This is a genomic window from Peptostreptococcus faecalis, from assembly GCF_900240845.1.
GTDB classification, from domain to species: domain Bacteria; phylum Bacillota; class Clostridia; order Peptostreptococcales; family Peptostreptococcaceae; genus Peptostreptococcus; species Peptostreptococcus faecalis.
In genome coordinates this window covers 1-115,343 of sequence record NZ_OERU01000001.1, presented here as the reverse complement: position 1 = coordinate 115,343, position 115,343 = coordinate 1, and the positions used below count along the sequence as shown (strand labels likewise).

Genomic DNA, 115,343 nt, shown 5'->3' with positions numbered 1-115,343 from the left:
TAGGTCTTGAGATGGCTGAAAATCTTGTTGAAAGAGGTATAAAAGTCCACTTAGTAGAAAAATTAAATCAGGTAATGACTCCAATAGATTTTGAAATGGCTCAAATTGTACATGAACATTTAAAGTCAAAAGGTGTAGAACTACTTCTAGAAGTAGGTGTAGAATCATTTGAAGATAATGGGAAATCCGTAGTTTTAGATAACGGAACAAAAATAAAAACAGATATGACTATCCTATCTATAGGAGTGAGACCAGAAAACGAGCTTGCTATATCTGCAGGATTGGAACTTGGAAAAAGAGGCCATATAATAGTAAATGAAAATATGGAAACTTCTAAACCTAATATTTATGCCGTTGGAGATGCTGTAGAAGTAAAGAATTTAATACTTGATGAAAACATTAATATAGCTTTGGCATCACCTGCAAATAGACACGCTAGAATTGTGGCAGACAGAATAAATGGAGTAGACTCAAAATATAAAGGAGTACTTGGAACATCTGTTGCAAAAATATTTGACCTTGTAGTCTCATCTACAGGAGTAAATGAAAAAAAATTAAAGCAAATGGGTAAAAATGACTACAAAAGTATTCACATACATCCACTGTCAAATGCAGGATATTACCCAACAGCTGCACCTTTAGATTTGAAATTGATATTTGAAGTGCCATCAGGTAAAATACTAGGTACTCAGATAATAGGTACATCAGGAGTGGAAAAACGAGTAGATGTAATATCTACAGCTATAGCAGGAAATCTAACTGTAAGAGATCTTCAAGACTTAGAACTTGCGTATGCACCTCCATTTTCATCAGCAAAAGATCCAGTAAATATGGCTGGGTATGTAGCTACTAACATTTTAGATGGACTGACTGATTCTATAGGCGTATCAGAAATAGATGAAGTTGTAAAAAATGGTGGATTCTTAGTGGATGTAAGAACAGATGAAGAGTATGGACTGGGTCACATTGAAGGTTCGGTAAATATTCCTTTGGATGAGTTAAGAGACAGATTAGAAGAATTTCCATCCGATGAAAAAATATATGTAACTTGTATGGTAGGTCTTAGAGGCTACTTAGCAAGCAGAATATTAAAACAGAATGGCAAAGAACCTGTAAATCTTGACGGTGGATACACTTCATATGCTCAATTCAAAAACATAACAGATGAAAAAACTGATTCTTCAATTCTTTTGGAAAAAGGCGTTACTTGTGCTGATAGTGCAGATATATTAATAAAAAAATAATTTATATAAATAAAATCATGTACTAAAATCTAATAAACAGAATAATATTAAGTATAAAAGTAGGGAAACTACATTGTATTTGCTAAATAAAATAAAAAAAGCTTGCAAAATTTCACAGAAAATATATAATAGTTGGTGATGTAATAATCATGACTAAGGAGAAGCTATATGACTAAGAAAAATAGTGAAATTCAAGTGAAGAGATTTTTAAAAATAAATAATGAAGAAATTTTTGAAGCAAAACAGAGAATTGCAATAGAAAAATTTGGTAGCTTATATGAAGATGAAGTGTTTTTTGCACTAGAGATAGCGGTAAATACTGAATTAGATCATGAGCTAAATAGCGAATATTATAAAAGGCTTAATATGTATAAAAAAATGAATTAGTAAAGTAAATAAAAAATCTGATTTCTAGTTAGAAATCAGATTTTTTTATTTGCTAATATATTTACTGTATTTATATCAATTAATTATAGTTTTTTTATATCCATATCCATAATAAGTGCTGCTAGTTGAGCGGCCTTATCTACATTCATAGTATGAAGAGGTAGTCTGAACTCTCCAGCGTTATATCCAAGCATATTTAAGGCTGTTTTCAATGGTATTGGGTGAGATTCAAGTTTTAAAGCATTTATTAAATCAATTAAACTTAATTGTTGATTTCTAGCTCCTAATATATCTCCCTTTTCATAATTATTATAGATTTCTACAGTTTCTTTAGGAGATATATTTGCTACAGAAGAAATAAATGCACTAGCTCCTAAAGTTAAGTAAGTAAATATCATCATGTCATCTGAAGATACTAATTGGAATCCGTCAGGAATCATGGCTATAAGATTCATAAGATGTGTCAGATCAGATGAAGACTCAATTAGACCCACTATATTGTTTATTTGAGCAATTTCACTAACTAAATCAGGTGACAGATTTAATTGAGTGTTAGAAGCATCATTTTCAATATAACAGGGAAGACCAGATGAAATTGCTATAGATTTAAAGTGAGTCTTTATACCTTGTTCATTTCCTACATTATAATATGGAACAGGTAGTATTAAAGCGTCAGCTCCAAGTCTTTTTGCCTTGATTGACAATTCAATAGATCTCCTAGTATCATTAAATCCAGTCTGAACTATTACAGGGGCTTTTTTGTTGACATATTTCACTACAAAATCAATCAATGATTCTATTTCTTCGTTATTTAAAGTAGAAAATTCACCAGTTAATCTACCTAGAATTATTGCATTTACACCAGTGTCAATATATTTATCCAACATCGATTTTAGACTATCAAAATCAATTTCATTCGTATCAAGAAATGGTGTAACAATATTTATACCCATACCTTTAAATATCATAATTTTCAGCTCCTTATTTTCTATTATATAAATAGAACAAATTATTTTACTATATATAATATTATCATATAATTAAAATTCAAAGTAGTATAAAAAATATATATGTCAAAAATTTTAATAATAAATATCAAATGAATTAAGTACACATTACTTTATTTAACTTAAAGACCTTAATTATAGTGGAATAAAAATAGGATATCGTTTCTTTTTTTAAATAAAATAATATTTTCATTAACTGTTGTTCAATTATTGACTATATGTTATAATTTAAAATTGTGAAAATATAATTATAATATTACTATATCGGAGGAAAAGAAGTGGATACTTTAAAAGAACTTTATAAAATAGGACCAGGACCATCCAGCTCTCACACAATGGGACCACAAAGAGCTGCAAAGAGATTTAGTGAAAAAAATCCTAATGCATCAAGCTTTAGATGTACATTATACGGAAGTCTAGCTGCAACTGGAGAGGGACATCTTACAGATTATATAATAATCGAAACTATCAAGCCAAAGAAGGTAGAAATAGTTTGGAGAGAAGATATTAATCCAGAGTTTCACCCAAATGGAATGAAATTTGAAGCACTAGACGAAAGTGGAAACGTGTTTGATGAATGGACGTTATTTTCAGTAGGTGGAGGAACGCTAGCTGAAGAAGGAAAGAGAAATCAAACAGATGGAAAAGTTTATTATGAACACAGTAAAATGGATGACATAATAAAATACTGTAAAGAAAATAATAAAACACTAGTAGAATATGTATTAGATAGAGAAGATGATGATTTTATAGAGTATATGGAAGTTATAGCTGATGCTATGGAAGATGCTGTACGTAGAGGTATAAATACAGAAGAACCAATACCTGGAAAACTTCATTTAAGAAGAAGAGCATTAACTTTCTACAAAAAGTATGAGGAAACTAAGGATTTTTCAATTCTAAACCACGCATTTGCATTAGCCGCATCTGAAGAAAATGCATCTGGAGGAACGATAGTTACTGCGCCTACATGTGGAGCTGCAGGTGTAATACCAGGAGTGATGTTTTCTTTGATGAAAGATAAAGGATATAGCAGACGTCAGATTTTAGATGCACTGATGGTAGCAGGATTGATAGGAAATCTAGTAAAGACAAACGCATCAATATCAGGAGCAGAAGTTGGATGCCAAGGTGAAGTTGGAACAGCATGTTCAATGGCAGCCGCTGGGGCAGCATATCTATTTGGAGGAACTTTAAATCAGATAGAATACGCAGCGGAAATAGGACTAGAGCACCACTTAGGAATGACTTGTGACCCAGTATATGGATACGTTCAAATACCGTGTATAGAAAGAAATGCAATGGCAGCTGACAGAGCGGTATCTGCAGCAAAATATGCATTGATTACAGATGCTAACCATACTATATCATTTGACCAAGTAACAGTAACAATGAAAGAAACTGGTATAGATATGATGGATAAGTATAGAGAGACTGCAAAAGGTGGTCTAGCTAAGTGGTTTGACTGCTAAGCTAAATAAATAAAAAATAGTAAGTTGATAATGATATCAATGCAAATATGATGTATAATATAGAAGGTATATTTTTAATATGCCTTCTTTTATTTTTATAATAAAATATATTTGTATATATTTATTACGATTAAATAAAATCAGAGAAAAAAATATAAATGAGTGCGCAAATGAATGAAACAGTATTGTAAACAAAAGAAATAGACCGTAAATAAATGGAATAACACATAGATGAGTAAAGTATAATATGGAATAACAAAGAGTAAAATATAATGCAGATAAGAGAAATATAATATAGACAAGAGAAATATAATATAGATAAACATATATAGTATTAAAATGAGTCTCAATTAATACTCGAATGAATAATATTAGAAAAGTGGGGTAATTATATGAAACAATATGAGAATTTTGCGTATATTTACGATGAGCTGATGGATGATGTAGATTACGAAAATTGGGTATATCATATAGAACGTCTAATAAGTAGAAGTGGTAAAAAAGTAAAAAATATTTTAGAACTTGCATGCGGAACAGGAAATATCACGATCCCACTGGCAAAGAAAGGCTACGATATAGTAGGAGTAGATATATCAGAAGATATGCTAAGTGTTGCATATGATAAATCCAAGCGTGAAGGGATAAATTTAGTGCTACTAGAGCAAGATATGACGGAATTGGAATTTGACCTTTATGATTTAGATTGTGTAGTGTGTTCATGTGACGGATTTAACTACATAACATCAAGCGAAGACTTGAAAAGTGTATTTAAAAAAGTGAATGAACTATTAAAATCTGGAGGAATATTTGTATTTGATATCAGCTCCCACTACAAAATAAGTGAAATACTTGGAAACAACTTTATGGGAGAAAGTAGAGACAACCTAGCTTATATGTGGGAAAACTACTATGATGAAGAAAATCATTTAATAGATATGGAATTAGATTTTTTTGTAAAAATAGACAATCAAGAAGACGAAGAAATTTTCCAAAGATATAGAGAGACTCATCAGCAAAGGGCGTATGGAAACGAAGAAATAATAGCATTATTAAAAGAAGCAAACTTTGATGAAATAAACATATTTGGAGACTTCTCAACTGACGATCCAAAATTTGATTCAGAAAGAATATTCTTTACAGCTATTAAAAAATAATATGTATAAAATGGAGGACGATATAAAATGAAAGATTATTGTATTAGAGTTACAGCGGGGAATAATGACGTAAGAGGTTTTTTTGCAACTACTAAAAATATGGTGGAAACTGCAAGAGGATTTCACAATACTACAAAAGTAGCTACAGCAGCATTAGGAAGAACTTTGACAGCTACATCAATGATGGGATTGATGATGAAAAATAGAGGCGATAAGCTAACCGTAATAATAAAAGGTGGAGGTCCAATAGGAACTATACTAACAACTTCTGGAGTAGATGGAATTGTAAAAGGGTATGTAACAAATCCAGGTGTAGAAGTTGAAAACTATGAAAATGGAAAATTAAACGTAGCAGGTGCAGTAGGAAATGACGGAACTATAAAAGTAATAAAAGACTTAGGACTAAAAGACCCATATAATGGAGAATATGAAATGGTAAGTGGAGAAATTGCACAGGACTTCACATACTACTTCACTGTATCTGAACAAACTCCTTCAGCAGTAGCATTAGGAGTACTTACAACTTCAGACGAAGTACAAGAAGCTGGTGGATTTATCGTACAATTACTTCCAGATGCAAGTGAAGAGACTATATCGAGACTAGAAAAAAATATAGCAAACCTAAAGACAATCACACAAATGCTAAGTGAAGGACTAACTCCAGAAGATATAATGGCTATTGTGCTAGATGGACTAGATCCAATAATAAGAGATAAAACTGAAATAGGATTTGAATGTGATTGCTCTAAGGAAAAAGTATCAGAAGTATTCGCTGCAATAGGTAAAAAAGAGCTATTGAGCATAATAGAAGAAGACAAGGGTGCAGAAGTTGGATGCCAATTCTGTAACTCAACATATAACTTTAGTGAAGAAGATTTAAAAGAAATATACTCATCAATATAATGAAATAAAGGCAGATAAATTGGAGGAAATATGAGATTAGATAAGCTATTAGCAAATTTGGGATACGGAACAAGAACTGAAATAAAAAAACTATGCAAAAAAGGAATGGTCACAGTAAATGGAGTAGAAGTATTAAAGGCGGACTCCCACGTAGACCCAGAAAATGACGAAGTAGCATTTAACGGAGAAAAGGTCAACTACAGAGAATATATTTATCTAATGCTCAATAAACCTGCAGGATACGTGTCTGCTACATTTGATAACTATGATGAAACAGTAATTGATTTAATAGATGAAGAATATCTACCATTTGAACCATTCCCAGTTGGTAGACTAGACAAAGATACTGAAGGATTATTAATCCTTACAAATGATGGAAAACTAAGTCACAGAGTACTATCTCCTAAAAAACACGTCCTTAAAAAATACTATGCAGTAATTGACAAAAAAGTTACTGAAAAAGACGTAGACAAATTTTCAAAGGGCGTGGATATTGGAGAAGGATATATCACAAAACCTGCACAACTAGAAATACTTGGTAGCGTATATGCAGATGACGATGATGAAGAACGCTTCGCCGTGTATGTATCGATTAGTGAAGGCAAATTTCATCAAGTGAAGAGAATGTTCCATGCTGTAGGGAAAGAGGTACTTTATCTAAAAAGAGTATCTATGGGAGCATTGGAGCTAGATGAAAACCTAGAACTAGGAGAATACAGAGAACTAACAGAAGATGAAATAAAATTATTAGAAGAAAAATAAGGAAACTTAGAGGGGCATTGATTGATGAAGAGGAAAGAAATAATAGAATTTGAAGTCGGTAAAATGGAGTTTGGGGGAGTTTCACGCTCAATTTACGACGAAAAAAGAATAAAAATGAAGGGCGGAATCACAGGTCAAAAAGTAAAAGCTGTGGTAAAAAGAGCTAGAGCAGACAGTGCGGAGGTCAAACTTCTAGAGCTATTAGAACCTTCTGAAATGGAAAAGGCACCAGTCTGTCGTCATTTTAGACAGTGTGGAGGATGTAGCATACTATCCTTAGAGTACGAAGACCAATTAAAAATTAAAGAAAGACAAGTACTGGAGCTATTTGAAGAAAAGGGAATAAAAGATTTTGATTACCTTGGAATACAGGGGAGCCCTTCATCTACAAAATATAGAAACAAAATGGAATTCACATTCGGAGATGAATTCAAAGATGGACCATTATCTCTTGGAATGCACAAAGTAGGTAGATTTATTGACATAGTCACTGTAGATGATTGTAGACTAATAGACTCTGATTTTATCGAAATAATGAATAAGACGAGAGATTTCTTTGAAGAAAAGGAAATTCCATATTATAGAAGTTTTAACCATGAAGGATACTTAAGACATCTAGTAGTTAGAAAAGGCGAAAATACTGGTGAAATAATGGTAAATATAGTGACTTCATCTCAAATAGAATTTGATATGAACCAGTACGCAGAAATGCTATTGAGACTAAACCTTGAAAACAAAATTGTAAGTATACTACATACAATAAATGACAAACTTGCAGATGCTGTACAGTGCGATGAATTGAGAGTATTATATGGAAAAGACGAATTCTATGAAGAAGTACTAGGTCTAAAATTTAAAGTATCACCTTTTTCATTTTTCCAGACAAATACAAAAGGTGCAGAGAAACTATATGAAATGGCAATAGAATTTGCTGGCACTAGAGGTGATGGAAAAGTAGTATTCGACCTTTACAGCGGGACTGGAACAATAGGGCAGCTAATGGCTAGAACTGCAAACAAAGTATATGGAATAGAACTAATAGAAGAAGCCGTAGAATCGGCAAATGAAAACGCAAAACTAAACGGACTTGAAAACTGTGAATTCATAGCAGGTGACGTATCAAAAATAGTAAGTGAGTTGCCTGAAAAGCCAGAGCTGATAATAGTAGACCCTCCAAGAGCTGGAATACTTGCCGGTGGAGTGAAGGATATATCAGAATTTGGAGCAAAAGAAATAGTATATGTAAGCTGTAATCCAAAATCGTTGGTAGAGAATTTAGAAGAATTTGAGAGCAGAGGATATAAGGTAAAGAAAGTTAGACTGATGGATATGTTTCCAAATACGCCTCATGTTGAGACGGTGGTATTGATTGAAAGAGTAAAGTAAAAAGTGGCTTAATCAATGGATCTATAAGATATAATGAGTATTTAGAAACAGATGAAAGAGTTAAAAAAATAGAAAATATAAAATTAGGTTATCAATATAGATTTCAGCAAGGACAGGTAATAGTTAATGCAACTAAATTTTTAGGATATACAAAGGACGATAAAAAACAACTTATCATTGTTCCAGAAGAAGCAGAGATAGTGAAGAGAATATTTTTAGAATTCTTGGAAGGTAAAGGACCTACTGCTATAGCAAGAGGTTTAGAAAATGATAAGTGTAAAACAGCTACAGGAATAACTAGATGGTCTAATGGTGATATTTACCGAATATTAAGAAATGAAAAGTATATGGGTGATGCACTTCTGCAAAAGAGCTACACAGTTGACTTTTTAACAAGAATAGAGAGTAAACAATAAAGGAATTATGCCTCAATATTATGTAGAAGATAATCATGAGGGCATTGTATCAAAGGAAGTTTTTAGGAGAGCTCAAGAAGAATTAGCAAGACGTTCAAACTTATATTCAGGAAAAAGAAAACAGAATAAAAGAGTTCACTTAGGAAAGTATGCTTTATAAGGAATAGTATATTGTTCTCATTGTGAAGATATTTTCAGAAGAATCAAATGGAATAGTAGAGGAAGTAAAGCAATTGTATGGAGATGCATAACTAGAGTAGAAAATGGACCAGAAAAATGTCAAGCTAGAACAGTTAAAGAAGAGCTACTTCAGGAAGTAGTGGTTGATGCTATAAATGTACTAATAGAAAACAAAAATGACTATGTTAAAATCATAGAAGAAAATGTAATGAAAGTGTTAGATGAAAAATTTGATGTGACAGTTGATGATATTGATGAAAAACTTCATGAATTACAGAATGAACTAATACAAAAGTCCAATTCAAAATCTGAATATGAAAGAATTGCTGAAGAAATATATGAACTTAGAGATAAGAAACAAGAAGTAATGATTGCAAATGCTACAAGAAGTGAAAAACGAAGAAGAGTTCAGGATATAAAGGCTTACCTTAAAACTTCATATGCTAAAATTGAAAACTATGATGAAATTTTAGTTCGAAGAATCATTGATAAAATTATAGTACATGATGATTATATGGAGATAGAGTTTAAAACTGGGAATAAAATAGAAGTTAAAAAATAGGTCAAGATACTAAATAGTTAAAGTATCTTGACCTATTTTTGATATAATGGAGTAAATTAGAACTATGGAGGTATATATGATTTGCTTAAAGAAAATGAAAAAGAAAGATGTACCATTACTTTATGAAATAGCAGAAAGAGCCTTTCAGCCTGATTATGAAAGATATGGAGTATATCCGCCACTTCTTAAAACACAGAAAAAAACATTTTTACCTCCCTTGATTTTCGGTAAAGTTATACTCATTGATGATAAGGAAATTGGTGGGTTTTTTGTAGCAGTAATTGGAAAAAAAGGTGAGTTAGGTGCTATATTTATTGACCCAGAATATCAACAAAAAGGATATGGGAAAGAAGTAATGTTGGAAATTGAAAAACAATATCCTAAAGTTAAAAAGTGGAAATTAGAAACACCTAGTGAGAGCTATCGTCTACACAATTTCTATGAATCGCTAGGTTATGTTAAGATTGGAGAAATAGAAGATAAAAAAAGTGATATGAAAGGTTATGTTTATGAAAAAAATATATGATCTGTAATGACATACCACTATGGGAATGGATAGTGCTTAAATAGAAAGATACTTCAATGTTTGACGATTTTATTAAATTGATTTTTAATAGCTTAAAGAAATAAAAAAATGTAAGGAGTGTTAAATATGCTTGATAAAATACCTGATTCAAAAGATATGGCAGATTTAATAGGAGAAGAACTGTATAAGGTGTGGATAGACTTAAATGATGCAATTAGCCAAAAATATGAAATGGATTGTCTTTGGAATAGTGGAGGAAAAGCATGGACCTATGAATATAAATATCGCAGAGGCGGTAAAACACTTTGTGCACTCTATGCAAAAGATAATAGTATTGGGTTTATGATTATCTTTGGCAAGAATGAGAGATTAAAATTTGAAGCTGATAGAGTTACATATTCTGAATCTGTTCAAAAAATTTATGATGAAGCGAAAACTTACCGTGATGGAAAATGGATGATGTTTGAACTAAAAGATACTTTAATATTTGACGATTTTATGAGATTACTTGCAATAAAAAGAAGACCAAACAGAAAATAAGATATTATAATTGATTAAATTATAATCCATGGAGGTAACTTCTAATATGAAAAGATATACAGCCTTCTTAAGAGGCATAAACATAGGTGGAAAGAATAAAGTGACAATGGCGGACTTAAAAAGTGAATTTGAAAAACTTGGTTTTGAAGAGGTGAAAACATATTTAAACAGTGGTAATGTCGCTTTTTCAAGTAATGAAGATGATATTGAGAAGTGTACAAGGCTGATTGAGACAATGATAAAAGTCAGTTTGGTTTTGATATTCACGTTTTTATAATATCAAAGGAGAATCTTGAAGATATTTTACTTAATGCACCTGACTGGTGGGGAAATGACAACAAAGAAATCTATGATAATCTGATTTTTGTTATGACACCAGCTACGTTTTCTGATGTATATGGTAAAATTGGAGAACCTAAAGAAGGTTTAGAAAAGATTAGTAACTATAAAGAAGTCATATTTTGGTCTTTTAGTCGTAAAAATTATCAAAAGACAAATTGGTGGTCAAAAACTGCAAGTGCAAATATTAGCAACAAACTAACAATAAGAACTGCCAATACAGTTAGAAAGATAGTTGGAATGTAATTTCTAACTCTAGTTTGTAGGTCATAATTAAACTCTTTTCAAGACAGTTATAATTTAGAATGATGAGAGAAATTATTGATTTTGAATCGAAAGGTATTTTAATATTTGATGATTTATAAAGTTATTTGCAGTGCAAGTATCAAACAGGAAAAAAATGGATATAAAGTATAAGAAATGGATGGAGAAAATAAAAAATTTAAATATTAATATTCCAATCTGAAGTGTGAGAAGGGAAGGTGTATATGATTAAGCAATTGGCAAATATAATAAGTTTTAGCAGAATAGTTGCTGCATTTGTTCTCATTTTTACGGAAACCTTTACAATAGAGTTTTTTGTAGTCTATTTTTATTGCGGGGTTACAGACATTATAGATGGTATAGTGGCAAGAAAAATGCATATTGAAAGCAATTTAGGAGTAAAAATTGATGGTGTAGCAGATATGATATTTGTTACTGTAAGTTTGTATAAAATATTACCAAGTTTACATATTTCACATAAGATTTGGATTTGGATAGGATTTATTACATTAGTTAAAGTTAGCAATTTTTTATATGGCTATATTAATTATAATCATTTAATAACAGTACATTCAACAGCCAATAAATTTACAGGCTTTCTATTGTTTTTAACTCCATTTGTATTGTCTTTTATTAAAATCGAATATTTATCTATATTTTTATGTTTTACAGCAACACTTTCAGCAATTCAAGAGGGATATTTAGTTAGAAACAATAAATATTAGACTGAGGAGTTGCTAAAAAAGTTGGTTAGTGGAAATTTATATTTTAGATAAATTTGTAGAAATTTTGCTGGACTAAAAACAATGTTCATTTAAAAATATAAATACTTAGGATGGGGAAGAATGAAAAATTTTAAAAGAAAGAATGCTTATTTTTCTTTATGTGGTCTAAACTGCGGATTGTGTAATATGAGATTGAGTGGACACTGTCCAGGGTGTGGTCAGGGTGAACATCACTCGTGTTCTATTGCCAAATGTAGCTTAAATTATGAAGGAATTGAATATTGCTTTCAGTGTGATAATTTCCCGTGCGATAAATACAAAGACGCAGATAAGTATGATTCATTTATTACACATCTTCACCAATTTGAAGATATTAGGAAATTTCAAGAAATAGGTGAAGTAGCCTATATGAATGAGCAAATAGAAAAAGTTGAACTATTAGATTTCCTGCTAGAGAATTATAATGCAGGGAGACAAAAAACACTTTTTTGCCTAGCTGTAAATCTTTTAGAATTAGAAGATATAAAAGAAATAGTGAAACATTTAGAAAAAAATGAAGACCTAAAAAGCATGGAAATGAAAGAAAAGGCATCTTATGCAGTAAATAAATTTAAAAGATTAGCTGAAAATAATGGGATAATCTTGAAATTGAGGAAAAATCAAAGATAAAAGGAGATGATTTAAATGGGGAAGGCACTTATAGTTTATTACTCTTATTCTGGTATTACGAGAGGTGTTGCTGAAAGTATTGCAATACTTACGGATGGAGATATTTTTGAATTAAGACCTGAAAAACCATATTCTCTAACATACAATACTGCAGTAAAGGAAGCTAGAAACGAAATAGAGAGAGACTTTTGTCCGAAACTGGAAGAATATATGGAATCAATTGATAAGTATGATACAATTTTTGTTGGTTCTCCAAATTGGTTAAAGACTTTTGTTCCACCTGTGCTCACTTTCTTAAGAGAGATGAGTTTTAAAGATAAAAAAGTTATACCTTTTTGCACTCATGGTGGCGGCGGATTTGGCAATATGGTGGAAAGAATAAAAGATGAATGTAAGGAAGCTGCTGTTTTAAAAGGATTGGAATTATTAGGGAGCTATAGAAGAAGAAAAAATAGAACAATGGTTAAAAGAAATAGAAATATTATAATTTAATCAGGTATTATTTTCATAATTGAATAATAATTTTGGAGAAAATCTATGATTGAAATAGATAAGTTTTTAGATGCTTTTACTAAGTGAAATAAAGATATTATAGGAGAAAATTTAGTAGATATATATTTGCATGTTTCTCTTAGTATGGGGGGTTCAATCAGAAGAAAAGCGAATGAATATAGGTAATTACAAATCTGATAATATAGAAATGTCAATCTAAACCTTTCAACTATCAAAAGTCAATCAATTAAAACTTAACGTTTCATTATGACTGGGTATTGGATATTAGAGAACAGTGTATTAGAAAGAATGTAAACTTTGAATTTAGACAATGTGGTACTCATTTTATAAAGGATGGAAGACGATATAAACTAGCTACTAAAATTTTAGGATCGCAAGCAAGAAAAGCAAACATTGATTATGAAGTTTAGTAATAAAAAATGATTTTAAAGTGAGATATTATTAAATTTCAAGTAAGAAACCATGCTGGAAAATTAATGATAATTACATCTTTTTGTGTATTTCAACTATCAAAAGCCAATCAATTAATTTTCTTTTTTGTTAAATCAAAACAATATATGTTAATATATTGAGAATACTAGCCTCTTAATAGTTATCAAAAAGAGATGATCAGCATATAATTTGCTAGCCATCTCTAATTATTCTATACCATTTTTATTCATTATTTATTTTACTTTTAGTACCAAAAGTAAACCCAAAAATGAAGCTTATATAATTATATTCTAATAAATTTTCATAGAACATAATTATCCTTTCATCAAAAAGTTCAACGATTATTTCTTTTAATTGGGATAGTAAAGAAAAAGTTAAAATTACATAGAGAATAAACAAAACAAGGGATAATATATTTATGATTTTAGTTATATTCTCATTAACATTTATGTGAAATAAATATTTCGATATAAAAAAACCTGAAAAAAAATATAAAAAACTTAACAAGAACTGAAGAAAAAAACTGTTTTATTTTTACCAAAGCTTGAATAAAAAAGTTCTTTTTCTAGTGGAACTACAACAGTATTAACATATAATATTACTATCAAAAATAAAATGCTCAATAATAAAAATTTTTTTTTCATTTTAAAAAACCTTTCAAAATTTTAATGTAATATAGACTAAATAAATTAATATATATTTTGAAGTTTTTCAGTCCACGCAGAACCATTTCTAGTGATTTTTATAGAATGGGTAACTCCACAAATAAAAAATGGAGATGTGATGGAAGTAAAAGGTCAACTACTAGGGGCATAGTAAGTCCAAAATTCTGCATTATTATTTTTTGTTATATTGCCAACATCAGTGCATCCATATTGTATTTTTTGATATGATACTTTTACATTTTTATCATAACCTCCATACACAGAATATAATTTGATACAATATATATTGCTGCGAAGAGAACGCCTATAGCTAATTATAGAATATAGTTTAACAGAAGAAGATTTTGAAACTTTGAAATCATTGTTCTCAAAATCGTATGCAAAAACCTATCCAATTATAGGTGCTCCAGTTGTTGTTAATGTCAATGATAAAAAGATGCTTTTCTTTAAATTCTTGTTCATAATAATACATCTAATCATATTAAATTAATTCTAGAACTTAATAAAGATCAATTTTGCTTAAGGTATATTTATACTAACACAGAAAGAAAATTATTATAAAGAAAATTATAAAAAAAGAAAATATTAAAAAAGTATATCCTAAATAACAAATAAAATAATATTAAATAACTTTATAAATTAAAGAAGAATAAATTTAAATATATTAGGTTTGATTTATACTCTTTTTAAAACATTTAACTGAACAAGAATAAAAGTTATTAATAAGTAATAATAAATAAAAATGACTTATTAATTTAATTTTATTATGAATAATTGGATTATATACTTTATCATGGTATTATGGTAATAAATAGGATAACTGGATAGGCTAAAATTAGTACAATAGATAGGAGGAACTATAATGGAGATAGTAATAGGTTTATCTGTTAAAAACAGCATAGAAGCAATAGAATTGTATAAAAAAACGTTTTATTTAGAGTTGAGATATAATGTTAAGAATCCCGATGGAACGTATTTTCATTCAGAGCTGCATAGAGATGGAAATGGATTTTCTGTATCCGAAGCTACTAGCGATAATAATGATGAAGAAATAGTAACAATAGGGATTACAAATTGAAGTTTATTGTTTTATACAAGAAGCAGGTTAATAAATTAAAAAATGAATTAAAGAAAGGGATGGGTTATATGGCAGGCATTAAATACGAGATAAAAGAAAGTATAGGAAAGCTTTCGGAAAATAATAAAGGCTGGTCAAAGGAATTAAACTTAATTAGCTGGAACGATAGAGAACCAAAATTTGATATTAGGGACTGGGCACCTGGAAATGAAAAAATGGGAAAAGGTGTAACTTTAAGTACAGACGAACTTAAAGTATTAAAAGAGTTACTAAATGAAATGGAATTATAATAAACATTACTGTGACACTAGAAGTGAAATGCTATAAGAGAGTAGGTATAATAATTTCTACTTTATTGTAGCGAAGAAAATCTTGAATGAGTTTACTTATCCACCTTACTGATATTGAAATTATAATAAAGAATGGGATGTGGTGAATTGAATTATGTAAAAAATACTCAAAAGTTAAAAGATTTCCTTTATGTTACAGCTGGAACTTTGCTGATAGGAATAGCAATCAACTCAGTTTTGTTACATAACAAGATTATTGCGGGAGGAGCTAAAGGAGTAAGTATTATATTAAATAGTTTGTATGGTTGGAATGTATCATTGGTTTTATTTTCAATTAATATTCCGCTATTAATAATTTGTTACTTCTTATTAGGTAAGAAAATTTTTTTTAAAACGGCGTATGGGAGCTTAGCATTCCCACTTTTTGTAGGTCTTACTTCTGGAATACCAATTTTAACACAAGACCTTATGCTAGGATCTATTTATGGAGGAATAATTACGGGGCTTGGGCTAGGATTAGTGTTTTTAGGAAATGCATCTACTGGAGGGACTGCTATTTTGGCACAAATATTGAATAAATATTTTAATATTTCTTTAGGAACCGCGGTATTTAGTATAGATAGCATGGTTGTTATGAGTGCACTGATAGCATTTAATAAAACAATAGTAATGTATTCACTGATTTGCTTATTTATAATAGGGCGTGTAGTAGATGCAGTTCAAGTTGGATTTGTAGGAGTAAAAACAATACTTATAATTTCAGAAAGCTATGTGACAATAAATGAAATATTAATTAAAGTACAAAAAAAAGATACTACTCTTATTCCCATGGAGGGTGGATATGCTAGTCATAAAGGTAAAATGATAATGGCAGTAATATATGATAAAGATTTCAATAGGGTGAAAAAATCAGTCTTAGATATAGATGAAAAGGCATTTATTGTAACTCTTAATGCTAGCGAAGTAAGTAACAAGAGTCTTAGTTTGAAAAAAATAACTGAAAACTATGTATCAAAAGGAAATTAAGTATAACTATAATATATTAAAAGGAAAATGTTTTTTAATTAATATGTTATAATGAATTTAAATTTATTATTTAAAAATAGATTGTATAAGGTGCGTACTACTCTTTGCTGAACAAGATGGATCTAAAGATATTAAAATATTTTCAGATAATGAATGCAGAATATAATTGAAATTATAAAAAATAGTAAGTAGATATAAGTGGCTGAAAAGGTTGTGAAAAAGAAAGTGTGGTAAAAATGGAGTTAGTAAATCAAATAGTAAAACATAATGAGTTTGGAGAGGGAAGAATCATATCTTTAAATAATAAATATTTAGAGATAGATTTTGCTTATAGGGGAATTAAAACTTTTATATACCCAGATGCATTTGAAAAATTTATTGTGGTCAAAGATGAATCAATGCATAGAATAATTATGGAAGAAATTAATAATGCAAAACAAGAGATAGAAAATAAACTTAAAATAGCAAAAGCTGCTCTCAAGACAGAGGAAGAACGTTCTGTAGATGAAAAACAAATTGCTCCAACTCCAAAAAATAAACGAAATATTGATGATGGATTTGGTGATGATTACAATGTCAAGTACTTAACTAAAAAACCAGTTTTAGACTATCAGCAGGTTGAGAACCAATTTGGTATAAAAATTGCCGGTTTTGGTAGAGGTATAAATAGAACACCTTCGTCAGTAGTGCTTATTTCATCTGTTGATAAAAAAAATCAGGTTTTGTATATCATGATAATTGGACAGCTGATGGAGACTATATATACTCTGGTGAAGGAAAATCTGGTGACCAACAGATGACTATTGGCAATAGAGCTATCATTGATGCTGAATGTGATGGAAAGCAAATACATTTGTTTGTTAAATTATCACCAAAAGAATACTACTATCAGGGTGTGTTTTTCTTAGTCGGGCATACCTATGAAGATGAAAAAGATGAAACAGGTAGCATTCGCAAAGAGTATAAATTTAGATTAAGAAAGCAACTAATTGAAGATTAATATGATGAAAATTGTAAAAAACGTTGACTGGAGATCTAAGATTATTTAAATAAGTATTATTTTTAGTTAAAAATAATTGGATGAATACGATTATCAAATGTGTAAACGATGCATAATAACGAGGAGTTAGGCATTAATTATTTCCACCAATATAACATATATAGGTAAATTTATTTTATAGGAGTAAAAAATGATTAAATTTATTGATTTAATACAAACAACTGATATGGAAAAAACAAAGATAAAATTTCATAAAAATGAAGGAGGAGATATAACTAGACCAGCGTATGATATGCTTATGGAAGATGAAGATACTTGGGATAGAATGAACGGTTGGAGAAGTAATAATAACAACCATAATTTAGATCAAACAAAATATCTAATAGGCATGGCACAGTATTATCCTTATGGTAATGATTTTTATATATTTGGAGGTCTGTATGAAGTAGATAAAAATCACTCAAGTAAATATGATGTTCAAGGGTATACGTTAAAAAAAGTTGAAGAATATGAACAATATGAAAAAAGATTAATTATAAAGATAAATGATCCGAGAAAGTTATCTCTTTCTTACTTGCGCCTTTACGAAAATGCACAAGATGATTTAGACATGGAAGTATATGAAATTTCATCAGCAACAAAGCTGAAAAGTTTCACCGGATATCAAAATGTATCATTGACTCACAAAGATTTGGTTAAATTAGTAAAATATGGTGAACCTAGTTATAAACAAGCATTATCAAATGTTAAGGGCATATATGTAATTACAGATATTAAAACAGGAAAACTTTATATAGGTTCTGCTTCAGGTAATGCAGATGGAATTTGGCAAAGATGGTCAAACTATGCTGATTCAAATCAACCTACAGGTGGAAATAAAGTTTTTGATTATTTACATAAGAAAAATAAAAATTATATTAGCGAAAACTTTAAATACTCTATACTTGAAATTTTTGATACTAAAACAAAGCAAGAACTTATATTGGAACGAGAAAATTATTGGAAAAAAGTATTTGAGACTAAAAAACATGGAATGAATGAAAATTAGTGATAAGAGAGTAAGTATTCAAATATTAACTAGAGTTTGTAATTATAGTAAAATATAAACTGAATTCAAAGGAGATCTAGTGTGAGTAAGTACATATCTAAAAAAAATAAAATTAAAGAAGTTTGGGGTGCATGGGGTGATTTGAACTACGAGTCACTTAAAATAGGGAAATCAAGATTATTGAAATTGCTTGAAGAATTAGATATACGTGTATTTTATTTTGGAACTCTTACAAAAAATGGCAATCCAAGACATCCAATTCAGCGACAGGAAAAAGGGGGAATTTTAAATAGTAACAAAGAATATATTTTATAAATATAAATTTTAAAATATATAATATAGAGTATTGTGGTAATAAATTATTAAAGTAATCTACTAAAAGTAATCTCTTATATTTTGTATTTTAAAAGAGTGAAAAAGTTTAATATTATAGAATATATTCAAATAGCGTACAGATAAAGAGTCTATACGCTATTTTTTAGAGATTAAATTCTGTTGAAATAATCCAGATTTTCTTTCATTTTTTCCTTGATTATATTTTTTAATTCAAGTGGTTTAATAGATATAATTTCTTTTCCATATGATATAAAGTAATTTGAAATAAAGTTTTCTTCTTTCTGGTTATAATATCCTTTGATAATAGGTTTTTCATTATCATATATTAGTTCCATTGATGGATAGTTCTCTTTTAAGAATATATCAACACCTTTATTCGTTATTTCGATTTCAAAGTCAGTTGAATCTTCATTTTTGAAATTAACCTCTAATAGAGCTTCTATTTTTTTGATATCTATAGATTGCTTATTTTCGTTTGTAGATAGTGAAATTATTTTATCACAACGAAATACTTGTAACTTGGCACTATCATAATTATAAGCAGTAACGTACCATTGCCCAAAAGATGAGGAAATATTGATAAATTGTACTGTGTATGAATAATATGCATTTGACCGCATATAAGTAATGTCATTAACATGATTATTTATTGCAGAATGTAAAATATCTTTTAAGAATATGCTGTCTACAATTTGATTGGTGGATGCAAATCTAAAAACATTTTTCATTTTATATAAGTTATTTTTATGTTCTTCTGAAATACAGGATTCAAATTTTTTCTTTAGTTTTAGAAAGTCTAAATAAAATGGTGTAGATTGATAACCTTGCAGTGTTAGCATAGCAAAATACATGGAATACATCTCATCCACAGTAAAGATGATTGGAGAGAGTAGGCGATTTTTCAAAATACCATATCTACCGTATCTCCCATGCTCGGAAAATATTGGCATACCTAATGATTCCAGTGATTTAATATCTCTAAGTGCAGTACTCCTGGAAATATTATATTTTTCCATTAAATCACTTAAATTGAAAAAATTCTTGTTATTAAGATATATAATCATATCGTTAATGCGTTCTGATTTATTCAAAGCAATATCTCCTCTCTTTATTAAAGGTGTCATTAATTGATACTTTTAATAATTATACTATAGATACAATAAAAAAAGGGAGGAAATAAAATGAATAAAAAACTTTTCTTATCATCATCATTTGAAGATGTTGCCGATATTCTTTTTAGTTTTGAAGAAAATATTAAGGGGAAAAAAGTAACCTTTATTCCCACAGCTAGTATAGTTGAGGAAGTTGTGTTTTTCGTGGATTCTGGAAAAAAATCGCTTGAAAAATTCGGATTGATTGTTGATGAATTAGAATTATCTACAGCATCAGCCAAAGAAATAGAATTAAAAATAACTAGTAGCGATATTATTTATGTTACAGGAGGAAATACATTTTTCTTATTACAAGAAATGAAAAGAACAGGTGCTGATAAATTAATCATAAATGAAATAAATGCTGGTAAACTATATATTGGAGAATCGGCTGGTGCAGTTGTTACCGCTCCAAATATTGAATATGTGCGTTTAATGGATAATCCTGAAAAAGCCAAGAATTTGGAAAACTTTAATGCTCTTGGTTTGGTTGATTTCTATACTGTGCCTCATTATACAGATGAACCTTTTAAGGAATATACTAAAAAAATTATAGATAACTATTATTCAAAACTCAATTTAAAACCTATCAGCAATAATCAGGCAATTTTAGTAAATGGTAATGAAATAATGATTAAGAGTAGATAAATAGATATATATTTGAGGTTGAAATAGTGATATTTTAAGCAAGTAGTATAAACAATTAATGCGTGGAGAAGTGGATAATATAGTTTTTTTAAAAAAGGTGGCAGAATTAACTTTGCCACCTTTTTTGATTTTTCACTTTAAATCAAATAGTTTTTCACTGTAGTCTTTTATATAATATTCAATGTTTTTTCTTACTCTAGTAATTATTGTATGTCCTTCTGATTCAAGGAGTTTAATCTGTTCTTTAGTGCCTCCTGGATACTTTGGATTTAGTTATCCTTTTGATTTGAACTTTTTTCTAGTAAGGAGTTACATCTTCAGAGCGCTGTGAGCTTGACCATGCTGTTATTGAAATGAAAATTCCTGCAGTCATCGGACAAGTAAAATCAGCATTATTTATTCTTGTTAAATAACTTCTAATTTCGGTAGTCGTTGTTATTTTTACATAAGGAATTTTTTTCATAATCATATCATAAGTAATAGGTGGAAGAAAAAAATTTATAATTATTTCACTATAGATAAATAAATTACTACAAAATATTAACAAATGTATAATTTATTTATCAAGAGTGTTATTATATAAAATATATATTTTAATAAGGAGAAAATTATAAGTGCAAATTATTAAAAAGTTTTTCAAAGAGTTTTTTATTATAATTCTAATTACCATTATCTATTTAATTCCCTCTACTGTGGAGACTATTACTAGGATGAGTATTTTTGGATTTAAAAATGTAGAAGGAGGTAATTTTTTAAAGGCTCCACTAGTGGGTTCTAATACAATTATTCCTATAATAACATCGATTATTGTTATCCTAATATTTATGTGTTTTTCAAAGAAAATAAAAATACAAGACTTTGAATTGAAATTTATAAATAAGAAAAATATTATTTATATTTTAGTAGGTTTTATTTCTATGCGTATTATTGCATATGCTGGTACAGCTATTTTAAAAATACAAGGAATGGAAAATAGCATGAACGATGCAATGTTGACTGGATTGTACAAAAATACTAGTTGGTATTTGATAATTGTCACAATTGTAATTTTTGCACCAATAGTAGAAGAAATTATATTTAGAGGTTATATAATAGGGAGACTTTTCGAAAATAAACAAATACTAGGTATAGTAGTAAGTTCTTTAATATTTGGTTCTATTCATACTATAACCAATATAACAAGTTTGATAATGTACTTTTTACTGGGAGTTGTTGCAGGAATTTTATACTATAAGACAAAAAGATTAGAAGTTTCTATAGGAGCACATTTACTGAATAACCTCGCAGCAGTTATTGTAATGTTTTTCATATAGTATTCAAAAGACTGATATAATTGTGTATCAGTCTTTTTTTTTGCAAAAAATTGTTATAAGTAGTTGATTTTTTCTAAAACACTTAGAACAATTTTAAATAAAATATAAATTTACCATGAAAAAATAAAATTTATTTAGTGAGTAGCTAAATGAAATACCTATTTTTCATTATTCTATCATAGAAAAAACATATACGACTTAGAGAAAATTTATTTGTTTTTGTATTTGCTAATAAATCGAAAAAGCGTAAGAAACGCTAATTCTAGCTATTTATTAAATAAAGCAAGTCTTAAGAACTTTAGTTTTGATAAAAATAAAAAGTTTTAAAATTACAAAAATAATAAGTTATTTTACCTTTATATAGTAGTTTTTAAAATTGACATAATATTCTTTTAAATATATGCTATACTAATTGTAAGAAGTGTAAAATAAATTATAAATGGATTTTTTTTATAAAATAAGATAGATATTTTCATGAAATAAGGTGGAAAAATATGGTTAAGCAGTTGATAGCGCATAAATTTGTAGGAAAAGACGGAACACTGTATATTCAAAATTTAGAAGATCATTTATTTAATGTAGCAATATATTGTAAAGAACTAGGTTCAGATATTGAACTACCATATACTTGTTATTTGCTAGGTATAATGCATGATGCGGGAAAAGCTTTTTCTAATTTTCAAGATTATATTAGCATTGATACAAAAGAAAAAGTGAATCACTCTTCAGTAGGGGGCGTTTTATTAATTGATATTATAAAAAAATTGAATAACAGTGATGGTGGAAAACTTATAGGAGAAGTTTTATCTTATGCTATATTTGCACATCATGGATTATTTGATTTAGTTGAATCATCTAAAGAAGATATGGGATTCAACAGAAGAATTAATTATAATGAGAGTAATTTATATAATGAATCTGAGATAAAAGTTTTTTTGGAGAATATAATAGAACCAAAACTTCAGGAATATGAAAATATGGGTTTTGAAAAATTAGTGCTAAAATCTATCGAGGAAATGGAGAAAATTTTAGGTAAGATATTTAGTATGTCAGATAAAAAAGTGGAAAGATGGTATTATCTGCATCTTTTGACAAGACTTTTACTTTCTATTTTGAAAGAAGGGGATATATATGATAGCGCAAATGCCTTTAGAGATGAGAAAGATGGAATCTTATCAAAAGATGAGTATGATGTATTTTGGGCAAACTGTGTAACAAGTATTGAACAAAAATATTCTATGTTTGATAAAAGTAAAGAAGTGTCCGAAATAAATAATTCTAGAAATAACCTTGCAGAGCAGGCAAAAGAGAGTTCACAAAAAATTAAAAGCGGAGTTTATAAGGCTGAGCTTCCAACAGGTTCTGGAAAAACATTACTTACAACAAGATTTTCTTTAAATAATTGTGAAAAATTCAGTAAAAAAAGATTTTTATATGTAACTGCTTTTTTATCTGTTTTAGAACAAAATGCAAAAGAGATTAAAGATATTATAAACAGTGAATTAGTTTTAGAACATCACTCAAATGTTGTATTAGAAGAGGGCGAAGAAGATAGCAATAAAAAGAGAGGAAATAGCAAGTATTATTCTGAACAGTACATGATGGATTCTTGGGAATCACCAGTTATTTTGACTACAATGGTACAGTTTATGAACACTATGTTTAAAGGAAAATCATCCAATATTAGACGATTTTGTAAGCTTATAAATTCTGTAATAGTGTTAGATGAAGTTCAAAGCATTCCAATATCAACTACAAGCAATTTTAATCTCGTGAATAACTTTTTATCTAATATAATGAATGCTACTGTGATACATTGTACAGCTACTCAGCCTGAGTTAAATTCGGTGCATCTAAAATATACAACGGCATATTCAGAGATAAATAACGGATATGTAGCAAAATTGGATAAAAAGCAAGAAAAACCATTTGAGCGAACAAAAGCATTTTATATGTCAAAAGAAAATAATTTTAACATAGAGGATATTTCCAATGATATAGAAGAAAAATCTAAAAAAAATAAAAAGATTCTTGTAATATGCAATACAAAAAAAGTTGTAAATGATATTTATGATTATATAAAAAAATTGGAATATGAAGGGTTTAATATCTATCAGCTGACAACTAATCAATGTGCAGCTCATAGATTAGATAAGATAAAAGAGATAAAGGAACGTTTAAAAAATAATGAAAAAGTTTTGGTTATTAGCACCCAACTTATCGAGGCCGGAGTTGATGTTGATTTTGAGGTAGTATATCGTTCTTTATCAGGGATTCCATCTTTAATACAAGCTATGGGACGTTGCAATAGGGAAGGTAAATTAAAATATGGGCAATTTTATATTTTTGATTTGAATGATGAAAATACAGAAATGCTGCAAGATATTCATGAACAAAAAAAACATGCCAGAGCAATACTTAGTAAGTATGAAAATAAAGAAATCAATATAACTGAGTTAAAAGAAGAATACTATGGACGCTTGTATGAAAATAGTGACAAGTTAGATTATCCAACTATAGAGGGATCTTTAATAGAAGTTTTGTCTACTAATCGAATTAAAAAATTAGAATATGAGCAGAGTAATAAAAAGGGATATGGATATTATTTAGGTCAAAATTTCAAATTTGCTTCTGAAAGTTTTCATATGATTGAAGAAAGAGGACGTTCTGTAGTGATTTCATTAAGAGAAGATTTTGGAGATATTTATACCGAAAATCAAAAATATATAAGTGATTATAAAGAAGCAATTGAATCATATGATTTCAAAAAAGCAAAGATAGCATTAAAAAAATTACAACCATTTACTATTAATATTAATAATTTAGACAATTATAGAGTGTATATAGAAAAAATTGGAGATATTTTAGTCTTGATACCAAGTTATTATGATAAAGAAATAGGGTTGAATATAAAAGAATTACAAACATTAATATATTAGGAGGGCGTCTTGGATAAATTTAAATCAAAAGCTTTTTATTATAAGTTAAGCGGTGACTACGCACTTTTTACAGATCCAATTACTAAAGGAGGGGGAGAAAAATTTTCTTATTCTGTTCCCACTGTGCAGGCCTTGAAGGGAATCACAGAGGCAATTTATTGGAAACCTACTATAGCTATTTATATAGACGAGGTTAAAATAATAAATCCAATAAGGACTCAAACAAAGGGAATTAGGACATTAGTAAAAAATGGAACAAGTGTTGATAGAAACTACTATACATATTTAAAAGATGTAGAATATTACGTGAAATTCCATTTTGAGTGGAATGAATTGAGAGAGGATTTAAAGCACGATAGAAATGAAATAAAACATCAAGAAATAATTTTACGTACTTTAGACAAAGGTTGTAGGCGAGATATTTTTTTAGGTACGAGAGAGTGTTTAGGATTTGTTGAAAGACTGACTAGAGAAGAGTATGAACAAAAAAATGGATATTACCACGAGCAAAGTATTTCGATGGGGATAATGTTTCACTCTTTTAACTACCCGACAGAAGTTGCTGGAATAGATAATAGTATTGAATCAAATTTCTCACAAATAACAATGGAAAAAGGAGTAATACATTTTATTAGGCCAGAAGAATGTACAATAAAAAATATTCTTGGAGAGTACAAAGGAAAATTTATCAAGTCTGAAAATATTAAGACAGTAGAAAATGAATTAGAAGAGTTAAATGAGGTGAAGCGATGAGTTTAACAAGTATTTTACTTAAAACTTACGAAAACTGTGAAAAAAACAATTTAATTGATAGGTCGGAAGAAATATCTTATAAAACAGTACTTCTTCCAGTTTATCATAGTAATAAAAGATCTAATGGTAAAAATATTTTTCAAATTCAACTAGATAAGGATGGAAAGGCAATAGGTGGAGAATTTTTACCATCAGAAAATGAAATATCAGGGGAGGTTAAATTTCCTAATTACATTATTTTTCCTGTTACGAGAGATTCAGTTATTAGAACTAGCAATTCAACACCACATCCATTAGCAGATGAAGTTCAGTATTTAGAACCTGTTAAAAAAGATAAAAAAGATCTTTATATAAATCTATTAAAATCTTGGTTAGAATATGAAACATATCCAGAAGTTAAAGATTTTTTAAATACTGTATATAAATATGTTGATTCTGGAAAAATAACACAAGATATGTCTAAATTTATAAGCAAGGGAAATAGATTTGAATATGACGATAAAAAACAAGAGTTAGAAATATTTGAGGAAGTAAAAGGTAAAATAAAAAAAACTAAATATGATTTAGAAAAAGTAATTATAACATTTGAAATAGTTGGTTTTAAGACATATAAAAATGTATCAGTAACAAATTATAAAGATCTGCACAGATCATATATTAGTTTTCAAAATTATTTAAACAAAAACTATCCTAAAGAAATTTGTAATTTGACGGGTGAAAATGTGTTTTGTTCACCAAAACATAGAGGGCCAGATTTAGATAGCAGACCAAAAATTATTTGTGGTAGCCATAGTGAAACTTATTATGGTAGATTTGATAACGTTGATAATATTGTAAAAATTGGATTTGAGACAAGTGATAAAATTCACAACGTATTAAAGTATTTATTAGAAAACAAAAAAACTTCTACAAGAATGAGTGGAAGTTCAGATAGTTCAAGGTTACTTACTTGGTTTTCAAATGATGTTGGAAATACTAGAGAAACAAATATACTATCAGAAAATTTTTCATTTAGCAAAACAGAATCAGATGAGGAACATGTTACTAATGTATTGGACGGAGATCATACAAAAAATCTTTTGTCTAAATCAAAAGGATTTTATAAAGATTTAAATAATAATGATAGTGTGTACATAGCAATATTGGATAAAGTAAGCAATGGAAGACTTTCTATTAAATATTTTTATCAAGGTATGCAAATAGAGTTCTATAAAAATATAGATGAATGGTATAGAAGTTTTAGTTGGTATTTTTATGATAAGAATGCAGAAAAAGAAGTATTTAAAAGTCCTAATTTGTATAATTTGGTGGATATTGTTTATGGAATAGAATCAAGTGGAAGAGTAGTAATGCTAGATAATAAAGCAAAGCTAAAGGAGAATTTAATAGCCTCACTAATTCCATGCGTAGTCGAAGGTAAAAAGATTCCTATGGGGATGGTAAAACAGTCGTTTCAAAATATTAGAAATAGGCAAAAGTATAAAAAAACATGGTCAACTGTAGTAAGTATGAGTTGTGCGGTTTTGAGAAAATATAATTTAGACTATAAAAAGAGGGAGGTTACGACTTTGCTAGATTTAGAAAAAACAGATAGAAGCTATTTATATGGGAGGATACTTGCAATATTAGAGTATATGGAAGAAAAAAGTTTAGGAGATAGTAATATAAGCAGGCTTACCAATATTGATAAATTGTGGAATTCATATATAAATGCTCCAGCAAAAACTTTGAAAATTCTAATGGAAAAAGAAAGACCTTATTGGAATAGATTGAAGAAAAACAGTACAGGAATATATATAAATATGCAAAAAGAAATTCAAAATTGTGTAGATTTGCTTTCAAAATCTGATGACGAAAATAAAAACAAACCACTAGATGAAGAATTTATATTTGGATATTATGCACAAAAAAAAAGATTTATATACTAAAAAATAAAAAAAAGGGGATAAAAAAATGGCAGTATTAAACAAGAAAATTGATTTTATGGTAACTATTGAAGTTGAAAATGCAAATCCAAATGGAGATCCGCTAAATGGCAATATACCAAGAGATGATATAAATGGATACGGTGAAATATCAGATGTTTGTATAAAAAGAAAAATAAGAAATAGAATGCAAGATACAGGCTATGATATATTTGTTCAATCAAATGACAGATTAGCAGATGGATTAAAGTCACTGGAATCAAGATTTAATGAAGCGTTTAATAAGAATACTTCTGATGATGAAGTAGAGGAAAAATCATGTGAAAAATGGATAGATGTTAGAAGTTTTGGACAAGTATGACTTACCAAAAAAGATCTATAGGAATTAGGGGCCCAGTATCTATTAGTTTAGCAAAAAGTTTGAGCCCAATTACGTGCCAAACAATGCAAATTACGAGAAGTACAAATGGGATGAGTGCTTCAGAGGGAAAAACGAGATCTTCAGATACAATGGGAAGTAAAAATTTTGTAGAATATGGTGTATACCTAATAAAGGGCAGTATTAATGTGTTTTTTTCAGAGAAAACTGGATTTACGGAAGAAGACAGTGAAGTGATAAAGGAAGCGTTAAGAACTCTATTTGTTAATGATATGTCATCTGCAAGGCCAGAGGGTAGTATGCAAGTAAAAGAAATGTACTGGTTTAATCATGATAGTAAACTTGGTGTGGCATCATCTGCTAAAATTTTTGAACTATTGGAATATAATGAGATAGAATTTATAGATGGAAAAGTGAAGTATGAAGATTATGATATTCACTTGAATGAAGAAAAATTAAATGAATACAAAGAAAAAGGTCTTTCAGTTGAAATTATAGAGGGAATGTAATGGGTACTGAAAACGCGGATGATTATTTGATGCTATCTGGGATTCAACATGATTTCTTTTGTAAAAGACAATGGGCATTGATTCATATTGAACAATATTGGAAAGAAAATGAGTTGACAGTATCAGGCAATATTTTACATAAAAAAGTAGATCAACCTTTCTTAAAAGAGAGAAGAGGAAATAAGTTCTTTTCAAGGGCGATTCCTGTTATTTCTCACAAACTAAAATTTGTTGGCAAGTTAGATATGGTAGAATTTCATAAAGATAAAAATGGAGTAGAGATAAATGGAGAGAAAGGGTGCTGGAAACCAATTATTATAGAATATAAAAATGGAAAACCTAAGATTTATGACTATGATAGAATGCAATTAGTGGCAGAAGTAATAGCTCTAGAAGAAACTTTAAAAGTTGACATTGATAAGGCTTATTTTTTCTATAATGATATAAAAAGAAGGGAAGAAGTGATTGTTACCGATGACGATAGAAATAAGGTATTAGAAGCATCAAAAGAAATGATGAAGCACTTTAATTTAGGAAGTACTTTTGAAGGAGAAAGTCATAAAAATTGTTCAAAATGTTCTTTAATTGAATATTGTATGCCACGTGTAACTAAAAAAAAGAAGAACATAGATAACTACTTGGAAAGGTTTTTGCTATGAGAAAGTTAAGAAATACACTGTATATTACAAAAGAGCTATGCTATTTATTTAGAGATGGAACCAACGTAGTAATAAAAGAAGATAATAAAGAATTAGGTAGATTTCCAATTCATGTGTTAGAAGACATAGTATGTTTTAATTATAATGGAGCTAGTCCATCTCTTATAAGGCTTTGTAATGAAAATCAAGTAGGGATTTCTTTTGTGAGTCCACAGGGGAATTTTCAAGGTAGATTTATTGGAAAAACAAATGGAAATGTGTTACTTAGAAGACAGCAATATAGAATTGCAGATGAGGAAGACAAATCTTTAGAATATGCTAAGTTAATGATTTTGGCAAAAACTTCCAATTATAGAAAAATCTTAAAAAGAATCATTACTGATCATTCAAATAAAATTGATAAAGTAAAAGTGATAAAATCAATAGATAATTTAGAAGAAGATATTGATCTGATAAAAAAAAGTGCTTCTTTAGACTCATTGAGGGGAATGGAAGGCGATAGTGCAAGAACATATTTTTCGTGTTTTAATGATTTAATATTACAGCAGCGAGAGGAATTTATATTTAAGGGAAGAAGTAAAAGACCTCCATTAGATAATGTAAATGCGATGTTATCATTTGGGTATACAATACTTACAAATGAAATACAGTCCGCTCTTGAGACGGTAGGTCTAGATAGTTATGTAGGTTTTTTTCACACAGACAGACCAGGGAGGGCGAGTTTGGCACTTGATCTAATAGAAGAATTGAGAGGATATTTAGTAGACAGATTCGTTCTTAGGTTAATAAATAACAATATTATAAACCATAAAATGTTTGAGTATAAAGAAAACGATACAGTATTGATGAATGAAGGCGGAAGAGAAGTGTTTCTTAAAAATTGGCAGTTGAGAAAGCAAGAAAAAATAAAACATCCTTTTTTAGAAGAAAATATGGAAATAGGGCTTTTGCCATACGTTCAATCACAGTTGTTAGCGAGAACTATAAGAGGTGATCTGAAAAAGTATCCACCATTTTTAATGTAGGTGATAATATGATGGTGTTAATAACTTATGATGTAAACACTGAAGATAGCGGAGGTAGAGCAAGATTAAGGAAAGTATCTAAGTTGTGTGTTAATTATGGGCAGAGAGTTCAAAATTCTGTTTTTGAGTGTTCTTTAGAGCCAGCACAGTTTATAGAGGTAAAAGAGAAATTAAGAAAGATAATAAATATGGATAAAGATAGTTTGAGATTTTATCTATTAGGTAAAAATTGGCAAAACAGAGTAGAACTTTTGGGCAAGAATGAAACTTATGATCCAGATAAAGATGTATTATTGTTTTGACGAACCTGAAGTGAACATTAAAATACGTTATTTTTTAATGATATAGGATCAATATTTAGCTAAAAATAGGATATAGTAATTTCTGAAATAAAAAATGGTTACAAAGAATTACTAGATATGGTATGTGTGAAACTTTATTTACTATATTTAGTGGTCGCACCTTACACAGGTGCGTGGATTGAAATACGCTCACCCGAACAATCAAATGTACAAACTGATGGTCGCACCTTACACAGGTGCGTGGATTGAAATATCAGTCCCATGCTAACACCCCCTTTGCTATTCCCGTCGCAACTTACACAGGTGCGTGGATTGAAATAATCTCAACCTTGTCGATATAACTTCCGTTTCTTAGTCGCACCTTACACAGGTGCGTGGATTGAAATATTTCTTTAGGCAATAAATCAATTAATTTCCTCGTCGCACCTTACACAGGTGCGTGGATTGAAATTCCCTTTGGTGAAAAGTATACAAGTACTATATCATGTCGCACCTTACACAGGTGCGTGGATTGAAATTCTTTAAAGTCCGCAGACTCTAGTAATTTTATTAAGTCGCACCTTACACAGGTGCGTGGATTGAAATAGTTATATTATTTCTTTCTATCGTGAAGTAATATTGTCGCACCTTACACAGGTGCGTGGATTGAAATTGGCGGTGTCCTGTATGTTTTAAGGTCGTACAATTGTCGCACCTTACGGTGCGTGGATTGTGGAATACATTATCAAGTATTAATTTTGCAAAAATCAAGTACTTATTATAATGAAGTATGATTATAAAAAAATTTAAAATGATATTTTATAGCTGAACACAAAGAATAAGATATATAAATGATATAATTTGAGAATTAAAATATTATTCAATAATAGATAAAAAAGAGCCTATATTAGGTTCTTTTTTTATGCTGTAAAATCATATATATTCATATAAAGTTTCATTATACAGAAAAAATAAGAATCAATTCTAAATTTAGGTATTTTTACATTAATATTTAATTAGTATTTGAGGTTTATTATGATACATATATCATAAAAGTTAAATAGAATTATTATCCTAAAAACATTAAAAAATTAGAAATTTATAAAAGGACTTTTTTTAAAGAAGAAGTTGCTGTAAACTTGAGAAATGAGCACATTTATGGTATAGTAATATTGTGAAATATTAATATAATAAACAATTAAAACGATATTTGTTTAAAAAATAAAGAAGAAAAAACCTTATCAAATAAAACGTTTTAAATTGAAAACAAAAGTTGTTTGATAATACGGGGATAACTATATTAATGTGTTTCACGAATATAATTTCTTAATTTTGTGATTAGAAACTAAGTTAAGGGGATATGAACTAAAGGAGTTTATAAAAATTTATAAGGAGGAATTAAAGTTTGAAAAAAGTACAAAGTTTTTTTAGTATAATGCTCGTAGTAGTTATGAGTATTACAAGTTTGCCTGTAAATGCTTGGGCAAACGATATTGAACCAACGACAGAAATCGAAGAATCAAGCAATAGAGATGATTCAGAAACAAATATTGTTAACAAGTTAAATAACACTGAAAACAAGGCAGATGCAGCTTCTGAAGAGGATGGAGTAGCAGTATCTAACTGGGAGGAGTTTGTTACAGCTTATAATAATCAGGAAGTATCAAAAATAACATTATTAAGTGACATTGAACAAGCGAGTGGGAAAACACTAACAGCAAGAAAGGATCCATTAGTTTTAAATGGAGTAGATTATAAAAAATTAGATTTACGTACGACTAGGCTTTTGGTGGGATCACCATCAGCGGATAGAAATGTTTTGAAGTTTGAGAACATAACATTGTCTAACTATACAGGTAATGATTTCATATCTGTAGGAAATGGGTATAAGTGGGTTTTTCACTTTAAAAATGTAAGGACAGCACCATCAGTTAGTGCACCATCCGATGGAGCAGGTGTAATGAGATTATCACAGGCTCATTCTACAGAGTTTATATTTGAAGGCGATATAGATATAACTACTAGAGCTGAAATTGCAGAACCAGATAGTGTTCTAATAAAAGAAGGAACTAATTATAAAGCACATCAAGAAAATAAGACAGAATCTCTTCAACATTCAGCATTTTGGTATAATACTGGAGGAGCAGTAACTGCCAGTAAGGATAGATATTTTATAGTTGAGGATAATGCAAACGTTACAATGACAAGAGATAATGTCTCTCTTTATCCACCTATCTATGAAAGTTATGGAAAAATTATTGTTGGGGATAACGTATCTTGGACTCAACGTAATTATCAGAACTTTATTTCAGATGTAGGTAATACACTTTATCCTAGGGAAGTGAAGTTTGGAAAGAGAAATAATATAATAGCAGAAAACAGCACACAGCAAAGTATAAATTTTACAGGTTCTAATAATATTGTTGAATTCGGGCCAGGATCTTCACTGAAGATACAGGGTCAGGGAAATGTAATAAATGTTACAGGTACTAATAATAAGGTGCTTTTCAGAAATCCTGTTGGGCTAGATTTAGAAACTACAGGATCAGCATACAGAGTATTTAATATTTCTGGGACAAGTTTTGTTGAATTCCAATATGTGACATTAAATACTTGGAATCCAAATTCAGATGTTTCAGGTCCAGCCAGTGCAGAATTTGATAAAGTTACAAATGCAGTATTTAAAAATGCTGGAACATCATCTATATCTGGTGTGACATCGGATAGCGAAGATCTAGTTACACACTTTAAATCTGTAAATAGTAAGAGAATTTTAACAGAAAAAATTCCAATTGGTAAAGTTGCAGTTAATTATATTAATCAATTTGGAGATATTGTTGGAGAAAATCAAATAATAGAAATAGCAGATGAAGCATCATATGTTATAGATGAGGAAGTCGTTATCCCAGATTCATTAAGAACAAATCCAGCAATACCAGAAGGCTATCATTATGCAAATGCTGAAGAATTATCAGCTATGGGAAAAACACAACCAGAGCATGCATTCACAGGTATGGAGGGTGTAAATGATCCTAGAATAACAACTATTTATGTACATAGTGATAAAACCGATTTTACTGTTAATTATGTTAACACAGAAACAGGCAAAACAGTGGGAACATCTACATTTAATGAATATATTGGTGAAACAGTAAATTTAAGTGAAGAAAAATTTACATCTAGTATTCCAGAGGGGTTACAGTATGCAAAGGATGAGGACTTAAAAGAAGGACAGACACAAACATCTGAAGTTAAAGTTGATAAAAATGGTATTTATACTGTATATGTAACAGAGTCTCAAGACATCAAAGATGCAAAAAACAATGCTAAAGCAGAAATTGACAAGGCTGCAAAAGATAAGACGGATGAGATAAATAATAGAGCAGATATCTCAGATAAGGCCAAAGAAGAGGCTATAGCAAAGGTAGAAGAAGAAAGAACAAAGGGTCATACAGCAGTAGACAATTCAAAGACAATTGATGAAGTAACAACATCAAAAAATACTGCAATAGACAATATCAATAAAGTAAAACCAAAGACACCAGCTGAAGAGTTACAAGATGCAAAAGATAAAGCTAAAGAAGCAATCGATAAAGCCGCGGAGGATAAGAAAAAAGAGATAAACGAAGATAAAACAATATCAGACAAGGCAAAAGAAGACGCGATAGCAAAGGTGGAAGAAGAGCAAGAAAAAGGTAAGACAGCAGTAGATGAATCTGATACGATAGCAAAGGTAGAAGAAGAGAAAAATACTGCAATAGACAATATCAATAAGGTAATACCAAAGACACCAGCTGAAGAGTTATCAGATGCAAAAGAAGCAGCAAAGAAAGAAATTGATGCAGCTGCAGATAAGAAAAAAGATGAGATAAACAATAGAACAGATATCTCAGAAGAATCGAAGAAAGATGCAGTAGCAAAAGTAGAAGAAGAAAGAACAAAGGGTCATACAGCAGTAGACAATTCAAAGACAATTGATGAAGTAACAACATCAAAAGATACTGCAATAGACAATATAAATAAAGTAAAACCAAAGACACCAGCTGAAGAGTTATCAGATGCAAAAAATAAAGCTAAAGAAGAAATCGACAAGGCTGCAGATAAGAAAAAAGATGAGATAAACAATAGAACAGATATCTCAGAAGAATCGAAGAAAGATGCAGTAGCAAAGGTAGAAGAAGAAAGAACAAAGGGTAAGACAGCAGTAGATGAATCTGATACAATAGCAAAGGTAGAAGAAGAGAAAAATACTGCAATAGATAATATCAATAAAGTAAAACCAAAGACGTTGGCTGAAGAGTTAGAAGATGCAAAAAACAATGCTAAAGAAGAAATCGACAAGGCTGCAGATAAGAAAAAAGATGAGATAAACAATAGAACAGATATCTCAGAAGAATCGAAGAAAGATGCAGTTGCAAAGGTAGAAGAAGAAAGAACAAAGGGTCATACAGCAGTAGACAATTCAAAGACAATTGATGAAGTAACAACATCAAAAGATACTGCAATAGACAATATCAATAAAGTAAAACCAAAGACACCAGCTGAAGAGTTACAAGATGCAAAAGATAAAGCTAAAGAAGCAATCGATAAAGCCGCGGAGGATAAGAAAAAAGAGATAAACGAAGATAAAACAATATCAGACAAGGCAAAAGAAGACGCAATAGCTAAAGTTGAAGAAGAGAAAGACAAGGGGAAGACAGCAGTAGATGAATCTGATACGATAGCAAAGGTAGAAGAAGAGAAAAATACTGCAATAGACAATATCAATAAGGTAACACCAAAGACACCAGCTGAAGAGTTATCAGATGCAAAAGATAAAGCTAAAGAAGCAATCGATAAAGCCGCAGAAGATAAGAAAAAAGAGATAAACGAAGATAAGACAATATCAGACAAGGCAAAAGAAGACGCAATAGCTAAGGTTGAAAAAGAGAAAGAAAAAGGTAAGACAGCAGTAGACGATTCAAAGACAATTGACGAAGTAGCAAAAGAAAAAGATACTGCCATAGACAACATCAATAAAGTAAAACCTGATACTCAAACAGATACAAAACCAACAGCTCCTTCTAATAAAAAAGAAATAACATTAATAGGAGGAAAAGCAACATTAACTGAAAACGTAGAAAAACAGTTAAATAATCATAATGTAAGCAGACTTTCAGGCAAAGACAGATACCAAACATCAATTGAAGTGTCAAAAGAATTTGCTAGCTCAGATGTAGTTCTGTTAGCAAGTGGAGAAAAATACACTGATGAATTAACAGCGACTGTACTTGCAAGTAAGTTAAAAGCACCAGTAATACTAGTAGGAAAAGATAAAGTTTCGACTGAAATAATGAATGAAATAGCTAGGTTGAAAGCAAATAAAATAATATTAGTAGGTGGAGAAAGTTCTATTAGCAAAAATGTGGAAAAAGAACTATTTAAGTACACTGTAGAAAGAGTTTCAGGGAATGACAGATATGAAACAGCAATAGAAGTAGGAAATAGAGTAAGAAGTTTATCAGCAAATAAAGCAGAAGCAATATTAGTGGATGGAACAAACTTCCCAGATGCAATAGCTATGACAAGTATGGCAGCAGAAAAAGAAATACCAATACTGCTAACAACACCTAAAAAGCTAGAAACAAGCACATCAAAGATAATTAAAAAATGGGATTTAGCAAAAATAACAATAGGTGGAGGAATAGCATCAGTATCAGAAAACGTTGAAAAAGAATTAGAAGGAAAGTCAGAAAGAATAAGCGGAAAAGACAGATATGAAACATCTGTACTGATAGCAAAGAAAACTTACAAAACTCCTAGAAGCATAGTAGTAGCAAGCGGAGAAAAAGAGTTTGATGCAATAGTTGGAGCAGTATATGCAGCTAAAAAATCATACCCAATAGTACTATCTAGAGGAAATGAAATTCCAAAAGAAGTTATGGAATACATCTCTAATTAATAAGAGTAAGTAAAGATATTTATTTTGAAATATCTAGAATATTAGATATAAAAAACAAAATTGATACCTTTATAAAACTTTATTGATAAATAAAAGAAATAGTTGCAAATTCAGATTTTTTACTAGTTTGAATAACTATTAAAAAAAACAAGTAAAAAGCTCCCTATGATTTAATAAAATTATCATAGGGAGCTTTTTTATATCAAAAATTGTGTAATTAAAAATAGTATATAAATTAAAAATAAAATAAATAAAAATGAGTAAATCAAAAACTTTAAAAAATTGACAAAAAGAAATTAAAATGATATCATAATGATATCAAATAAAAATTATTAAAAGGAGGGCGTAGCAATGAATGAAAAAAAATTAAAGCCAAAAAGTGGTATGATATTTCTATTTTTAATTTTAGCAATTGAAATTCTATCAATATTATCATTTGTATTTTCAGTTAATTTTGAAGGAATGAAAATGGGGATGCTAATATTGCTTGGAATTATAGGAATAATAGTAGGTTTTATATTGTGTTTCGGGTTGAAGATAATAAAACCTCAAGAAGCTTTGGTATTGACTTTATTCGGTAATTACACAGGAAGCATAAAAGAGCCAGGTTTTTATTTTGTAAATCCATTTTCAACTGCAGTAAACCCTGCTGCAACTACTAAACTAGGTCAAAGTGGAGATGTAGCTGAAGGACATAGTAGTGAAGGTATTACAGTGTCATCAGATGGAAAAGTGAAATACACTGGCGGAGGAAGTAAGAAAGTATCATTAAAAATAATGACTTTAAACAATAGCAGACAAAAAGTAAATGATGTTCTTGGTAATCCTGTTGAAATTGGAATTGCAGTAATGTGGAGAGTAGTAGATACTTCAAAAGCAGTTTTTAATGTAGATAATTACAAAGAATACCTATCTTTACAATGTGATAGCGCTGTTAGAAATATTGTTAGAGTATATCCTTATGATGTTGCACAGGGAATTGATACTACAGGAGATGGAGAACCAGATGAAGGTAGTTTAAGAGGTTCTAGTGCTGTAGTAGTGGAAAGAATTCGCAAAGAAATTCAAGAGAAAGTTGAAGAAGCAGGATTAGAAATTATTGAAGCTAGGATTACTTATTTAGCATATGCACCTGAAATTGCAGCTGCAATGTTGCAAAGACAACAAGCAAGTGCAATTATTGATGCTAGAAAGATGATAGTAGATGGCGCTGTAGGAATGGTAGAAATGGCTCTTGATAAGCTTAGCGAGAGAGAAGTTGTTGAACTAGATGAAGAGAGAAAGGCTGCAATGGTTTCTAACTTATTAGTTGTTTTATGTGGAAGTAAGGATGCACAACCCATTGTAAATAGTGGCAGCCTGTATTAATATGAGCGGCAAAAAAAAACAGATTCCTCTTCGCATATCTTCTAAACTATATGAAGAAATAGCAGCTTGGTCAGAAGATGAATTCAGATCCATTAACGGGCAGATAGAATACTTATTAACAGAAGCTGTAAAAGAAAGAAAAAAGAATCATAAAAATATAGAGTTAGTGGATGAAGAAGAGAACTCTGAAGAGAAATAAAAATAACACAAAACATATAATAAAAATGGGTGAAGTGCTACCTTAAAAATATAAAGCTATATATATAATACAACTTTAAACTAGAATTAAAAATAAATAAAAAACAGAGTGAACTTCAAAAGATTTGCTTAAAAAGTAAATTTGAGGAAAAAGTCTGTAAATTAATAAGTCCTACTTTAGTAAAATGAATTTACCATAGTAGGACTTTAAAAATGGGAATAAAAATGCTATTTTATTATAATAGGTTAATTGATGCAATCATATTATTAAAAATATGAGATGCTGTTGATACTTTTAGATTTTTAGTTGTCATATACACCCCGCTGAATACAATCCCCATCGTTGCATATCTATAAACCGATTCTAAATCGGTAGGAGAATGTATTATTGTAAATAAAATTACACTGACAGCGAAACCAATCCACTTGCTTTTCTTAAAGATTAGTCCCATTATGCTACCACGAAAAACTAATTCTTCTACAATTGGTGCAATGATTACAGTATATCCTATAGTAGACCATAAGGATTCGCTAGCCATTTCTTGAAGTGCCATTTGATTTTCTGATTCGGTTGGTTTTTTAAATATTAATAAACTTACTAAATTAAAAACAACAATTAGTGCAAAAGAGCCGACAACATAAAGAATATGTTTTTTTTCAAACCTTCCTGAATAAAGTTTTAAATCAAATTTTTTACTAAGTATTATTGCAGCTATAAATGTACACACATAACCTATGATTGAAGCCGTCATGGCGAAGCTTTCATTCTCTTTAGGAACAATTATAGGTAGAATATTCTGGCTTATTGCATATAATACAAATATTAACAAACCTATTGATAGTTCTTTGCTTAAAGATTTTTTCACTTTAAGACCTCCTTCACTTTTAAAATTATTTTATAATTAATATTTTACTTTAATTTTATTATACACTTAATATGACTATATTTCAAAACTTTAAAAAAAATATTTAGTTTTAATTAGTATTTTATAGACATATGTATTTATAATGGTCGATAAATATAAGAAAATATATATGTTTAATAAACTAGAAAAATAATTGGGAAAATATTATTCTAATATATTATTTGACAATTAATTATAAGTTTGATATTCTGAATCAAATAAATATTTTGTAAATTATAGAGAAGGGAAGTAAACTAACATGATAAGAGTAGGTATTATAGGCTATGGAAATCTTGGAAAAGGTGCTGAAAAAGCAATAAAATTGGCAGGAGATATGGAGTTAGTAGGAATATTTACAAGGAGAGATCCAAGTTCTATTGATACGAATTCTAATGTATATAGCATAGATGATTTGATAAAATTTAAAGAAGAAATCGATGTATGTATTCTTTGTGGTGGATCTGCAACTGATTTAAAAATTCAAGGCCCAGAAATATCAAAGAATTTTAATACAGTAGATAGCTTCGATACACATGCTAAGATACCAGAGTACTTTGAGGAAATCAATAAATCCGCATCTGGAGGAGGCAATCTGTCAGTAATTTCAACTGGATGGGATCCAGGTTTATTTTCAATGAATAGATTACTTTCAGAAGCAATTCTTTCAGAAGGAGAAACGTATACTTTTTGGGGAAAAGGCGTAAGTCAAGGTCATGGAGATGCAATACGTAGAATAGATGGTGTAAAAGATGGAGTACAGTATACTATTCCAGTAAAAGAAGCAATTGATAGAATTAAAAATGGAGAAAAATGCGAACTTACAACGAGAGATAAACATACAAGAGAATGTTATGTAGTTGCTGAAGAAGGTGCAGATTTGAAAAGAATCGAAAAAGAAATAGTTACAATGCCTAATTATTTTGCCGATTACGATACTTTTGTGCATTTTATATCTGAAGAAGAAATGAATAAAAATCACAAAGGAATGCCTCATGGTGGAACAGTGATACGATTGGGCAATACTTCTGAAAGTACTAATCAGGTCTATGAATTTTCATTAAAACTTGGAAGTAATCCAGAATTTACTGCATCAGTTAACGTGGCATATGCTAGAGCTGTATATAAAATGAACAAAGAGGGAAGGACAGGTGCTGTTACAGCCTTTGATATACCACTGTCTTATTTATCAAAACTTAGCCCTGAAGACCAGAGAAAACTTTTATTATAAATACTAAAAATTTAATTAAAACATTTAGGTGGCCATGGAATTTACTGTGGCTACATTTTTTTAGTACTATATGAAAATAAAGAATTATAAAAAAATAATTGAGTAAAATTAACAAGTAATTTTACTATGTGATATAATTATGTGTATAAGGGCTGTTTTAATAGAGGTATTATAAAAACATTCTAGTAAAAAGTACCGTTGTTGAAAAAGAAGAATAAAGCTTAGAAGTATGAATAATGTCAAGAATTGAGATAATACCACTCAATAATGCAGATATAGATGAGTAGTGGTGTGAGATTTGAATAATACTATATGTTATAGAATAAATAAAATGCGTGTACATAAATAAAAGAAAGGAGAGTGTAATGGTAGAAGATTATTTTTATCATTGCGGATAATATTGAGACTATGAAAGAATTTTTAAAGGAAAATTTAAAGGATATACCTATAGTTGTGTTAGGTAATTTAGCAATAGCTATTGCTGTAGTATTTTTTGTTTTGCCAAATGAAATACTTGTAGGCGGAACGTCTGGAGTAACAGTTGTATTAAGTGCATTTTTTGATATTAACAAGCAATTGACTGTTCAGCTACTTACAATTGGGCTATTCTTACTTGGTTCGATCATTTTAGGAAAAGGTTTTTTGATAAAAACTGTAGTGAGTGCAATAGCGAGTCCTCTTTTTATATCGATATTAGGAGGTATTTATAATACATTAGATGATTCAATTTTTGTAATGGATAAACTTGCAACCTCTGTAATTAGTGGGGTTCTAATAGGTCTTGGAGTAGGTATGGTATACAGAAAAAATGGAAGTACAGGTGGAATGGATATAATACCATTGATAGTAAACAAATACACTGGAGCATCTTTAGCAGTTTTGGTAATGATAGTAGATGGGCTGACAGTATTATTTGGTGTGGTAGGCTATGGATTGAATGCTGCATTTTATGGAATTGTGTCCGTATTAGTTTGTTCTTATATAATAAATAAAACATTATTGCTTGGTACTGAGAAGTCTAAACAAGTTCAAATAATTTGTGAGTCATCAAAAATTATAGTTGAAAAAATTTCGAAGGATTTGGATAGAGGGACTACAATAATAGATGCACATGGGGGCTATACAAAAGATAAAAAAGAGATTGTAATTGCAGTGGTGTCAATAAAAGAATATCCTAAATTAGTTGATATAGTCAAAGAGATAGACGAAAATGCATTTATGATAATTAGTGATGTGAATCAAGTAGAAGGTAGAGGATTTACGTTGCAAAGAAGATATCTTCATTAAAAAAGACTGATGATTAAGGAAATCTATAAAATAATAGTATATAAAAGTAATAAAAGGCTGAGCTATTCAAATTAATAGCGGCAGCCTTTTATAAATTTTATTACTACTTACTTTTATGTTCTCTTGGTTTGAACTTATCAGGAAGTATATCTAAATATTCATTATCAGATTCTCTTATTTTATCTGGATTTTTCATAAAATCTTTTACCATTATTATTACGACGCTTGATAAGAAGAAGACACCAATTAAGTTTGGTATAGCCATCAATCCGTTAAGAGTATCAGAAATTGCCCATACAGATTGTAAACCACCAATAGAGCCTACAAAAACAAGCGGTATGTATATAAATTTATATGGCAATACAAATTTGTCTCCCAATAAGTATTGAGTACATTTTTCTCCATAGTATGACCATCCTAGAATTGTTGTGAATGCAAATAATGTAAGTCCGACACTTACAAGGTACTGACCACCTTTTATTCCAGATTCAAAAGCAGTAGTAGTCAATGCTGCACCTTGGATTCCAGAATTCCACGCACCTGAACCCAAAACTACTAGTGCTGTCATTGTACATATAACTATAGTATCCATGAATACTTCAAAAACTCCCCACATACCTTGTCTTACTGGATGATCTGTTGTTGCAGCAGCATGAGCAATAGGAGCGCTACCTAGACCTGCTTCATTTGAAAACACGCCTCTTGCAACACCATTTCTCATAGCCATCATTAATGTTGAACCTGCAAAGCCACCAGTTGCTACTTGACCTGTAAAAGCAGAGCTAAATATAAGTCCAAAAGCATTAGGTATTTTAGAATAATTTAATATTAGTATTAGAAGGGATACAGCAACATAAAATACTGCCATAAAAGGCACTAATTTTTCTGCAACTAATCCAATTCTCTTTATTCCTCCTAAAATTACTACTGAAATTATTGCTGCTAAAATTAAACCGGTAACTATAGGACTAATATGAAATGTAGCTTCTAGTGCTTGAGATATAGAATTTGACTGAGTCATGTTACCTATACCAAAAGATGCAAGGCCTCCAAATAGAGCAAATAGCTTTGCTAACCAATTATGTCCCAGTCCTCTTGCAATGTAATACATTGGACCACCTGAAAATGAACCATCATTATTTTTCACTCTGTATGTAATCGACAAAATAACTTCTGAAAATTTTGTAGTCATTCCCAGTATTGCGGATAACCACATCCAGAAAACAGCACCAGGACCACCTACAGCAATTGCAAGAGCTACACCTGCTACATTCCCGTACCTACTGTAGAAGCTAATGCAGTGGATACCGCTTGAAAGGGAGTTACTTCTCCTTCTCCATGGTGCTTTGCTTTTGAAAAAAGTTTGATTATTGTATTTTTCATCATAAATCTAAAATGTGTTAATACAACAAACTTTGTTCTAATGCCTAAGTATAATCCTGTACCTAGTAACAAGATAAGCATTGGCCATCCCCATACAAAATCACTTATCAGACTGTTGATTTCTAAGATTTTTTCCATACAATTACCTCCCAACCAAAAATACTTAATAAAAAATAATCTCTAAATTAATTCATTTTAAAACATGTATTAGTTGCAAATAAAAAGATAATATAATTATACATTAAAATTTACAGAATTAAATCAATTTTCAGAAAATAAGTTTAACTTTTTTTTAACGAATATAAATATAAAAATATTAATATTATAAAGTCAGTGGTTACAAATTTTTTAGTTAGAGAGATATTATAAATAGTCAATTGATTGGACGATAGGCTAACTAATCAAATATATCTATAGTAAATCCTATCTGAGGTGTTTGAGTTTCTTTTATTATATTAAAATCCTTATCAAATATAGCAATTGAATAGTGTCCAAGGATTATAAAGTTACCGTCTTTATTTTTGAGAGCTGATAAAACAGTTCTATCCATTTTTTTGTATGGATCTAATTTATTTGTTAATTTATTATACTTCATTATGCTAGTATGATTTTCTGGATTAGATTCATCTTTTGATTTAAATACAAGAATATTTGAATCGTCATCATCTATCATTGAAAACACCATCTCATCTGTTTCAATTTGGTTTTCAATTCTTCCGTTGTCTAGATTTAAAACAATTAACCGCCCAGTATCGTTGTGATCACCTCTCATTGCTCCAGCATACATTTTATTTTTATCAAAAACTGCTGAAGTAAATGATAGACCACCAACAAGTTCTATGTCTTTTTCTACAGTCATATTTTTGGGATTTATTATTTTTAATATTGTCCTATCATTGCTTCTTAAAAATGCGTATACTTTACCATTATGCTCAGAAATGTAGTCAGCAACATAATAGTTATATATTCCATTCTTTTTTTCTGATTTTTTTAAAAGAATAGATTCTTCTTTGTTATTCTTTTTGTTGATTTTAGAAAATATAACTTCTTTATCATTGTTATAGGTATTATAAATGTTGTTGTCGTCTACTTCTATTGTATTTGGTTGATAATTATTCAATAGAGGATAAGATTTAACTTGTTTTCCACCGGATTTTGAAAAGACAAGTACTTTATTTTTGGTATACATAAATAATTTTTTACATCCCACAATATAATAGATTTCGTCATTGTGTACAGCCGTAGATTCATAAGAACCAGATTTACCTATAGGAATTTGTTTTTTGGATAGAAGATTTAAGTCATCATCATATCTCCAGAAAGAAAGTTCGCTTCCACTTGCATATGTCGTAAGTATAGAAACATCTTTTTCGGTTGTTAGATTGTCTTTGTTTTCATTGTATAGAATAAAAGCAGCCACCGATATTAAAATAATTGCTACTATAGATAAAATAATTATATATATTTTTTTCATCACTTTACCTCCTTTTAAAAAAAATTTAATAAATAAAATATTAATTATATTAAGGGTAACATAGTAAAGTTATATTGTAAATAAATTCTGAAAAGTATGAACAATATGCAGAGGATATTTAAATAAAATTTAATTATTTTAAAAAGTATATTGTAAAACATTTATATACATGATATTACTATACTAATAATGCTATGTAGAGTTATTAAGAAACTGGAATGGGGGTTTTTTATGAAACAAATATACTTAGTAACAGGTGCAGCGGGTCATCTTGGAGGCGTAGTTGTTCAAAATTTAATTGAAAGAGGAAAATGTGTTCGTGCATTAGTATTACCTAATGAAAAAAATATACCTGAGTTGGCTGAAATTTATAAGGGAGATGTATGTGATAAAAGCAGTATAAAAGCATGCTTTGATAATTTAGGAGATAGTAAACTAGTTGTAATTCATTGTGCAGGGATTGTTTCAATATCATCAAAATTTGATCAAGCTGTATTTGATGTAAATGTAAGAGGAACGAAAAACGTTGTAGATCTTTGTAGAGAAGACAAAGTTCATAAGTTAATTTATGTGAGTTCAGTTCATGCTATTAGAGAGCAACCAAAAGGAGTGACAATTAAAGAAACTACTGACTTTTCTCCGGATAATGTTGTAGGTTTATACGCAAAGACAAAAGCAGAGGCTACAGCGTGTGTTTTAGAAGCGGCATCTAAAGGGTTAAATGCATGTGTTGTTCATCCATCTGGAATTGCTGGTCCGTATGATAATGGAAGGGGGCACATTACTACATTGATAATAGATTACTACAAACATAGGCTAGTATCTGGTATTTACGGAGGGTATGATTTTGTAGATGTGCGTGATGTGGCAAATGGAATAATTGCAGCTTGTGATAAAGGAAAATCAGGAGAATGCTATATACTTTCAAATAGATACTTTAAAATAAGTGAAATTCTTGATATGTTGCACGAGATAACTGGAAAGAAAAAAATCAAAAGATATTTACCATACTGGTTTGTAAAAATGACAGCTTCACTTTCAGAGATTTACTATAAAATGTTGAAGCAACCTCCATTATTTACATCATATTCACTTTATACGCTTAATTCAAATTCTTTGTTTTCTCATCAAAAGGCGACTATAGAATTAGGCTATAAAACTAGAGACATGAATGTGACGTTAGCAGAAACTGTGAAATGGTTAAAAGAAAGCGGAAGGATTTAAAGAGAAAGACGAATATATAAAAACTAAGGTATAAAAACTAAGGTATAAAAACTAAGGTATAAAAACTAAGGTATAAAAACTAAGGTATAAAAACTAAGATATAAAGACTAATGGAGAGATAATGAAGAAAGACTATAAAAAAATAATCAACCAATGTATAAAAACTAGTAAAGAAAAATAACATATTAAAGTTTATAAATAGTCTGACTATTGCGAAAATATAAAACAAATGCTAGTATATAGATAGGATCTAGTGTGGAGGATGCTTTGATAGGATGAAAGGATATAGAGGTGATTAATATGAAATATTCCAAACTTTTTTCTCCAGGAAAAATTGGGGATCTTGAAATTCAAAACAGAGTAATAATGTCTTCTATGGGATGTAGTATGGCCAACGTGGATGGTACTCCATCTGAACAAATGATATCATATTATGAAAAACGTGCTCGTGGAGGAGTAGGTCTTATTTGTACAGAGGTAACAAGGATAAATGATGAACATGGAATTGGAGAGCCGGCTCAGTTATCAGTATCACATGACGAAGTGATTTTAGGGCTATCAAAACTTGCTGATGCAGTGCATAAGCATGGAACAAAAATATTTGTACAGCTCCATCACCCAGGTAATCAGACTGGAAGTGCAGCTATGTATGGTGTTCAACCAGTGGCACCTTCAGCCGTTACATGTCCAATAGTAGGAGAAGAGCCTAGAGTTCTTTCTACAGAGGAAGTAAAAGGATTGATACAAGACTATATCGATGGAGCTTGGAGAGCTCAACAAGCTGGAATAGATGGAGTAGAAATTCATGGAGCTCATGGATATTTGATAAATCAATTTTTTAGTAAGCATACTAATAAGAGGACAGATCAGTATGGAGGAAGCCTCGAAAATCGTGTGCGTATGGCAGTTGAAATAATTGAGGGTATCAGAAAAAGATGTGGTTCTGATTTTCCTGTTACAATTCGTGTAACCGTAGAAGAATTTATGGGAGATGAAGGAATTCAACTAGATGAAGGTGTTGAAATTTGTAAGCTTCTAGAAAAAGCAGGAGTAGATGCCATAGGTGTAACAAGCGGTATATATGAGTCAATGAACACTATTGTAGAACCATTATCTTATGATGAAGGCTGGCGTGTATATTTGACAGAAAAAGTTAAAAATGCTGTTAAGATACCTGTTTATGGAAACGGAGTAATACGTCATCCTGATTTTGCTGAAAAGCTTATTGAAGAAGGTAAAATGGACTTTATTGGCATGGGACGACCTCATCTTGCCGATCCAGAATGGTGTTTCAAAGCGAAAAACGATCAAGCTGATCGTATACGTTACTGTGTGAGTTGCTTGAGATGTTTTGAATCTGTTTTTTCAAATTCAGGGGCTTGCGTTCCTATAGAGTGTAGTGTAAATGCTCAATTAGGAAAAGAGTCACGCTATCCATATTATGCTAAGGACGGTAAAAATAGGACAGTAGTAATAATAGGCGGTGGTCCTGCTGGATTAGAGTCTGCTAGGGTCTTGGCGGAAAGAAGATTTAAACCAATATTATTTGAATTGACAGATGTGCTTGGCGGTAACGTAGCAATAGGTAAAAATCCTCCGGGCAAAGAAAAATTAGGTTGGTTTATAGATTATTTAAAGACAGAATTAGATCGACTAGGTGTTGATATTAGAATGAATACAAAAGTTGATATCGATAAAATAGAAAAACTTAATCCATATGCTATAATTTTAGCTACAGGATCTGTTCCTATTATTCCAAAAAATATTCCAGGAGTATTTAATGAAAATGTGTACAATGTTCCGGATATTTTGTCAGGAAAAATACAGTTAAGAAATAAGAAGGTGGCTGTGATAGGTTCAGGTATGACTGGAATAGAATTAGCTGAAATGTTGGCATCTCAAGGTAATGAAGTAAGTGTGATCGAGATGGCTAAGAAAATTGCACCAGATGGATATTGGCAAAGCGTAATGGATGTATTGAAACACTTACAAGAATACAATGTTAAACTTATGCCTGAACATAAATTATTAAGCATTGAAAAAGACAGAGTAAAACTTGAAGGAGAAACTACTGAATTACTGTGTGATGAAGTGGTACTTGCACTAGGTGTTAAAAGCGAAAATAGTCTCTGTCAAGAATTGAAATCTAAGTTTGATAATGTATATAATATTGGAGATTCTCACAAAGTCGGAAAAATTGTCAATGCAGTAAGTGATGCATTTGTTTTGTGTAATAATTTATAGAAAGCTATATAGCTGTGGTATTAAAGAAAAGGAGAAAAATTATGAGTAGTTTTTTAGTATCAGAAAAAGATGTAAAAAATTTTGTAAATGTTCCTAGATTATATGGACAAAAGGGAATTTACTTTACATACTCTGCTCCGCCAGAAGTGATTAATAAATTGATTCCACCTCCATTACAGGCTACTGCGCCAGTTATAGTTGGATATATTGTTCAGTTCACAGGGACTACATTTGGTGGACCATATATGGAATCTTTACTGGCAACTCCTTGTACTTATAATGGAGAATCGGGAGCGTATGCATATAATTTAATGCTTTATGGACATGGTGCAGAAGGTGGAACAATTGTAGGTTCAAATTGTTGTGGAATTCCTAAAAAAACAGCAAGCTTTATGGAAGTGAATCGTGTGGGAGATCGTGTAACTGCAAAGATTGAACGACATGGAGTAACTTTGTTAGATTGTGAAATAGAGCTTGGTAAATACAATACTGCTGTTGCATCGTCATATTTAGGAGATCCAGCCCCAGGCTCAATAAATCCAGGTGTGAATTTCTTCCACACATTTAACATGATTCAAACAGAAAATGGAAATACAGAATTCTCTGATGTGAATTTAGTGAAATTAATCACAGAATCTAAATGTAAAACTTGGGAACCTGGAAATCTGACTATCAGAACTCGTTCATCAGAAGACGATCCATTTGGAGAATTAGCTGTGTTACAGCCTATGGGGGCAGCATTTTTTGAAAATGAATATATCGAAATGTCAAAAACAGTTAAGTTGGAATCTTTAGATGCTAACATAGTAATGCCATACTTGATGACTGGACGATATGACCGTTCTATGATGGGATATCCTTCAGCATATTTGACAGGATACAATCATAAATAGATTTTATTAAATTTAGAGTAGAATAAAAAAATAATAAAAAAGTGCTAAAATTAAAAATTATATTTTTAGCACTTTTTTAATTTAAATTAACATAAAATTTATTTTATTAGTTCTTCTCTTTTCTTTCTATATTCTATTGTTGGCTTATCTCCTGAGATTAATTTCTCACCGATTTTAACGCCCGTTATTTTTGGTTTTTGTGTGATAACAATACGTTTGTCTTGTCTTTGAACTATGTTATTCATTTCTTTCCCTATCAAAGAAATAATACTATTTAAAAATCCAATTCCAGTTAAATTATTATAAAATCTCAAATATAGCTTTGTGTGTTCATCATCTATCGGAGCAAAAAATATCATAACTTTTATTTTATCAGAAATATTATTCAACCAAATGTTTGGGAACTTAAACACTAAAAAAGTTTTTTTAATTATACTTTCATTAGGTTTTAAGGGCTTTTGACCATTATCAATTTCATTATTTGCACTTGTTTGAAGCGTAATATCATCCAACCATACAGTTTTAGGTCCATTCACTAGAGTTTTATTTCCGCGTCCTATTGTATTGTGATGAACAAAAGGGAGATGCACAGTATCGATTTGATTTTCTATAACTCTAGAGTAATGGGTATTCCATATATCAGTTTTTTCTTTCATTTTCAGTGAAGGATCCTTTAATGATTCAAAAAAAGGTGGCAGAGTTGTAGGGTCAGAATCACCATACCAAATAAAGACGATACCGCATTGCTCAATTATATGATAAGATTTTATAGAGAACTTACTCAAATCACCTTGAAAGCCTCTACCATTTGCAGGAATATTATAACATTCTCCGTCTCCAGAAAATTCAATCCCATGAAATGGGCATTGAATACATTTTCCAACAATTTTACCTTTACTTAAAGAGGCACCTCTATGACTACACTTATCCTCAAGACATTTTATTGTTCCATCTTGCCTGAAAAGAACTAATTCAAGATTAAGTCTTTTTAATGATAAAATATTATTTTCTTTTATTTCTTTTGAGGATGCAATTGCATACCATTGATTAAAAATCATAAGATTACTCCTTTATAAAATAGTTGCTGTAAGGTTCAAAAAACCTCACATAAAATATATTATATTTTTAATGTATATACGATAGTTTTAGAATAGCGATAATTTCAATTTATTGAGTATTAATATCTATTTTAATAATTATATCATATTTATATGGTTCTTGATTTTTGGATTTATAGCATCTGAATTTTACGATTATTATACATCTATTAGTTGGCTATGTTTGTAATAATTACGTTTATTTTATTTATATTAAAATATTTTCTACGTTGAATATATTGCAATATCAAACATATATGCATGAGATGAATAGGAGATTTTTATTTATTATTTTATTAAAGTATATAAATTCATATGACACTAAAAATTCGAATAATAAAAAAATCAGAAAATTGACGTTAAGAATCTTTCTTATTGGGTATCTAATGCTTAACAAAATTAAATTAATAATTATAAAGGTTATTTATTTTATGTAAATCTTAATAATTATTTATAAAGAAATATTTATGTAAGTATAAAAATATTCATTTTGAAAGGAGAAAAATATATGTCTTATAGAAAAATAACAGGAAGAAATGTGAATTATTATGTAATGGAACCAGAGGCTATATTCGGAGCAACCGCAACAATTATTGAAAAAGAAGGTAAGGCTTTGCTAGTAGATACTCAATTTTCGCAAGATGATGCAGAAAATATTATTAGAGTTGCAAAAGAAAATGAAATAGAAATCGAAACCATTTATATTTCGTATAGTGATCCAGATTACTATTTTGCAGCAAATAAAATTTTAGAGGCTTTTCCAAATGCTAAGTTGATTGCAACGGCGAGTAATATAGAAAGAATTCAAAGTACATATGAGGATAAGTTAGTTGTTTGGAAGGATATATTAAAAGACAAGGCTCCTGATAAAATCATTATTCCAAATGAGGTTAGAGATTTAATTAAATTAGATAATGAAGAATTTATTATTTTTGGTAACGATGAGAAAAAACAAACTCTTTATAATAAATTAGATGAATTAATTTTAGGTGGGATTTTAATTTCTACAGATAGTCACTTATTTATGGCTGATACAAAGACAGTAGAAAGTCAAAAACAGTGGATAGATGATCTAAATGAATTAATATCAATAAATCCTAAAACAGTAATACCGGGACATTTTTCAAAGGAAAATGAATTTTCCTTTGAAAATATAAAGTTCACAAAAGAGTATATTGAAAAATTTATGGAAGTAGAAAAAGAAAGTAAAGCTAGTAATGAAACAATAGAAAAAATGAAAAATATTTATCCTGATTTGCCAGATGGTAGCTTGGAAATGAGTGCAAAGGTAGTAACAGGAGAAATGCCTTGGGATTAATAAATAAAAGAAATACAATTAGATTAATATAGTGAATGACAACTATAATAAACGATAATTATAATAAACGGTAACCATTAACTTGTTTAAGAGATAGGTTCAATTTATATTTTATTCCTCAAGTTGCAATATTATAAAAAAATGATATACTGAATTTATCTAAGTATTACAAATAAGGTGTTTAGATAAAAAACAGAAGTGTGGTGGATTATATAGATGAATCGTTATTTTGAAATTTATCTTGATTTAGAAGAAGACATTGTTAAAAAGAAATATCCAGCAGGAACAAAGCTTCCAAGCGAAAAAAAACTATCAGAGCATTATGGCGTTTCTAGAGAAACAATAAGGAAGGCATTAGTTTTGCTAGCTGAAAAAGGATATATTCATAAACAACAGGGAAAGGGTTCAACAGTTTTGGATTTACCAAAGGTGAATTTTCCAATTTCAGGATTAACAAGTTATAAAGAAATATTTGCAGAAAATCATATTGATAATAGAACTATTGTCGTGAGTCTAGAGAAGAAAACAAAATATGATAAAGAAAGAAAAAATGAATTCTTTCCTTTTTCAGATGAAGAACTTTGGGTACTTGTTAGGCAAAGAGAAGTCAATGGTGAAGTAGTGATATTAGATAAAGACTATCTTCTTGTAGAATTAACTCGAGGATTGACAAAAGAAATTGCTGAGAATTCAATTTATGAATACTTTGAAGAAGAATTAAATATGGATATTGGTTTTGCTAAAAAAGAAGTTACGGTGGAACCTCTTACTGATTATGATAGAAAGTATTTGACATTGAGACCGGAAGATAATCATGTAGTAGTTGTTAGAAGTCAGGTATACTTACAAGACACTCAGTTATTTCAGTATACAGAGTCGAGACATAGAGTAGATAAGTTTAAATTTATTGATTTTGCTAGACGAAAAAAAATCACTCCTTAAGCTAGATTAGCTAACTAGGAGTGATTTTTTTATTGTAAAATTTATTATATTAAAAATGCTACAGATTCAAAAGGACGCATTTGAATTTTATTGTCTCTCACTTTTAAATCTGGATAATTTTGTATGACAATTTCACCGTCAAACCAATTTTCTTCAATTTCTAAAATATTCTCTTCCGATCTAAAGTTATTTAGAACTAACATTTTTTGATTTTTTAAATTTCTAGTGAAGGCATATAACCAAGTTGAATCAGGTGCGTATGGTTTGTAATCACCTTCAGAAATAATATCTAAATTTTTTCTTAGAGAAATTAATTTTTGATAGTAGGGGAATATTTCTCCATTATTCAGCTCATTATCTACATTTATTGTTTCCCAATTTTTACCTATAGGAATCCAAGGGTCTCCAGTTGTAAAACCTGCATTTTTTGAATTATCCCAAGGCATTGGAATACGTCCGTTATCACGCGATTTTTTTTGAATAAGATCAAGAGCTTCTTGTGAGGTCTTACCTTGCTCAATTAGCATATTGTAAGCATTGATTGATTCAACATCACGGTACTGTGATAGAGTATCAAAGTAAGGGTCTGTCATACCAATCTCTTCACCTTGATACACAAAAGGTGTTCCGCGATTCAGATGAATAGATGTTGCTAGTAAAGTAGCAGATTTCTCTCTGTATTTTTTATCATTACCAAATCTAGAGATAGCCCTTGGTTGATCGTGATTATTCCAGAATAAAGCATTCCATCCATTATTTTGAGACATTTTTTCACCCCAAGTATGATATAAATCTCGTAATTCTGAGAAACGGAATGGTTCATGTTGCCATTTATCTCCATCTACATAATCGACTTTTAGATGGTGGAAATTAAATGTCATGGAAAGTTCATGGCGATCCGGTTGAGTGTATAAAATGCAGTTTTCTACAGTTGTAGAAGACATTTCTCCAACTGTTATACTATTAATGCGACCAAATGATCTCTCGCTTAATTCTTTCAAGTAATCATGAACGATTGGCTTGTCTGTATAGCAAGATTTGCCAACACCATCATCTGCGTCTACTAATATTTCATCTTTTCCAATTAGATTTATTACATCAAATCTAAATCCTGTAACACCTTTATCCAATCAAAAATTCACAATTTTACTCATTTCAATTCTGACATCAGGATTTCTCCAGTTTAGATCCGCTTGCGTAACATCGAATAAGTGAAGATAGCAAATATCTTTTGAATCTGCAAAAGCTGACCATGCAGCACCATCAAATTTTGATTGCCAGTTTGTTGGAAAATCACCATTAGATTTTCTAGGTCTTAATATATAGTAGTCTAGGTATTTTTTATCACCAGATAATGCTTTTTGAAACCAAGGATGCTCTGTTGATGTATGATTAAGTACCATATCTAGCATCATCTCTATATTATATTTTTTCATCTCCGCTATTAATTCATCGAAATCAGCCATTGTTCCAAAGCTTGGTTCAATTTCATAATAATCAGCTATGTCATATCCATTATCTTTTTGAGGTGAGACAAAAAATGGATTGAACCAAATCATATCTATTCCCAATTTTGATAGATAGGGAAGTTTTTTTATGATTCCTTACAAATCTCCAAGTCCGTCTCCATCAGAATCATAAAATGATTTTGGATATACTTGATAAATTGTTTTTTTTCTAAAATCCATATTATCTCCTTATTTTTTAATTAACTTTCTCCTCAATTGGATCAATTTTATTGAAGACGTTATATTTTCTAAATACTAAAGTTAGCATAAAAGGTACTATTATCGTAATTAACATTCCAATAAAGAAGTGAATGTAACCGTGGTTGATAGATATTATACCCGGTAGACCACCGACTCCTATTGAACGAGCTGTTACACCCATAAAAGTAATATAGCAACCTGCAATACTTGAACCAATCATAGCAGCTATAAAAGGATAAACATACTTTAAGTTTATACCGAACATTGCTGGCTCTGTGACACCAAGGTAACAAGAAATTGTAGCTGGTATAGATACCTGTTCTTCTTTTTTATCTCCCTTGTGTGCATATATTATTGCAAGTACAGCAGATCCTTGAGCTATGTTTGATAAAGCGATCATTGGCCACAAATTAGTAGCATTAAAATCTGCTATTAACTGTAAGTCTATTGCATTTGTCATATGATGAAGTCCAGTTATTACAAGTGGAGCATACAAGAAACCAAATGCAGCACCAAACAACCAATTTAGAGAACTAGTCAATCCGGCGTTTACAATCATTTACACGAAAGAACCTATTTTCCAGCCTATAGGACCTAGAACAACATGAGCTGCTAATACTGTAGGTAGAAGAGCAAATAATGGTACAAAAATCATTGAAACTGATTCAGGTACAATCTTACGGAAAAAGCGCTCTAAGTAGCAAAGCATGAATCCTGCTAACATTGCTGGAATTACTTGTGCTTGATAACCTATCTTATCAATTTGGAAAGCTCCAAAATCCCATTGAGATATATTACCTGCAGCTCCAGCAACTTCATATGCATTTAGTAGCTGAGGAGAAACTAGGCATAGACCTAAAACAATTCCTAAAATTTGAGTAGTACCCATTTTCTTTGATATTGACCACGTAATACCGACTGGCAAGAAATGGAAAATAGCTTCACCAGGTAGCCATAAAAATGCGTTTACACCATTCCAGAATTGTGAAACTTCTACAATGGTTTTCCCGTTTAGCGCATCGAAAGGGATACCCTCTAAAATATTACGGAAACCTAAAATCAAACCACCTACTACGATTGCGGGTATTAATGGACTGAATATTTCAGCTAAGACAGCGATTGCACGCTGGACAATGTTCATGTGTTGTTTGGCAGCAGTTTTAGCTGCATCTTTTGATACACCTTCTACTCCAGATATTTTTGAAAATTCATTGTAAAATTCCGATACTTCATTACCAATAATTACTTGAAATTGACCTGCTTGAGTAAATTTACCTTTTACAGAGGCTATATTATCAATAGCAGCTTCATCTGCTAGGGCAGGATCGTTTAGTACAAAACGTAATCTAGTTGCACAGTGAGTTACAGCGGAAATATTATTTTTACCACCGATAGCATCTAACAATGTTTTTGCATCTTTTGAATATTTATTAGACATAAGACAACTCCTTTTTATTTTATTTTTTTGCAAACTTGTATATACAAGTTTCTTAAAGAAAATTATAAATGATGATTGAGTATATTGCAAGCTAAAATTTTAATTTAATTTATTTTATTAATGAAATATATTAAATTAATTAGTTATTTTAAATGAATTTATGAATAAATTGAATATATCAAAAGCTATTATATTAGGATTTTCAGATGGTGCAAATATCGCAATGAAATTTGCCTTTGATAATCAAGAAAAAATAGAAGCACTAATACTGAATGGAGGAAACCTCAACTCAGAAGGTGTAAAGAGTAGTGTGCAAATTCCTGTGGAAATTGGGTATAGAATATCAAAAATATTTTCTAAGTTATCACCAAAATACAAAAGAAAGATGGAATTACTAAACTTAATGGTGAATGACCCAAATATAAATTCCTATGAGCTGTCTAATATAAAAGTTCCTACTCTCGTGGTTGCAGGAAATAACGATATGATAAAGTATAGTCATACTAGAATGATTTATAGTAATATACCTAAAGCTGAGTTGAAAATTATTGAAGGGGATCATTTTATTGCGAATAATTCACCAGAAAATTTTAATAAAGTTGTGGATGAATTTTTAGATAAAATTGTATTTAGATAAAGTTATACTTGGATAAATTTAAAGTAACACTCTCAATAAAAAGAGTGTTACTTTGAGAAAGTTATTATATAACAAATTAAAATTATTATTTTACAAATTTTGTAGGATTAACTTCTTTGAATACTATCATTGAATCAAAAGTATTTTTTGGAATAATTTCTGTTGTATAGAAAAATTTAATGTACTTTTGCCAACTTGAAATTCCTACATTTAATGTAGTTATTTTTTGCTTTTCGCTTAATACTTTATTCCAGTTTTTATTATTCTCCACTTTAGAAAAATCAACATAATAAAAATTGTTTTTAATTTTATCTAACGAACTATTTAGATCATTGCTATTTTCAACTTCCATTACACTGAAGTTACCATTTTCATCTTGTGAGTTGAATTTTGTATCTTTAGAATCTGTTCCAATTGCAAAATAATTATTTCCTAATTTTTTTGATAGCAATTCTCCTAGAGTAGTATATCCAGCAACAGGAGATTTTCCAATATGACCATTATGACCATTTATAAAAATTAAATTATCATTGTTTTTATTTAGCAACCAAATAGCTTTTTCAGACATATATTTATCACGCAGAGCATTGTAATCAGCATCATTACCAGATAAAACTTTACTACATTGGTATATTGTATTTACACATTCTCTAGCAAAGTCAAAAGAATTTTTATTAGAAGCTTTTACTATATCAGATTTCAAAGAATCCATTTCATCTAGCAATTTTAAAGCATTTTCTTTTGATTTATTCAGTTCTTCTTTACTTATATTGTACTTATTATCATCAGTTATGTTTGAAAAAATAGATTTGTATTTTTTACTTAATTCTAGATTTGATTTGTCTAATACAGAGAATAGATATTCTTTATTACTGTCAAATCCCTGAATATCTATTCCATAAAAATGAAGATCTTTTCCTTCGGGAGCTGTTTTGTTATAAGTACGCATCCAGTCGATTAAATTAGCAAGTTGGTCTGTTTTATATATCTTGAATCCAATTTCTTTTACAATTTCCTTAGAACTTCCATTTCCACCATGTATATATTTATCTACTTTGAGTGCGCTGCCAAAGTCTCCTTCTATAACGAAAGATCTACATCCATTGTTTTTTACTAAGGATTTAAAAACCTCGACTTTCATTTCATGATATTCATTGACCCCGTGTCCAGCTTCACCAAGACCCACGATTTTAATATTATTTGGAACACTCAAAGAGCTTATATTTGTTTGTACTTTAGACAAATCAGAAGATGTCAATGTTGGATTACTATTGCCACAACCTGATAACAAGTTGACACTTAGTATTGAAATTGCGATTATACTAAAAATTGATTTTTTATTCATTTAGTTATTCCTCCATTTTTTAAATTAATCTAAATTGTTCTCGTCATCTAATTTTTTTTCTATTCTTTCTTGCCCCTTTTTATTAAACCAATATAAAGTAAGTAGTGTAATAGAAGTAAAAATAAAGGCAGAGATAAAAGTAATAACTAAAATAGCAATAAATAATTCGTCAAATATTCCAGTATACTTGTCTCCATACAAATGATAATTTCTAAATCCATTTATAGCTGCTACAATCAAGGCAGTAGATATAGCAGTGAATAACATGTATTTTTTGCCTGTTTTTGTATTATCCATAATACTATGTCCTATAAAAGTACTCCTTGCGACAATATATATCGCGGCAACAATAACAATAGCAAGTTCAGTGCTGTATTGTGAAAAAGGCATATCAAATATTATAGATTTAATAAGAAATGAAGCCATAGAAAGAGACATTATGATTGAACAAGCTTCACTCTTAATTTTGTTATCTAGTTGTAATACACGTTCATCTTTAATTTTATTTTTTTGTTTTAATTTCATTATGATTCCTCCCAGAACAAGTCATTTAAAGTTTTATCAAGTGCTTTGCATATTGAAATGCAAAGATTTAGAGTGGGATTATAATTTCCAGACTCTATCAAGCCAATAGTTTGCCTTGTAACTCCGACTATATCGGCGAGTTGCTGTTGATTCATATCTTTTTCAATCCTAGCAATCTTCAATTTTTTATTTTTCATTATGCTCTCCTTTTGAATTTTTGGTTGCTCTTATAAATTAATGTGTATTGGTTTGATGTTTTTTAACTAACTAGAGTATATAATATAAAAAACTGGATGTAAAGTATATATTGCATAAAGAAATGTATAATATGCTAAAAGTAAAATATATATAAGATGGAAATGATAGTGAAAGCAAGTTATATCAGTATGATATTCTAAATGAAATTCATAAAATATTATAGTAGAAATTATATAAGCTCATAAAAATTATGAATTAGCTGAAATAAGGTATATAATTATAGAATGTTCTATATTTCCACAACAGTAACAAAATATATGGTCAGTAAATTTTAAATGTATGTAGGGAGTTTATTTTGTTAAGGAGAGAATTTTATGTTAAAAAAAGTAGATTTTTATTATTTTAGTCCCACAGGAGGGACTAAAAAAGTAGGAGAAGTTTTTTCAAAAGCAATTGCAAAAGAAGTGTCTATGATAGACCTGGGAAAGAAAGAAACTATTAAAAAAGAGGTAGAAAGCGATGTAATAGTAGTTGCATTACCAGTATTTGGAGGTAGAGTTCCATCAATAGTAGTTAAAAAGTTGAAGGACTTAGTTGGAAGTGGGAAGAAAGCTATTACATTAGTTGTTTATGGAAGTAGAGCATATGAAGATGCTTTGGTAGAATTAAATGATGCAATTGAAGAGAGTAAATTCAAAATAGTTGCATCTGGAGCATTTGTGGCAGAGCATTCAATTTCTTCAGTAGTAGGAAGAGGTAGACCAGATGATCAAGATATATTAGAGATTAAAGATTTTGCTAAAAAAGTAAACAATAAGCTAGCTTTGAATATGAGTGATAACATAGTGGTTCCAGGAAACCATACATACAAAGATGAAATGGTAATACCCGCGACGCCAATATATTTAGACTCTTGCACTATATGTGGCAAATGTATAGATGTCTGTCCTACTGAAGCTATTGAAATTAGAAATGGTAAAATAGAAACAGATAAGAATAAATGTATTTTATGTATGGCTTGTATTAGTGAATGTCCAGAAAAAGCAAGAATATTACCGCCACCTGTTCAGGAAAAAATGGATGAAAAATTAAGTCCCCTAAAAGATATACGAAGAAAAAATGAAATTTTCATATAATGTAAAAGATTTCAAAATAATTAAAAATAATTTTGAAACTAATAAAATATAACAAAAAAGTAATATTAATACTGTATTTTAATAAAAAATATTGTAAAAAATTACAAAATAGTATTATATACTACAATTGGTTAACAAAATAATATTTTTGATTTTTTTATGTTAGAATAAACATGAAATTATATAAAATATAGGGGGAAAACAAAATGAAGAAAATTACATTTTTATGTTTAGCCGCTGTGATTACTATGTCATTTACTTTATCTGTGAATGCAGAAGATAATTCAAGCGAGTTAAATGTAAGCAGAATTGAAGGAAAGGACAGATATGAAACTTCAGTAAACATTGCAAAAAATATTAAAAAAGACACGTCTGAAGTTAAATATATAGTAGTTGCAAGTGGTGAACAATTTCCAGATGCATTATCAGCAGGATTTCTAGCTAGTGAATTTAGTTCACCTTTACTTTTGGTAAAAAAGAATTCTGTACCAAGCTCTGTATTAGATTATGTATTTGAGTCTAAATTTCCTAATGCGTATATTGTAGGAGGTGAAAAATCTATATCTAAAAATACTGAAAAAAATATTTCTACATATACTACCATGAATGAAAGGATAGCGGGAAAAGATAGATATCAAACCTCTGAACTTGCTAGTGTTCCAATAAGCAAATTAAATTGGTCTCAAGTAGGAGGAGATACTGCAGCAGTCTATAATGGTAAAAACTTCCCAGATGCTTTATCTGCAACTCCGTATATGCATCAGTATAATATTGTAAATACAACTAAATTGCCACTATTTGCTGTTGATGGGACTAAATCTAGTGAAGGTAATCTAGTAGTTTTTGGTGGAGAAAAGTCTATTCCTAAATACAAAGAAGAATACAGGCTTGCTGGAGATGATCGCTACAAGACTTCTGTTGAAATTGCAAAAGCGTATAAAACTAAATTAAATAAAGATATTGAAACAGTAGTAATTGCAAATGGTGATGATTATCCAGATGCACTTTGTGCAGGGCCTTTAGCTTCGAGTAAAAATGGTGCAGTATTACTTACAAAATCTAATAAACTTAATAGTGATACAAAAGAGTATTTGAAATCTAATAAGAATATAAAAAATATAATCATTGTAGGCGGAGAAAATTCTATTTCAAAATCAGTTGAAAATGAATTAAAAGAAATCAAAGGTATAACTGAAAAAAAAGAAGTAATTCCATTTATGAGATTATTAAATATAGAGCTAAATGAAAACATAAAAGGTAAATATATTATAGAAGAATTAACAGAGACAAGGGATATTGTGGAAAAATACTATAAAAATGAGACAATATCATGGGGGCTGAACTATAAACCTGCGTATGAAAAAGATAAAACTTCTGGATATATAGCAGGTCTAACTGTTTTTGAAGTTGATAGTAACTCTTCTGTTACAGATAATAAGATAATAGAAGATGAACACAATATAATGAAAGATGGAGGAGTAGGAGTAAAAAGTGAATATCTGCTAAAGAGTGAAAATGGAAAAAGATATGTAATTATACTAACTGTGCCAACAGAAGTTCCTGTAGTTGGAGAATTTCGTAAAGAATATATTAATCTTATCGAAAAGCTAGGTAATGAAATAAAAATAGCACCAGGAATAGATAATATAACAACTATAAATAAAAATGATAAATTAATTGAGATATATAAAAAGTAGTTAAAATAATAAAAAACAATTTATATATACGTATGGTTGATAAAAATAAAAAAAACACTTTTATATTGAGTTTTATTAAGACACAAGAACAATATAAAGTATTTTTTTATTTGAATGAAATTTCTATAAACATATTTGGCAATGCTAAAATAAAAATTAATTGAGAGAAAATGCTCAGAAAAAATGATACTTGTGATTTTATTATATATTAATTATAATTACGATTAATAAAACTTTTATGAGGAAGCAATATGCCCTAATGAATGGGTGTTAGATATTAGGGAGCAATGTATTAGAAATAATTTAGACAATGTGGGACATATTTTGTCAAAGATGAGAAAAATCTAAATTAGAAACTAAAGATTTAGCTAGTCAGTAATAAAAGCAAATATTAACTATTATATAAAATAATGTTAGTTTAATTATTTTAAGAGGAATTGTATTTATCAAAATTACGCGAAACAGACATATTTGTGAATATGCGTAGAATAAAATAATTGTATTGTGGGGGGGAGACTATGAGTGTAGAAATTAAATTAGCATATGATAATCTAGAAGCTATAGGAGTTTTATTTTTAGAATACTTTGAGAGTATCATAGCAGCTGGTCCAGATATAAGAAAATGTCTAGAATTGCAAGACTATGGAAGTGAAACAAAAAATCTCGATAAGAAATATGAACTACCGAATAACAGATTATATATTGCCTATTTAGAAGGAGAATATGTAGGATGTGTGGGTCTATTAAAAATAGATGATGAATACTGTGAATTAAAACGACTATATGTAAGAGAGGATAGTAGAAAAAATAATATAGGCACAATGTTGGTAGATAGAGTAATAGCTGATGCAAAAGAAATAGGCTACAAGTACATGAGGCTAGACACATTTCCTTCTATGAGGAGTGCGATTAAATTATACGAACGTTATGGATTCTATAGGATTGATTGTTATAATGAAAATGATACAGAAAGTGCAATCTTTATGCAATTAGATTTATAGGTATAACTTAAATTATAAATACATTATGAGGTATATTTTAGTTATTAAAAAATCACATTTAAATATGTGATTTTTTATTTTGTAACAATAAATATAAGAAAATATTAACATGGTATAGAAAATAATATTGCGACTGAGTATTTAATAGTATATAATGTATATGAAATAAATGATAATGATTATTTATACTAACAAAAAAGGGGGAGTTATATGAATAAAATAATAATCAGTTTAACATTGGTATCTTTTTTCTCAATTGGAATTATGAGTGCTCCAGCTCACATGCTAGAGAAAGAAAGAATTATTAGCAAAAATATTGAGATTGAAAGAATAGCAGGTGTTGATAGGTATGATACGTCATTAAAAATAGCTAAAGAAATATCATCGGATTCAGCTTATATTGTGAGTGGGAAAAATTTTCCGGATGCACTGTCAATAGGTCCAGTTGCAGCGTCAAAAGGTGCTAGCATTGTATTGGCAAACGATTCTGCTGATTTTAAAGAAAGATTAAGGGATATTGGCATTAAAAAAATTTCGATAGTTGGAGGTAAAAACTCTGTAGATAGAATAGTGGAAAAAAAACTAAAAGAAAATTTTAATGTAGAAAGAATTAGTGGCAAAGATAGATATGAAACTTCACTAAAATTGATAGAAGACAATATTAATCAAGATATAGGAATAGCTAGCGGTAGTAAATTTCCAGATGCACTCACAGCAGGTGCGTTTTTAGGTATAAAAAATATGTCTTTATTATTAGTTGATGGAGCTAACGAAAAAAATGGATCGAATTTTTTCAATGTGAAATACACTTTCGGAGGAGAATCAACTATAAAAGAAAGCAAGGGAAAACGAATTTCTGGAGTTGATAGATATGAAACTGCAGAAAAAATATCTAAAAACCTAGAAACATACGATACTGTAATTCTTGCATCAGGTAAAAAATTTCCAGATGCATTGTCTGCAGTACCTCTTGCAAAAAAATTAAATGCGCCAATTTTACTGACTGATGGTGAAAATCTGAGCAATTCAACAGAGAAATTAATCAGAAAAGCAAAAAAGTTAGTAATCGTTGGAGGGAAATCTTCGGTATCATATTCTGTAGAGAATAAGTTTAAAGATGATTCTAATTCAAGAGAAAGTAATGCAGATGGAAAAATATCAAAGGTAGATAGATCTGATAATAATAAAAAAATATATACTGATGAAAAAGTAATAAATATAGAGCAATCTCACTTTGGAGTAGTTAGATTGTTGAAAAAAACAAGTAATGATTATATGTATTATCTAAACGGAAGAGAATTGTCACCGAGTAAAGTTGATGATGAGGGTACTATAGTAAAATTTGAAATAAATCCACATGAAGTAAATGAGCTGTCCATAAAGTCAAAGTCGGAGGATAATCTAGTTCAGATCTCCAAAATTGGAAGCGGAACTGGAAAATTCACCAAGATAATAAAAAAAGAAAGCCCTAGAAAAATAATTACACATGATTCCATAAGTATAGAGGATTTCGTGACTGATACATATGATAAAGATGGAGAAAAAATATACTATCCAAAAAATAGCACATTTTCTCTAAGAGAAAGAGATACATTGATAGATGATAAAAGTATACCTAAGCTATCATCAGAAAAAACAATTTACGGAGATGATATAGAGATTTCAGTAGATAAAAATTTCAAGGAATCTAAGGAATGGATAAAAAATATTAAAAACATATCTATAAAGCATGGCAATTCAAAAGAAAATAGGGCTAACTTAGAGTATAGGATTAATGAAAATAATGGAAATTACAAAATTATAATCAACGCTAATAATAGAGTACTGAATGCAAAAAGCGGGAAAAAAAATATTATAATTGAGTCAAATGGATTTAATAATGTTAATCACGTTGTAGAAACGTATAAAATCGCAAAAGATATTATTCTAGATGGTAATTATGGATTTTATGCTAATGAACCACTTAAGTTTAAAATAGATTTAGGGGGAGAGAGCATACAGGATTTTATAAAAAATGTAGAGCTTGACGGAAAGTTACTAAAAAACAATGAATATAATGCCATATTCAATAAATTAACTATAAAAAATGGAGGAGACGTAGGAAAGCACCAATTAGTAGTAAATGCAGAAGGATTTAGAAAGATTGAATTAAAGTACGAAAATGAAAAGAGTAATTTTAAAAATCCAGAATTTACGAGTCTAAGGAAAGATAATAATGAAGTAAATAATATAAAAGAAGGTACGAATAGGCAAAGTTTAAAAGCATCTAAAAGAATTGATGTGTTATCGTCACCAACAAAATCAAAGTCTAGAGGTAATCATAGAGAAAAAACTGATGTAATTTCATCGGCTACTTCAGTAGTTGGAAGTAGAGTAATATCATTTTGTTTTGATTTTGATATGGTTGTGAATGCACACATATTAAAAGAATTAAATATGGAAACGGATTCATCTAAAAAAGTTTTATACTATTGGAAAAATACCGATAAGAAAGCTATATTTGAAGAAGATGGAACAGGTAAATTTATTGACTATACATATTATAAAAATAATGCAGGAAGATATAGTACATCTAAAAAATATGTTACATTCAAAGATCTATATAATAGCGAAGACTGTGAACTATTTATTGATAAACCTCCATATGTGAAATATATTTTGGAAGATGGAAGAATGGGAAGCACTTTAGGAAATGGAGAGCAAGAAATTTGGAAAATAAAAGCTCCAAAATTAGAAGTAGATGATATAATTGCTCCTGGAAAGCTTATTATAACAGTATCAAATGTGAACTATAAAGAGTGGTTTGGATCAATTAGCAAGGTATATATTAATTATCCAAATGAAATAAATAAAAACTCAATATATACTGATGTAGATAATAATAAATTAGTATTGGATTGTTCTAAAATAAGTTCATTAAATGAAGGCGAAAATAAAATTAAGATAATATCTAGTAAATACACAAATGCAGAGATAAAATTTAATTATAATAAGTCTGAAAATAAAAATATTGCCTCTAAAGTGAAAATAATTAGAGATAAAAATAATAATGTGATTTTAGAAGCTTCTGAAAAAGATTATTTAAAAAAATTGCGCTTAATATTAAATGGGAAATATTTGTTGGAAGATAAGGAAGTGAGTATATTTAAAGAAGGAGAGGGTGATTATTCTAATAGAGGAGATAAAATAGTGCTATACAATAAAAATATTTCTCATGGAGATAACGTAAATAATTTAGAAATAGTGTTAAATGGAAATATAGAAGAAAAAATTTCATTTAAACTTAACGATATTGATAAAATAAAAGAAGGTAGTGAAAATATAACGGACGGAGAAAAAGCAAAAGGAGAGGATTTAGAAAAAAAAATAACGGATAAATCCCCAGAAATTAACTACGAATTAAATAATAACTATGGAAGAAATGATATAGATTTAAGAATCGATAGAGAAATTGAAACGGATGTTGCTAAAAAATACATAAATAGCATAAATAAAATAAAGCTAGATAACAATGTAATAAAAATAAATAAAAAAGGAAATAGAGTTCCAATAGGAGAAAGCCTTTTATTAGAAAGTATTTTAACTATACGTGTTGACTTGAATAGAATTGAAAAAGGTACACATGAAATTAGGATATCATCGGATGGGTACGAGGATAAAATAATAAAATTTAATAATTAAAAAAACAGCCTTTCAATAATTTATGTATTGAAGGGCTGTTTTTATCTAACTAACTAAAATTATCTAACAAAGTCGACTCGATTCCAAATACATCAATAAAATTTATTTCTTTTTTATTGATAGTAATTTTTTTCTTATCTTCATCTTTTGGAGGAATATTATTTCCATAATATAAAAACTCAATAACATCATTTTCTACGGATAATATTTTTCCAGTAAATCCATTATCGGAATCATTAATAAATAGCGAAATTGTATTATTATTTAAACGGCAATAATGAAATACATCATCAAAAGAATCCATTTCGAGTAGTGTATTTTTATTTTTTAAAAGACCATGCGTATCATACAAATTATTTTTTTTGTTAGTATCCACAACATATTCTAATTTGTCTATATAACGTGAATTAAATACAGCTTTTTTTATAATATCGTATGGGAATATCTCGAATGAATCTAAAGAGCCACATGGATGTATTGCTTCAAACAGTACGTAATCTTTTGTAGTATTAATTACATATCCCAATGCAAAGTATCTGTCATTGTCATCAAAACGGTAGAGTTCAACTAGTTGATTTGGATCAAAAATATTTGATTTTTTTTGATTTGAGGAAGTTTTTTTATCTATTTTTTTCCCCTTTTTAGATTCTAGATATTGTTCCCAAAGATAATTATTTGTATCGAACTGAAACATATCAATATTTTTCTTTTTGACTGACATTTTATTAGGCTTTTCACTTTCTACAAAATGGTCTAGTAATTTTAATTTTTTCTTTTTATTTTTCTTTAGTTCTCCGACTATTTTATAGTCACTATCATATGTATATACAGTTAAAAGATGTTTTTCTTCAACGAAGTAATCAAATAATTCGTTTTCATTTTCAAATTTACTCAGTGTATCGCGAAAGATTCCCATATTATATGCATCATATGCATTTACACGTCGATTATATTCAATGTTTTGATTATAAAAATCTATATAATCAGAAGAATCCTTTATTTTACTAATACAATTTATAGGAATGAATAAATATCCATCTAATAAACTTCCTCCACTGCTAACAGACTCTAATAATAAATACTTTTTTGTTACTTTTAAAATATATCCTAAATTAAAGGACTCTTTATCGCCTTTAGTATATACTTGGACAAGTGCATCATTGGAATAATTTTTTAATTTTTTGAATTTCATAGTGTAATCCTTTCTTCACAATAATTGGATAATGACTATATACAACTTGGTAATTTGTTGGGTATAGTAGTCACTATTTTAAAATACTGATAATAAAATTATGCAAGTAATTTATAAAAAAATAAGCAATTTATAAAAAATAAATATTGTGTACTTAATAATAGAAGAAGTAATATTAAATGTCAATTATATTAATAGAATCTTTATAAATTCCTTATAAATTTAAAATATCATAATATTATAGCTAGAAGAAAGGACAAATATTATGGGAATTATTTTAGAAACTAAAAATTTATCTAAGTATTATGGAACTCAAAAATCAAATGACAAAATATCTCTAAAAATAGAGGAAGGAAGAATTTATGGTTTGCTAGGTCCAAATGGAGCAGGAAAATCTACATTTTTAAAAATGATATCAGGAATGAGTGAGCCTACTTCAGGGGAAATACTATTTTGCGGAGAAACTTTTAGAAGAAGTGATCTATACGATATTGGATCTCTAATAGAAAATGCACCAATTTATGATAATTTAACAGCATATGAAAATTTAAAAGCAAGAGCACTTTTGTATAATGTTGAAGAAAGTAGAATTAATGAAGTATTAGAAATAGTTGCTTTAAAAAATACAGGAAAAAAGAAGAGCAAAAAATTTTCCATGGGAATGAAGCAACGTCTAGGTATAGCAATTGCACTTTTGAATAATCCAAAGCTCCTTATATTAGATGAACCAACAAATGGATTAGATCCCATAGGAATTGAAGATTTAAGAATTCTTTTTAAATCACTGGCAAAAGAAGGAATAACAATTATTATATCAAGTCATATTTTAAATGAAATACAGCAAATAGCAGATAATATTGCAATAATTGTGAATGGAAAGCTATTGTATTATGATGAAATTAAAGACAACGATGATTTGGAAACTGTTTTTATGGAAGTAGTCAGAAAGGCGGATTATTAAAATGAAAAATATGATTAAATCAGCTTGGCTAAGGCAGAAAAAGTCTGAAGGTAAAAAAATCATGTATATACTCCCGGTGATTACAATAACAATTAGCATTTTTCTTGCTAGGTTTAATTGGCAGCAGATAGCATTTAACTGGTGGGAGTTTATGTTAATTCCTTTATTAATTAGTACATGCAGTGCATTTTTAGTTAGCATGGAAAATAAAAAAAATAGACATGGACTACTCAGTATTGTAGTTGATAAGAAAAAATTGTGGTTATCAGAAGTTTTTACATGCACATTAATGTTCTTTTTATCAATGTTTATATTTTTTATAATAGTATATATTATATCTGTGATAATTGGAGGTCAGTATGGTGTATTTTTGATTTTTATAACAACATTCTTGCTATTTATCACTTTTGTGTGGCAAATTCCTTTATGGATGTATCTTTCTGAATATATTGGTGCAATTCCGAGTATATTTATTGGAGTTATTGTAAATATGTTTTCTACTGTAGAAATATCTTTGACAAGTTACTGGTGGTTTCCTTTTGCAATACATGGAAGAATAAACTGTGCACTGTTAGGAATAATGCCGAATGGTTTAAATACAGATAATTCTGTGTACACTAATCATAAAATCATAGTTCCTTCTGTTTTAATTAGTTTGTTTTTATATGTGTTTATTACGTTGATTACAAGTATGATTTTTAAGAAAAAAGAGGTATAGTTATGTATTTATTTATTAATAATATAAAATTAAATTTTTATAAAAATATTAAAAATAATTTTTTTTATATTCACTTGGCATCTGCTATGTTTGTTATATCATTATTTTTATTTTACTATTATAACTCACCTTGGAGTGAACAGTCTAAAGTAACAGCATACATACAAATAGTTGCTTGTGCATTTCCAATGATGTCAAGTATTATTATTGCATTAAATTTTAAATTAGAGTCTCAAAATTTATTTAATATGTTGATTGGTGCACCAAACAGTAAGTTTTTATCACACTTTAATAATATATTATTTTTATTGATAGAGGGATGTATAACTTCACTGATAGCTCTTATAGGATTTGGTATAGTATTTAAGACTATGGGTAATCAATTTTTTAGTATTTCTATATATATTTATTCTAGTGTGTTGATGCTTATGATAAACTATATAATATATACCCTTATATATATTATAACCTATCAATTTGGTAAAAGTTTAGGCATAATGATAGGAGTATTTGGGAGTATTTTGTCAGCTATAATGTTGACAGGATTAGGTGAAAGCATATGGTTTTATATACCTTTTTCAATAGTTTCAAGACTCCCTAGTCACTTAATTATATCAAAAACAAACAATACTAACTATTTTTTGCAACCAGAAATTATAAAAGCGTGTATCAGTTGTATAGTATTATATTTTATAGTTACGATTCTATTTTATATTTGGAGTAATAAATGGGAAGGCAGATATGTCGATAAAGAATAAAGGAGCAACTTAAAATGTTTTATATTTTAGCAATAGATGATGAACCCGATATAACAGATATAATAAAAGAAGCTTTATCAAAAGATGATTATGAAATTGAAGTATATAATAATGCTAAAGATGTTAAAAAAGAGTCTCTATCTAAATATGATTTGATTTTGCTTGACGTAATGATGCCAGATATAGATGGTTTTTCCTTTTGCAAAGAGATAAGAGGTATAGTAGATTGTCCGATAGTTTTTATTACAGCTAAAACAATGGAACATGATGTGGTAGAAGGCTTGATGCTCGGAGGAGACGACTATATAAAAAAACCATTTGGAATTTTTGAACTTAGAGCACGTGTTGAATCTCACTTAAGACGTGAGAATAGAGAAAAAATAAACTTTTTTACACAAGGTGAATATAAATTTGATTTACCTGGTAAAAAATTGATGATGATTGATGAAGTGATTAATCTTACAAAGACAGAATATATGATTTGCGAATATTTAGCAAAAAATAAAGGACAGGTATTTTCACTAGAACAAATACTAGAATCTACTTTGGGATTTGATTCAGAAAGTGACACATCTGCAATTAGAGAACATGTGAAGAATATAAGAAACAAGATTTCAAAATACGGAGAGAATCCTATAGAAACTATTTGGGGGATAGGATATAAATGGAAATAAAAAAAAATGTAAAAAGTAAATCTATTTTCTATGTTTTCTTATCTTATATAATTAGATATAGTATAGCTATTGTAATTAGCATCATATTAATTCTATTTACTTTTAATTTAAGTATCTTAAATGGATATATTTTACCAGCAAACTACACTGAAAATATTATTTTAAGTAAGAAAGAAGAAATAATTAACAATAGAGAATTTAATAAAGACTTAATACCGAATACAGCTAAATATGTGCTATACGATAAAAATTACTCAGTAATATCATCTAATCTGCCAAATAATTTATTAAATGAATTTGTACATAGTAAAGAAAAAAAATTAAAACGGGAGAGAAGTATATTAAAGGTATATGAAAGAAAAAATGGAGAAAAAATAGAGATTATTTATAATATTAAGCCTGAATTTGCTTCAATTAATTTGCAAAAAAAATTACCATCGCCTGAAGTTTTACTCATTTTATGTATAGTAATAAATATCATTTCAATATCTGCTATAATGTCGCTGCTTTTTAATAGAAAAATAAAAAAAGAAATTAATATAGTGCTAGAAGCGACTAATGCTGTAAGTGAAAAACGACTTGATTTCAAAGAAAATTATACTAAAATTAATGAATTTAATAGAATATTAGACTCTATAAATAATCTAAGAGTAGCTTTAAATGATTCATTAATTAGTCAATGGAATGAACAAAATAATAAAAAAATACAGCTTTCATCAATTGCACATGATGTAAAGACACCTTTAACATTAATAAAATGCAATGCCGAATTATTGACAGAAGAATATACAAGGGGAAAAAATAAAAAATTATTAAATAATATTATAGCTGGAGAGAAAAAAATAGAGGAATATATGGAAATATTAATGGATTCATTGTTGATGGATAGGACTATAGGTGTAAATAATAAAAATGTATTTCTAAATGAATTATTAAATGACATAAAAAATCATTCTACTATTCTATGTAAATCTAATGATATTATGTTTAAGCTAGAATGCGATATTTCAGATATGAAAATTTATATTGATGAACAATTAGTAAAAAGAGCATTGATGAATATAATTTCAAATGCTTGTAAACATACAAAAGAGGGAGGAATAATTAGTTTAAAGGTTGAAACGGAAGATTATTTATTGAAGTTCACAGTACTAGATGAAGGTGAAGGATTTACTGATGAGGGTTTAAAAAATGCATCTAAGTTTCTATATACAAATGACAAAGAAAGATCCGGAAAAAATTATGGAATAGGATTATTTGTAGCAGAATTAGTTGCAAGCAATCATGGAGGAAAATTAATTTTAAGCAATAGAAAAGATACAAGAGGAGCTAGTGTATCTTTCTTTATTAATAGCATTAGAGAATAGTTTAGAATTAAAATAATTGATATAATTAATATCAATTATTTTTTTTATAAAGATATAAATAAAATAACTAAACTATAAAAAAACTCTATTCATAAGGTATTAATAATTGAAAAAAGCTATAGATATTGCAATCATATTTATAGTTAAATAAATATGATATAATCTAAAAAGTATTATATACGAAATAATTTAAAATTAAAATAGATGTAAAAGAGGTAGATCATGATAGAAATAAAGAACTTGAAAAAATACTATGGTGATAAGTGCGTACTAGACGATATTAACATAAGTATAAAACAAGGTGAAATATATGGATTAATTGGAGAGAGCGGATCTGGAAAATCGACTTTGCTAAATTGTATTAATAGAATAGAAAGTTTTGAAGAAGGTAGTATTAAAATAAATGGAATCGAAGTTAAAGATCTTACTTTTAACGAATTAAGAGATATTAGAAAAGGTATAGGAATGATATTCCAAGGATTTTCGCTGATAGATAGAAAAAGCGTTTACAAAAATATAGCACTTCCTATGGAATGCTGGAAAATAGATAAAGGCATTATTGAAAGAAGAGTAGAAGAACTAGCGGATGTGGTAGGACTAAAGGAGAGGTTAATGGACAAACCGAGTATGTTGAGTGGAGGGCAAAAACAAAGAGTGGCAATTGCAAGAGCTTTGACCCAAAATCCAACCATATTAATGTGTGATGAATGTACTTCTGCATTGGATCCGAGTAATACAGAGTCCATACTGAAATTATTAAAAGAATTGAGGGAAAATTTAGGGATAACAATATTGATTGTTACACACGAGATGTCTATTATTCAAGCACTGTGTGATAGGGTAAGTATAATTAAAGATGGCAAAATTGTTCAAACTGAAAACGTTGATAAAATGTTTATAAATAAGTCTGAGGAGCTAAAATCTTTGCTAGGGAAAAAAGATGTTGAAGTGCCTACTGATGGAATTACTATTTCATTTTCAGGAGTCAACTCCAAGGAAAATAGTTATATAGTTTACGAAATAGGTGAAATTGTGAAAAATAAATACTCTATAATAGATTCGTCTTTTATTGATACTGTATCAGGAAAGGTATTTAGCTACACCATAAATATTGATAAGGAAGACTATAATACAATATTAGAATTTTTTGATAAATATAAATTAATTTATGAAATAATATCTTATGGGGGTGAGTCATGTTAGATAATACGAGATTATTTGACTTTATGTATAGTTTAATATTGCCAGCTATATTTGTAACTATAAAAATTGTTGTAATTTCAGCTATATTATCTATATTGCTGGGGTTATTTTTTGGGACGGTGTTAGTTGTGACTGAAAAAGATGGATTGAGCCCAAATCGTTTGATACATGGAGTATTAGACAAAATAACGGATTTAATACGTGCTTTTCCAACACTGATTTTAATTGTTGCAATTGCACCTCTTACTAGGTTAATAATTGGAACTACGATAGGAGCTAATGCTGCTATTTTTTCAATTACAATTGCGTGTACACCTTTTGCTACGAGAATGACAGAGAGTTCATTTAAAACGGTAGATAAAGACATAATAAAAGCGGCGATATCTTTTGGAGCATCAAAAACACAAATAATTACAAAAGTAGTTTTGGTAGATGCATTGCCGAACTTGGTTTCAAATTTTACTATAATGTTAATAAATATGTTGAATATGACTGCTTTAGCAGGTGCAGTTGGAGCTGGTGGGCTAGGTGCAATTGCACTAACATATGGATATCAATCTTTTGATTATGCAATAATGTACTTTATTGTTGCTATATTAATAGTGTTCGTCTTATTCATTGAAAAAATGAGTAAAATAATATACAAAAAATTGAAATAATGAGGAGAATAATTATGAGTTTAAAGAAAATTTTTACAGGATTTACTGCAACTTTACTAGTTGCAACAGCACTTACAGGGTGCAATAGCGGGACAGGGTCATCTAGCGACAAAAAGGAAATTAAAGTTGGAGGGACTGCAATATCTCAAGTTACATATGAAGCTATTAAACCAGAATATGAAAAACTAGGTTATACTACAGAATTTGTAATGTTTGACTCAAATCCAGTAGTATTAGAAGCTTGTAATAGCGGTGAAGTAGATATAGCATTAGGTCAACACAAAAAATTTGTAGAAAGTTTTAATGAAAGTAAAGGAGCAGACTTGGATATGGCAACACCGTATGGATACTATACGGGAATAGGTCTGTATTCTGAAAAATATAAATCAGTAGATGATATTCCTAATGGTTCTGAAATAGCGATAATGAATGATCCAATGAACATGGGGATTGCTCTTAGAATACTACAGGATTCTGGATTAATAAAGCTTAATGATAAAATTGAATCTCCAACAGTTGCAGATATTGTAGAAAATAAAAAGAATCTTAAAATAATTGAAATGGAACAAGCACAAACAGTTACTGCATTAAAAGATATGGCAGGTGCTTGTATATTCTTTACACATATGTCTAATGCAGGTAAAGATCCAGCTAGCTATTTAGCAAGAGATAAAGATATGATTAATTTCCCAATGGGAGTAATAGTAAAAAAAGAAAATGCTGAGTCTAAGTGGACAACTGATTTTGCAAAGTTATTTAAAGAAGAATCAGTAAAGGAAAAGGTAGACAAAAAATATCCAGGTGTTTTTGAATTTTATAAAAGTGATGATCAGGTAAAAGAGTAATGTATAAAGAATTAGTGAAAAAAATATACTCTATATTAGACTTTGAAGGAAGTATAGTAGGTATACATTTGATTGAAAGTGAAGAAGAATATAAAAAAATTGAAGCAATAAGTCTAAAAAAAACAATGAATTATTGTGGGATGGTCAAGGCTGCGACAAAAGGAAATAGTATCAAAGCAAAATTAGAAGATTTTAAATGCAAAAGTGCACCTAGAGTACTAGGAATAGATCCTGAAGATAAGTATAATAAAAAGGGAGAGTTATGGTGTAACCTAGGTATTTACAAAGATTCTAGTATTAGTGAATCAGTGAGATCTGAATTAATGTATTATGAAAATGATAATGCAGTAGGAGTGTATGTTGCTCCAATAGAAAAGTACAATGAAATTCCTGATGTAATTTTGTTTTTTACATCGCCTTATAATTCAATGAGATTAATTCAAGGGTATACTTATAACTTTGGAATAGCGAAAAATATTCAATTAGTAGGAAATCAAGCAATTTGTTACGAATCAACAGCTAGAGTTCTATCAACAAAAGATATAAATATTTCAATGCTATGTATTGGAACAAGGCACAGAGCAGGTTGGAAAAATGAGAATATGTGCGTAGGAGTTTATAGAGATAAATTTTCTAAGCTAGTAGAAGGAGTCTATAACACGATAAATCCTATGGAAAGCGATGAAAATAAAAGATATATAAAAGAAAAATTAGAAGAACATGGGCTGGATTCTAGCTTTATACTATTTGATGACAACTACTACAAAAAAGTTTAAATTTACTTTATATAAAATATAGTAATCGATAATTTTTATTAAAAAATAAATAATAATTTAAATAGCCGCATTCAGTTTATAACCGATTGCGGCTATTTAATTTTAAAAAATATAGTTTAAAGGATATAAACAGTTGAATAATGTAGATATCTTATATTTGTAAGAAATTTTTTCTAAAGTAAATTGCCTAGGAAGCTAATAATAAAAAATATTGTATATTTATATTTTCAAATAATTACTGTCAAAAAAATAATGAATAAAAGAGAAAAAATAATAAAGAAAAGAATAAATAAAAAAACTTATTATTATAACCAAAAACTATACAGATTCTCATAAATATTTCTATTTTCTATTTATCGTTTAGATATATGATTTTAGTGGAATACTACAAATGTTCTATGTAAAAATAGAATGCAAATATTGTTATTTATTAACAAAATTTATAGCCACTACAGGAGGAGATTATTATGGAACAAATTCAGAAAAAAGCAGAGCAATTTGCACAAGATCATATCAGACCTTTTGCAAAAGCAACAGATGAAGAGGTGAGATTCCCAGTAGAATCATTTAAACAAATGGGGGAAGAAGGCTATTTCAAGTTGATGATTCCAAAAGAATTAGGCGGAATGGGAAAAGGATTGGAAGAACATTCAGTAATTTGTAGAGAGTTTGCAAAAGAGTCAGCTACAGCAGGTCTTTGCTATATGATGCATAATGTTGCATTGATGACAGTGCTTACATATGGTAGTGAAGATTTAAAAGAAGAAATATGTAAAAATATAATAGAAAACAAAGTTTTCATGGCACTAGCATACAGCGAATTTGGGACAGGAACTCATTTTTATAAGCCAGAAATATTGGCAGAATACAGTGGTGGTAAAATAAAGTTAAATGGGATTAAGAGTATGGTTACATCTGCAGAACAAGCAGCTTATTACTTAGTTTTAGCTCCAGATGAAACAGGAGTAGAAGGATCTATTAATAATTTAATAATACCTGCAGATTCTAATGGAGTTCATTTTAGGATGTCAGCTTGGAATGGGCTAGGAATGAGAGGGAATGTATCTGCTCCTATGGTTTTTGAAAATACAGAAATAGATAGTTCATATCAAATTGGACCAAGCGGTTCAGGAATGGAACAAGTATTTAATGTAGTAGCTCCATTTTTTATTACTGGCCTTGCATCAGTTTATACTGGAGTTTTATTAAAACTTTCAGAAGAATCAATTAACCATTCAATAAATAGAGTATATCCAGATGGTCAAGCATTAAGAGATATTGAAACAGTTCAAATTCATAATGCGCAGATATACAGCAAAGCAATGGCAGCCAAATACATGACGCAAGAAGCTGCAAGATCTGGAGCAAATGGTGAAGAAGATGCATTGGCCAAGATATTATCAGCTAGAATCTTTGCATCAGAAGCATCAATTGAATGTGCAAGAATTGCAATGAGAGTTGGTGGAGGAAAGGCTTATAACGGAGCAGGAAGCATTGAACGATTATTAAGAGATGCATATGCTGGTCAAATAATGGCACCAAGTGTTGATGTATTGATAGTATGGTTAGGGAAAGCAGTGACAGGATTGCAAATACCTTAAAACATAAAAAATTATAAGTATGAAATAACTGAAAAAAATAATAGAACATAAAAAATATAAATAAAATCTTATAAATAAAAGAAGGGGTGAACTTAATTTCATCTCTTCTTTTTATTTTTATTACATTATATTTTTATTATATAGTAAGAAGATAACTTATTAAAAAAGCTAATTAAAGTAGCATTTTAATCCAATTTTATAATTTAATAGACTATATCGTTGACATATATATCGCAAGCTGATATACTAAAATCAAATATAACGCATAACGATATAACTTGAGACGATAGTAAAATTTATTTAATAGTAGAATAGGAGAAATGAAAAATGGAAAATATAGCACTGACAGAAGCTGTATATTATATACTTTTATCACTCAAACAACCTCTTCATGGATATGGAATTATGCAGAATGTAGAGACAATCACAGAGGGGAGAGTTGTTTTAGCAGCAGGAACACTTTATGGAGCAATTAGCTCTATGCTAGAAAAAAGATGGATAGAGCTTGTGAATGAAGAAAAAAATAAAAGAAAAAAAGAGTATGTAATTACAGAAATAGGAAATCTAGTATTAGAAAGAGAGTTATCTAGGCTAAAAGAGCTTGTAGCTAATGGAGAAAAATATAATGTATAGGAGATAATAATATGAAAAAAACAATAAAAAAAATATTTTGGGTTTGGCAATATGAGAAAGAAGAAGAGTGGTTAAATGAAATGGCAAGCGACGGTTGGACACTAGATTCATATTCGTTTTTTAAATACACTTTTAGAAAAGAACAAGATAATGATAGATACACGGTTCGCTTAGCATTTGAAAATCAGAAACAGGATGAATATATAGATTTTATTGAGGGGACGGGAGCAGAGTATATAGGTAAGTGCTTTAATTGGATGTACTTTAGAAAAAATAATAAGTTGGGTAAATTTGAATTACTTTCTGATGTAGATTCTAAAATAAAACAATTAAAAAGAATATTTATGATGTTAAGTATAATTTTTATAGCTAATATTATTAATATTTTTAATATATTTTTTAATCTCAGAGTGGGAAAATTTTTATTTCTATTATTACCTTTGTTTGCTCTTGTTATATTAGGATATGCTTCAATAAGAATTTTACTTATTATTAAAAAATTAAAATCTCAAAGAGTACTACATGAGTAGACTTCAATATTGGAATAAAGTATAATAAAAACAATTTAGAATATATAATTTATATATTCAAGAACTTTATAGAAGATTTATAAGGAGATAAAATATGATATTAGAAACAGAACGTTTAATATTGCGTCCATGGAAAGAAACAGATGCTAAAGATTTATATAAATATGCTAGTGATCCTAGAGTTGGTCCAATAGCGGGATGGCCTGTACACGCTAGTGAAGAGAATAGCTTAGAAATCATAAAAAATGTATTGAGCAATCCTTACACATTAGCTCTTGAGTTAAAAGAGGATGGATCTGTTGTTGGAAGCGTGGGATTGATGATAGGTAAAGAGAGCAATTTAGAAGATTTACCTGAAGATGAAGGCGAGGTAGGGTATTGGATTGGAGTTCCTTTCTGGGGTAGGGGTCTAGTTCCTGAAGCAACTAAAAAATTGATTGAATATGGATTTGAAGTCCTTCAATTGAAAAAACTATGGTGTGGATATTTTGATGGAAATGAGAAATCAAAAAGAGTAAAAGATAAGTGTGGCTTTAAATATATGTATACAAAAAAAGATGTTTATTGTGAAGCAGTTGATGAAACTAGGACAGAGCATGTAAGTTGCCTACTACGAGATGATTGGATATAAAAAATAGTGTAAATACAGTTATGTATTTACACTATTTTTTTATTAGTATTCAATGTATTTATCTATTAGATATTTGTATACTTTATAATCCTCAGAAAATAAATAATATATATAAATATCGTCTTTTTCGTCTTTATGAACACTATCAATTTGATAGTTTCCAATATTATTAGGGAGAGTTATTTTTTTCTTTGAAATTATGGTGAACCTTATTTTGACATTTGGATTTTCTTTTTTTAACTCATTATACTTTTTCTCATTAAAGGCATTTTTTTCCATTAATTCAAATCCCTTTTCTGATTCAGCAAAGTTGCTATCCTCTATATCATTTTCGTCAATTTCAAATTTTATATTTTTTGCATTTACAGATTTAACTACAAATTTATCATTATCTTTTGAGATTTTGATTTTGGATTCCCCAATTCCTTTTGCATGACATCCAGATTGCGTTACAACAACTTTTTTTCCATTAGGACCTTTATATTCATGATTATCTATAAATTCATGAGTATGACCTCCTATTATTAAGTCAATATTAGGAACTTTTGCAGCTAATTCTTGTAGACGGTTCCCACTATGTTTAGGTTTTTTTGGTTTTTCTCCAGAGTGAGCGACTAGAACTATAACATCAGGATTTTCTTTTTCTTTTAATTCTTTTGATACTTTAATGCTTTCTTCCACCATATCAGTCATGTACATTTTGCCCTTCCAAAGGTCACCATTTTGAAGTAAAACTTCATCATTTTTTATCAATTTTCCATTAACTAATTCATCTCTGTCAAAGATAGTATTAGTCGTAACTCCAATTACACCTACTTTTACAGTTCCAAACTTTGTCTTTAGATTTTTTATTATATATGGTTTTGTGACTCTTTCATCACTTGATTTTTTAATATATTTTTTATTGTAATATGTATTTGCAGATAGAAAAGGAAAGCTATTTTTATCTTTTTGTTCAATAAACTGAGAGATAAAAGTCTTGTCGCTAGATTGCATAAATTCATGGTTGCCTATTATTGCTGCATCATATCCAGCATTTTGCATATCTTTTATGACAGGTGCAGTTCCAGACTCTGGTTCAGCAATTTTTTCAACGATGCTTCCGATGCGTTCTTCTGTAGGACCATATTCTTTATATCCACTTGACCACTCGGCATCATCTTCTGTTTGAATATCTGTAATGTCTCCGGCATCTAGCAATAGTGATTTTTCATGGTTGATTGATTTTGTGAATTCTTTTAAATTATTAGTAAAGTGACTATGTAAATCTGTAGTGTAGTATACTGTTATTGCATCTTGATTAACTGCCTTATTTAATACAAAAAGGCTTACTACAGAGATAGATAGCAACGAAATAATAAACAATTTTTTTTTCATATTTCCTCCTTAATATTTGTAGATAAACAATATAATATTAGTTTATTTGTTTATTATATCACACTTTATAAAAAAAATACTTTTTTGAATACTATTATACTTATATGCATTGTAAATAGGGAATAATTATGTATTGATAAGAAGGGTACATAGATGTATAATTTTATTTAAAGAAGCATAATATATGTAATTTTTATAGTAAATATGAGGGTATATTAGAAATATAGTATTGAAATTTAAAACTATTATATAATAAATAGGTAATATGTAGGAGGTGTGATTGTGAAAAAATCAAATAAAGATTTAAAAGCATTTATAATAGTAGCGACATTGCTGGCGGGGGTATTTATAGTATTCCATATTACACCTCAAATGGCGATGAGAACAAAGGCGGTTACCCTGCTAAATGGACACACATTGCCCTTGAATGCATCTGAAATAGAAGTTGATGAATTTCACAATAAATCATATATAAGTCAAGCAAAAAAAGAGAATGGTACATTTTATTACTTTAAAAGTAACGCTATATACGAATTTTTCAGAGATAAAAAAATTATATGGAGAGATATGTCAGAACCATTTGGGTGGTTAGTATCAAAAAAAGGCTTTTTATATTTTGCAGAACCTGTAGGATATTAAATTAAAATGATAGCAATTTTACAATCGAAATTAAATTATAAGAGATGGCTTAAGAGATATTCTTGCTATCTCTTTTTTGTAAAATGAAAAAGCCGACCAAAAAGGTCGACTGATTCGTGGGCTAGTATTATCCAGACACAAGTATAACATAAATATTTTTAAAAAGATATAAAATTCTAAATAAAAATTATTTTTTTATGATAAATATTATTTCACAAAATATCTATCTATAAATTTATTCTCAGTAATATTTTTTATGTCGTCATATATAGATTTTGCTAGTTTGCTGTCATTGTATTCGTTCTTATCCATTTTTTCATCAAAATCTATCTTAAAATAGCCTAAATGTTCACTTCCTTCATAAAGAGAAAAATATAAATAAGTATCTTTATAATTTGAAGGGAAGGCTAACTTCATTGTAAAATCATCAAATGATATACTAAAAGGTAAATTCATATCATATATATTATGAGTTTTTTGGCATCTTCCAGATTTAATGGCATCTATCAATGAATTTAGATTTTTATAAAGTCTATTGGAAGTTTCGCTACCAGATAATAGAATTTTGTTATCTTCTGGCATCTGTGCATATTGAAGACCATCAAATACTAAATCTCCGTCTCTTAATTCATATTTTTTAATTAAAAATCCTTTTCCTTCTGAGAATGCTTTGTGTGCATCAGAAATATTATTTATAAATGAAATATCACTAGATTCAATGTATCCATTTTCGTTTTCACCAGAAAATAAAGTGCTAGTTTCATATCTGTCTTTTCCAGATAGTCTATCAGCTTTAAAAAAGTCTTTTTGTGCATCATTGACAATATCTACGCCACCAATTACTAAATTGTAAGTAGAAAGCCTATCAAGTTCAGACTTAACTTTCATATTAATTTCATTGTTTTTAGATTCGTCTATTAAAACAACAGGTATGTCTTTTGAAGCTACAATACTAGCATCTGCATAAGATTTTCCTGATATTAAATTGACTTTTTTCACAGAATCAAGTTTTTCATGGTACTTAAGAACAGATAGAGATGTTTCATATCTGTCACTTCCTGAAATTCTTTCTTTTGTTTGAGAATCATCAAGAGCAAAAGAGCTATCTTTCAGAGAATCTTGACCTCCGATTAGAATAATTTTTTCATATTTTTTGATTTTATCACTTTGTTCTTGGCTTTCGTTTTTATCGAAGAATAAAAGATCTCCATTCAACTTATTTACAAGAGGGGTCGCCGATAGCATATCTACTGTCTTCTCTTTTGAGACTACTACCAATGGCTTAGACGTGTTATCTAAAGCATCTGTCTGAGCTATAAAAGTAGTAGGTAAGACAAATATTCCTGCTAAAAAAGTTAATAAAAATTTGTTCATAATAATCACCCTCCTTGTTTATTATTTTATAAAATTCTGAATTTTATAAAACTTTCTATCTCAAGCATAGCATATAATTTCGGTTAATTAAAGGGGTAATTCAAAAAAATAATCAATTATTATTTTAGAATTTAAAATGTCTATTATGTTACAAATCGTAAAAGAAAAATTATAATAAGAACGTTGAAAATACTAGTATACAAGAAAAAAATAATTTAAAAATAAAACAAATAATATCTTGTTATTTCTAGATAAATTGAAATTTTAATTAACTGAAAAACATACATGTTACATGGAATATTGAATTTGTCAATAATAAAATTAAAAAACTTTGAATATAGTATATCTAGAAATGGAAATATAGCATATCTAGAACTGAAAATATAATATATCTAGAAATGGAAATAGCAACATTGTTAATATAATTATAAAAATATTTAATGTATAATATAACCATACTAAATTGAAACTATGCTTTCTAATATTATATTTATAATAAATACGATGTCGGCGGAGGATTAAAATGGATAAATCAGGATATTCAGACAGTAGCTTAAAAAATCTTTCATTAGAAGAGTTGTGGCGACTATTTCCTATAGAACTATCGCCTAGCAAAGGCGAATGGAAATATTGGTACAAAGAAGAAAAAAACAATATAGAAAGGCTTTTAAATACAGAGAAAATAATTATTGAACATATTGGAAGTACGAGTGTAAAAGAAATTTGGGCAAAGCCAATTATAGATATCATGATTGAATTTCCTCATAGTTTTTCACTAGAAAAAAATTCAAAAGAACTAGAAGAAATAGGATATATTTGCATGAGTAAGAGTAGTTATAGAATATCTCTAAACAAGGGGTACACACTAAATGGATTTGCAGATAAAGTATTTCACCTTCATTTAAGATATTTTGGAGATAATGATGAACTATATTTTCGAGACTATTTAAGTGAAAATAAAGAAGTTGCCATAGAATATCAGAATTTGAAATTAGGGCTTTGTAAAAAATATAAATATGATAGAGATAAATACACTGACGAAAAAAGTGAGTTTATAAAAAAAGTTACTGAAAAGGCGAAAAAACAATATAAGAATAGATATAACAGAAAATATATTTAATATTAAAATGTATTTAAATAACATAATGATAGAAATTATGATAATTTAAAATAGTAATTAGAGATATGACAAATAAGATGAAAAACATTAGAAAATAAAAAAAGGGTAGCAGGAGCTATCCTTTTTTTAAAATTTATTTATTATTGATAACTGACTTGAAGTTTTTTACTAGGTTTTTTATTAGCTGATCCTCTAAATTAATTTTAAAATGACCTTTATAAATCCCGGATTCGTAAACATACATGTGAACAGAATCTTTTAAAGTTTCACTAGTTATATCTTCAAGCTTTATTACTCTGTTGTTAAGTGTTATTTCAAATGATGTTAATAAGCTTACATTTTGAGCAGGACTAAGAGCGACGTATTCCTTTGATTCGATTTTATCGTATATATCTTTAATATTTTCTGATAGCAACTTAGAATATTGAGATTCTTCAATTAATACTTTTTCATTATCTTTGTTAGTTTTAATATATAATTTGTTATCAGATATAGTAGGTTTGTCACCTTCTCTTATATATTTTAGTTCATTTTCTACATTTTTAGAAATGGATCCTTCACCACCAACTATTATTATATTTTTTATACTGCTATTTGATTTTATATATTCTTTAGTAGTATTGCTTAATTTGTCACTTTTTGTAAGCAATATCGCAGCATTTTTTCGCGATGCAAGTGGCGATGCAGAAAGTGCATCAGCATAACTATCGGCATTTGTAATTACAACTGTATCAATGTCTTTGTTCAACATTGTTTTATAGCTTTTTGCAATTTCAACTGCAGTTTCATATCTATCTGATCCAGCGATTCTTTTTTCTACATTTTCAGTAGAAGGAATAGAGTTTTCTCCTCCGAATGCAATGGCGATAGAAGGATACCCTTCTCTGTATGGATAAAGAGGTAGATATGTATTTTTATTATAAGCACTCATAAATGGTATTGAAGAAAGCGCATCAGAAAATTTATCGCTATTATATGTAGCAGATCTGTCTCCTATTGCTGCTAGTTCCCTATTATTTGATATTTGACCTATTACTTTTCCAGCTGTTTCAAATCGATCACTTCCCCCTAAACGTATTACAGAGCCAATACTTCTATGAGATAAATATTCTTCCATATTTTTAGAAATTGTGTTTTCTCCTCCTACAATATATGTGTTGTAAGGAGAATAGTATTTTTCAAAAAAGTTTTTGATTGATTCATTTGAAGTGTCATCTTTTGGAATTAAAAGAAGAGGAACGTCAAATTCGCTTGCAAGAGATCCACCAGATAATGAATCAACAGCATTTCTACCATTTGCTACTACTAAATACCTACCTTTTTTTCTAGTTTCTGAAAAATATTTTTTGGCAACATTGACAGAAGTATCATATCTATCAATACCTCCAACTCTTTCAATTTGTAACTCACTTTTAGAAACAACTTCATTTTGATTTGTAGAAATCTCACTACTTATATCATCTGCATATGATAGTAATCCAAATGATGATATTGCAATAGAAAAAGTCATTCCTAGGGTAAAACATTTTTTTGATAAATTCAAAATAATCACATCCTTTTTAAGTTGTTAATAAGTTTATTAAAGAATAATACATATTATCTTTTAAAGCTTATTTGTTTAGATTATAACACGATATATTATAAATAAGATATAGATGTAATCGTAATGTAATCACCTGTAATCGCAATGTAAATTATAATTGAGAAAAATTAAAAAGTTGTAATTTATAACCATTTGATAGCTTGAAAAGTATGTGAAAAATTGTAATAAATAGATTTTAAAAAACAAAAATAAAAAAAAATGTAATTATAACTCAAAAAACAAATAAAAAAATTATAAAAAAAAGATATCTGTAAAAATATATACTATATTGACATAGAAAGAATTAAGGAATATAATGTCCTTGTAATAATTCTAAAGAAAGGGCAAGGTATTTGTAGATATGAGAATATAATTCACTCAAAAGTCATTGTATAAAATGCGAATAAAATTTTAAAAAGTTTTATTTGTGATGCAATAATTAAATTAGAGTGGATAGTGTTTTTATAATACTTATAGTTTGTCTTAATAAAATTTAATGATTCATATTGTGTTTTCGATTTAAAATACAATTTCTTTGTGTGAGATTATGCTTATTTTTTATATGCATCATTATGAATCAATTATATTGACGCTATCCTCTCCAATATATTAAGGAGGGGTTTTTTATTTTACTTGTAGAAATTAGAAATATAAAAAAATATTATGAAGATAAACTTATTATCGATTTAGAAAATTTATCACTTTATCAAGGAGATAGAATAGGTATTGTTGGAATTAACGGAGCAGGAAAAACAACCTTATTAAATATCCTAAGTGGGATAGTTACTCCAGATGAAGGTAGAGTAAAATTATATGGAAAATATAATTTAATATCACAGAGTGGAACACCAGAAAAAAATAAGATAAGTAATGAATACGCATCTAGATATGGAATAGGCAGTATTTGGAGTGAAAGCATGAGTGGTGGAGAAAAAACAAGATTTAAAATAGCGGCTTCCTTTGAAGACAATGGAAGAATAATTCTTGCAGATGAACCTACTAGCAACTTGGATATAGAAGGAATTGAACTTGTAGAAGGTGTATTTTCTAAACATAAAGGCGTGATAATGATAGTGTCACATGATCGTGAATTTTTGGATAAAGTATGTAATAAAATATTAGAAATAGATGAATCTAAAGTGAAAATGTACAAAGGAAATTATAGTGATTACTTGAATCAAAAAAATATGGAACTCGAAAAAGAAAAATTTGAATATAATGAGTATCAGAGAAAGAAGAAAAGACTAGAAAAAGCATCTAGAGAGTTGGATAAAAAATCAAATTCTACTAAAAATACACCAAAAAGAATGGGTAATTCAGAAGCAAGACTTCATAAAATGGGAAATCAAAAAGCAAAATTTTCTCTAGATAGTGCGAAAAAGAGTGTAAATACGAGAATAGATAAATTATATAAAGTAAAGGCTCCACGCAAAATAGATGCTGTTAAGTTCGATATTTCTACTAGAAATAGAGTTTACAGCAAAATATTGATTGAAGGAAAAAGTATAAATAAAAAAATAGGATACAAAAGTCTATTTGAGAATGCAGAATTTAGTATAAATAACGGATCAAAAGTGGCTTTAGTAGGTAAAAATGGAAGTGGAAAGACGACTTTGATAAATATGATACTTGAAAAAAATAAAGATATTGATATATCTAATTCACTAAAAATAGGATATTTTAGCCAGGATTTAAAATTGTTAGATGAAGATCTGTCTATATTAGAAAATGTAACGAAAGATAGTATTTACGGGGAAACTTTTGTCCGAACTTTATTAGCAGATTTGAGATTTAAAGGAGATTATGTGTATAAAAAAGCAAGTAAGCTTAGCTCTGGAGAAAAAGTAAAAGTATCAATTGCAAAAATATTAGTAGGAGACTTTAATTTTTTAATTTTAGATGAACCTACCAATTATTTAGATATTCTATCTATAGAAGCAATTGAAAATGCATTAAAAAATTATAATGCAGCCTTCTTATTTGTATCACATGATAGACGGTTTATAAACTCAATTGCAGACACCATTATTAGTATAGAAAATAAAAAACTAAAAACATATAGTGGCACTTATGAAGATTTTGCTTTATCAAAGGGAAAAAATAGTAATAACAAGTCTAAAAACAGCAATAAAGATGATATAGAAAAACAAATTCTTATATTAGAGAACAAACTTTCCAATACGATAGGAATATTGTCAACTCTCACAAAAAAAGACAATAAAGATGAGTTAGAAGATGATTATCAAAATATACTTAAAGAGCTAAAATCTCTTAGAGAGTTACTAAATAAATGATCAAAAAAACCGTATAAAACCCATATAAAAACCACTTATCATTACATAATATCCGAGTATCGAATTTGCATTTATTTTTTTTAAAAAAATGTTATGATGTAAATACAGATAGGGGGAAAATATATGAAAATAAAATTGGATATTGATAATAATTTAAAACCGAAAATCTTGATCCTGAGAACTAGAGAAGAAACGGATGAAATAAAAGAAATAGTTTCATTAATTAAAAACAAAAATACAATACTTAATGCTAAGAAGGAAAGTATAAATTATAAGAAAAGTACTGAAGAATTTATAAGTTTTTTTTCATTTCAAAAAAAAGTATATGGAAGAACTAAAGACGAAGAATTATTAATTTCAAGTAGATTGTATGAATTAGAGGAAATCTTGTCGGATGAATTTGTAAGAATATCTAATACTGAAATAATAAATTTAAACTATGTGAATAGATTTGAAGTCACAAAGGAAGGATTGATTACTATTAACTTTAAAGATGGTAGTACTACGAACTCATCAAGACGATATCTAAAAAAAGTAAAAGAAAAACTATTTTAATTTAAGGAGCAGATTATTATGAAAAAAACATTATTAAATAGAGTTTATAATGGGATTGTTACGGGTATTTTTATAGGATTTATGATATCTATCTTGTTTTCAGTATTAGTAGGAGATGGAAATTACTATCCTGCACCACCGAGATTTATGGCGATGCATTCTAATCAAATAAATTCAATTTTAGTGTCAATAGCTTTATGGTCAGTTATTGGATTGATATTTTCAATAGGAGGATTGATTTTCACAAATACTGATTGGAGTATATTAAAAATGACAGTAGTACATTTTCTGACAGCATATGTATGTTTTTTACCAATAGCTATCTTATGTGGTTGGTTTCCTCTAGAATTAATATCTATTTTACTTTTTACAGCAATATATATAGTAATTTACATTGTAATATGGATGATATCTAGTATTATGCTTAGAAAAGAAGTCGAAGAAGTAAATGAAATGTTAAAAAAAAGAAAAATTAAATAATAAATTTAAAAAGAGTTGTTCCATAAAAGAGAAGGTGGAATAACTCTATTTTATTAATAAAATTTTAGGTATTTTTAAATCAAAATTTAGTATTTATATGTGTTGCATTTTAATGTAAAAATCTAAATACTAAAGCAAGAAAGAGCACTTAGTGTTAGAATATAATTATACAAATAAATATAATACTTATAGTTAATATAAGCTATACTAAAAATACTAATGTAAAGAATATAGAGAAAGGTTAATATATGAAGAGAATATTAATAGCAATTTTATCATTATCATTAATCATGTGTTCTTTAGTAGGATGTTCCAGTAAAGACAAAAATAATGACGATGATAATAAAAGAATTGAAGTAGATTCAAGTGATGTCAAACGCAGTAATAAAAATAATAACAGAATTGTGGTAATTGATGCAGGACATCAGGAAGCACCAATTAATGAATTAGAGCCAATTGGACCTAATTCTGATAAGAAAAAACCAAAACTCGCATCAGGAGCTACAGGCGTATCTACTAATATACCAGAATATCAATTGACTCTAGATGTATCACTTAAGCTAAGAGATGAATTAATAAAAAGGGGATACGATGTCAAAATGATTAGAGAAAATAATAATTTTCCTAAAAGTAATAGAGAAAGAGCGATTATTGCAAATAGTTATGGTAAAAACAAAGATTCAATATTTTTGAGAATACATGCAAATTCAATTTCAGATTCCAACGTTACGGGTGCTCTTACTATGGGGCCTAGTGATGATAATCCATATATGAGTAAAGAAAATATAGAAAAAAGTAAGCTTTTGTCTGTAGATGTAATAGAGGAAATGACTAAATCAACGGATTCAATGGATAAGGGGATTATTTTGACAAATGAAATGAGTGGAATAAATTGGTGTGAAATACCAGTCACTATTGTTGAAATGGGTTTTTTATCAAATCCAGAAGAAGATAGGTTGATGAATAGTAAAGATTATCAGAAATTAATATCTAGTGGAATTGCAAACGGAGTGGATAAATATTTTAATAATTAAATTTGTTACTTATATTAAAAGATTATTATAGATTGTGCATATTATTGAAAATTGGGTATATATATGCTAGAATGATATAATTGAATTTAAAGTATTTTAAAACTGAAATCTACGCGTTAAGTGTCTTTTGTATGGGAACTATCAATAGAACGAAGGATTTTGATCTGCGGTGTAGGTTTCGTGTCCCATTGTTATTAAAAAACATGGTCATGAATACATATTCTTATATATGAATATTTATGTTTCGTGAATATTAGTGGGATAGACGCAGTCTATCCTTTTTTAATAGAAAAAATTATAAAATAAAAATACAGATGCATTTATGTGAGTTGGAGGTAATTATGGTTGATATAAAAAAAGCTGAAGAAGCTGTAAAAATGTTGTTGGAAGCTATTGGAGAAGATCCAAATAGAAGCGGTTTGATTGAAACACCAAAGCGTGTAGCAAAGATGTATGCAGAGATTACAAATGGCTACAATGATGATGCAAAAGTTCACTTGAGTAGAGTCTTTGAATCTGAAAATACTGATGTTGTAGTAGAAAAAGATATAACATTTTTCTCAACATGTGAACATCATTTGATGCCTTTTTTTGGTAAGGCCCATATTGCATATATCCCAAATGGAAAAGTAGTAGGTCTTAGCAAGTTAGGAAGATTGGTAGATGTATATGCAAAAAGATTACAACTACAAGAACAAATGACAACTCAAATAGCGGATAGCCTTATGGAAGAGTTAGATGCATTGGGTGCAATGGTTATTATAGAGGCGGAACATACATGTATGAGTATGAGGGGTGTAAAAAAAGTAGGAAGTAAGACTATAACTGTAGCTACAAGAGGCTGTATTAAAGATAATATGGCGCTACAAAAGAGTATCCAGGATATGGTGATTTAATGGAAAGAGTAAATGCAATAATTGCTCATCCAGATTTTTTAGAAGCCATGTCCGAAATTAAAAAACTAGAGAAAAAAAGAATTTTCTGTGGTCATGATTTAGAGCACCTTTTAAGTGTAGCTAGAATAATGTATTTAACAGTTTTAAATGAGAAAATTGATATAGATAAAGAGATAATTTATTCTACAGCCTTACTTCATGATTTGGGAAGAGCAATACAATATAAGTCTGGCAGTGCCCATGCAATAGAAAGTGTAAAAATTGCAAAAAAAATACTTGAAGATGTGGGATTTGATCGAGAAACAATTGATTATATATCTACAGCTATTAAGGAACACAATACAGAAACAACAACTGAACTAAGTAGAATATTAAAGTATGCAGATAAGCAAAGTAGAAATTGTTTTATGTGTGATGCAATAAAAGAATGTAAGTGGAGTGACGAGAAAAAGAACATGGGGGTAGTACTTTGATAATAGGAAATAAAAAGTTTGATACTAAAAATAATGTATATATAATGGGAATACTAAATATTACACCTGATTCATTTTCAGATGGAGGAAAGTACGATACTTTGGATCAAGCTTTATTTAGAGCTGAAAAAATGATTAAAGATGGTGCAAGTATTATTGATATTGGAGGAGAGTCTACTAGACCGGGGCATATTCAAATTTCAGATGATGAGGAAATAAATAGAGTTATGCCGGTTCTTGAAAAATTAAAATCGAATTTTGATATACCTTTATCTCTTGATACATATAAAAGTAATGTTGTACTAGCAGTTAAAGATAAAATTGACCTGGTAAATGATATATGGGGTCTAAAGTATGATCCCAAAATGGCTTCTGCTATTGCAAAGATAGGGCTTCCTTGTTGTATAATGCACAATAGAAACGATAGTAATTATACAAATTTCTGGGAAGAATTTATCAGTGATATAAATGAAAGTATTAATCTAGCTAGAGCCGCAGGTATAAAAGACGAAAATATTATGATAGATGGTGGAGTAGGATTTGCTAAGAGCTATGAGCAGAATCTAAGTGTAATGAACAGGACTGACGAGCTTTGTAATCTTGGGTTTCCAGTATTAGTAGCAACTTCTAAAAAAAGGGTAATAGGTACTAGTACTGACAAAACAGTAGATCAAAGAACAATTGGAACTGTCGCGACAACAGTTGTTGGAGTAATGAAGGGAGCTTCATTTATTAGAGTTCACGATATAGATGAAAATTGGGATGCAATTAAAATGACAAAATGCATTATGGAGGAGAAAAAGTGGATACCATAAATATAAAAGGGATTGAATTTTACGGATATCACGGGGTATTAGATAGTGAAAAGAAATTAGGGCAGATGTTTAGTATTGATTGCGTAATTGGGCTAGATACATCAATTAGTGGTGATGATATAAACAACACTGTTAACTATGGAGATGTTTCTTTAAAAATTGTTGAGTTTTGTAAAAACAACGCATTTGATCTACTGGAGGCTTTAGTAAACAATTTATCTAAATATCTATTAAAGACGTATCCTTTAATAGAGGAACTTACGGTAACAGTTCATAAACCACATGCGCCAATCGCTACTAAATTTGATGATGTTTCTTTGACAGTTACTAGAAAATGGATAACTTGCTATCTTGCTATTGGATCAAATTTAGGAGATAAAACAGAAAATTTAGATTTAGTATCAAAAGAAATAAATGCTGATGAATATATAAGCGAAATTTCAAAATCTAGTTATATAGAAACTGCTCCTTATGGAGTTGAAGATCAACCAAATTTTTTAAATGGGGCTATAAAAGTAAGAACATTATACACTCCATATGAATTACTAAGATTTTGTAAGTCAATTGAAAAAAAAGCAAAAAGAGAAAAAACAAGACATTGGGGAGAAAGAACTCTTGATGTGGATATATTAATGCATGGAAATGAAATAATATTTGAAGATGATTTAAAAATTCCTCACCCAGAAATGCATTTAAGGGATTTTGTGTTAGAGCCTTTATATGAAATTGAACCATATTTAATTCATCCTATTAAGAAAGAAAGTGTAAGTGAACTGTTGAAAAAAATAAAATAGAAATGCATACCTAGATGTTGAAAAGTGTATTTGTTTTATTAAAATGTGGATAAAATTATATTAAAAAGTTATGCAAAATACTATTTTGTGGATAAGTAATTGTATATATGTTGAGGAGGCGATTATTAAGATGTCTTTTGAAATTATTTACAATGATATAACGAAAATTGAAGTTGATGCAATAGTAAATGCTGCCAATACATCTTTACTTGGTGGTGGAGGTGTGGATGGAGCAATACACAGAGCTGCCGGAAGAGAACTTCTTGAAGAATGTAAGTTGCTTGGAGGTTGTGAAACTGGAAAAGCAAAAATTACAAGAGGATATAATTTGCCAGCAAAGTATGTAATACACACTGTGGGCCCAATATGGCACGGTGGTAATAGAAATGAAGAAAGCTTATTGAGAAGCTGCTATAAAAACTCACTGGAATTAGCTAAAAAATACGATATAAAAAGCATAGCATTTCCTTTAATATCTTCAGGAGTATATGGATACCCAAAAGAAGCAGGCAAACAAGTAGCTGTATCAGAGATACAAAATTTTTTGAAAAAAAATTCAATGGAAGTCAAGCTAGTTTTATTTGGATAACAAAATAAATGAAAGTACTGAATTAAGACAGTAATATATGTCTATTCAGTACTTTTTTTTTAGTTATATAAAATGGTATGATAAAATATAGCTATATAATAAAATAACAAAGGAGAGTATGAAATTTGATAAAAATAGCAATATGCGAAGATGAAAAACTAATGCAAGATAAGATAAAAAAACATATACTATTTATTTTAGAAGAAAAAAATATTGAATGTGAAATTTTGATTTTTGATTCTGGAGAAAATTTTCTAAAATCTAACTATGATGATATAGATATATTGTTTTTAGATATAATAATGGATGATTTAGATGGAATGAGTGTAGCAAGAAAAATAAGAGAAAAAAATAGTAATATTGAGATCATTTTTATTACATCAATAAATGACTTTATTCAAGAAGGGTATGAAGTGAGAGCTTTTAGATATTTAATTAAGCCAGTAACATTTGAAACTTTAAAGAAAAATTTTATTCCATGCATTGAGGAAATATTAAAGAATAAAAATAATTATTTGATTTTAAAAAATAACAATAAGGTAATTAAAATATATCCTAAAGAGATCTTTTATATAGAAATTTTCAATAAATGGCTTAATATACACACTAAAAATGGAAAAGTAGAGGTTAGAAAAAGTCTTACCTCTATAAAAAGTGAGTTAGATTAAAATATGTTTTTAATGTGTCATAGATGCTATTTAGTGAATATGGAGTATATAAATAAAATTGAAAACAAATTTATAATTTTGGATAATCAAGATAGAGTTCCTGTAAGTAGGAGTAAATATAAACAGATAAGAGAAAAATTTTATGATTACATAGGGGGAATTTTATGATAAATATTATATATGAAATATCACTTATTTTATCTGTAATTTTATTTTTTTTAATGTTTAATAAAATAATCAAATCTAAGAAAAAATATAACATAAGTATTATTAAGTTTATAATAATACAATCAATTATAATGTTAGCAATGTATTTACTACTACACTGGTTTAATATATTTAATCTAGGTGGAATGGCTATTTTCTATTCTAAGCATAGTAATATATGTATTGATATAGTTTTATTTATATTCATTATATTCATATATAGATACGTATACGACATTGGATATTTTAGTTTGGCAGGTATTTTTGTATTTATAAATATATATTACAATTTAATAAAAAACATGGTAATATATCGTTTTATTTTCTTCTTAATAACAGGATATTCTTTTTCATCAAAATATTATTATAGCATTAGTAAAGCAGAAAATACAAAGATAGAGTTATACTCTGTACTTTTAGCTTTTCTAATATTTATAATGATTTTAGTCCTGATAAAAATTATAAATAAAATTTTAAAAAGAAAAAAGGTGTATGTGTATCTGATATATTTGTTTTCTTTGAATGGAATTATTCTTGCAATAAATAAAATGGCTTATATGATGGAGAAGAATGATAAGTTATTTTCAGATATTTTTATAATTAACAATGTAATAATACCTAAATTTCTAATTGTTAATAGTATATGTATAGTGTTAATATCAATTGTGATGATAAGAAATGAAAGAAAAAGTATGAAAGAAGAATTACTAAATAATAAACTAAAATTACAAGAAAATTATTATAATGAGCTTAAAAATTCACAAAATGAAATAAAAAAATTATATCATGACATAAATAATCACATCACTAATATAGAAAATTTAGTTGATAATAAAGAATCAAAAAAATATGTAGAGAATTTAAAAAGCGAATTTAAAGGGTCTAAGATGGTTGAAAGCAGCGGAAATGCAATTGTTGATATTATAATAAATGAAAAAACAAAAACATGTAGAGAAAAGGATATAAATTTTAAGAAAGTGGTAGATTCTTCAGAAATTGGGTTCATGAAACAAGTCGACATTTCTAATATATTTACTAATATGCTAGAAAATGCCATAGAAGCATGTGAAAAGATTAAAGACGTAGATATAGAAAAATATATTCTATTAAAAGCTTATAAGGTGAAATCCTATTATATTATAAGCTGTAAAAACAGTAAGGAAAATCAAATTAATCTAAAAAATAATCATTATATCACAGACAAAGCAAATAAATTTTTACATGGTTTGGGTATAAAAAGTATAAAATCCTCTACCAAAAAATACAAAGGTGATATAAAAATAAATCATGGTGAGAGCGAGTTTGAATTAAAAATAATAATACCATTGCAATAGGAAATAACAACTTAATATACAATATAGGTCGATTAAAGAGCATTTCAAGTCGGTCTTATTGAGGGCATATAAGAAAGGTGCTAGTCTTTAGATTATAGAGACAAGCACCTTTTTTGTGTATTAAATATAAGTAACTACATTACTTATATTTAATACATATATTTTAATAGGAACCACTTGTCACAATTTAGTGTCCACATAGCTAAATTTAAATTTTATATATAAACAATATGGTAGCATTTTATTAAAGTAACGTATAAAAAACTTAAGAAAGGAAGAACTATGACTCATAATACAAGAATATTGAAAAAAGAAAGCTTAGAAAATAAAATATATTATAAAAAAACTAAAAAAAGAACGCTAAATTTTAATGATATAAAAAACATAAAAAAATATGAGAATATAAAAAATATAGCTCTTTATTCTATATTTTTTGCTGTTATCTCTTTAATAATATGTACAATTTTACATGTTAATGGATATAGCCTTGTGTATAAAGGGGATGCTTTATCTCAACACTACCCAAGTCAGTTTTATTTATTTAAAACATTAAACGTATTTCTTAAAAGTTTAGGCTCAGATATAAATAAATTTAATTTTAATTTAGGGCTCGGACAAGATAGCCTGTTTACCTACTACTATTATGGATTATTCGATCCAATGAACTTATTATTTCTTCCATTTAGTAATGTAGATACAAAATTATTATATTCACTAAGAATTTTTACAAGGTTATATGCATCAGGTTTATCATTTATGTATTTATGCTATTATTTTAAAAAAGACAGAAATATATATATTATTTCTCTTGCATCTATAATCTACATATTTTCTAATTTTGCAATTTCTAGTGGGGTCACACACCCATATTTTAATTATAGTATGATACTGCTTCCTTTGATGATTGTAAGTGTAAATAAATTGATAAATGAGAGGAAGATATTTTCATTTATATTTTTCAGTTTTTTGACAATAATTATAAATTTTTATTTTGCATATATAATTGCAGTTGAAGTCATGATTTATGCAATAACTATTGTCGTATTAAAATTTAATAAAAGTGGTGTTAAAAAAAGTATCCAAACAATTTTTATAGGGATTTCTAGTTATTTATTTGCCGTATTACTATCATCATTTGTAACTTTGCCGATGCTATATGGATTTTTAAATAGCTTGAGAAACTCTAGTGTGAGCTATGAAACACCATTATTGACAAGGACACATATATTATTTAGATATATATTTGATTTTTTTAAAAATCCCACTGCGGGTGATGCTGTGACTAATGGAGTATCAATCATAGTTTTATTTGCAATAGTATCGCTATTTATAAATAAGGAAAAAATTCAGCTAAAAGTACTCTGTATATTATCATGTGTAGCTATTTTATTTCCTCATGTTCAGAGTGCTCTTACTGGATTTGCATATGCAAATTATAGATGGAACTTTGCAGTCACGCTACTAGTGACGTACATATTTGTGGAGCAGTTTGAAACGATGGTTAATACTAATGGTAAAAAGAGAAAGTTATTGTTATTAATTGCTTCTGTGTACATGATATTTTATGTAATTTATTCTGTTAGTATTATTGGGAAAAAGCCAATTCCTATATCTGCTTCTTATGCTTTGTTTGCGCTGGATTGTTTGAAATTAGTTACTTACTTCGCTTTAATATATGCTATTTGGTATAAGAGGAAAAACAATAAAAAATGGATTATAGCTATAGTGATGATTTCATTATGTTTTAGTGGAGGCACTTACGCTACTAAAGCTATAATAAGTAAAGTTATTGTGAAAAACTCTGCACTGGAGAAAATGACAGAGGATAAAACTTTGATAAGTTTATCAAAGCAGACAAAGAATACATTTGATAGAGTGGATAATTTTAACTCTAAATCTATGAACTTTTCAGATATATACAATTATCCAAGTACATCTGTTTACTACAGCATAGAAAATAAAAATTTTTCTAATTTTAATTTAGAAATGAAAAATTCAAAAGCTGCTCCAATAACAAATTCAAATGGATTTGATAGCAGAACTTTGATAGATTCTATATTATCTGTGAAATATTATGTGGGTAATACAAAGATACCTTATGGTTTTGAGAAGACTTATAATAAAAGAGTGTATGAAAATAAGTACTTCATACCATTTGGATTTACTTACGATAGCTATGTAAATTACAAGGATATAGAATCTAGAAGCAGTTTGGATAAGCAAGAAATTATGATAAAAAGCTGTATATTAGAAAATGATGCAGAAGGTATTTTAAAAAATACAAGTGAGGATTTTATTACCAGTGGAGAAGAATTGAATTTTAAGAGTAGTCAAACTGGAATAATAAAGAGTGAAAAACCCATAAATATTAATTTTTCATTGAGTTTACCTAGAAGTGGAGAATTATATTTAAAATTACCTGGACAAGATACCATAAAAAATGTAACGTCGATAGTAATAGATGTAGATGGTAAGAAATTCAGCACAGTATTTACTCCAAAAACTTCTAGATGGCATGTAGGAGAGAAAGATGTATTAATAAATATCGGCAACTTTGAAAAGGGATCTCATAATATAAGACTAATAACTCCAACTGGCGGTCAACTAGATACGGAAGATATTAAGTTTGAACTTAGAAATGTGGACATAGTAAAAGAAAGTTCACAAAAATTATCTGCTAATTATTTGGAAAATATGAAAATAAAAAAGGATAGTTTTGAAGGAGAGATAAGTTTACCTAAGGAAAAATTATTATTTATTTCTATTCCTTATGATATAGGTTGGAGTGCAAGAGTAGATGGAAAGGAAACAAGTATAAAAAAAGCCAATATAGGATTTATGGCAATAAATGTAAAACCTGGTAATCATAATATAGAATTTAAATATGAAAGACCTTATCAGAAAATAGGTATATTGGTATCGGCTATTTCCAGTATTATTTTAATAATGTATTTTGCATATAAATATATAATAAAAAAGAAAAGAAAATAGATTTAGTTATAAAGAAAATAGATTTAATTATAGTGTATATTAAATAAAATTTAAACTCATATCTAAGTTATTTCAAAATATATAATGAATTTAAAACAAAAACAAATTTATTAGCCAAAAATAAGAGCCAATCTTTTAAAAGATTGGCTCTTATTTTTTATATTTATTTTCTATAAATAATTATTCACTTTTTATAGCTTGATCAAATTTTTCTTGATCAAATGTTCCGTCCCACTTATCTACAACAACAGCAGAAAGCATAGAACCGGCAACGTTAAGCATTGTACGACCCATATCTACAATTGGATCTATACCAAATATAGCACCTATATTTCCAATAGTATGACCATATCCAAGACCATTAAGTGTAACAGTGGCTGCAACTGTAGCAGTTCCAGGCACACCAGCTATACCAATAGACCCTATAGTTACGACAAGTACTACTGACATATAGAATGCAAAACTCATTTCAGTACCTACAGATGAAGCTACTAATACTCCTAGCATTGCTGGGAATACTCCGGCACAACCGTTCATTCCTATAGAAGTTGCCAAAGTGGCTACGAAGTTAGATGTTTCACTAGACACACCCATATCATTTTCTAAAGTATTTAGAGTATATGGAAGTGTACCTGCACTTGAACGAGATGAAAAAGCAAATACTAAAGTAGTGAATGCTTTTTTATAAAAAGTAATAGGATTTACTCTTATTGCAAGTAAAATAATTGCGTAAATTAATAACATTATAATAACAGCTGTATAAATTGCTGCTATGAATCCTAACAACCCAGTGACTGAGCTTAATCCATTTGCAATTATAGTATTAGATACAAGAGCAACTATACCATATGGCATAAATTCTATAACTAGTGATAGTACAGAGTGTACAGTAATCTTCAATGAATCTATTAAATTCACAAGAGGTGAAACTTCATTAGGCATGTGAACCTTTAAATATCTAATAGCAACGGCAAATAGTGCTGCAACTATTACAACTGATACGATACTTCCATTATCTGCCATAGAAGCAAATATATTACTAGGTACTAGGTTTAAGAAAAATTCTGGGAAACTCTGAGAAGATATTTCCGCTATTCTTTCCACCTTCTTAGAAGCAAGTTCTCCAGTAAAGCTAGCTCCATTTAAGTTGTATAGTTTTACAACAAGGATACCTATTGCTGCTGATATCGCTGTAGTACCAAGTAGCATGAAGAAAGTCTTTCCTGTAAGAGCTTTTAATCTATCTGCTTGTACTTCAATTACAACTTTTATTATAGATAAAAATACAACTGGAATTGCAAGTAATTGTATTAGTTTTAAAAATCCTACTCCAATGAAGTCGAACCATGATGCAATTTCTACACGACCAAATTCTAAATAAGTCTTATTGCTTCCGCCGACTAAATCAATAATTACACCAAGAACTAAACCTAATATAAGAGAAAAAATCATACGTTTGGAGAAACTAACCTCCTTACGTTCCATTTTTCGTAAAATTACCATTGAAATAATTAAACAGATGATAGCACCTACTGTATAAACATTACTTAACTTTAGAAACTGGGTAAAAAACGGCTCATTAATCATTATATCAACTCCTTTAATTTATATTCGCCAATATACAATAAAATAAAAATGATTGTGAGATAATCAAAGTTAAAAAATAATATATTTGGCGTTGTGATGATGAGCAGACTACTTGTAGCATTGTATTATAATTTAATATTATAGGTATTGTACTTAATTATACAACCTATCATATAAAAAATAGTTCTTTAAATTTAATGATAATAATAATATGCTAACAAATAGAAATTTCACTGTTTTTTTTTGTTACCCAAAAATAATAAACTTAACACTTTTATATTAAAACTTTATAAAAAAAATAATACCTTAGTATATTTCATAGAAAAAAACTATAATAAGGTATTATTTTTTATTTAAATTAAATTTTATTATATAATATGGAAAAGGTATCGCGACATTTTTTATAGGTATAAAAATATAATTTACTTTAAAAAAAAGAAAAATATTTAATATAATATAAAAAGTCGAGAATAAAACGTAAAACGATGATAAAAAATTAAAATAAAATCAAAATTTTTATCGATTAACCAAGACTGATAACAGACGCTCTATATCCAATTCCAGGGATGAATTTTTCTAATAAATCCTTTGTATTGATTTTTAAGTGGTATCGATTGTCTGTAGGGTTACATGAAAAATATTCATCATCCAAAATTTCTTTATCAAGTACTAGCTGTACTTGTTTTTCTTTATCTAATGTAAGACTCATAACAGATGCAGTACCTGGCTCTACACCGATTTTTTCCTTCATTAAATCTCCAGAAGCAAAGCTTACACGCGATACACCTAGTGCATCACAAAAGACTTTTGTATCGAATTTTTTTTCTGCAGGCATGACCAATAGATAGAATTCAGTCTTTTTTCTATTTGTTAAAAAAACGCTTTTTCTTATTTCTGATCCAAGTTTTTCACCAATTTCAACACATTCTGTCATAGCTTCTACAGGATCATTTGTTACTACATCATAAGATATACCAAATTTTTCAAGTAAATCAAATACATGATTTACGTTTTCTGGAGCATCAGTTGGCCTAGATTGTTCAATTTCACTAATATACATAATACAACCTCCTAAAAGTAATTATGTATATTCTATCACAAAAAAAGAAAAATAAAAGAATTTTCAGAAAGTAATATCTCTTTTAATGGATATATAATGCAGAAAAATATATAATATAGTTATAAGTATAATTTAGAAGGAGAAACATTATGAAAAAAACAGATATATTAAAAAGAATAGATCATACTTTGCTATCAGCAGATGCAAGTTGGGATGAGATACATAATTTATGTGACGAAGCAGTAAAATTTAATACTGCGAGCGTTTGTGTACCACAGTCATATGTAAAGAGAATAAAGGATAATTATAAAGATAGCTTGAAAATATGTACTGTAGTTGGATTTCCTCTTGGTTATAACTCCACTGAGTCAAAACTAAAAGAAACAGAGTGTGCATTGGAAAATGGTGCAGATGAAATCGATATGGTAATAAACATAACAGACGTGAAAAATAAATATTTTTCAAAAGTTGAAAATGAGATTAAAAACATTAAAAAAATGATTGGAGAAAAGATATTAAAGGTTATAGTAGAAACAGCGTACTTAGAGGAAGAAGAGAAAATTAAATTATGCGAAGTAGTGACAATTTCTGGAGCTGACTATATAAAGACATCTACAGGATTTGCAAAAAATGGGGCTACTAGAGATGATATTAAGTTGTTTAAAAAATATATTGGCAAGAATGTGAAAATTAAAGCGGCAGGTGGAATAAGTAGTATTGAAGACTTAAAAGATTTTATAGAACTTGGATGCTCAAGGCTTGGGACAAGCAAAGGTATAAAACTTCTTGAAAATGAAGGTGAAGATATTTAAAAAATAATTTAATGGAGAGAACAAAATGAGAATAGTAGATATAATAGAAAAAAAGAAAAATAAAGAGATTTTATCTAAAGAAGAAATTAAATTTTGGATAAAAGGGATAATAGATGAGAGCATTGAAGATTATCAAAGTAGTGCTTTACTAATGGCAATTGTGTTAAATGGCATGAATGAGGAAGAAACTGCGAATTTGACAGAGTCTATGTTATATAGTGGAGACATAATTAAGTTAGATATGATTGAAGGAATTAAAGTTGACAAGCACTCTACAGGAGGGGTGGGAGATAAAACGACTTTAGTCCTGGCTCCTCTTTTAGCAGCGTGCGGATTAAAAGTTGCTAAGATGTCTGGAAGAGGTCTCGGATATACTGGAGGAACAATTGATAAATTGGAGTCGATAAAAGGATATAACTGTTATTTATCAGAAGAGGAATTTTTAGAACAAGTAAAAAAAATAGGAGTATCTGTAATAGCACAAACAGGAGATTTAGCTCCTGCAGATAAAAAGTTGTATGCTCTTAGAGATGTAACTAGCACTGTGAATTCAATCCCACTGATAGCATCTTCTATAATGTCAAAAAAACTTGCCATTGAGACAAACTCTATTTTACTCGATGTAAAATATGGGCAAGGTGCTTTTATGAAAAATATAGACGACGCAAAAAAACTAGCTGAAGTGATGATATCTATTGGAAAAATGTTAGGTCGCAATACAGTTGCAATGATTACAAATATGAATCAACCAATAGGCCAAGCTGTAGGTAATACTTTGGAAGTAATAGAAGCAATAGAAACTTTAAAGGGGAATGGCCCAAGGGATTTTACTGAACTATGTGTACGCTCAGCGGAAGAAATATTGGTACAAGTTGGCATGTCAAAAGATATTGATGAGGCAAGAAACACAGTCAGCGATGCTATTAATAGTAAATCCGCTTATTATAAATTTATTGAGATAGTAAAGTGTCAAGGTGGGGATGTAGATCAGATAGAAGATACAGATAAGTTTCCAAAGTCAAAACACATAACAAATATAAATTCATTAAAAAGTGGTTATATAGAAAATATAAATTCAGAAAGAATTGGTAAACTAGCAATGGAATTAGGTGCGGGCAGAGAAAAAATTGACGATAGTGTAAACCATAGAGTAGGGTTTAAATTAGTTAAAAAGGTTGGAGATAAAGTAAAAAAAGATGATATTCTTTGCACAGTATATCATGATGGCTTGTTGAGCGAAGACTGGGTAAAACAGCTATATAGCGCCTATAGATTCACTGAAGTAGAAATTGGACAAGAAAATATTGTTGAAAATATCATAAAATAACAAAAATTTAGAATAAGGATAATTTAAAGTAAGTAAAAATAGTTAATTTCTTAACTTCATTGTTAAGAAGAAAGCAAATAAAATTAAAGAATTATCAATGAAAACGTTATGTAAAGAAGATAAAAAAAAGAAAAAATTAAAAAAATAAGTGAAAATACACATTAACATAGATATTGGATAGAAAAATTAAAGAACACAGTAACATAATAAAAGCAGTTAGTTATTTTTTTTTTAACTAACTGCTTGAAGAAAAAAAAAATTGTGGTATACTAGTATATGAAAAGAGTTTGGAGTTGATATTATGGATAAGCCACTTTCTTCAAATGTAATATACGTAGATGTTTTAGATAGAATAATTAACCTTGAGTTAGAGCCAGGGAGCAAAATCAGTGAGAACAAGATTAGTGAAGAATACAATGTATCGAGATCGGTAATAAGGAATGTATTCGCAAGGTTAGCTCAAAATAGTTTTCTAACTATATATCCACAAAGAGGCACTTATGTAAATAAAATAGATTTAGAATATATAAGGAATGCCCTACTCATCAGAATATCTATAGAGAAAGAAATGCTTTATAGGTTTATGAAGAAAAGCGACAAGTCAGACGTAATTGAAAAAATGGAAGAAAACGTTAAACAACAAGAAAAATTCTATTATGTAAAAGATTATACTGACGAATTTAAGAAACTTGATGAACAATTTCATGAGTATATTATATTAAGTGTAGAAGATAATAATATATTGTCTCTACTTAAAGAACATTTACTACACATAAGTAGATGGAGAAATATGTATGTAAGAACTGGTCATAGAGTTTCACATTTGATTGATGAACATAAAAGAATTTTGGATTGCATTAAAGCAGACGATTTAAAAGGTGCTCTTGTACATATGTCTGACCACATTGATACAGGCTCCAAAGTAATAAAGTTAGATGATAAATACAAAAAGTATTTTTCTTAATAGTTGTTAGTTAAAAGATCATTTAAAGTATTAAAAGCAAGTAGCATTGGATTTTACTAACATAGATTGTTAATTTATTTTTAAACAATAATAACGTTTTTCAATGAAAGATGTTAAGTAAAAACAGAGAAACAAGGTAATCGATTTGTATTGTTAGGTTAATATCTGGTATACAAGTAGACAAGAAACTTTAGTTATTTTTAAAACTTTGGGAGGTAATACTATGGAGCTTATAAACATGACAATAAGCGAATGTTTAGAAAAAAGAGCCTCTGAGACGCCGGATGATATTTTTATAAGAAGTGGAAAAGAAATTTTCACATGGGAAACCATTGATAGCATAGCTACAAAGGTAGCATACTTGTTAACTGAGCAAGGTATAAAAAAAGGAGATAAAGTCGGAGTTTTAGGTGTTAATACAGCTAGTTGGGTCATATCTTTTTTCGCGATACAAAAGCTAGGCGCCGTAGCAGTTTTAATTAATTCCCATTATAAAGAAAAAGAGTTGATTGACTGCATAGAAATTAGTGAGTTAAAGTACTTGTTTTATACTACTTCTAATGATAATGATTATTATAGAGATACAATAAGTGCATTGAGAAAAGATAGGAAAACAAAGCATGTTAAATTTTATAATATGGAACATTCTTATATAGAATGGATAAATATTTTGAGCAGAGATGTATCCGAAAATCATACGTTGCCAGATAAGATTGATCCTAAGGATACAGCTTGTGTGTTATTTACATCAGGAACAACAAATCTCTGTAAGGGTGTAAAACTTAGCCATTATTCACTTGTTAATAATGCTAGAGAAATGGTTTTGCAAATGAGGTGGAATATTTCAGATGTTATGTGCTTAGTAGTTCCACTATTTCATTGTTTTGGAATAAGTGTGAGCTTACTGGGAAGTGTTATTGCAGGTAACAGTGTGACACTGGTAGATAAATACAAATCACTAAGTGTATATGAATCTATAGAAAAACATAAATGTAGTATTTTAAATGGTGTTCCAAGTATGTTTTTAGCTCTTGTAAGGAATGAACATTTTAAGGACTATGATCTAAGCAGTCTAAAAAGTGGAATAATAGCTGGATCACCAGTATTTAAAGATGATTATATACATATTTGTGAAAAATTAGATGGAATGAAATTGCAAACTTCGTATGGTTTAACTGAAAGTTCTCCATGTGTGTCAATTTCAGATTATAATGATCCAATAGAAAAAAAAGCTATTTCAGCTGGGAAAATAATCAGTAATGTTGAAGTGAAAATAATGGATTTAGATACAAAAGAAGAATGTCAACTAGGCGAAGTAGGAGAGATTTATGTAAAAGGATATAATGTGACAAGTGGTTATATGTCAAAAGATCCTGTAATATGCGATGCAGTACAGCCAGATGGTTGGTTAAAAACTGGAGATTTAGCATATAAAGATGCGAGCGACTACTTATATATAGCTGGGAGACGAAAAAATCTGATTATTAGAGGTGGAGAAAACATTTCTCCTGGAGAAATAGAAAAATATATTAAAGAAGTAAAAAAAGGACTTCAAGTGCTAGTTTTTGGTAAGAAGTCAGAAGTTCTACAAGAAGAAATAGTTGCGTGTATAGAAGGAAAAGAAGATTTAGAGCTTGTGAATCAAATAAAAGAATATTTGGATAAAAACTTAAGTAGATATAAAATGCCTAAATATTTCGTATTCATGGAACATTTTCCTAAAAATGCAACAGGAAAGATAGACGAGAAAAAGATTAAAGAGAGTGTTAATGAAATATTATAATAAATAACATTAATAGTAAGTATATTTGAAAAAATTTAAACATCATATTGTGGGAGGTAATTAAATGAGTACTAGAAAAAGACCATTAGAGGGAGTAAAAGTAATTGAACTTGCAAACTTTATAGCTGCAGCTACTACAGGAAGATTCCTAGCTGACCTTGGAGCCGACGTAATTAAAATTGAAAGTGCTAAGGGTGATCCACTTAGATACACTGCCCCAACAGAAGGTAGACCTTTAGATATGCATGAAAATACAACTTGGGAACTTGAAAATGCAAACAAAAGATGTATTTCTATAAATATGAAAGATGAAAAAGGAAAAGAAGCTTTCTTTAAACTACTTGATGAAGCTGACATTTTAATTACAAACTGGAGAGTTCAAGCTTTACAAAGAGCTGGATTAGATTATGAAACTCTAAAAGTTAAGTATCCAAAACTAGTATACGGTATGTGTACAGGATATGGTGAATTCGGTCCTGATAAAGATCTTCCAGGATTTGACTTCACAGCGTTTTTCGCAAGAGGTGGTTATCTAGAAACATTAAGACAAAAACAAGATGTTCCTATGAACGTTGTACCTGGTATAGGAGATCACAACGTTGGTCTTAACCTTGCCGCTGGTATCTTAGCTGCATTATATCATGCTAAGCTTACAGGAGAAGGTGAAAAGGTAGAAACAAGTTTATTTGAAAGTGCAATATTTAATATGGGTATGATGGTTCAAGCTGCTCAATATCCAGATCATGGTGTACCATATCCAATAAACGTTAGGGAAGCAAATAACCCACTAAACGCTTGTTGGCTTACAAAAGACGGAAGATATGTTCAGACTTGTATGCCTGACTACAACACTTACTTCAAAAAATTCACTGCAGCTTTGGATTTAAATGATATTTCTGAAGATGAAAAATATTTCCCTGTTCAAAACTTACACGAAAATTCTTTAGGTGTAACAGTTTATGATAAGGTAATGGCTAGATTTGGAGAAAGAGACTATGAAGAATGGAAGAAGATACTTACAGATGCGGATATTCCTTTCTCACTAGCTCAAAACTGGGAAGAGTTATTAGAAGACGAACAAGCATGGGCAAATGACTGCTTCTACAAGATGAAATATCCTAATGGAGAAAGAACTTTAGTTAAGCAACCACTTAAGTTCCAAGAAATGGGACCTACTCCATATAACAGAGGACCATATATCGGTGAACATGGAGAAGAAATCCTTAAAGAAGTTGGATATTCAGATGATGAAATAAAAGCAATGAGAGAAAGCAACACTCTTTACGTTTGGGAAGATAAATAATATCAAAGATTAAGTATTGATTCAATACAAATACATTTAGTTAAGAGGGACAAAAAATGAGCGATGTATATACAATGGGAATTGACATTGGTTCTACATCTTCAAAATGTGTAGTTTTTAAAAATGGCACTGAAATTGTTAGTGAAGGCGTTGTAAACTTAGGTGCCGGAACAAAAGGCGTTGATAAAGTAATTGAAGAAGTCCTTGGAAATTTAAACATGGAATTGTCTGATATAGATGTAACTGTTTCTACTGGATATGGTAGAAACAGTTACGAGGGCGCCGTTAAAACAATGAGTGAACTAAGCTGTCATGCTAAAGGTGGAACTTACATTTTTGGTGAAGTTAGAACAATAATAGATATAGGTGGTCAGGATATAAAAGTTCTTAAGCTAAATGCAAAAGGACAATTAATGAATTTCTTGATGAATGATAAATGTGCAGCAGGTACAGGAAGATTTTTAGAAGTAATGGCAGGTGTTTTGGATGTTAAGCTAGATCAATTAGGTGATTTAGATGAACAAGCCACAGAAAAAACTCCAATTAGCTCTACTTGTACAGTATTTGCCGAATCAGAAGTAATTTCTAGTATGGCAAAAAAAATACCAATACCTAATATAATTAAGGGCATTCATGCTTCGGTTGCGACTAGAGTTGCAGGACTTGCTAAAAGAGGAGGACTGACTTTGCCAGTAGCTATGACTGGAGGAGTAACAAAGAATTCAGGAATAGTGAGAGCTTTGAGTGAAGAGTTAGAAACAGAAATAAAAATTTCACCAGACTCACAGATGGCAGGAGCAATTGGAGCAGCATTATATGCATATGAAGAATATCTTAAAAGATAGAGAGAGGAGCTTATCATGAGTAATACAGTAGCAGTAGAAGAAAAGCCAGCAAAAGTTTTGTTAGGCGAAATAGTAGCGAAACACTATAAAGACGCATGGGATGCAAAGAACAACGGAGAAAAAGTAGGTTGGTGTGCATCGAACTTCCCACAGGAAATATTTGAGACTATGGATATAAAGGTAGTATATCCTGAAAACCAAGCAGCAGCTATTGCAGCAAAGGGTGGCGGAGAAAGAATGTGCGAAACAGCAGAAAGCAACGGTTATTCAAATGACATTTGTGCATATGCAAGAATAAGTTTGGCGTATATGGACGTAAAAGACGCCCCAGAGCTTAATATGCCTCAGCCAGATTTTGTTGCTTGCTGTAATAATATTTGTAACTGTATGATCAAGTGGTATGAAAACATTGCAAAAGAATTAAATATTCCTTTAATACTAATTGACGTACCATATAATAATGACTACGAAGCTGGAGAAGACAGAGTAGAATACCTAAAAGGTCAGTTCGAACATGCTATCAAGCAGTTAGAAGATTTAACAGGTAAAAAATGGGACGAAAAGAAATTTGAAGAAGTAATGGAAGTTTCTCAAAGAACTGGTAGAGCATGGTTAGATGCAACTGGATACTCTAAGTATACTCCATCACCATTTAGTGGTTTTGATGTGTTCAACCATATGGCGGTCGCAGTTTGTGCTAGAGGTAAATTAGAATCTGCTTTAGCTTTTGAAAAGTTGGCAGAAGAATTTGCTGAAAACGTAAAAACTGGAAAATCTACATTTAAGGGTGAAGAAAAATACAGAATAATATTTGAAGGCATAGCATGTTGGCCACACTTAAGACATACATTTAAGCAATTGAAAGACAATGGCGTAAACGTATGTGGAACAGTATATGCAGATGCTTTTGGATACATATACAATAACACAAATGAGTTGATGCAGGCTTACTGTGGAACTCCAAATGCAATTTCATATGAAAGAGCTACTGATATGAGATTGAAGTTAGTTGAAGAAAACAATATTGATGGTATGTTAATTCACGTAAATAGAAGCTGTAAGCAGTGGAGTGGAATTATGTACGAAATGGAAAGAGAAATAAGAGAAAAGACTGGTATACCAACAGCTACATTTGATGGTGACCAAGCAGACCCAAGAAACTTCTCTGAAGCACAGTATGATACTAGAGTTCAAGGTCTAATAGAAGTAATGGAAGCTAATAAAGCAGCAAAAATGAAGGAGGGCAACTAAGATGAGTGATATTAAAATGTTATTGGAAAAACTTGACGTATGTCCTTTGAATCAGATAGATAATTATGTTGCACAAGGTAAGAAAGTAATAGGTTGTGCACCAGTTTATACTCCAGAAGAATTGGTTTATGCTGCTGGCATGGTACCTATTGGAATATGGGGTGCTGAAGGAGAAGTAAATCTTTCAAAAGAATACTTCCCAGCATTTTATGCTTCTGTAATATTAAGACTAATGGATTTAGGATTAGAAGGAAAGCTAGATAAATTATCAGGAATGATAATACCAGGTCTAAGTGATGGATTAAAGGGTTTAAGCCAGAACTGGAAAAAAGGTATAGAAAATGTTCCTTGCTTATACATAGGCTATGGCCAAAATAGAAAGATTAAAGCTGGAATAGACTACAACGAAAAACAATATATTAAATTAAAAGAAGAATTAGAAAAAATATCAGGAAATAAAATCGAAGATTCAAAAGTAGAAGAAGCTATAGTTCTTTATAACAAACATAGAAAAGCTATGAGAGAATTCAGTGCATTAGCAGCTACGCATTTAAATACTATAAAGCCTAGTATAAGAGCTAAGGTAATGACAAGTGCTTTCTTGTTTGATAAAGCAGAACACTTAGAAATAATTGAAAAGATAAATGAAGAATTAAGAGCTATTCCTGAAGAAGAATTTGATGGTAAGAAGGTTGTTACTACTGGAATAATTGCTAATAGCCCAGGTATAATGGAAATATTTGAAACTCATAACTTAGGTATTGTAGATGATAATGTAAACCATGAATCAGGTCAGTTTGATTATCTAGTTGATGAAGGGACTGCTAATCCAGTTAGAGCTTTAGCTAAATGGATTTCAGATATAGAAGGAAGTACTTTGCTTTATGATCCAGAAAAGCTTAGAGGTAATATAATAGTTGAGAAGGTCAAGAAGCATAATGCTAATGGTGTTGTGTATTTACTTACTAAGTTTAGTGATTCAGATGAATTTGATTATCCAATTATCAGAGATGAACTTAATGATAATGGTATATTGAACTTATTAGTGGAAGTAGATCAGCAAATGACTAACTTCGAACAAGCAAACACTGCTTTACAGACGTTTGCAGATATGATTTAGTAAAAAATGTTAAAATTTTAAGGAGGCAATTTATGATTTTTGAAAAAGAACATGAGTTAGTGCGTCAGCTAGCAAAGCAATTTGCAGAAGAAGAAATAAAGCCAACAGCAGAAGAAGTTGATGCAACGGGTGAGTTCCCAATGGAAATTTATAAAAAAATGGCTGATGCTGGGTTCTTAGGTATAAAAATACCACAGGAATATGGCGGATCAGGTGGAGACCACCGTTCATACGCTATAGTAATGGAAGAACTAGCAAAAGCTTCAGGAGTATCAACTATTTGGATTTCTTCTCCAAACTCACTACAGTCTACTCCTATTTTGAGAGATGGTACTAATGAACAAAAAGAAAAATATCTTAGACCAATGGTAACAGGAGAAAAAATGTTCTGTTTCGCATTGACTGAGCCAGGAGCTGGTTCTGATGCAGCGTCTATATTGACAACTGCAGTTGAAGATGGGGATGACTACATCATAAATGGTAGAAAAACATTTATAACAGGTGCTCCAGTTTCAGATTATATAATACTATTTGCTAAGACTAGCCCAGAAAAGGGAACAAAAGGTATATCAACTTTTGTAGTTGATGCAAAGGCAGAAGGTGTTTCATTCGGAAAGCCAGAAAATAAGATGGGTGTAATCGGTTGCCCAACAAGTGACGTTGTATTGGAAAACGTTAGAGTTCCTAAGACTGATATGTTAGGTCGTGAAGGTAAAGGATTTATAAATGCAATGAAGACTCTAAGTGTTGGTAGACTTGGTATTGCTTGCCAGGCTTTAGGTTTAGCAGAAGGTGCTATGGAAGAAGCTATAAAGTATGCGAAATCAAGACAACAGTTTAATAAGCCTATTGCTAAGTTCCAGAATACTCAATTCGTACTAGCAGAAATGGAAACAAAGATTGCCGCTATGCGCCACCTTGTTTATGATGCTGCTTATAGAATGGATCAAGGTGAAGCTGCAGATAAGGAAGCATCAATGGCTAAATTATTTGCAACTGAAGAAGCTAAATGGGTAATTGACAAAGCTTTACAGATCCATGGTGGATATGGTTACATTAAGGAATATCCAATCGAAAGAATCTACAGAGATATAAGAGTAACTTCAATATACGAAGGTACTTCAGAAGTCCAGAAAATGGTTATAGCAGCAAGTTTATTGAAATAAGGGGAGGTAAAAATAGATGAAAATTGTAGTTTGCATTAAGCAAGTACCAGATACAACGGAGGTAAAACTTGACCCAGTTAAGAATACATTAATTCGTGATGGTGTTCCAAGTATTATCAACCCTGATGATAAAGCAGGTTTGGAATTGGCTCTACAGATAAAAGAAGATGTTCCAGGTAGTACATTAACAGTAGTATCTATGGGACCACCTCAGGCTGAGTTAGCTTTAAGAGAAGCTTTAGCTATGGGTTGTGACGATGCTATACTTCTATCAGATAGAGCATTTGGAGGAGCTGACACATGGGCAACTTCTTCAACAATTGCAGGAGCACTTAAGAATTTAGAATATGACATAATAATAGCAGGTAGACAGGCTATAGATGGTGATACAGCTCAGGTTGGACCACAGATAGCTGAACACCTAGGAATCCCTCAACTTTCTTACTGTGAAAAATTAACAGTAGAAGATGGAAAATTCATAGCTAGAAGACAATTCGAAGATAGATATCATACAGTAGAAATACAGCCACCTTGCTTGATAACAACATTAAGTGAAGAAATAACTCCAAGATATATGTCAATTGGTGGAATATTCAATGCTTACAAGAAAGATGTTACAGTTTGGGGACTAAAAGACATCGAAGATAAACTAGATATTGCAAATATCGGTTTAAAAGGTTCACCTACAAATGTTAAGAAATCATTCACTAAGCAAGCAAAAGGCAAGGGTGTTAAGCTAGAAGGATTAACTCCAGAAGAAGCTGCAGATGAGATTCTTGCTAAGCTAATAGAAAAACATCTTATATAATAAGATTTTAGATTGAACGATAATTTTAATTAATATATTTGAAAGGAAGATTACCTAATGAACAAAGATATTTATGTAATAGTTGAACAGGTAGATGGTGTCATTCAAAAAGTAGGCATCGAGCTAATCGGTATAGCAAATGAATTAGCAAAAGATTTAGATCAAAAAGTTATAGCAGTTGTTCTTGGAAAAGACGTAAAGAAACTAGCTGACACTTTAATATATCACGGAGCAGAAAAGGTTATTTGTGTAGAAGATCCAATGTTAGATGTATACGCAACTGAACCATACACTAAGGCAGTAAATGCTGTTATAGAAGCAAAGAACCCAGAAATAGTACTTTACGGTGCTACTTCAATAGGAAGAGACTTAGCTCCTAGAGTATCTGCAAGAGTTCATACTGGACTTACAGCAGACTGTACTAAATTGGAAATAGATCCAGAAACTAAGCTGTTATTAATGACTAGACCAGCATTTGGTGGTAACATAATGGCTACTATAGTTTGTAAAGAACATAGACCTCAGATGGCTACAGTAAGACCTGGAGTTATGCAGGCATTACCAAGAGATGAAAAGAGAACTGGAGAAGTAGAAGTATTTAATGTTGACTTCAAGCCAGAAGATATGAACATAAACATTAAAGAAGTAGTAAAATCTACTCACAAGAATGTAGATATTACAGAAGCTAACATACTTATATCTGGAGGTAAGGGTATAGGTAGCGAAGAATACTTTGATGTATTAGGAGAATTAGCTGATGAATTAGGTGGACTAGTAAGTTCTTCGAGAGCGAACGTTGATGCTGGTTGGATAGCAAAAGAAAGACAAGTTGGGCAGACAGGAAAAACTGTAAGACCAGATCTATATATGGCTTGTGGTATTTCAGGAGCTATTCAGCACTTAGCTGGTATGGAAGACTCTGAGTTTATAGTTGCAATAAATAAAGATGCTGAAGCTCCAATATTTGGAGTTGCAGACCTTGGAGTAGTAGGAGATGTACATAGTATAATGCCTATATTAATAGAAAAGGTTAGAGCATATAAACAACAACAAACAGAAATGTAATTATTCATTTCAAGTAAAATATTGAGTTTGAGCAAAATATATTTGTATTTTGCTTAAATTCACAAATAAATACGTGTTTTGTATAGTTATCTTTTAGGAGCCTATATGGGCTCCTAGAATTTTAACTAATTTCAGCAAAAAACGATTTATACCAGGTTTTTTTAATAAGTTTATTTAAAAATTAAGGGGGAGCAACAATGACAAAAGTTAAAATTAGCTGTAACAAGAACATAATAGAAAGATTTGGAGTAGAAAAACCTAAAGGATGGGACTTCGAATATATTAACTACCCTTGTTCTGATGATGAACTAATAGACCAGTGTAAAGATGCAGATATAATATTCTGTGGTCCAGTAGATTTTTACAGAAGAAATATTATTGAAAAACTAGACAACTGTAAACTAATTCAATCTCTAGGAGTTGGATTTGATAAAATTGACTTAGAAGCTGCTAAAGAAAAAGGTATTTTTGTTTGCAACAATAGAGCTGTAAATGCTGTTCCAGTTGCAGAACTTGCTTTAGGTCATATGATATCTTGTTTAAGAAGAATGCCAGAAGCAGATGCTAAGATAAAAGCTAAAGGCGTAGATGGATTTAACGAAAGTTTTAAAGAATACCAAGTAAAAGGACAGAGTGAATTAGGCTCTAGAACTATAGGGCTAGTTGGCTTAGGTGCAATTGGTAAAGCAGCAGTAAAAATGCTAAAAGCTTTTGGATGCGAAATAATTTATTATGATGTATTTAGAGCTTCAGAAGAGTTTGAATTAGAAAATAATTTAACTTTCTGTACATATGATGAACTTATAAGTAAGGCTGATATTATATCTTACCATGTTCCAGTACTTGAAAATACAATAAACATGGTTCGTAAAGAAACAATAGCAAAGATGAAAGATGATGCAATAATTATAAACGTAGCAAGAGGGGAAATAATTAATAATGAAGATTTAGCAGAAGCTCTAAACAATGGGAAATTGTTTGCGGGACTAGATGTTATTGCGCCAGAGCCACCATCAGCAGATCATCCTTTATTTAATTTAACTGAAGCTGGTAAAGCTAGACTTTCTATAACTCCTCATATTGCAGGAACTACAGATGATGCATTCATAAGAATGTCTGAGTGGTCTTATGATAACATGGTTAAGGTTATGAATGGAGAAAGACCAAATAACGTGGTTAATGGATTGTAGGATTTAGGCAATTTGTCTAAATTATGTATAGGAGGATACGGAACGTATGGAAATCAATAAAAAAGATATAGTCGTTTGCGGTTTTGCGCTATTTGCAATTTTCTTTGGTGCAGGAAACTTGATATTCCCACCACACATAGGTATTATAGCAGGTGATAGATGGTATCAAGTAATGATCGCATTTTTATTATCAGATCCAGTGCTTCCAATATTGGGGGTAATAGTAACAGCAAAATTAGGTGGTAGAGCAGATGACTTAGGTAAAAGGGTAGGGCCTAAATTTGCAAAACTTCTTGGTACAATAGCAATACTTACAATAGGACCTTTTTTTGCAGTTCCTAGAACAGGATCTACAACACACGAGATATTTGTAAGAGCAAATTTCCCAGGTGTTCCACAGTTTGTAACTTGCTTGGTGTTCTTTGCAGTAACATTGTATTTAGCATTAAACCCTGGTAAGGTTATTGATATAATTGGGCAGTATTTAACTCCAATACTTTTGGTAATATTGACTATTATAATTGTTTTATCAATAATCAAGCCTCCAGGAGAAATGATTGCAACTGATGCAACTGGATTATTTACACTAGGATTTAGAGAAGGATACCAGACAATGGATGCTCTAGGTTCACCTCTAATGGCGGGAATAGTGATGACTGACCTTATTAGACGTGGATATAATGATAAAAAAGTACAATTTAAAGCGAGCGTCTATGTAGGTTTAGTTGCATTTGTTTTACTAGCATTTGTATATGGAGGTCTTACTTATACAGGTGCTACTGTTGGTAATTTTTACGATGGTAATACAGAAAGAACATTGTTATTTAATGGTTTAGTACACTTGTTATTAGGAAATGTTGGTAATGTAGCCACTGGATTTGCAGTTGCACTTGCATGCTTAACAACTTCTACTGGTTTGATATCTACATGTGGTAACTTCTTTGACACTGTTACAGATGGAAAACTTGCATATAAAAAAGTTGTATTAGTTGCTGTAGTTATATCATTCTTTATATCTTTAGTAAAGGTTGATGATTTAATTAGTTTTGCAGTGCCAATTTTATCAGCTATATATCCTGTGATGATAGTATTAATTTTAATGTCACTATTTGACAGTAAAATCAAGTACAACTGGTCATATACAGGCGCAGTTATAGGAGCATTTGTAGTAGCGTTAATAGAAAGTATAAACATGTTCTCTACTATGAGAGGTGGAACGTTACTACAAGGTGCAGTAGATAAAATAATGACATTCCCACTAGCCGCGTTTGGGTTTGAGTGGTTGGTTCCAGCTCTTATCTGCTCAGTAATATTAACAATAGTAAGTATTGTTACTAAAAAGGGCGGAACAAGAGAAGATGTAATAAGAGAAGCTTAATTTCGGCTTGTATTAAAATTCCTACGTTTGGTTTGATTCATAAAAGGTTAAACCAAACGTAATATTCGCTAAAATAAGATGAAACTATAGTTTTATCTTAGATTATAAAACGTTTTTAAAATTAGGAGGTATAATTATGATTTCTCAAGAAATGATTAAGTTAGGTACAGCAAAGTCTGTAATTAGAGAGTTAGCTGGTTTTGGAGCACAAAGAGCAGCTGAAATAGGAGCAGAAAATGTTTTGGATTTCAGTTTAGGTAATCCAAGTGTTCCTGCACCAAAGGAAGTTCAGGAAGCTATAATAGATATAATAAATACATATGAACCAAAGGTTTACCATAGCTACAGCTCAGGTGCTGGTCACGATGGTTGTAGAACCGCTATAGCAGAAAACTTAAATGAGAGATTCAATACAGATTATACTAAAGATAATTTATTGATGACTTGTGGAGCGGCAGCTTCTTTAAATATTACATTTAAGGCATTAATATCTTCACCGGAAGATGAAATAATAGTATTGGCACCATTCTTCCCAGAAT

The 115,343-nt window shown here is 29.4% G+C and carries 101 protein-coding genes, 6 pseudogenes, 1 CRISPR repeat array and 1 riboswitch (1 of these 109 running past the window's edge); of the genes and pseudogenes, 89 read left to right on the top strand and 18 right to left on the bottom strand.

Annotated elements, in window-relative coordinates; genetic code table 11:
* Positions 1–1,244: the 3' portion of a CoA-disulfide reductase gene (locus C0982_RS00525; protein ID WP_101772295.1), read on the top strand. 487 nt of this gene lie to the left of the window's left edge; the window shows 1,244 of its 1,731 coding nt (coding positions 488–1,731); its start codon lies off the left edge, out of view; its stop codon occupies positions 1,242–1,244.
* Between the two features lie 168 nt (positions 1,245–1,412).
* Entirely contained in the window at positions 1,413–1,631 is a 219-nt protein-coding gene (locus tag C0982_RS00520; RefSeq protein WP_101772294.1) for a hypothetical protein, read from the top strand.
* 83 nt (positions 1,632–1,714) lie between these two features.
* On the opposite strand, the gene dapA is transcribed toward C0982_RS00520, so the two are convergent.
* Positions 1,715–2,599 (bottom strand): 4-hydroxy-tetrahydrodipicolinate synthase, encoded by an 885-nt coding sequence (gene dapA / locus C0982_RS00515; protein ID WP_101772293.1) that lies wholly within the window; start codon positions 2,597–2,599, stop codon positions 1,715–1,717.
* Between the two features lie 317 nt (positions 2,600–2,916).
* On the opposite strand from dapA, the gene C0982_RS00510 reads away from it, so the two are divergent.
* The 22 genes and pseudogenes from C0982_RS00510 to C0982_RS00415 all read left to right on the top strand — a co-directional run bounded on the left by C0982_RS00510 (position 2,917) and on the right by C0982_RS00415 (position 18,903).
* Positions 2,917–4,110, top strand: coding sequence for an L-serine ammonia-lyase (locus C0982_RS00510; protein ID WP_101772292.1), 1,194 nt, complete (start codon positions 2,917–2,919; stop codon positions 4,108–4,110).
* A 392-nt stretch (positions 4,111–4,502) separates the two neighbouring features.
* Positions 4,503–5,264 (top strand): class I SAM-dependent DNA methyltransferase, encoded by a 762-nt coding sequence (locus C0982_RS00505; protein ID WP_101772291.1) that lies wholly within the window; start codon positions 4,503–4,505, stop codon positions 5,262–5,264.
* A gap of 27 nt (positions 5,265–5,291) precedes the next feature.
* Positions 5,292–6,167: an Hsp33 family molecular chaperone HslO gene (hslO, locus tag C0982_RS00500; RefSeq protein ID WP_101772290.1), complete on the top strand. Its 876-nt coding sequence runs from the start codon at positions 5,292–5,294 to the stop codon at positions 6,165–6,167.
* Positions 6,168–6,197: 30 nt separating this feature from the next.
* On the top strand, positions 6,198–6,929 hold the full coding sequence (locus C0982_RS00495; RefSeq protein WP_101772289.1) for a pseudouridine synthase: 732 nt from the start codon (positions 6,198–6,200) through the stop codon (positions 6,927–6,929).
* 24 nt (positions 6,930–6,953) lie between these two features.
* The gene (gene rlmD / locus C0982_RS00490) at positions 6,954–8,315 is read left to right on the top strand and encodes a 23S rRNA (uracil(1939)-C(5))-methyltransferase RlmD (protein WP_101772288.1); all 1,362 of its coding nucleotides are present in this window, start codon (positions 6,954–6,956) and stop codon (positions 8,313–8,315) included.
* A gap of 11 nt (positions 8,316–8,326) precedes the next feature.
* A complete protein-coding gene (locus C0982_RS10840; RefSeq protein WP_101772287.1) occupies positions 8,327–8,731 on the top strand; it encodes a recombinase family protein in 405 nt (134 codons plus the stop codon).
* Positions 8,732–8,738: 7 nt separating this feature from the next.
* Positions 8,739–8,891: a recombinase family protein gene (locus tag C0982_RS10735; RefSeq protein ID WP_145994485.1), complete on the top strand. Its 153-nt coding sequence runs from the start codon at positions 8,739–8,741 to the stop codon at positions 8,889–8,891.
* Between the two features lie 3 nt (positions 8,892–8,894).
* Positions 8,895–9,473, top strand: a complete 579-nt coding sequence (locus C0982_RS00480; protein ID WP_101772286.1) for a zinc ribbon domain-containing protein — start codon at positions 8,895–8,897, stop codon at positions 9,471–9,473.
* Between the two features lie 76 nt (positions 9,474–9,549).
* Positions 9,550–9,999, top strand: coding sequence for a GNAT family N-acetyltransferase (locus C0982_RS00475; RefSeq protein WP_180946825.1), 450 nt, complete (start codon positions 9,550–9,552; stop codon positions 9,997–9,999).
* Between the two features lie 126 nt (positions 10,000–10,125).
* A complete protein-coding gene (locus C0982_RS00470) occupies positions 10,126–10,539 on the top strand; it encodes a DUF3788 domain-containing protein (protein ID WP_101772284.1) in 414 nt (137 codons plus the stop codon).
* Between the two features lie 28 nt (positions 10,540–10,567).
* A pseudogene (locus C0982_RS10945) lies at positions 10,568–11,124 on the top strand (DUF1697 domain-containing protein).
* Positions 11,125–11,366: 242 nt separating this feature from the next.
* Entirely contained in the window at positions 11,367–11,867 is a 501-nt protein-coding gene (locus C0982_RS00460; RefSeq protein WP_101772283.1) for a CDP-alcohol phosphatidyltransferase family protein, read from the top strand.
* Between the two features lie 120 nt (positions 11,868–11,987).
* The gene (locus tag C0982_RS00455; protein WP_101772282.1) at positions 11,988–12,536 is read left to right on the top strand and encodes a DUF3795 domain-containing protein; all 549 of its coding nucleotides are present in this window, start codon (positions 11,988–11,990) and stop codon (positions 12,534–12,536) included.
* 15 nt (positions 12,537–12,551) lie between these two features.
* Entirely contained in the window at positions 12,552–13,028 is a 477-nt protein-coding gene (locus C0982_RS00450) for a flavodoxin (protein ID WP_101772281.1), read from the top strand.
* Positions 13,029–13,306: 278 nt separating this feature from the next.
* Positions 13,307–13,459: a hypothetical protein gene (locus C0982_RS10445; protein WP_180946824.1), complete on the top strand. Its 153-nt coding sequence runs from the start codon at positions 13,307–13,309 to the stop codon at positions 13,457–13,459.
* Positions 13,460–15,008: 1,549 nt separating this feature from the next.
* The gene (locus tag C0982_RS00445) at positions 15,009–15,224 is read left to right on the top strand and encodes a VOC family protein (protein ID WP_101772280.1); all 216 of its coding nucleotides are present in this window, start codon (positions 15,009–15,011) and stop codon (positions 15,222–15,224) included.
* Between the two features lie 68 nt (positions 15,225–15,292).
* Complete coding sequence (locus tag C0982_RS00440) at positions 15,293–15,514, top strand: YdbC family protein (RefSeq protein ID WP_101773177.1); 222 nt, start codon at positions 15,293–15,295, stop codon at positions 15,512–15,514.
* Positions 15,515–15,661: 147 nt separating this feature from the next.
* The gene (locus tag C0982_RS00435; protein ID WP_207653225.1) at positions 15,662–16,540 is read left to right on the top strand and encodes a YitT family protein; all 879 of its coding nucleotides are present in this window, start codon (positions 15,662–15,664) and stop codon (positions 16,538–16,540) included.
* Positions 16,541–16,776: 236 nt separating this feature from the next.
* Positions 16,777–17,340 (top strand): hypothetical protein, encoded by a 564-nt coding sequence (locus C0982_RS00430; protein WP_101772278.1) that lies wholly within the window; start codon positions 16,777–16,779, stop codon positions 17,338–17,340.
* Entirely contained in the window at positions 17,337–17,540 is a 204-nt protein-coding gene (locus C0982_RS00425) for a hypothetical protein (protein ID WP_101772277.1), read from the top strand. The genes C0982_RS00430 and C0982_RS00425 overlap by 4 nt, the downstream gene beginning before the upstream one ends.
* Before the next feature lie 190 nt (positions 17,541–17,730).
* Complete coding sequence (locus C0982_RS00420; RefSeq protein ID WP_101772276.1) at positions 17,731–18,588, top strand: GIY-YIG nuclease family protein; 858 nt, start codon at positions 17,731–17,733, stop codon at positions 18,586–18,588.
* Between the two features lie 81 nt (positions 18,589–18,669).
* Positions 18,670–18,903, top strand: coding sequence for a DUF1643 domain-containing protein (locus C0982_RS00415; RefSeq protein WP_101772275.1), 234 nt, complete (start codon positions 18,670–18,672; stop codon positions 18,901–18,903).
* A gap of 170 nt (positions 18,904–19,073) precedes the next feature.
* Here the strand turns inward: C0982_RS00415 and C0982_RS00410 are convergent, their stop codons facing one another.
* Positions 19,074–20,015, bottom strand: coding sequence for a helix-turn-helix transcriptional regulator (locus C0982_RS00410; protein ID WP_101772274.1), 942 nt, complete (start codon positions 20,013–20,015; stop codon positions 19,074–19,076).
* A gap of 90 nt (positions 20,016–20,105) precedes the next feature.
* On the opposite strand from C0982_RS00410, the gene C0982_RS00405 reads away from it, so the two are divergent.
* From C0982_RS00405 to C0982_RS00350, 12 genes and pseudogenes are all read left to right on the top strand, one after another.
* On the top strand, positions 20,106–20,723 hold the full coding sequence (locus C0982_RS00405) for a peptidase E (protein WP_101772273.1): 618 nt from the start codon (positions 20,106–20,108) through the stop codon (positions 20,721–20,723).
* A gap of 710 nt (positions 20,724–21,433) precedes the next feature.
* Positions 21,434–22,036: a CPBP family intramembrane glutamic endopeptidase gene (locus C0982_RS00400; protein WP_101772272.1), complete on the top strand. Its 603-nt coding sequence runs from the start codon at positions 21,434–21,436 to the stop codon at positions 22,034–22,036.
* A 494-nt stretch (positions 22,037–22,530) separates the two neighbouring features.
* Positions 22,531–24,975 (top strand): CRISPR-associated helicase/endonuclease Cas3, encoded by a 2,445-nt coding sequence (locus C0982_RS00395; protein WP_101772271.1) that lies wholly within the window; start codon positions 22,531–22,533, stop codon positions 24,973–24,975.
* A 9-nt stretch (positions 24,976–24,984) separates the two neighbouring features.
* Positions 24,985–25,728, top strand: coding sequence for a type I-C CRISPR-associated protein Cas5c (gene cas5c / locus C0982_RS00390; protein ID WP_101772270.1), 744 nt, complete (start codon positions 24,985–24,987; stop codon positions 25,726–25,728).
* Positions 25,725–27,656, top strand: a complete 1,932-nt coding sequence (gene cas8c, locus C0982_RS00385; protein ID WP_101772269.1) for a type I-C CRISPR-associated protein Cas8c/Csd1 — start codon at positions 25,725–25,727, stop codon at positions 27,654–27,656. The genes cas5c and cas8c overlap by 4 nt, the downstream gene beginning before the upstream one ends.
* 25 nt (positions 27,657–27,681) lie before the next feature.
* Positions 27,682–28,541, top strand: a pseudogene (cas7c, locus tag C0982_RS00380) (type I-C CRISPR-associated protein Cas7/Csd2).
* Positions 28,541–29,200, top strand: a complete 660-nt coding sequence (cas4, locus tag C0982_RS00375; RefSeq protein WP_101772268.1) for a CRISPR-associated protein Cas4 — start codon at positions 28,541–28,543, stop codon at positions 29,198–29,200. Before cas7c ends, cas4 begins: the two are co-directional and overlap by 1 nt.
* A complete protein-coding gene (gene cas1c, locus C0982_RS00370) occupies positions 29,197–30,225 on the top strand; it encodes a type I-C CRISPR-associated endonuclease Cas1c (RefSeq protein ID WP_101772267.1) in 1,029 nt (342 codons plus the stop codon). Before cas4 ends, cas1c begins: the two co-directional genes overlap by 4 nt.
* 8 nt (positions 30,226–30,233) lie before the next feature.
* The gene (gene cas2 / locus C0982_RS00365; protein WP_101772266.1) at positions 30,234–30,527 is read left to right on the top strand and encodes a CRISPR-associated endonuclease Cas2; all 294 of its coding nucleotides are present in this window, start codon (positions 30,234–30,236) and stop codon (positions 30,525–30,527) included.
* Positions 30,528–30,680: 153 nt separating this feature from the next.
* Positions 30,681–31,179: a CRISPR direct-repeat array (repeat unit 32 nt; unit sequence GTCGCACCTTACACAGGTGCGTGGATTGAAAT).
* Positions 31,180–31,911: 732 nt separating this feature from the next.
* Positions 31,912–36,447 carry a DUF1542 domain-containing protein gene (locus tag C0982_RS00360; protein ID WP_101772265.1) on the top strand — a complete coding sequence of 1,512 codons (4,536 nt, stop codon included), beginning with the start codon at positions 31,912–31,914 and terminating at the stop codon, positions 36,445–36,447.
* Positions 36,448–36,798: 351 nt separating this feature from the next.
* Positions 36,799–37,815, top strand: a complete 1,017-nt coding sequence (locus C0982_RS00355; RefSeq protein ID WP_101772264.1) for an SPFH domain-containing protein — start codon at positions 36,799–36,801, stop codon at positions 37,813–37,815.
* 1 nt (position 37,816) lies between these two features.
* Entirely contained in the window at positions 37,817–38,014 is a 198-nt protein-coding gene (locus C0982_RS00350; RefSeq protein WP_101772263.1) for a TA system antitoxin ParD family protein, read from the top strand.
* 235 nt (positions 38,015–38,249) lie between these two features.
* Here C0982_RS00350 and C0982_RS00345 read toward each other — a convergent pair whose 3' ends face one another.
* A complete protein-coding gene (locus tag C0982_RS00345; RefSeq protein ID WP_101772262.1) occupies positions 38,250–38,879 on the bottom strand; it encodes a CPBP family intramembrane glutamic endopeptidase in 630 nt (209 codons plus the stop codon).
* Between the two features lie 298 nt (positions 38,880–39,177).
* On the opposite strand from C0982_RS00345, the gene C0982_RS00340 reads away from it, so the two are divergent.
* Positions 39,178–40,146, top strand: coding sequence for a diaminopimelate dehydrogenase (locus C0982_RS00340; protein ID WP_101772261.1), 969 nt, complete (start codon positions 39,178–39,180; stop codon positions 40,144–40,146).
* A gap of 408 nt (positions 40,147–40,554) precedes the next feature.
* Positions 40,555–41,433, top strand: coding sequence for a YitT family protein (locus tag C0982_RS00335; RefSeq protein ID WP_101772260.1), 879 nt, complete (start codon positions 40,555–40,557; stop codon positions 41,431–41,433).
* Positions 41,434–41,536: 103 nt separating this feature from the next.
* Here the strand turns inward: C0982_RS00335 and C0982_RS00330 are convergent.
* Positions 41,537–42,954 (bottom strand): annotated as a pseudogene (locus tag C0982_RS00330) (alanine/glycine:cation symporter family protein).
* Positions 42,955–43,213: 259 nt separating this feature from the next.
* A complete protein-coding gene (locus C0982_RS00325) occupies positions 43,214–44,290 on the bottom strand; it encodes a YncE family protein (RefSeq protein WP_101772259.1) in 1,077 nt (358 codons plus the stop codon).
* A 231-nt stretch (positions 44,291–44,521) separates the two neighbouring features.
* Here C0982_RS00325 and C0982_RS00320 point away from each other — a divergent pair, with 231 nt between their 5' ends.
* The 3 genes from C0982_RS00320 to C0982_RS00310 all read left to right on the top strand — a co-directional run bounded on the left by C0982_RS00320 (position 44,522) and on the right by C0982_RS00310 (position 48,651).
* Complete coding sequence (locus C0982_RS00320) at positions 44,522–45,514, top strand: NAD-dependent epimerase/dehydratase family protein (protein ID WP_101772258.1); 993 nt, start codon at positions 44,522–44,524, stop codon at positions 45,512–45,514.
* A 300-nt stretch (positions 45,515–45,814) separates the two neighbouring features.
* A complete protein-coding gene (locus C0982_RS00315) occupies positions 45,815–47,758 on the top strand; it encodes an NAD(P)/FAD-dependent oxidoreductase (protein ID WP_101772257.1) in 1,944 nt (647 codons plus the stop codon).
* A gap of 41 nt (positions 47,759–47,799) precedes the next feature.
* Positions 47,800–48,651, top strand: a complete 852-nt coding sequence (locus C0982_RS00310; RefSeq protein ID WP_101772256.1) for an acetoacetate decarboxylase family protein — start codon at positions 47,800–47,802, stop codon at positions 48,649–48,651.
* A gap of 98 nt (positions 48,652–48,749) precedes the next feature.
* On the opposite strand, the gene C0982_RS00305 is transcribed toward C0982_RS00310, so the two are convergent.
* Positions 48,750–49,709: an aromatic ring-hydroxylating oxygenase subunit alpha gene (locus tag C0982_RS00305; protein WP_101772255.1), complete on the bottom strand. Its 960-nt coding sequence runs from the start codon at positions 49,707–49,709 to the stop codon at positions 48,750–48,752.
* A gap of 547 nt (positions 49,710–50,256) precedes the next feature.
* Between C0982_RS00305 and C0982_RS00300 the strand changes: the two genes are divergently transcribed.
* The gene (locus C0982_RS00300) at positions 50,257–51,066 is read left to right on the top strand and encodes an MBL fold metallo-hydrolase (protein ID WP_101772254.1); all 810 of its coding nucleotides are present in this window, start codon (positions 50,257–50,259) and stop codon (positions 51,064–51,066) included.
* Between the two features lie 216 nt (positions 51,067–51,282).
* Positions 51,283–52,008, top strand: a complete 726-nt coding sequence (gene treR, locus C0982_RS00295; protein WP_101772253.1) for a trehalose operon repressor — start codon at positions 51,283–51,285, stop codon at positions 52,006–52,008.
* Positions 52,009–52,052: 44 nt separating this feature from the next.
* Here treR and C0982_RS10980 read toward each other — a convergent pair whose 3' ends face one another.
* The 3 genes and pseudogenes from C0982_RS10980 to treP all read right to left on the bottom strand — a co-directional run bounded on the left by C0982_RS10980 (position 52,053) and on the right by treP (position 55,155).
* On the bottom strand, positions 52,053–52,292 hold the full coding sequence (locus C0982_RS10980; protein ID WP_456299410.1) for a hypothetical protein: 240 nt from the start codon (positions 52,290–52,292) through the stop codon (positions 52,053–52,055).
* Positions 52,293–53,606 (bottom strand): annotated as a pseudogene (locus C0982_RS00290) (alpha,alpha-phosphotrehalase); the annotation flags it as partial.
* 106 nt (positions 53,607–53,712) lie between these two features.
* Positions 53,713–55,155, bottom strand: a pseudogene (gene treP / locus C0982_RS00285) (PTS system trehalose-specific EIIBC component).
* Positions 55,156–55,315: 160 nt separating this feature from the next.
* Between treP and C0982_RS00280 the strand changes: the two are divergent.
* Positions 55,316–55,792, top strand: coding sequence for an alpha/beta fold hydrolase (locus C0982_RS00280; protein ID WP_101772252.1), 477 nt, complete (start codon positions 55,316–55,318; stop codon positions 55,790–55,792).
* Positions 55,793–55,877: 85 nt separating this feature from the next.
* Here the strand turns inward: C0982_RS00280 and C0982_RS00275 are convergent, their stop codons facing one another.
* The 3 genes from C0982_RS00275 to C0982_RS00265 are packed head-to-tail and all read right to left on the bottom strand — an operon-like array spanning position 55,878 to position 57,859.
* Positions 55,878–57,137 carry an erythromycin esterase family protein gene (locus C0982_RS00275; RefSeq protein WP_101772251.1) on the bottom strand — a complete coding sequence of 420 codons (1,260 nt, stop codon included), beginning with the start codon at positions 57,135–57,137 and terminating at the stop codon, positions 55,878–55,880.
* A gap of 24 nt (positions 57,138–57,161) precedes the next feature.
* Positions 57,162–57,662: a DUF6773 family protein gene (locus C0982_RS00270; protein ID WP_101772250.1), complete on the bottom strand. Its 501-nt coding sequence runs from the start codon at positions 57,660–57,662 to the stop codon at positions 57,162–57,164.
* On the bottom strand, positions 57,662–57,859 hold the full coding sequence (locus tag C0982_RS00265; protein WP_101772249.1) for a helix-turn-helix transcriptional regulator: 198 nt from the start codon (positions 57,857–57,859) through the stop codon (positions 57,662–57,664). The genes C0982_RS00270 and C0982_RS00265 overlap by 1 nt, the downstream gene beginning before the upstream one ends.
* Positions 57,860–58,234: 375 nt before the next feature.
* Here C0982_RS00265 and C0982_RS00260 point away from each other — a divergent pair, with 375 nt between their 5' ends.
* From C0982_RS00260 to C0982_RS00245, 4 genes are all read left to right on the top strand, one after another.
* The gene (locus C0982_RS00260; protein ID WP_101772248.1) at positions 58,235–58,996 is read left to right on the top strand and encodes an EFR1 family ferrodoxin; all 762 of its coding nucleotides are present in this window, start codon (positions 58,235–58,237) and stop codon (positions 58,994–58,996) included.
* A 206-nt stretch (positions 58,997–59,202) separates the two neighbouring features.
* On the top strand, positions 59,203–60,693 hold the full coding sequence (locus C0982_RS00255; RefSeq protein ID WP_101772247.1) for a cell wall-binding repeat-containing protein: 1,491 nt from the start codon (positions 59,203–59,205) through the stop codon (positions 60,691–60,693).
* Positions 60,694–61,211: 518 nt separating this feature from the next.
* Positions 61,212–61,694 (top strand): GNAT family N-acetyltransferase, encoded by a 483-nt coding sequence (locus C0982_RS00250; protein WP_101772246.1) that lies wholly within the window; start codon positions 61,212–61,214, stop codon positions 61,692–61,694.
* Positions 61,695–61,904: 210 nt separating this feature from the next.
* Complete coding sequence (locus C0982_RS00245; protein ID WP_101772245.1) at positions 61,905–65,375, top strand: cell wall-binding repeat-containing protein; 3,471 nt, start codon at positions 61,905–61,907, stop codon at positions 65,373–65,375.
* Between the two features lie 49 nt (positions 65,376–65,424).
* Here C0982_RS00245 and C0982_RS00240 read toward each other — a convergent pair whose 3' ends face one another.
* Positions 65,425–66,567, bottom strand: coding sequence for a hypothetical protein (locus C0982_RS00240; protein ID WP_101772244.1), 1,143 nt, complete (start codon positions 66,565–66,567; stop codon positions 65,425–65,427).
* A gap of 262 nt (positions 66,568–66,829) precedes the next feature.
* On the opposite strand from C0982_RS00240, the gene C0982_RS00235 reads away from it, so the two are divergent.
* From C0982_RS00235 to C0982_RS00175, 13 genes are all read left to right on the top strand, one after another.
* Positions 66,830–67,528 carry a lantibiotic protection ABC transporter ATP-binding subunit gene (locus tag C0982_RS00235; RefSeq protein ID WP_101772243.1) on the top strand — a complete coding sequence of 233 codons (699 nt, stop codon included), beginning with the start codon at positions 66,830–66,832 and terminating at the stop codon, positions 67,526–67,528.
* 1 nt (position 67,529) lies between these two features.
* Positions 67,530–68,246: a lantibiotic immunity ABC transporter MutE/EpiE family permease subunit gene (locus tag C0982_RS00230; RefSeq protein WP_101772242.1), complete on the top strand. Its 717-nt coding sequence runs from the start codon at positions 67,530–67,532 to the stop codon at positions 68,244–68,246.
* 2 nt (positions 68,247–68,248) lie between these two features.
* The gene (locus C0982_RS00225; protein ID WP_101772241.1) at positions 68,249–69,004 is read left to right on the top strand and encodes a lantibiotic immunity ABC transporter MutG family permease subunit; all 756 of its coding nucleotides are present in this window, start codon (positions 68,249–68,251) and stop codon (positions 69,002–69,004) included.
* A gap of 14 nt (positions 69,005–69,018) precedes the next feature.
* Positions 69,019–69,678 (top strand): response regulator transcription factor, encoded by a 660-nt coding sequence (locus C0982_RS00220; protein WP_101772240.1) that lies wholly within the window; start codon positions 69,019–69,021, stop codon positions 69,676–69,678.
* Positions 69,669–71,045: a HAMP domain-containing sensor histidine kinase gene (locus C0982_RS00215; RefSeq protein ID WP_101772239.1), complete on the top strand. Its 1,377-nt coding sequence runs from the start codon at positions 69,669–69,671 to the stop codon at positions 71,043–71,045. Before C0982_RS00220 ends, C0982_RS00215 begins: the two co-directional genes overlap by 10 nt.
* Positions 71,046–71,267: 222 nt before the next feature.
* Positions 71,268–72,248, top strand: a complete 981-nt coding sequence (locus tag C0982_RS00210; protein WP_101772238.1) for a methionine ABC transporter ATP-binding protein — start codon at positions 71,268–71,270, stop codon at positions 72,246–72,248.
* Positions 72,242–72,907, top strand: coding sequence for a methionine ABC transporter permease (locus C0982_RS00205; protein ID WP_101772237.1), 666 nt, complete (start codon positions 72,242–72,244; stop codon positions 72,905–72,907). Before C0982_RS00210 ends, C0982_RS00205 begins: the two co-directional genes overlap by 7 nt.
* A gap of 14 nt (positions 72,908–72,921) precedes the next feature.
* Positions 72,922–73,752: a MetQ/NlpA family ABC transporter substrate-binding protein gene (locus C0982_RS00200; RefSeq protein ID WP_101772236.1), complete on the top strand. Its 831-nt coding sequence runs from the start codon at positions 72,922–72,924 to the stop codon at positions 73,750–73,752.
* On the top strand, positions 73,752–74,528 hold the full coding sequence (locus C0982_RS00195) for a DUF169 domain-containing protein (RefSeq protein ID WP_101772235.1): 777 nt from the start codon (positions 73,752–73,754) through the stop codon (positions 74,526–74,528). The genes C0982_RS00200 and C0982_RS00195 overlap by 1 nt, the downstream gene beginning before the upstream one ends.
* A gap of 467 nt (positions 74,529–74,995) precedes the next feature.
* Positions 74,996–76,129: an acyl-CoA dehydrogenase family protein gene (locus tag C0982_RS00190; protein ID WP_101772234.1), complete on the top strand. Its 1,134-nt coding sequence runs from the start codon at positions 74,996–74,998 to the stop codon at positions 76,127–76,129.
* Between the two features lie 327 nt (positions 76,130–76,456).
* Positions 76,457–76,762: a PadR family transcriptional regulator gene (locus C0982_RS00185; protein ID WP_101772233.1), complete on the top strand. Its 306-nt coding sequence runs from the start codon at positions 76,457–76,459 to the stop codon at positions 76,760–76,762.
* 11 nt (positions 76,763–76,773) lie between these two features.
* Positions 76,774–77,292, top strand: coding sequence for a DUF2812 domain-containing protein (locus C0982_RS00180; protein WP_101772232.1), 519 nt, complete (start codon positions 76,774–76,776; stop codon positions 77,290–77,292).
* Between the two features lie 94 nt (positions 77,293–77,386).
* Positions 77,387–77,923 carry a GNAT family N-acetyltransferase gene (locus C0982_RS00175; RefSeq protein ID WP_101772231.1) on the top strand — a complete coding sequence of 179 codons (537 nt, stop codon included), beginning with the start codon at positions 77,387–77,389 and terminating at the stop codon, positions 77,921–77,923.
* A 42-nt stretch (positions 77,924–77,965) separates the two neighbouring features.
* Here the strand turns inward: C0982_RS00175 and C0982_RS00170 are convergent, their stop codons facing one another.
* Positions 77,966–79,300 (bottom strand): metallophosphoesterase, encoded by a 1,335-nt coding sequence (locus C0982_RS00170; RefSeq protein WP_101772230.1) that lies wholly within the window; start codon positions 79,298–79,300, stop codon positions 77,966–77,968.
* Positions 79,301–79,582: 282 nt separating this feature from the next.
* Between C0982_RS00170 and C0982_RS00165 the strand changes: the two genes are divergently transcribed.
* On the top strand, positions 79,583–79,939 hold the full coding sequence (locus tag C0982_RS00165) for a hypothetical protein (protein ID WP_101772229.1): 357 nt from the start codon (positions 79,583–79,585) through the stop codon (positions 79,937–79,939).
* Between the two features lie 207 nt (positions 79,940–80,146).
* Here C0982_RS00165 and C0982_RS00160 read toward each other — a convergent pair whose 3' ends face one another.
* The gene (locus C0982_RS00160) at positions 80,147–81,313 is read right to left on the bottom strand and encodes a cell wall-binding repeat-containing protein (protein ID WP_101772228.1); all 1,167 of its coding nucleotides are present in this window, start codon (positions 81,311–81,313) and stop codon (positions 80,147–80,149) included.
* A gap of 523 nt (positions 81,314–81,836) precedes the next feature.
* Between C0982_RS00160 and C0982_RS00155 the strand changes: the two genes are divergently transcribed.
* On the top strand, positions 81,837–82,433 hold the full coding sequence (locus C0982_RS00155; RefSeq protein ID WP_101772227.1) for a GrpB family protein: 597 nt from the start codon (positions 81,837–81,839) through the stop codon (positions 82,431–82,433).
* A gap of 133 nt (positions 82,434–82,566) precedes the next feature.
* Here C0982_RS00155 and C0982_RS00150 read toward each other — a convergent pair whose 3' ends face one another.
* Positions 82,567–83,976: a cell wall-binding repeat-containing protein gene (locus C0982_RS00150; RefSeq protein ID WP_101772226.1), complete on the bottom strand. Its 1,410-nt coding sequence runs from the start codon at positions 83,974–83,976 to the stop codon at positions 82,567–82,569.
* Between the two features lie 647 nt (positions 83,977–84,623).
* Here C0982_RS00150 and abc-f point away from each other — a divergent pair.
* From abc-f to C0982_RS00085, 12 genes and pseudogenes are all read left to right on the top strand, one after another.
* Positions 84,624–86,309, top strand: coding sequence for a ribosomal protection-like ABC-F family protein (gene abc-f, locus C0982_RS00145; protein WP_306456938.1), 1,686 nt, complete (start codon positions 84,624–84,626; stop codon positions 86,307–86,309).
* Positions 86,310–86,432: 123 nt separating this feature from the next.
* Positions 86,433–86,864: a LytTR family DNA-binding domain-containing protein gene (locus C0982_RS00140; protein WP_101772224.1), complete on the top strand. Its 432-nt coding sequence runs from the start codon at positions 86,433–86,435 to the stop codon at positions 86,862–86,864.
* Positions 86,865–86,882: 18 nt separating this feature from the next.
* Positions 86,883–87,344, top strand: a complete 462-nt coding sequence (locus C0982_RS00135; protein ID WP_101772223.1) for a DUF3021 domain-containing protein — start codon at positions 86,883–86,885, stop codon at positions 87,342–87,344.
* A gap of 248 nt (positions 87,345–87,592) precedes the next feature.
* Complete coding sequence (locus tag C0982_RS00130) at positions 87,593–88,378, top strand: N-acetylmuramoyl-L-alanine amidase (protein ID WP_101772222.1); 786 nt, start codon at positions 87,593–87,595, stop codon at positions 88,376–88,378.
* Between the two features lie 95 nt (positions 88,379–88,473).
* Positions 88,474–88,571, top strand: a riboswitch (THF riboswitch).
* 148 nt (positions 88,572–88,719) lie between these two features.
* On the top strand, positions 88,720–89,274 hold the full coding sequence (gene folE, locus C0982_RS00125; RefSeq protein WP_101772221.1) for a GTP cyclohydrolase I FolE: 555 nt from the start codon (positions 88,720–88,722) through the stop codon (positions 89,272–89,274).
* Complete coding sequence (locus C0982_RS00120; RefSeq protein ID WP_101772220.1) at positions 89,274–89,747, top strand: HD domain-containing protein; 474 nt, start codon at positions 89,274–89,276, stop codon at positions 89,745–89,747. The genes folE and C0982_RS00120 overlap by 1 nt, the downstream gene beginning before the upstream one ends.
* On the top strand, positions 89,744–90,562 hold the full coding sequence (folP, locus tag C0982_RS00115; RefSeq protein WP_101772219.1) for a dihydropteroate synthase: 819 nt from the start codon (positions 89,744–89,746) through the stop codon (positions 90,560–90,562). Before C0982_RS00120 ends, folP begins: the two co-directional genes overlap by 4 nt.
* Positions 90,550–91,356, top strand: a complete 807-nt coding sequence (gene folK / locus C0982_RS00110; protein ID WP_101772218.1) for a 2-amino-4-hydroxy-6-hydroxymethyldihydropteridine diphosphokinase — start codon at positions 90,550–90,552, stop codon at positions 91,354–91,356. Before folP ends, folK begins: the two co-directional genes overlap by 13 nt.
* Positions 91,357–91,486: 130 nt before the next feature.
* Positions 91,487–91,945, top strand: a complete 459-nt coding sequence (locus C0982_RS00105) for an O-acetyl-ADP-ribose deacetylase (RefSeq protein WP_101772217.1) — start codon at positions 91,487–91,489, stop codon at positions 91,943–91,945.
* A 125-nt stretch (positions 91,946–92,070) separates the two neighbouring features.
* A pseudogene (locus tag C0982_RS00100) lies at positions 92,071–92,781 on the top strand (LytR/AlgR family response regulator transcription factor).
* Positions 92,778–94,154: an ATP-binding protein gene (locus tag C0982_RS00090; RefSeq protein WP_101772214.1), complete on the top strand. Its 1,377-nt coding sequence runs from the start codon at positions 92,778–92,780 to the stop codon at positions 94,152–94,154. Before C0982_RS00100 ends, C0982_RS00090 begins: the two are co-directional and overlap by 4 nt.
* A gap of 282 nt (positions 94,155–94,436) precedes the next feature.
* Positions 94,437–97,145, top strand: a complete 2,709-nt coding sequence (locus C0982_RS00085; RefSeq protein WP_101772213.1) for a YfhO family protein — start codon at positions 94,437–94,439, stop codon at positions 97,143–97,145.
* Between the two features lie 180 nt (positions 97,146–97,325).
* On the opposite strand, the gene C0982_RS00080 is transcribed toward C0982_RS00085, so the two are convergent.
* Positions 97,326–98,597 (bottom strand): cation:dicarboxylate symporter family transporter, encoded by a 1,272-nt coding sequence (locus C0982_RS00080; protein ID WP_207653223.1) that lies wholly within the window; start codon positions 98,595–98,597, stop codon positions 97,326–97,328.
* 658 nt (positions 98,598–99,255) lie between these two features.
* Positions 99,256–99,792, bottom strand: coding sequence for a prolyl-tRNA synthetase associated domain-containing protein (locus C0982_RS00075; protein WP_101772211.1), 537 nt, complete (start codon positions 99,790–99,792; stop codon positions 99,256–99,258).
* A gap of 149 nt (positions 99,793–99,941) precedes the next feature.
* Here C0982_RS00075 and deoC point away from each other — a divergent pair, with 149 nt between their 5' ends.
* The 14 genes from deoC to C0982_RS00005 form a co-directional block, all read left to right on the top strand.
* Complete coding sequence (gene deoC, locus C0982_RS00070; RefSeq protein WP_101772210.1) at positions 99,942–100,604, top strand: deoxyribose-phosphate aldolase; 663 nt, start codon at positions 99,942–99,944, stop codon at positions 100,602–100,604.
* A 25-nt stretch (positions 100,605–100,629) separates the two neighbouring features.
* The gene (locus C0982_RS00065) at positions 100,630–101,931 is read left to right on the top strand and encodes a thymidine phosphorylase (protein WP_101772209.1); all 1,302 of its coding nucleotides are present in this window, start codon (positions 100,630–100,632) and stop codon (positions 101,929–101,931) included.
* 301 nt (positions 101,932–102,232) lie between these two features.
* Complete coding sequence (locus C0982_RS00060) at positions 102,233–102,895, top strand: GntR family transcriptional regulator (protein ID WP_101772208.1); 663 nt, start codon at positions 102,233–102,235, stop codon at positions 102,893–102,895.
* A 223-nt stretch (positions 102,896–103,118) separates the two neighbouring features.
* The gene (locus tag C0982_RS00055; RefSeq protein ID WP_101772207.1) at positions 103,119–104,678 is read left to right on the top strand and encodes a class I adenylate-forming enzyme family protein; all 1,560 of its coding nucleotides are present in this window, start codon (positions 103,119–103,121) and stop codon (positions 104,676–104,678) included.
* Between the two features lie 64 nt (positions 104,679–104,742).
* A complete protein-coding gene (locus tag C0982_RS00050) occupies positions 104,743–105,981 on the top strand; it encodes a CaiB/BaiF CoA transferase family protein (RefSeq protein WP_101772206.1) in 1,239 nt (412 codons plus the stop codon).
* A gap of 56 nt (positions 105,982–106,037) precedes the next feature.
* Positions 106,038–106,826, top strand: a complete 789-nt coding sequence (locus tag C0982_RS00045) for an acyl-CoA dehydratase activase (RefSeq protein ID WP_101772205.1) — start codon at positions 106,038–106,040, stop codon at positions 106,824–106,826.
* 15 nt (positions 106,827–106,841) lie between these two features.
* The gene (locus tag C0982_RS00040; RefSeq protein ID WP_101772204.1) at positions 106,842–108,077 is read left to right on the top strand and encodes a 2-hydroxyacyl-CoA dehydratase subunit D; all 1,236 of its coding nucleotides are present in this window, start codon (positions 106,842–106,844) and stop codon (positions 108,075–108,077) included.
* A gap of 1 nt (position 108,078) precedes the next feature.
* Positions 108,079–109,197 carry a 2-hydroxyacyl-CoA dehydratase subunit D gene (locus C0982_RS00035; RefSeq protein ID WP_101772203.1) on the top strand — a complete coding sequence of 373 codons (1,119 nt, stop codon included), beginning with the start codon at positions 108,079–108,081 and terminating at the stop codon, positions 109,195–109,197.
* Between the two features lie 32 nt (positions 109,198–109,229).
* Positions 109,230–110,363 (top strand): acyl-CoA dehydrogenase family protein, encoded by a 1,134-nt coding sequence (locus C0982_RS00030; RefSeq protein ID WP_101772202.1) that lies wholly within the window; start codon positions 109,230–109,232, stop codon positions 110,361–110,363.
* A gap of 16 nt (positions 110,364–110,379) precedes the next feature.
* Positions 110,380–111,171 carry an electron transfer flavoprotein subunit beta/FixA family protein gene (locus C0982_RS00025; RefSeq protein ID WP_101772201.1) on the top strand — a complete coding sequence of 264 codons (792 nt, stop codon included), beginning with the start codon at positions 110,380–110,382 and terminating at the stop codon, positions 111,169–111,171.
* Between the two features lie 57 nt (positions 111,172–111,228).
* Positions 111,229–112,236, top strand: a complete 1,008-nt coding sequence (locus C0982_RS00020) for an electron transfer flavoprotein subunit alpha/FixB family protein (protein WP_101772200.1) — start codon at positions 111,229–111,231, stop codon at positions 112,234–112,236.
* Positions 112,237–112,433: 197 nt separating this feature from the next.
* Entirely contained in the window at positions 112,434–113,426 is a 993-nt protein-coding gene (locus C0982_RS00015) for an NAD(P)-dependent oxidoreductase (protein ID WP_101772199.1), read from the top strand.
* A gap of 46 nt (positions 113,427–113,472) precedes the next feature.
* Complete coding sequence (brnQ, locus tag C0982_RS00010) at positions 113,473–114,804, top strand: branched-chain amino acid transport system II carrier protein (protein WP_101772198.1); 1,332 nt, start codon at positions 113,473–113,475, stop codon at positions 114,802–114,804.
* A 136-nt stretch (positions 114,805–114,940) separates the two neighbouring features.
* On the top strand, positions 114,941–115,343 hold a 403-nt coding region (locus C0982_RS00005; RefSeq protein ID WP_145994483.1), incomplete at its 3' end, for an aminotransferase class I/II-fold pyridoxal phosphate-dependent enzyme.

Excerpts from the sequence above, each read along its gene's own strand:
- C0982_RS00520 (WP_101772294.1), top strand. The coding sequence starts at position 1,413 with ATGACTAAGAAAAATAGTGAAATTCAAGTGAAGAGATTTTTAAAAATA.
- dapA (WP_101772293.1), bottom strand. The coding sequence starts at position 2,599 with ATGATATTTAAAGGTATGGGTATAAATATTGTTACACCATTTCTTGAT.
- C0982_RS00505 (WP_101772291.1), top strand. The coding sequence starts at position 4,503 with ATGAAACAATATGAGAATTTTGCGTATATTTACGATGAGCTGATGGAT.
- hslO (WP_101772290.1), top strand. The coding sequence starts at position 5,292 with ATGAAAGATTATTGTATTAGAGTTACAGCGGGGAATAATGACGTAAGA.
- C0982_RS00495 (WP_101772289.1), top strand. The coding sequence starts at position 6,198 with ATGAGATTAGATAAGCTATTAGCAAATTTGGGATACGGAACAAGAACT.
- rlmD (WP_101772288.1), top strand. The coding sequence starts at position 6,954 with ATGAAGAGGAAAGAAATAATAGAATTTGAAGTCGGTAAAATGGAGTTT.
- C0982_RS10735 (WP_145994485.1), top strand. The coding sequence starts at position 8,739 with ATGCCTCAATATTATGTAGAAGATAATCATGAGGGCATTGTATCAAAG.
- C0982_RS00475 (WP_180946825.1), top strand. The coding sequence starts at position 9,550 with ATGATTTGCTTAAAGAAAATGAAAAAGAAAGATGTACCATTACTTTAT.
- C0982_RS00470 (WP_101772284.1), top strand. The coding sequence starts at position 10,126 with ATGCTTGATAAAATACCTGATTCAAAAGATATGGCAGATTTAATAGGA.
- C0982_RS00460 (WP_101772283.1), top strand. The coding sequence starts at position 11,367 with ATGATTAAGCAATTGGCAAATATAATAAGTTTTAGCAGAATAGTTGCT.
- C0982_RS00455 (WP_101772282.1), top strand. The coding sequence starts at position 11,988 with ATGAAAAATTTTAAAAGAAAGAATGCTTATTTTTCTTTATGTGGTCTA.
- C0982_RS00450 (WP_101772281.1), top strand. The coding sequence starts at position 12,552 with ATGGGGAAGGCACTTATAGTTTATTACTCTTATTCTGGTATTACGAGA.
- C0982_RS00445 (WP_101772280.1), top strand. The coding sequence starts at position 15,009 with ATGGAGATAGTAATAGGTTTATCTGTTAAAAACAGCATAGAAGCAATA.
- C0982_RS00440 (WP_101773177.1), top strand. The coding sequence starts at position 15,293 with ATGGCAGGCATTAAATACGAGATAAAAGAAAGTATAGGAAAGCTTTCG.
- C0982_RS00430 (WP_101772278.1), top strand. The coding sequence starts at position 16,777 with ATGGAGTTAGTAAATCAAATAGTAAAACATAATGAGTTTGGAGAGGGA.
- C0982_RS00425 (WP_101772277.1), top strand. The coding sequence starts at position 17,337 with ATGACTATTGGCAATAGAGCTATCATTGATGCTGAATGTGATGGAAAG.
- C0982_RS00420 (WP_101772276.1), top strand. The coding sequence starts at position 17,731 with ATGATTAAATTTATTGATTTAATACAAACAACTGATATGGAAAAAACA.
- C0982_RS00405 (WP_101772273.1), top strand. The coding sequence starts at position 20,106 with ATGAATAAAAAACTTTTCTTATCATCATCATTTGAAGATGTTGCCGAT.
- C0982_RS00400 (WP_101772272.1), top strand. The coding sequence starts at position 21,434 with ATGAGTATTTTTGGATTTAAAAATGTAGAAGGAGGTAATTTTTTAAAG.
- C0982_RS00395 (WP_101772271.1), top strand. The coding sequence starts at position 22,531 with ATGGTTAAGCAGTTGATAGCGCATAAATTTGTAGGAAAAGACGGAACA.
- cas8c (WP_101772269.1), top strand. The coding sequence starts at position 25,725 with ATGAGTTTAACAAGTATTTTACTTAAAACTTACGAAAACTGTGAAAAA.
- cas4 (WP_101772268.1), top strand. The coding sequence starts at position 28,541 with ATGGGTACTGAAAACGCGGATGATTATTTGATGCTATCTGGGATTCAA.
- cas1c (WP_101772267.1), top strand. The coding sequence starts at position 29,197 with ATGAGAAAGTTAAGAAATACACTGTATATTACAAAAGAGCTATGCTAT.
- cas2 (WP_101772266.1), top strand. The coding sequence starts at position 30,234 with ATGATGGTGTTAATAACTTATGATGTAAACACTGAAGATAGCGGAGGT.
- C0982_RS00355 (WP_101772264.1), top strand. The coding sequence starts at position 36,799 with ATGAATGAAAAAAAATTAAAGCCAAAAAGTGGTATGATATTTCTATTT.
- C0982_RS00350 (WP_101772263.1), top strand. The coding sequence starts at position 37,817 with ATGAGCGGCAAAAAAAAACAGATTCCTCTTCGCATATCTTCTAAACTA.
- C0982_RS00340 (WP_101772261.1), top strand. The coding sequence starts at position 39,178 with ATGATAAGAGTAGGTATTATAGGCTATGGAAATCTTGGAAAAGGTGCT.
- C0982_RS00335 (WP_101772260.1), top strand. The coding sequence starts at position 40,555 with ATGAAAGAATTTTTAAAGGAAAATTTAAAGGATATACCTATAGTTGTG.
- C0982_RS00325 (WP_101772259.1), bottom strand. The coding sequence starts at position 44,290 with ATGAAAAAAATATATATAATTATTTTATCTATAGTAGCAATTATTTTA.
- C0982_RS00320 (WP_101772258.1), top strand. The coding sequence starts at position 44,522 with ATGAAACAAATATACTTAGTAACAGGTGCAGCGGGTCATCTTGGAGGC.
- C0982_RS00315 (WP_101772257.1), top strand. The coding sequence starts at position 45,815 with ATGAAATATTCCAAACTTTTTTCTCCAGGAAAAATTGGGGATCTTGAA.
- C0982_RS00310 (WP_101772256.1), top strand. The coding sequence starts at position 47,800 with ATGAGTAGTTTTTTAGTATCAGAAAAAGATGTAAAAAATTTTGTAAAT.
- C0982_RS00305 (WP_101772255.1), bottom strand. The coding sequence starts at position 49,709 with ATGATTTTTAATCAATGGTATGCAATTGCATCCTCAAAAGAAATAAAA.
- C0982_RS00300 (WP_101772254.1), top strand. The coding sequence starts at position 50,257 with ATGTCTTATAGAAAAATAACAGGAAGAAATGTGAATTATTATGTAATG.
- treR (WP_101772253.1), top strand. The coding sequence starts at position 51,283 with ATGAATCGTTATTTTGAAATTTATCTTGATTTAGAAGAAGACATTGTT.
- C0982_RS00280 (WP_101772252.1), top strand. The coding sequence starts at position 55,316 with ATGAATAAATTGAATATATCAAAAGCTATTATATTAGGATTTTCAGAT.
- C0982_RS00275 (WP_101772251.1), bottom strand. The coding sequence starts at position 57,137 with ATGAATAAAAAATCAATTTTTAGTATAATCGCAATTTCAATACTAAGT.
- C0982_RS00270 (WP_101772250.1), bottom strand. The coding sequence starts at position 57,662 with ATGAAATTAAAACAAAAAAATAAAATTAAAGATGAACGTGTATTACAA.
- C0982_RS00265 (WP_101772249.1), bottom strand. The coding sequence starts at position 57,859 with ATGAAAAATAAAAAATTGAAGATTGCTAGGATTGAAAAAGATATGAAT.
- C0982_RS00260 (WP_101772248.1), top strand. The coding sequence starts at position 58,235 with ATGTTAAAAAAAGTAGATTTTTATTATTTTAGTCCCACAGGAGGGACT.
- C0982_RS00255 (WP_101772247.1), top strand. The coding sequence starts at position 59,203 with ATGAAGAAAATTACATTTTTATGTTTAGCCGCTGTGATTACTATGTCA.
- C0982_RS00250 (WP_101772246.1), top strand. The coding sequence starts at position 61,212 with ATGAGTGTAGAAATTAAATTAGCATATGATAATCTAGAAGCTATAGGA.
- C0982_RS00245 (WP_101772245.1), top strand. The coding sequence starts at position 61,905 with ATGAATAAAATAATAATCAGTTTAACATTGGTATCTTTTTTCTCAATT.
- C0982_RS00240 (WP_101772244.1), bottom strand. The coding sequence starts at position 66,567 with ATGAAATTCAAAAAATTAAAAAATTATTCCAATGATGCACTTGTCCAA.
- C0982_RS00230 (WP_101772242.1), top strand. The coding sequence starts at position 67,530 with ATGAAAAATATGATTAAATCAGCTTGGCTAAGGCAGAAAAAGTCTGAA.
- C0982_RS00225 (WP_101772241.1), top strand. The coding sequence starts at position 68,249 with ATGTATTTATTTATTAATAATATAAAATTAAATTTTTATAAAAATATT.
- C0982_RS00220 (WP_101772240.1), top strand. The coding sequence starts at position 69,019 with ATGTTTTATATTTTAGCAATAGATGATGAACCCGATATAACAGATATA.
- C0982_RS00215 (WP_101772239.1), top strand. The coding sequence starts at position 69,669 with ATGGAAATAAAAAAAAATGTAAAAAGTAAATCTATTTTCTATGTTTTC.
- C0982_RS00210 (WP_101772238.1), top strand. The coding sequence starts at position 71,268 with ATGATAGAAATAAAGAACTTGAAAAAATACTATGGTGATAAGTGCGTA.
- C0982_RS00205 (WP_101772237.1), top strand. The coding sequence starts at position 72,242 with ATGTTAGATAATACGAGATTATTTGACTTTATGTATAGTTTAATATTG.
- C0982_RS00200 (WP_101772236.1), top strand. The coding sequence starts at position 72,922 with ATGAGTTTAAAGAAAATTTTTACAGGATTTACTGCAACTTTACTAGTT.
- C0982_RS00195 (WP_101772235.1), top strand. The coding sequence starts at position 73,752 with ATGTATAAAGAATTAGTGAAAAAAATATACTCTATATTAGACTTTGAA.
- C0982_RS00190 (WP_101772234.1), top strand. The coding sequence starts at position 74,996 with ATGGAACAAATTCAGAAAAAAGCAGAGCAATTTGCACAAGATCATATC.
- C0982_RS00185 (WP_101772233.1), top strand. The coding sequence starts at position 76,457 with ATGGAAAATATAGCACTGACAGAAGCTGTATATTATATACTTTTATCA.
- C0982_RS00180 (WP_101772232.1), top strand. The coding sequence starts at position 76,774 with ATGAAAAAAACAATAAAAAAAATATTTTGGGTTTGGCAATATGAGAAA.
- C0982_RS00175 (WP_101772231.1), top strand. The coding sequence starts at position 77,387 with ATGATATTAGAAACAGAACGTTTAATATTGCGTCCATGGAAAGAAACA.
- C0982_RS00170 (WP_101772230.1), bottom strand. The coding sequence starts at position 79,300 with ATGAAAAAAAAATTGTTTATTATTTCGTTGCTATCTATCTCTGTAGTA.
- C0982_RS00160 (WP_101772228.1), bottom strand. The coding sequence starts at position 81,313 with ATGAACAAATTTTTATTAACTTTTTTAGCAGGAATATTTGTCTTACCT.
- C0982_RS00155 (WP_101772227.1), top strand. The coding sequence starts at position 81,837 with ATGGATAAATCAGGATATTCAGACAGTAGCTTAAAAAATCTTTCATTA.
- C0982_RS00140 (WP_101772224.1), top strand. The coding sequence starts at position 86,433 with ATGAAAATAAAATTGGATATTGATAATAATTTAAAACCGAAAATCTTG.
- C0982_RS00135 (WP_101772223.1), top strand. The coding sequence starts at position 86,883 with ATGAAAAAAACATTATTAAATAGAGTTTATAATGGGATTGTTACGGGT.
- C0982_RS00130 (WP_101772222.1), top strand. The coding sequence starts at position 87,593 with ATGAAGAGAATATTAATAGCAATTTTATCATTATCATTAATCATGTGT.
- folE (WP_101772221.1), top strand. The coding sequence starts at position 88,720 with ATGGTTGATATAAAAAAAGCTGAAGAAGCTGTAAAAATGTTGTTGGAA.
- C0982_RS00120 (WP_101772220.1), top strand. The coding sequence starts at position 89,274 with ATGGAAAGAGTAAATGCAATAATTGCTCATCCAGATTTTTTAGAAGCC.
- C0982_RS00105 (WP_101772217.1), top strand. The coding sequence starts at position 91,487 with ATGTCTTTTGAAATTATTTACAATGATATAACGAAAATTGAAGTTGAT.
- C0982_RS00090 (WP_101772214.1), top strand. The coding sequence starts at position 92,778 with ATGATAAATATTATATATGAAATATCACTTATTTTATCTGTAATTTTA.
- C0982_RS00085 (WP_101772213.1), top strand. The coding sequence starts at position 94,437 with ATGACTCATAATACAAGAATATTGAAAAAAGAAAGCTTAGAAAATAAA.
- C0982_RS00080 (WP_207653223.1), bottom strand. The coding sequence starts at position 98,597 with ATGATTTTTTCTCTTATATTAGGTTTAGTTCTTGGTGTAATTATTGAT.
- C0982_RS00075 (WP_101772211.1), bottom strand. The coding sequence starts at position 99,792 with ATGTATATTAGTGAAATTGAACAATCTAGGCCAACTGATGCTCCAGAA.
- deoC (WP_101772210.1), top strand. The coding sequence starts at position 99,942 with ATGAAAAAAACAGATATATTAAAAAGAATAGATCATACTTTGCTATCA.
- C0982_RS00065 (WP_101772209.1), top strand. The coding sequence starts at position 100,630 with ATGAGAATAGTAGATATAATAGAAAAAAAGAAAAATAAAGAGATTTTA.
- C0982_RS00060 (WP_101772208.1), top strand. The coding sequence starts at position 102,233 with ATGGATAAGCCACTTTCTTCAAATGTAATATACGTAGATGTTTTAGAT.
- C0982_RS00055 (WP_101772207.1), top strand. The coding sequence starts at position 103,119 with ATGGAGCTTATAAACATGACAATAAGCGAATGTTTAGAAAAAAGAGCC.
- C0982_RS00050 (WP_101772206.1), top strand. The coding sequence starts at position 104,743 with ATGAGTACTAGAAAAAGACCATTAGAGGGAGTAAAAGTAATTGAACTT.
- C0982_RS00045 (WP_101772205.1), top strand. The coding sequence starts at position 106,038 with ATGAGCGATGTATATACAATGGGAATTGACATTGGTTCTACATCTTCA.
- C0982_RS00040 (WP_101772204.1), top strand. The coding sequence starts at position 106,842 with ATGAGTAATACAGTAGCAGTAGAAGAAAAGCCAGCAAAAGTTTTGTTA.
- C0982_RS00035 (WP_101772203.1), top strand. The coding sequence starts at position 108,079 with ATGAGTGATATTAAAATGTTATTGGAAAAACTTGACGTATGTCCTTTG.
- C0982_RS00030 (WP_101772202.1), top strand. The coding sequence starts at position 109,230 with ATGATTTTTGAAAAAGAACATGAGTTAGTGCGTCAGCTAGCAAAGCAA.
- C0982_RS00025 (WP_101772201.1), top strand. The coding sequence starts at position 110,380 with ATGAAAATTGTAGTTTGCATTAAGCAAGTACCAGATACAACGGAGGTA.
- C0982_RS00020 (WP_101772200.1), top strand. The coding sequence starts at position 111,229 with ATGAACAAAGATATTTATGTAATAGTTGAACAGGTAGATGGTGTCATT.
- C0982_RS00015 (WP_101772199.1), top strand. The coding sequence starts at position 112,434 with ATGACAAAAGTTAAAATTAGCTGTAACAAGAACATAATAGAAAGATTT.
- brnQ (WP_101772198.1), top strand. The coding sequence starts at position 113,473 with ATGGAAATCAATAAAAAAGATATAGTCGTTTGCGGTTTTGCGCTATTT.